The organism is Reichenbachiella faecimaris (assembly GCF_900176375.1).
In the GTDB taxonomy this organism is placed as follows: domain Bacteria; phylum Bacteroidota; class Bacteroidia; order Cytophagales; family Cyclobacteriaceae; genus Reichenbachiella; species Reichenbachiella faecimaris.
This window is the reverse complement of sequence record NZ_FWYF01000001.1, coordinates 922,747-1,038,089: the sequence shown is the minus strand read 5'-3', so window position 1 is coordinate 1,038,089 and position 115,343 is coordinate 922,747. Positions and strand designations below refer to the sequence as shown.

At 40.2% G+C, this 115,343-nt stretch carries 80 protein-coding genes, 1 tRNA gene and 1 pseudogene (2 of these 82 only partly in view); 44 read left to right on the top strand and 38 right to left on the bottom strand.

What is annotated here, in order from left to right:
* From trxB to bshB1, 3 genes are all read left to right on the top strand, one after another.
* Nucleotides 1–299 carry the 3' portion of a thioredoxin-disulfide reductase gene (trxB, locus tag B9A58_RS04320; protein ID WP_084371185.1) on the top strand. The gene continues 652 nt to the left of window position 1, outside the view, so 299 of the gene's 951 nt are visible here — the last part of the coding sequence; its start codon lies off the left edge, out of view; the stop codon is at nt 297–299.
* A 45-nt stretch (nt 300–344) separates the two neighbouring features.
* Nucleotides 345–1,331, top strand: a complete 987-nt coding sequence (locus B9A58_RS04315; protein WP_084371184.1) for a peptidoglycan DD-metalloendopeptidase family protein — start codon at nt 345–347, stop codon at nt 1,329–1,331.
* 117 nt (nt 1,332–1,448) lie between these two features.
* Nucleotides 1,449–2,165 (top strand): bacillithiol biosynthesis deacetylase BshB1, encoded by a 717-nt coding sequence (gene bshB1, locus B9A58_RS04310; RefSeq protein WP_084371183.1) that lies wholly within the window; start codon nt 1,449–1,451, stop codon nt 2,163–2,165.
* Between the two features lie 377 nt (nt 2,166–2,542).
* On the opposite strand, the pseudogene B9A58_RS20600 reads toward bshB1, so the two are convergent.
* Nucleotides 2,543–3,337: pseudogene (locus B9A58_RS20600) on the bottom strand (site-2 protease family protein); the annotation flags it as partial.
* A gap of 85 nt (nt 3,338–3,422) precedes the next feature.
* Nucleotides 3,423–4,040, bottom strand: a complete 618-nt coding sequence (locus tag B9A58_RS04300) for an HAD family hydrolase (RefSeq protein ID WP_084371182.1) — start codon at nt 4,038–4,040, stop codon at nt 3,423–3,425.
* A 78-nt stretch (nt 4,041–4,118) separates the two neighbouring features.
* On the opposite strand from B9A58_RS04300, the gene B9A58_RS04295 reads away from it, so the two are divergent.
* A tRNA-Ile gene (locus B9A58_RS04295) sits at nt 4,119–4,192 on the top strand.
* A 129-nt stretch (nt 4,193–4,321) separates the two neighbouring features.
* On the opposite strand, the gene B9A58_RS04290 is transcribed toward B9A58_RS04295, so the two are convergent.
* The 9 genes from B9A58_RS04290 to B9A58_RS04250 form a co-directional block, all read right to left on the bottom strand.
* Entirely contained in the window at nt 4,322–5,224 is a 903-nt protein-coding gene (locus tag B9A58_RS04290; RefSeq protein ID WP_139793734.1) for a hypothetical protein, read from the bottom strand.
* Between the two features lie 248 nt (nt 5,225–5,472).
* Nucleotides 5,473–6,258: a hypothetical protein gene (locus B9A58_RS04285; RefSeq protein ID WP_084371180.1), complete on the bottom strand. Its 786-nt coding sequence runs from the start codon at nt 6,256–6,258 to the stop codon at nt 5,473–5,475.
* Between the two features lie 51 nt (nt 6,259–6,309).
* Nucleotides 6,310–7,236, bottom strand: a complete 927-nt coding sequence (locus B9A58_RS04280) for a hypothetical protein (RefSeq protein WP_139793733.1) — start codon at nt 7,234–7,236, stop codon at nt 6,310–6,312.
* A 10-nt stretch (nt 7,237–7,246) separates the two neighbouring features.
* Nucleotides 7,247–8,812 (bottom strand): hypothetical protein, encoded by a 1,566-nt coding sequence (locus B9A58_RS04275; RefSeq protein ID WP_084371178.1) that lies wholly within the window; start codon nt 8,810–8,812, stop codon nt 7,247–7,249.
* Nucleotides 8,809–9,552: a hypothetical protein gene (locus tag B9A58_RS04270; protein WP_084371177.1), complete on the bottom strand. Its 744-nt coding sequence runs from the start codon at nt 9,550–9,552 to the stop codon at nt 8,809–8,811. Before B9A58_RS04270 ends, B9A58_RS04275 begins: the two co-directional genes overlap by 4 nt.
* On the bottom strand, nt 9,546–12,512 hold the full coding sequence (locus tag B9A58_RS04265) for a WD40 domain-containing protein (protein ID WP_084371176.1): 2,967 nt from the start codon (nt 12,510–12,512) through the stop codon (nt 9,546–9,548). The genes B9A58_RS04270 and B9A58_RS04265 overlap by 7 nt, the downstream gene beginning before the upstream one ends.
* 355 nt (nt 12,513–12,867) lie before the next feature.
* Entirely contained in the window at nt 12,868–13,644 is a 777-nt protein-coding gene (locus B9A58_RS04260; protein ID WP_084371175.1) for a hypothetical protein, read from the bottom strand.
* A 17-nt stretch (nt 13,645–13,661) separates the two neighbouring features.
* The gene (locus tag B9A58_RS04255; protein WP_084371174.1) at nt 13,662–14,426 is read right to left on the bottom strand and encodes a hypothetical protein; all 765 of its coding nucleotides are present in this window, start codon (nt 14,424–14,426) and stop codon (nt 13,662–13,664) included.
* A gap of 143 nt (nt 14,427–14,569) precedes the next feature.
* Nucleotides 14,570–15,328, bottom strand: a complete 759-nt coding sequence (locus B9A58_RS04250; RefSeq protein WP_139793732.1) for a hypothetical protein — start codon at nt 15,326–15,328, stop codon at nt 14,570–14,572.
* A 335-nt stretch (nt 15,329–15,663) separates the two neighbouring features.
* Between B9A58_RS04250 and B9A58_RS04245 the strand changes: the two genes are divergently transcribed.
* A complete protein-coding gene (locus tag B9A58_RS04245; protein ID WP_084371172.1) occupies nt 15,664–16,233 on the top strand; it encodes a uracil-DNA glycosylase family protein in 570 nt (189 codons plus the stop codon).
* A gap of 42 nt (nt 16,234–16,275) precedes the next feature.
* On the opposite strand, the gene B9A58_RS04240 is transcribed toward B9A58_RS04245, so the two are convergent.
* Nucleotides 16,276–25,182 carry a T9SS type A sorting domain-containing protein gene (locus B9A58_RS04240; protein WP_084371171.1) on the bottom strand — a complete coding sequence of 2,969 codons (8,907 nt, stop codon included), beginning with the start codon at nt 25,180–25,182 and terminating at the stop codon, nt 16,276–16,278.
* Between the two features lie 199 nt (nt 25,183–25,381).
* Nucleotides 25,382–26,149, bottom strand: a complete 768-nt coding sequence (gene modA, locus B9A58_RS04235) for a molybdate ABC transporter substrate-binding protein (RefSeq protein ID WP_084371170.1) — start codon at nt 26,147–26,149, stop codon at nt 25,382–25,384.
* Between the two features lie 659 nt (nt 26,150–26,808).
* Here modA and B9A58_RS04230 point away from each other — a divergent pair.
* The 3 genes from B9A58_RS04230 (at nt 26,809) to B9A58_RS04220 (ending at nt 29,260) form a co-directional block, all read left to right on the top strand.
* A complete protein-coding gene (locus B9A58_RS04230; protein WP_317042052.1) occupies nt 26,809–28,068 on the top strand; it encodes a pyridoxal phosphate-dependent decarboxylase family protein in 1,260 nt (419 codons plus the stop codon).
* Entirely contained in the window at nt 28,065–28,439 is a 375-nt protein-coding gene (locus B9A58_RS04225; protein ID WP_084371168.1) for a DUF423 domain-containing protein, read from the top strand. Before B9A58_RS04230 ends, B9A58_RS04225 begins: the two co-directional genes overlap by 4 nt.
* A 92-nt stretch (nt 28,440–28,531) precedes the next feature.
* A complete protein-coding gene (locus B9A58_RS04220) occupies nt 28,532–29,260 on the top strand; it encodes a hypothetical protein (RefSeq protein ID WP_084371167.1) in 729 nt (242 codons plus the stop codon).
* A 72-nt stretch (nt 29,261–29,332) separates the two neighbouring features.
* On the opposite strand, the gene gyrB is transcribed toward B9A58_RS04220, so the two are convergent.
* Nucleotides 29,333–31,303 carry a DNA topoisomerase (ATP-hydrolyzing) subunit B gene (gene gyrB, locus B9A58_RS04215; RefSeq protein ID WP_084371166.1) on the bottom strand — a complete coding sequence of 657 codons (1,971 nt, stop codon included), beginning with the start codon at nt 31,301–31,303 and terminating at the stop codon, nt 29,333–29,335.
* Nucleotides 31,304–31,543: 240 nt separating this feature from the next.
* Here gyrB and murB point away from each other — a divergent pair, with 240 nt between their 5' ends.
* From murB to B9A58_RS04195, 4 genes are all read left to right on the top strand, one after another.
* On the top strand, nt 31,544–32,563 hold the full coding sequence (gene murB, locus B9A58_RS04210; RefSeq protein ID WP_084371165.1) for a UDP-N-acetylmuramate dehydrogenase: 1,020 nt from the start codon (nt 31,544–31,546) through the stop codon (nt 32,561–32,563).
* A 64-nt stretch (nt 32,564–32,627) separates the two neighbouring features.
* Nucleotides 32,628–33,185 (top strand): TetR/AcrR family transcriptional regulator, encoded by a 558-nt coding sequence (locus tag B9A58_RS04205; RefSeq protein WP_084371164.1) that lies wholly within the window; start codon nt 32,628–32,630, stop codon nt 33,183–33,185.
* A 5-nt stretch (nt 33,186–33,190) separates the two neighbouring features.
* Complete coding sequence (locus B9A58_RS04200; protein WP_084371163.1) at nt 33,191–34,327, top strand: MBL fold metallo-hydrolase; 1,137 nt, start codon at nt 33,191–33,193, stop codon at nt 34,325–34,327.
* 215 nt (nt 34,328–34,542) lie between these two features.
* Nucleotides 34,543–36,411: an ATP-binding protein gene (locus B9A58_RS04195; protein WP_176214670.1), complete on the top strand. Its 1,869-nt coding sequence runs from the start codon at nt 34,543–34,545 to the stop codon at nt 36,409–36,411.
* 22 nt (nt 36,412–36,433) lie between these two features.
* Here B9A58_RS04195 and B9A58_RS04190 read toward each other — a convergent pair whose 3' ends face one another.
* Genes B9A58_RS04190 through B9A58_RS04180 form a run of 3 tightly spaced genes read right to left on the bottom strand, consistent with a single transcriptional unit; the run spans nt 36,434 to nt 39,243 of the window.
* A complete protein-coding gene (locus B9A58_RS04190; RefSeq protein ID WP_084371161.1) occupies nt 36,434–37,486 on the bottom strand; it encodes a vWA domain-containing protein in 1,053 nt (350 codons plus the stop codon).
* Nucleotides 37,479–38,372 carry a hypothetical protein gene (locus B9A58_RS04185; protein ID WP_084371160.1) on the bottom strand — a complete coding sequence of 298 codons (894 nt, stop codon included), beginning with the start codon at nt 38,370–38,372 and terminating at the stop codon, nt 37,479–37,481. The genes B9A58_RS04190 and B9A58_RS04185 overlap by 8 nt, the downstream gene beginning before the upstream one ends.
* On the bottom strand, nt 38,365–39,243 hold the full coding sequence (locus B9A58_RS04180) for a DUF58 domain-containing protein (RefSeq protein WP_084371159.1): 879 nt from the start codon (nt 39,241–39,243) through the stop codon (nt 38,365–38,367). Before B9A58_RS04180 ends, B9A58_RS04185 begins: the two co-directional genes overlap by 8 nt.
* A 53-nt stretch (nt 39,244–39,296) precedes the next feature.
* Between B9A58_RS04180 and B9A58_RS04175 the strand changes: the two genes are divergently transcribed.
* The 6 genes from B9A58_RS04175 (at nt 39,297) to B9A58_RS04150 (ending at nt 44,986) form a co-directional block, all read left to right on the top strand.
* Nucleotides 39,297–39,914, top strand: a complete 618-nt coding sequence (locus B9A58_RS04175) for a DUF4296 domain-containing protein (protein ID WP_084371158.1) — start codon at nt 39,297–39,299, stop codon at nt 39,912–39,914.
* Nucleotide 39,915: 1 nt separating this feature from the next.
* Nucleotides 39,916–42,303: an endonuclease MutS2 gene (locus B9A58_RS04170; RefSeq protein WP_084371157.1), complete on the top strand. Its 2,388-nt coding sequence runs from the start codon at nt 39,916–39,918 to the stop codon at nt 42,301–42,303.
* Nucleotides 42,303–42,536 carry a cytochrome b5 domain-containing protein gene (locus B9A58_RS04165; RefSeq protein ID WP_084371156.1) on the top strand — a complete coding sequence of 78 codons (234 nt, stop codon included), beginning with the start codon at nt 42,303–42,305 and terminating at the stop codon, nt 42,534–42,536. The genes B9A58_RS04170 and B9A58_RS04165 overlap by 1 nt, the downstream gene beginning before the upstream one ends.
* A gap of 100 nt (nt 42,537–42,636) precedes the next feature.
* Nucleotides 42,637–43,476, top strand: a complete 840-nt coding sequence (locus tag B9A58_RS04160) for an N-acetylglucosamine kinase (protein WP_084371155.1) — start codon at nt 42,637–42,639, stop codon at nt 43,474–43,476.
* Nucleotides 43,477–43,608: 132 nt separating this feature from the next.
* A complete protein-coding gene (gene murQ / locus B9A58_RS04155) occupies nt 43,609–44,424 on the top strand; it encodes an N-acetylmuramic acid 6-phosphate etherase (protein WP_084371154.1) in 816 nt (271 codons plus the stop codon).
* Nucleotides 44,417–44,986 carry a hypothetical protein gene (locus B9A58_RS04150; RefSeq protein WP_084371153.1) on the top strand — a complete coding sequence of 190 codons (570 nt, stop codon included), beginning with the start codon at nt 44,417–44,419 and terminating at the stop codon, nt 44,984–44,986. The genes murQ and B9A58_RS04150 overlap by 8 nt, the downstream gene beginning before the upstream one ends.
* Before the next feature lie 265 nt (nt 44,987–45,251).
* Here the strand turns inward: B9A58_RS04150 and B9A58_RS04145 are convergent, their stop codons facing one another.
* Both B9A58_RS04145 and B9A58_RS04140 read right to left on the bottom strand, forming a co-directional pair.
* Nucleotides 45,252–46,331 carry a restriction endonuclease gene (locus B9A58_RS04145; protein WP_084371997.1) on the bottom strand — a complete coding sequence of 360 codons (1,080 nt, stop codon included), beginning with the start codon at nt 46,329–46,331 and terminating at the stop codon, nt 45,252–45,254.
* Complete coding sequence (locus B9A58_RS04140) at nt 46,312–47,496, bottom strand: DNA cytosine methyltransferase (RefSeq protein ID WP_084371152.1); 1,185 nt, start codon at nt 47,494–47,496, stop codon at nt 46,312–46,314. The genes B9A58_RS04145 and B9A58_RS04140 overlap by 20 nt, the downstream gene beginning before the upstream one ends.
* 365 nt (nt 47,497–47,861) lie before the next feature.
* Here B9A58_RS04140 and B9A58_RS04135 point away from each other — a divergent pair, with 365 nt between their 5' ends.
* Both B9A58_RS04135 and B9A58_RS04130 read left to right on the top strand, forming a co-directional pair.
* Entirely contained in the window at nt 47,862–49,868 is a 2,007-nt protein-coding gene (locus tag B9A58_RS04135; RefSeq protein WP_084371151.1) for a tetratricopeptide repeat-containing sensor histidine kinase, read from the top strand.
* 92 nt (nt 49,869–49,960) lie between these two features.
* Entirely contained in the window at nt 49,961–51,658 is a 1,698-nt protein-coding gene (locus tag B9A58_RS04130; protein ID WP_084371150.1) for an RluA family pseudouridine synthase, read from the top strand.
* Nucleotides 51,659–51,667: 9 nt separating this feature from the next.
* Here B9A58_RS04130 and B9A58_RS04125 read toward each other — a convergent pair whose 3' ends face one another.
* The 3 genes from B9A58_RS04125 to B9A58_RS04115 all read right to left on the bottom strand — a co-directional run bounded on the left by B9A58_RS04125 (nt 51,668) and on the right by B9A58_RS04115 (nt 54,405).
* On the bottom strand, nt 51,668–52,192 hold the full coding sequence (locus B9A58_RS04125; protein ID WP_084371149.1) for a hypothetical protein: 525 nt from the start codon (nt 52,190–52,192) through the stop codon (nt 51,668–51,670).
* Nucleotides 52,193–52,347: 155 nt separating this feature from the next.
* On the bottom strand, nt 52,348–53,535 hold the full coding sequence (locus tag B9A58_RS04120) for a phosphoglycerate kinase (protein ID WP_084371148.1): 1,188 nt from the start codon (nt 53,533–53,535) through the stop codon (nt 52,348–52,350).
* A 249-nt stretch (nt 53,536–53,784) separates the two neighbouring features.
* Nucleotides 53,785–54,405 carry an L-threonylcarbamoyladenylate synthase gene (locus B9A58_RS04115; protein WP_084371147.1) on the bottom strand — a complete coding sequence of 207 codons (621 nt, stop codon included), beginning with the start codon at nt 54,403–54,405 and terminating at the stop codon, nt 53,785–53,787.
* A 78-nt stretch (nt 54,406–54,483) separates the two neighbouring features.
* On the opposite strand from B9A58_RS04115, the gene B9A58_RS04110 reads away from it, so the two are divergent.
* The 4 genes from B9A58_RS04110 to B9A58_RS04095 all read left to right on the top strand — a co-directional run bounded on the left by B9A58_RS04110 (nt 54,484) and on the right by B9A58_RS04095 (nt 61,592).
* Nucleotides 54,484–55,083 carry a ribonuclease HII gene (locus tag B9A58_RS04110; protein WP_084371146.1) on the top strand — a complete coding sequence of 200 codons (600 nt, stop codon included), beginning with the start codon at nt 54,484–54,486 and terminating at the stop codon, nt 55,081–55,083.
* Nucleotides 55,084–55,307: 224 nt separating this feature from the next.
* Nucleotides 55,308–58,373 carry an ATP-binding protein gene (locus tag B9A58_RS04105; protein WP_084371145.1) on the top strand — a complete coding sequence of 1,022 codons (3,066 nt, stop codon included), beginning with the start codon at nt 55,308–55,310 and terminating at the stop codon, nt 58,371–58,373.
* Between the two features lie 232 nt (nt 58,374–58,605).
* Nucleotides 58,606–58,956, top strand: coding sequence for a PadR family transcriptional regulator (locus tag B9A58_RS04100; RefSeq protein ID WP_084371144.1), 351 nt, complete (start codon nt 58,606–58,608; stop codon nt 58,954–58,956).
* Nucleotides 58,944–61,592: an ABC transporter permease gene (locus B9A58_RS04095; RefSeq protein WP_084371143.1), complete on the top strand. Its 2,649-nt coding sequence runs from the start codon at nt 58,944–58,946 to the stop codon at nt 61,590–61,592. The genes B9A58_RS04100 and B9A58_RS04095 overlap by 13 nt, the downstream gene beginning before the upstream one ends.
* Here the strand turns inward: B9A58_RS04095 and B9A58_RS04090 are convergent.
* From B9A58_RS04090 to B9A58_RS04065, 6 genes are all read right to left on the bottom strand, one after another.
* On the bottom strand, nt 61,561–62,433 hold the full coding sequence (locus B9A58_RS04090; protein ID WP_084371142.1) for an acyl-CoA thioester hydrolase/BAAT C-terminal domain-containing protein: 873 nt from the start codon (nt 62,431–62,433) through the stop codon (nt 61,561–61,563). The two genes, B9A58_RS04095 and B9A58_RS04090, sit on opposite strands and share 32 nt — an antisense overlap.
* Before the next feature lies 1 nt (nt 62,434).
* On the bottom strand, nt 62,435–63,241 hold the full coding sequence (locus tag B9A58_RS04085) for a helix-turn-helix domain-containing protein (RefSeq protein WP_084371141.1): 807 nt from the start codon (nt 63,239–63,241) through the stop codon (nt 62,435–62,437).
* A 101-nt stretch (nt 63,242–63,342) separates the two neighbouring features.
* Entirely contained in the window at nt 63,343–63,780 is a 438-nt protein-coding gene (locus B9A58_RS04080) for a hypothetical protein (protein WP_084371140.1), read from the bottom strand.
* A gap of 229 nt (nt 63,781–64,009) precedes the next feature.
* Nucleotides 64,010–64,681: a bifunctional 4-hydroxy-2-oxoglutarate aldolase/2-dehydro-3-deoxy-phosphogluconate aldolase gene (locus tag B9A58_RS04075; protein ID WP_084371139.1), complete on the bottom strand. Its 672-nt coding sequence runs from the start codon at nt 64,679–64,681 to the stop codon at nt 64,010–64,012.
* Between the two features lie 4 nt (nt 64,682–64,685).
* A complete protein-coding gene (locus tag B9A58_RS04070) occupies nt 64,686–65,906 on the bottom strand; it encodes a 6-phosphofructokinase (RefSeq protein ID WP_084371138.1) in 1,221 nt (406 codons plus the stop codon).
* Between the two features lie 97 nt (nt 65,907–66,003).
* On the bottom strand, nt 66,004–67,050 hold the full coding sequence (locus B9A58_RS04065) for a sugar kinase (RefSeq protein ID WP_084371137.1): 1,047 nt from the start codon (nt 67,048–67,050) through the stop codon (nt 66,004–66,006).
* 166 nt (nt 67,051–67,216) lie between these two features.
* On the opposite strand from B9A58_RS04065, the gene B9A58_RS04060 reads away from it, so the two are divergent.
* On the top strand, nt 67,217–68,251 hold the full coding sequence (locus B9A58_RS04060; RefSeq protein ID WP_084371136.1) for a LacI family DNA-binding transcriptional regulator: 1,035 nt from the start codon (nt 67,217–67,219) through the stop codon (nt 68,249–68,251).
* A gap of 97 nt (nt 68,252–68,348) precedes the next feature.
* On the opposite strand, the gene B9A58_RS04055 is transcribed toward B9A58_RS04060, so the two are convergent.
* The gene (locus B9A58_RS04055) at nt 68,349–70,313 is read right to left on the bottom strand and encodes a polysaccharide lyase family 7 protein (RefSeq protein ID WP_084371135.1); all 1,965 of its coding nucleotides are present in this window, start codon (nt 70,311–70,313) and stop codon (nt 68,349–68,351) included.
* A 359-nt stretch (nt 70,314–70,672) separates the two neighbouring features.
* Here B9A58_RS04055 and B9A58_RS04050 point away from each other — a divergent pair, with 359 nt between their 5' ends.
* From B9A58_RS04050 to B9A58_RS03985, 14 genes are all read left to right on the top strand, one after another.
* Complete coding sequence (locus tag B9A58_RS04050; RefSeq protein WP_084371134.1) at nt 70,673–71,437, top strand: FadR/GntR family transcriptional regulator; 765 nt, start codon at nt 70,673–70,675, stop codon at nt 71,435–71,437.
* A gap of 211 nt (nt 71,438–71,648) precedes the next feature.
* Entirely contained in the window at nt 71,649–74,735 is a 3,087-nt protein-coding gene (locus B9A58_RS04045; protein ID WP_221407808.1) for a SusC/RagA family TonB-linked outer membrane protein, read from the top strand.
* 32 nt (nt 74,736–74,767) lie between these two features.
* A complete protein-coding gene (locus B9A58_RS04040; RefSeq protein ID WP_084371993.1) occupies nt 74,768–76,198 on the top strand; it encodes a RagB/SusD family nutrient uptake outer membrane protein in 1,431 nt (476 codons plus the stop codon).
* Nucleotides 76,199–76,209: 11 nt separating this feature from the next.
* Nucleotides 76,210–78,168: a PKD domain-containing protein gene (locus tag B9A58_RS20730; protein ID WP_084371133.1), complete on the top strand. Its 1,959-nt coding sequence runs from the start codon at nt 76,210–76,212 to the stop codon at nt 78,166–78,168.
* A gap of 141 nt (nt 78,169–78,309) precedes the next feature.
* Nucleotides 78,310–80,613, top strand: a complete 2,304-nt coding sequence (locus B9A58_RS04030; protein WP_084371132.1) for a polysaccharide lyase 6 family protein — start codon at nt 78,310–78,312, stop codon at nt 80,611–80,613.
* Complete coding sequence (locus tag B9A58_RS04025) at nt 80,610–82,889, top strand: heparinase II/III domain-containing protein (protein WP_084371131.1); 2,280 nt, start codon at nt 80,610–80,612, stop codon at nt 82,887–82,889. The genes B9A58_RS04030 and B9A58_RS04025 overlap by 4 nt, the downstream gene beginning before the upstream one ends.
* Before the next feature lie 3 nt (nt 82,890–82,892).
* Nucleotides 82,893–83,267: a cupin domain-containing protein gene (locus B9A58_RS04020; protein WP_084371130.1), complete on the top strand. Its 375-nt coding sequence runs from the start codon at nt 82,893–82,895 to the stop codon at nt 83,265–83,267.
* 11 nt (nt 83,268–83,278) lie between these two features.
* Nucleotides 83,279–84,580, top strand: a complete 1,302-nt coding sequence (locus B9A58_RS04015; RefSeq protein ID WP_084371129.1) for an MFS transporter — start codon at nt 83,279–83,281, stop codon at nt 84,578–84,580.
* Between the two features lie 378 nt (nt 84,581–84,958).
* On the top strand, nt 84,959–85,717 hold the full coding sequence (locus tag B9A58_RS04010; RefSeq protein WP_084371128.1) for an SDR family NAD(P)-dependent oxidoreductase: 759 nt from the start codon (nt 84,959–84,961) through the stop codon (nt 85,715–85,717).
* A 32-nt stretch (nt 85,718–85,749) separates the two neighbouring features.
* A complete protein-coding gene (locus B9A58_RS04005) occupies nt 85,750–86,667 on the top strand; it encodes a polysaccharide lyase family 7 protein (RefSeq protein ID WP_084371127.1) in 918 nt (305 codons plus the stop codon).
* A gap of 10 nt (nt 86,668–86,677) precedes the next feature.
* The gene (locus B9A58_RS04000; RefSeq protein ID WP_221407807.1) at nt 86,678–87,625 is read left to right on the top strand and encodes a polysaccharide lyase family 7 protein; all 948 of its coding nucleotides are present in this window, start codon (nt 86,678–86,680) and stop codon (nt 87,623–87,625) included.
* Nucleotides 87,626–87,634: 9 nt separating this feature from the next.
* On the top strand, nt 87,635–88,522 hold the full coding sequence (locus B9A58_RS03995) for an alpha/beta hydrolase (protein ID WP_084371125.1): 888 nt from the start codon (nt 87,635–87,637) through the stop codon (nt 88,520–88,522).
* Nucleotides 88,523–88,605: 83 nt separating this feature from the next.
* Entirely contained in the window at nt 88,606–90,834 is a 2,229-nt protein-coding gene (locus B9A58_RS03990; protein WP_084371124.1) for a methyl-accepting chemotaxis protein, read from the top strand.
* 314 nt (nt 90,835–91,148) lie between these two features.
* Entirely contained in the window at nt 91,149–102,251 is an 11,103-nt protein-coding gene (locus B9A58_RS03985; protein ID WP_084371123.1) for a T9SS type A sorting domain-containing protein, read from the top strand.
* Between the two features lie 56 nt (nt 102,252–102,307).
* Here the strand turns inward: B9A58_RS03985 and B9A58_RS03980 are convergent, their stop codons facing one another.
* The 5 genes from B9A58_RS03980 to B9A58_RS03960 form a co-directional block, all read right to left on the bottom strand.
* Nucleotides 102,308–103,207 (bottom strand): flavin reductase family protein, encoded by a 900-nt coding sequence (locus B9A58_RS03980; protein WP_084371122.1) that lies wholly within the window; start codon nt 103,205–103,207, stop codon nt 102,308–102,310.
* Nucleotides 103,208–103,470: 263 nt separating this feature from the next.
* A complete protein-coding gene (gene fahA, locus B9A58_RS03975) occupies nt 103,471–104,721 on the bottom strand; it encodes a fumarylacetoacetase (RefSeq protein WP_084371121.1) in 1,251 nt (416 codons plus the stop codon).
* Nucleotides 104,722–104,894: 173 nt separating this feature from the next.
* Nucleotides 104,895–106,040 (bottom strand): 4-hydroxyphenylpyruvate dioxygenase, encoded by a 1,146-nt coding sequence (hppD, locus tag B9A58_RS03970; RefSeq protein ID WP_084371120.1) that lies wholly within the window; start codon nt 106,038–106,040, stop codon nt 104,895–104,897.
* A 65-nt stretch (nt 106,041–106,105) separates the two neighbouring features.
* On the bottom strand, nt 106,106–107,263 hold the full coding sequence (locus tag B9A58_RS03965) for a homogentisate 1,2-dioxygenase (protein ID WP_084371119.1): 1,158 nt from the start codon (nt 107,261–107,263) through the stop codon (nt 106,106–106,108).
* A 59-nt stretch (nt 107,264–107,322) separates the two neighbouring features.
* Nucleotides 107,323–108,552: a Glu/Leu/Phe/Val dehydrogenase dimerization domain-containing protein gene (locus B9A58_RS03960; RefSeq protein WP_084371118.1), complete on the bottom strand. Its 1,230-nt coding sequence runs from the start codon at nt 108,550–108,552 to the stop codon at nt 107,323–107,325.
* Between the two features lie 279 nt (nt 108,553–108,831).
* Here B9A58_RS03960 and B9A58_RS03955 point away from each other — a divergent pair, with 279 nt between their 5' ends.
* Together B9A58_RS03955 and B9A58_RS03950 are read left to right on the top strand one after the other, a co-directional pair.
* Complete coding sequence (locus B9A58_RS03955; protein WP_084371117.1) at nt 108,832–109,299, top strand: Lrp/AsnC family transcriptional regulator; 468 nt, start codon at nt 108,832–108,834, stop codon at nt 109,297–109,299.
* Complete coding sequence (locus tag B9A58_RS03950; RefSeq protein ID WP_084371116.1) at nt 109,299–109,979, top strand: nitroreductase family protein; 681 nt, start codon at nt 109,299–109,301, stop codon at nt 109,977–109,979. The genes B9A58_RS03955 and B9A58_RS03950 overlap by 1 nt, the downstream gene beginning before the upstream one ends.
* A gap of 61 nt (nt 109,980–110,040) precedes the next feature.
* Here B9A58_RS03950 and B9A58_RS03945 read toward each other — a convergent pair whose 3' ends face one another.
* Nucleotides 110,041–110,943, bottom strand: a complete 903-nt coding sequence (locus tag B9A58_RS03945; protein ID WP_084371115.1) for a patatin-like phospholipase family protein — start codon at nt 110,941–110,943, stop codon at nt 110,041–110,043.
* A gap of 86 nt (nt 110,944–111,029) precedes the next feature.
* Nucleotides 111,030–111,386: a VOC family protein gene (locus B9A58_RS03940; RefSeq protein ID WP_084371114.1), complete on the bottom strand. Its 357-nt coding sequence runs from the start codon at nt 111,384–111,386 to the stop codon at nt 111,030–111,032.
* 294 nt (nt 111,387–111,680) lie between these two features.
* Between B9A58_RS03940 and B9A58_RS03935 the strand changes: the two genes are divergently transcribed.
* Entirely contained in the window at nt 111,681–112,682 is a 1,002-nt protein-coding gene (locus tag B9A58_RS03935) for a DHH family phosphoesterase (RefSeq protein ID WP_084371113.1), read from the top strand.
* Nucleotides 112,683–112,710: 28 nt separating this feature from the next.
* Here B9A58_RS03935 and B9A58_RS03930 read toward each other — a convergent pair whose 3' ends face one another.
* Complete coding sequence (locus tag B9A58_RS03930) at nt 112,711–113,169, bottom strand: RNA methyltransferase (protein ID WP_084371112.1); 459 nt, start codon at nt 113,167–113,169, stop codon at nt 112,711–112,713.
* 40 nt (nt 113,170–113,209) lie between these two features.
* Nucleotides 113,210–113,797 (bottom strand): tetratricopeptide repeat protein, encoded by a 588-nt coding sequence (locus tag B9A58_RS03925; RefSeq protein ID WP_084371111.1) that lies wholly within the window; start codon nt 113,795–113,797, stop codon nt 113,210–113,212.
* Between the two features lie 591 nt (nt 113,798–114,388).
* Between B9A58_RS03925 and B9A58_RS03920 the strand changes: the two genes are divergently transcribed.
* Nucleotides 114,389–115,219, top strand: coding sequence for a prephenate dehydratase (locus tag B9A58_RS03920; RefSeq protein WP_084371110.1), 831 nt, complete (start codon nt 114,389–114,391; stop codon nt 115,217–115,219).
* Nucleotides 115,216–115,343 carry the start of a pyridoxal phosphate-dependent aminotransferase gene (locus B9A58_RS03915; protein WP_084371109.1) on the top strand. The gene runs 1,030 nt beyond the window's last position, so only the first 128 of its 1,158 coding nucleotides appear in the window; it begins with the start codon at nt 115,216–115,218; its stop codon lies off the right edge, out of view. Before B9A58_RS03920 ends, B9A58_RS03915 begins: the two co-directional genes overlap by 4 nt.

Below are 115,343 nucleotides of genomic sequence, written 5' to 3'. Positions count from 1 at the left end.
GAGTAGTAGATACCGTGACTGGTGAAAAAAGAGATATTCCAATTAGTGGATTCTTTGTTGCTATTGGGCATCAGCCAAATACAGGCATCTTCAAAGACTATTTAGAAATGGATGAAGCTGGCTATCTCATCGTAGAGCCAGGCACCTCTAAAACTAAAGTAGAGGGTGTATTCGTCACTGGTGACGCAGCGGATCGAGTCTATCGTCAGGCAGTAACTGCTGCTGGTACTGGTTGTATGGGTGCCTTGGATGCTGAGCGTTTCTTGGCTGCCAAGGAATTTGAAAGTGTAGAACAATAACAAGGTTTGATACTAAGAGTAATCGTAACAATATGCGCTGTGTCGTTGTGCACAGTATCAGAATCCTTCAGTCAGAAAAAACTGAAGGATTTTTTTAAGTTTAAAAATAAAGAGATAGTTCCCATTACCCCTGAAGATACTATTATCGATATTGACGAGGGTATTTTCGTGATTGAAGACGCTTACTGGGATAGTTTGGCAATGGAAGAGGAGATATCCCTACAGCGTGAGTTGAGTATGTTGCATGAGGATACGGCAGAAGTGGTTCTTGCCTACAATGTACCCATCCAGGTCACAGAACAACTGATGATCGACTCGGTCTGGGTGACACTTCGAGAGTATTACAGTACATGGAGTACGACTAAGGTCAATCCTTATGAGATTGATGGTGAGCAATTTTCGGACACGCTGGCGCTTTCGTTGACTTTCGACAATCCTTCCTTAGACTGGTGTTTGCCCATTCCAAAGACAGAAGTGACTTCACCCTTTGGTCTGAGAAGATGGCGTTGGCACTATGGTGATGATATACGCCTAAAAACAGGTGATTCAGTGCGAGTGGCATTTGATGGCATTGTAAGAGTGGCTCAGTATGATAGGTACGGCTATGGTCATTATATTTTGGTGAGACACTATAATGGACTGGAAACGCTCTATGGTCATTTAAGTAAGAGATTTTTAAAGCCTGGTGATGTCGTAAAGGCAGGAGATGTAATTGGTTTGGGGGGAAGTACAGGAAGAAGTAGTGGTCCGCATTTGCATTTCGAAACCAGATATCAAGGAAATGCTTTTGACCCGAAAGAGATTTTTAATTTCGACATGGATACCATTCGCACGACGACCATGATTGTGACGCCTTATACCTTCTCTTATCTCAAAGAGGCTCGTAAGATTCGCTATCACCGTGTACGTAGTGGGGATACGCTAAGCCATATAAGTTACCGATATGGTGTATCCATAAATAAAATTTGCCGTTTGAATGGAATCAGAAGAAGTACTATCTTGAGAGTTGGCCAGCGACTGCGGATTACTTGATTTTTCTCTTGTCATTTAGACCAAAGGCGATCCGCCGAAGCGGAGAAGTCTTAATAATTTTCTATTGGCGATTAGATTTCTCTCTGTCGTTCGAAATGACAAAAAGATTTTAAAACTATGAAATTAGACGTACTTGTATTTGCCGCCCATCCTGACGATGCCGAATTATCTTGTGGAGGCACTATCTTATCCTTGATAGCCAGTGGTAAAAAAGTAGGCTTGGTTGATTTTACTCGAGGCGAAATGGGGACAAGAGGTACTCCTGAAATTCGAGATAAGGAGTCTGCTGCTGCTGCTGAAATTCTAGGGCTAACAGTTCGTGAGAATCTCAAATTTCAGGATGTGTTCTTCAAAAATGATGACGAACATGTACTGGAAGTGGTCAGGAAAATAAGACAGTACCAGCCTGATGTCATTTTAGCCAATGCCATAGCCGATAGGCATCCAGATCATGGAAAAGCTGCTCAGGTCGTGAAAAGAGCAACATTCTTAGCTGGGTTGAAGAATGTCAATACAAAGCTTGAAGATATGCTTCAGGAGAATTGGTATATCAAAAACTTATACCATTATATCCAAACAGATTTTCACAAACCTGATTTTGTGATAGACGTTTCGGGTTTCTGGGCTACCCGAATGGAAGCGGTTAGAGCCTATAAATCTCAGTTTTTTGATCCTTCAGGAGAATCTTCCAATACGCTGATTTCTTCTCCCGAATTTATGGAACTGATTGAAGCCAGAGGGCGTGAATTTGGTATGTCTATTCGTGTGAAATATGGAGAAGGATTCATAGCCGACAGAATGCTTGGTGTTTCTGATTTGACTTCTTTGCTCTGAGGTTTGATCTCCACTACGTTGAAAGGTTTGGGACTAAATGAAATGATAAACACCCCAAGCGAAATCCAACCCAATACTTTTCTTTTCATATCTAAAGGCTGATTGATCATCACTGGAGGGTGATAGATGCCTAAAACTCTTCCTAGCAAAAAGGCGAATAGCAACCAGCCAGAATACCCCTCTAGCGCAGGGTAAAAAAGATTGAGAGCCATTTGAGCTGAGAATATACCCAGCGCATACATCAGTTTGTCTCTATTTTTTGAGGTGAACTTAGTAAAGCACAGAAAGAGAAATCCCAAATAGATGAGCTCATTAAACATGCTTTCTGATAAGTGGTGAGGATTAGCCATGCCGAGTCCAGCATAAAATAGAAAGCCAATATATAATACTTGAGATACCAAACGGTGTTGTTTGTAGCCTATGAGGCCATACAGAATATGACCACCATCCAATTGCCCTATGGGAAGCAAATTCAATGAAGTAAAAAATAAGGCCAGAAATCCAGCAAAAAGCCAAGGATAATGTGCCAGCTCATATTTATTTGGGACTTGTTTTGGATCTGATACAAATAGGTACTCAAAGAACGAAAACAACAGATTACCTCCAAGTGAGGTGGATGTGTAAGAAGGCCAGGGTTCAAAAGCTGGGTAGCCCCAGTTTTCAAAGTTGCCGTGCTCTTCCAGATATGCCAAAGAATCTTGTACACGATCTTCCAGATAAAAGTCGTGGTGCTGGTTCATATAATGCTCATAGGTATATACATGCTCGGCATAGTCCAAGCCATACGCTTCGTAATCAGGGTGAATTTTATAGATAGACTCACGCTCAGGCAGATGGGTAAAGGCATAGACCAGAACCAAAAGTGCTACTACAAATCCAGCCAGTGGCCCAGCGATGCCAATATCAAAATACTTTTTCCTACTGTCGATGATGTCTTGAATCTTGATGAAAGCACCCATGGATCCGAGTGAAGGAAAACCCGGCAAGAATCCAAGCCATAGTGGGATGTAAAAAGGGAGTGTTACTTTTACCTTATGGTATTGTGCCATGAAATAATGGCCAAATTCATGTACAGTGAGAATGAGTAGGAAAGGGACAGAGAATTTCAATCCGTTCAGCAGTTCGGATTGACTGATGGTGTTTTCTCCATAAAACAGTGACTTGCCCGTCATCCACTCTGCACCAGCAAAGGTAGTGACGATCAGCGTCACAATAAACAAACCAATTTGTATGATTTTGGTTTTCTCTTCTTTGTCCTTAAACATCTGTTGCTAAGTTAAATATTTGATCTGGGTGAGTGATATGCATAGTATGAATGCCAAGTTGTGCTGCGCCGTCTAGGTTGTGCTGTGTATCGTCCAGAAACATACACTCCTCAGCCTTGATGTTTGATTGCTTGAGCAGTTCCTCGTAAATTTCCAGGTCAGGTTTTCTCATTCCCATTTCATGGGAGAAGTACACTTTATCTACAAATGCTTCCAACGAATTCTCTGCAGATACTTCTTTGATGGTTTGGTTAAACGCAGCTACATGAATAGCGTTGGTGTTGCTCAGGACTAACACCTGATAATTTTTACGCAATTCGTTCATGAAGTCCAATCGTGCTTTTGGCACAAAGCCAAGCATGGCACACCAGGCCTCGTCTATTTGTGTGTCAGAAAGCTGGGCACCAAACAGATCATTGATACCACTTCTTAACTCTTGATCTTTTATCAGGCCTTTCTCGTAATTCTGAAACAAACCAGGCTCGAAGTACAACTTGAAGATGTCGTCGAATGGCCATCCAGTCAGTTGACTAAAAGCTTTTGGGGTGCGTTTGAAATCCAGATCGATAATGACGCCACCAAGATCAAAAATTATTGTTTTGATATTCACGGGTTTGTTTGTGTAATTTTGGGCAAATATGTAACATTGCACCTCCAAATTCAAGGCAGTTGAATAGACTATTTTGAAGGGCCTATAACTCAGTTGGTTAGAGTATCTGACTCATAATCAGAAAGTCCCTGGTTCGAGCCCAGGTGGGCCCACAATTTAAAAGTCTCAGCATTCGCTGAGGCTTTTGTTGTTTAGAGCTATATGGGGCGAGAAGCCTACCCTGGTTGAGTAGTCATGTATTCCAGATTTGTTATCATTGCCTTAAAATGTACAAGTAATCTTCATTCAGGCTTTAATTTTTCTGAATTAATCACTTTCTCTAATACCCAGTTCAATCCAAACAAGTAAAAACTCAGAATGAAAACGTTCAATGCTTTATGAAAGACCATATAGGAGATGATAGAGAGTATAGAAAGGTAGATAATAAAACTGCTCCCGAATATTATTCGCTTCCAGCCTGTGTTCACCTTCATCTGTTTGTCGGGCAAAAGCACGACCATACTTATGACAGCAAAGGAGAAGAATAAAAAGAGGAGAAATCCCCAAGTCAGGTGATGATCACCCTCGTTAAGTGAAAGGTAAATATTTGCCAACAACAGCGGGCCTGCAATTTGGCCAGTCAATGTTTCGAAGTTGTCATGACCTAAAAAATCCCCAATCACAACTACCTTACCAGTCATCAATTTGGCAATATCAGCATCTTCTAAGTACAAGAGATCTGGCAGATTTACCAAGGGATACAAACGCTCAACAGTCACATCGAATTGACTAATCCGAATATCGGGTATGTAGGAGTCCATGCTCCATTCGCTTTGAGATAGCAGAAAGGGGCCAACTTTTCGATGGTTCTCTCCAATTTCTGTTTCGTGCAATCGCAGAGGAAGGACTTTTAAGGAGTCGTTCCAGATCAATTGATATTTCAAAAATATATCGTCCAAGGTTTCTACAGTTACCAATCCAAATTCGTTCATGAAGATTGGTGTTTTGACCTGATTGTTGTCATCGAGAATCGCAGCCAGTATGGTTCTTTCCAAGCTTTCAATCTCAATACTTAGAAGTGAGTCAGCCAGACTGTTGTGTTCAAAAAAGATATCAATTATAAGGTGTTTATGGACGTTGGTGCGATTCATGATACCAAATAGCTGAGTAAGTTCAAATCGATCTGTAATTACTTGATTTCCCATTGGGAGGCCATATTGATCGAAATTATCAATAACCTGATTGGAAAATGAAGTATTTATGAATACGAACTCCTCCTTTGGGGGATTGTGTTCAAGCACCACGCGCTTCAAGATAATAGCCCATTGAATTAGGGAGTCTTCACCTTTAAATACCCAGGGTAGTTTCTGGAGATAGATACTACCAATAACCAAGCAGATGCTATGTAGGCAGGCGATCAGGATAATTTTTTTCCAATATGAAAAAAGTTTCCTCACCGTTCGTTGAAGATCGTTTCGAGTCTCGAAGGATCAACGTTTCCGTAGATGATTTGCATGTACTGCAAGCACTCCATAAATGGATTGTCAATACCAGAGGTTTTGATTACATCAATTACTTCATTGATTTCTTTCATAGGAATTATATACAATTCCATATTTGCTAGCTTGTTGGTCATGTTATCGGCAAAGTAGAACAATTCGAAATTGGACAAAGTGGAGGCATCTATTTCGTTGCCATCAATGCGCAAAAAGTCGTCTCGATTGAGCAGTACTCTGCCTTCGTTAATAGGTAATTTTTTGTTAATAGGTTCATCAAATTTTTCTGCTGAGTATCGAACAAAAAAGAAAGAACTGTCTGAAAGTGGAAAGTCGCGTTCATTGAATTCAAATTCATTTTCATCCAACACTAAGAAACCAGCCTTGAAGAAGTTGACAATGCCTATCGTGGTAAGTAAGGAAGATCCGCGAGTGGTAGCATTTCCTAGCATAGGGCTGTAAATATCCTTGATTACAAAGGCCAGTTCGCTATTTTTCGAGTGTGCATCAGCCGTAGGTTGAAGGATTACTTTTCCCTTTTGAGGATTGATGGCTGCCACCAAGTCATTGACGCTGCCATAGACGAGTGTTTCTTTTTCTGAAATTTTCATTCCACGCATGAGAGCTATTCCAGTGCTTTTTATTTTGACTTCTCCCTTGACATGGATGACCGAAAAAACCGTTTGGGATTGAACTGAAAAACTTACCAAAAGAAGAATAAACAAGAAGTGTAAATATTTCATGATCTTAAATATTTAGGGTAAAAAGGGCTGTCTTATGAATTTATCAAGCCGTTAATTTATTGAGTTATTAAAATCCATTGTGATTGTTTCTGTTTTGTTTTGTCCGTATGTAATTTCTAAATCTAGTTCATAGGGGCTGTTTCTAACCTTAGGAAAAACTATCAGGGGAATTTTATGATAATCTGATCCCAGATAATCATCTTCCTCAAAGAAGTCTGAGTGCTCCAGCACTTTTCCGGTAGGAAGGAGGAGTCTTGATACGAAATTAATTTTCCCTGTGGGGCCAGACCTATTCAAATACTTTACATCACATCCGTATCCCGTTTCATTCTTCCAGCTATTGGCACCTCCTGAAAGGAGGAATTTCTGATAATTTTCTCCAACAGTTTGAGCCTCTCCCAAATCCAGAAAAACCAGCCAGTGATTTCTTCTTACAGACATTTGGATATCTGCATTATCTTCAATTCCTGATTCATTTTTCCATTCTAGTTCAAATTGGAAATCATTATCAAATAAGTAAATTGTTTCGCTGATAGTTTTAATTACATCATTAACAGAGTAGGAAAGCTCAATCTCTATAGACTCTGTGCCTTCATATTCTTGATCGTCTATGATGGCAAATGCAAATAGTTCAGTAATATTACCTGACCCGTATTGGTACTCATAATACAAACTACTACTTACTTCTGTGAAGTCTTGTCCCTCTGTAGCAGTACCTGATATTTTGATTGAAATTTCTGTATCTGGAATTTCAGATCCCTGGCCTTCAAAATTTATTGGTTTCAAACCTAAGATAACTTTGTTTCGAGGAATACTAATACTACTCGGATCAATGGCTGCTACACCAAATCCCCCGCCTTCTACGACCTTAGTATAATCTATCTCACCATCCTCAAGTACTATTTCTAAGTCGAACTCTACATTGGGGCTAACATTATTATCCAGACAGGAGAAAATAACCAACAGCAAACTTATCATCAAGAAAACTTTACAAGCTTGAAGCATATATTTTGGTTGTGAATTGAATATTAGCAGATAAAGGAACTCCATCGTGGTCAATGGCATCTATGATTATATCACCTATAAGCGTACCACCAATATCAAGATGATCAAAACTAAATTCATTGATAATTATACTTGAATTAATTAGGGTGATATTTTCAGAATTTGGAAGTAATAATTCAGAAACAAATTCTTCTGATAACGTAAGGTCACCGTCATCAGATGATTGCTTGATCTCAAACCTTAGCTGCTCAGTGGATTCGGGGCCTAGTCCATCCAGACGATTCAATTTTATACGATAATAGCAAGCGTCTTCTTCGCACCGAACATAGCAACCAAATTCATCTTCATTAGAAAACAAATGAACGTCAGATGACGTGCCGTCATCAATAGATACCGTCGCGCTGCCACCCAGCCATTTCTGAAATTTTTCTTTTTCTAATCCGATCACATACGTTCCACTCTCATTGATTTGAGTTTCAAAAATAAAGACAGGGTCACTTCTGTTTATACCCGTACTTAGTTTTTCAATAACTTTGTCTTCTTCAATATCCACTTTGTAAATGGCGATTTCGTTAGCATAATCGCCCATTTTAAAGGGATACCTGTAGTTGACTGTCATAAAGAGATCGGCAGCTTTTTCGGAATCATAACTATGTAGTTCAACATGGTATAGATGGTAATCTGCCTCATTTGGCAAAGCGATTATACCGTCAATCTCGAATTCTTCATAGGCATGAAAGTAATCTAGCTCTCTAATTTCAAAGGGAATAAGAGGAAAGTCTCTGACCGTATTGATTTCCCAATAGGCAGGAGGAATAAATGAATTAGGAGGGATAATTAGAAAGTTGCCATCAGCGAACGTAGAAAAAAATTTTAAATCAATAATGACAGGTTCAATATTGGTGGATTCACAGAAAAAATTACCTTGAGAATAGTCATCTGGATTGGAAATGGTGTCATTCAATGTCAGGACATTATGAAATGCATAAACTGTCTCATCAGTAGCATCAATTTCTATGGTGATCAAGTTTTCATCTGTATTATATTCATATTCTATCAATTCAACTGGGCGATCATATACCCAATCTCCTAATTGATCTTGATAAAGCTTCGTACGTGAGATGGGTGAATAGAAGCAAACTGGCTCAGCTAGATCAAGATCAAATGACCGCACGCGATAACTAAATTTCACTGGCAGATTGAATTCGACTTCTGGTTCCAATTCCCAGCCAGAGCCGAAATAAACGACCACTTCAGAAGTATCCCCAAAAACATCAATATCAGTATATAAATGCTGAACCTCAACATACTGGAGGTCAAAAACAAACTCCTCGTCAAGTGCTCCAGAAGGAATGTCCAATATCCCATCAATGATTGTTTCATGTAGAGAAATTTCTGGAATACTTCCATCGTAAAAAATAATTTTTCCTCCTTCAGGACCTATACTCCGTGATAGGGTTTCTGGATCTATTTGGTCATATAAATCAGCTTCCAAACAAGCTGTCAGCACAAAAGTGATAGTCCATATGATATTAATCCAACGGCTCATTGACGTTTGGTCAGGTAAATGCTTAGCAGGTCGATTCCCAGGGAAATGGTCAATTGATTTGCAGATTTATAAAAACCTCGATTATCAATAGAACTTATATTTTGGTCATAGTTTATACCCAAATAGTAGTTGTACCACTTGAACAGGACACCTGCTGATCCATAAATAATTAGAGGTTTAAAATCCATTGACTGATTAACTAAGTAGCCCTCTGTAATTGGATAATTAATCCAATTTTCATTTACAAATGATTCGTTACTTACACCTTTACCACCGCTATACCTTCTGTCTTCAATAGAAAGCATGCATTTTGCAAGAACACCCATGTATGGAATTATTTGAATAACCGAGTGAGCGACTAGTGTATAACCGACCTGTAATCTCTCGTCCAATGTGATGATTTTAACAGCAAATTTCTCTTCAAAATATTCATCTTGGTGCAATGAGTAACCAGATTCTTTTTTAATCACGTTTATTGTTCTTACGAGACCAATTTCGTTCTTAAGGAAGAACCTGTTTTTTGCTTGATATGATACGTATAAGACTGGATAAACCCTGTCTACAGTTTCATCCAAATCCAAAATAAAACTGTAATTCCAAAAGGACAAATAATGTGTTTCGGGTGTTACACTATACCTTTGTAAGGGTTGATTTACGCCTAGGCCAATATTCAAAGATTGTCCATTAGTGACAAACACAACAGTGATGAGCATGATAGCCGAAAGTAGAAGCCTTACCATATTCTGAAATCACTTTTTAGATTTTCAACTCTGGAAGTGGGTTTTTGTCTTCCACCAGTCATTTTGGTAACCTGTTCAAAGATGTATTCTTGTAATTCGGAAAGCATGATCTTGTTATTTCCGTCCAGATCGGCTGAACCGTCTTTTAATCCTTTCAATAAACAAAATGTAAAAACTCCATTATTCCATTCTGATCCTTCCATGGCATATTCAGCCCCTCCCGCAGAAGAAATCACAGTAGAACCATTTGAATCTCGCATGTCCGCAAAAAGGGATTTTGACAAGTCAAAAGAACTTTGCAATGACATGCTAGTTTTTTGAGTGACGGTGGCTCCAACATTTCTGAAAATAACATCACCAAATTCAGTAGATTCATTATATGCCAACGTCACTTCATCTTTATCTAATTCTCCAGAATGACAAGCGTCTATAAAAAGGGATTTCTTTCTGGATTTTGTTTGAGAAAGCAAAGACTCCAATTGATCATAAGAGAGTCCTCTTTCAGAAGGATTTGAAAAATCAACATCATAGGTGGCTAGGTAGTAATCAAGATTTGAATCCAAGACACCATGTCCAGCTATTGAAAGTAATACCACGTCATCTACAGAGGCGGCTGATATGAAAGATTTAATTTTGCCTAAGCTTTCTAGTTTAAATTCTGCATCCGTGATGGTGAGTGTTTTAATCTCATTGAACAATTTTGATTCACCGAATTGATTAGCAATATCGATCGCATCCTTGGCAGCATACTTCAAGTTATAGGCCGATTGTTGATATTCTGAGGCACCAATGGTCACTAGGTACAAATCTGGTTGAATCCCAGATCCTGAATAGGTGATGTTGAATGTTTCTTTTAGAGATGAAATGCCTGATTTATTCCTTACATAAAGTTGTATTTCATTCAATCCTGAACTTAATTCTATTTCAATTTGACCATGCCATCTCTTGCCGGAAGTAATATCAAATCCTTCTTCACCCTGACTTGGGACACCGTTCACAGAGAGATAAAATTTGTCTAGATCGCTTTCCTCATCCTGAGCGGAGACGTTAATTTTCAAAGTATTAATTTTTGTTGAAATTTGATGGTTGGTATTATAAGTCATTTCTGGTATATCATCAGAAACACGCAATTCCTCAGGACGAATGCCTAATTTTTGAAGTCGTTTATTGTAGGCTCTGGAGTAGTTTAAAACGAATTCGTCATCGATGTGAGTGAGCCTTCCAAATACAATATCCGGTCGATTGTAAATCAAATCAAATTGGTCAAAGGAGAGTATACGGTTATTGAATAAAAATCCAACATTTTCGAGTGCCCCTTTAGTAGCAAAGTAATGGTTGTCTGGATCGACAAAAATGAAGTCTTTGTCTCCTGAGGTAGAATAACTAACCAATTGGTCACCTTTGAAATCCCAAAATTTGACCGTGCCATCCCAGCTTGAAGTTGCGATCATTTCATGCTTAGGATTAAAAGCAATAGAGGATACTGCATCTGTGTGGTTTGTATTTGCGCTGAACAGCTCCTTTTTTGAATTCAAGTCTTGTAAAATGAGTTCGTTTTCTTTTATGTAGGCAAATAATTTCCTATCAATATCTGTGCTTTGTGCATCAAATTTGGGTTTGAAGGGATATATGTTTTTGAAATATTTTATTTTATTTTTCCGCCCTTTGGTTTTTATTAATTTGTCTTTTCGGGTTTTTGAACTAATGCATTCATTAGAGGCTAAGTCCCATGAAATTACCATAGGCTGCCTTTTCTTATAAAATCCTTGGGTTTTTGAAGCCCACTTCTTAGAAGCCCAGAATTCAACATTGTTAGTATTGAATGACATGATGCTATCAATAGAAATACTTGCGTTTGGGGCAATAAGTTCAGTGAACTTGCCAAGTTCTATCTGATTAGACAACGTGAACCCATTAGGAGAGAGATGACTTTTTTTAAAACTCCCGTTCTCGTAAGCTAGATATAGGTGTTCTCCGTCATCACTAAAAACGATGTCATTAATTCTATTTCCAGTGCCAGATAACGTCCTGCTGAGCTTTCCTGATGATAAATCCCAAATTCGAATAATTTTATCTGTTCCTGCACTTGCAAGAAATCCCGAGGAGTTTGAAAGAACAAGTGCTCTTACTTGACCATCATGACTATTCAAATTATACTTGATTCTATTTTTTAAGATGTCATACACAGAGATTTGACCATCTCTGTTTGCAGCGACCAAAAAATTATTGGAAATATCTACGTCATAAAAATTCTTCCATATTCGGTTAGATTTAACTTCGAAATTATCTTTTTTGTAAATAGACTTTCTAAAATATTTCCCATTTGGAGCGCCACCATATAGATAATTGTTTGTTGAGTCAAAAACTAAGTGGTGAGCGGATATGTGGTATTCGGCAAGAATATTGGAAGTCTCAAGATCAATCACTTTTGATTTTCTGTTTTTCCCTCCAGTTGCGAGGAGCTTGTTATTAGGAGAGACGGCAACTACATCGATTCTACTACCACGATCAGAGGTTATTTCACTGACTTGGAAATTTACCATATCTACTGAACTGACCACTTGAGTACCTACAAATAGATCTTTTCCGCTATTGTAAAAGGATATGGAGCCAACTTCATCCTCGAAGTCGACTGTTTTAATCTCCATGCCGTTAGGGTACTCGAATATTTTAACAGATCCATCAAGTGATGCTGTAGCTAGCCAATTTTTTTCAGGATGAAAATGAATGGCCACCACTTCATCCTTATGACCACTAAGGATATTCATTTGTTTGCCGGAGTTCACATCCCAAAGAATGACATTGTTGTCAGCTCCTCCTGAAGCGATTATTTGATCGTCAGGGCTGTAGGCAAGGCAATTAATTGGGCCAGAATGACCAGTCTGAACAGAAAGAGTTGTTTGCTGTGCTAACGCAGCAAAAACAAAAAAAATGCTATTTAGAAAAAAAATGCATTTCATACTTTAAGAAGGTAATAAAAAAACAATTGTCTGGCAAGAGTGGGGCTTTCAAAAAGAATTTGGTAGAGACTAAATGACTTACTAAAATCAAATTTTATTGAATATTATTGAGTTTTTCATTCGCCTAAAAGCAACGTTGTTTCCAAAGTTCAATTGTCTAGAGGAAGGTTAATTGAGATCTAATTTGAAGTAGCATCGCCTTCGTGACTGACGGAAGATGATGATTAGATACATTCATAATAAAATTGACAGCTTTGAGTCAAAAGAATTATTTTAGATACTGATCAGACCACTGTTTTAGAAAAAAGCATACATTATTCCACTAATTAATTCTTTAAAAAGGAAGGGCTTGTGGCTATTTTAAAAGAATGGTGATGGAATATTCTCCATCACCATAGTTGATATCACTATAGCCGATCTTCGTATATTTTTCAGATGTCCATTCAGGCTGCATTGTCGATTCACTCAAATACAATCCAATAAATTCTTCAGGTGTTGTTTTATTGCCTTCTCCACCACCACCACTAATAGTGTAGTATTTATACGCTTCTAGATTTACTTCGGCTTCTATAAACATGCTCATGTCAAAATCTTTTGCAACCTGAGTCAATTTGTCATCTATGATCAATGCTTTAGAAGAAACCATAGTTCGCCAATCATTCATCCTACGAATGACTTCCATTCCGAAATGGCTAATTTCTCTACCTTGAAATGATTTCACTTCGAAATCCAGCGTGCCCATTAATTTTTCGCCTGCAAGAGGAATGATGCCACTGGCTCCTTGCATGGATACATAATCTGGACAGATTGATTTAATAGTCATATTAATTTCCGAATCTATTACAGGATCAAAACTGACTTTAATTCCTTTTTCTTTTCGGAAAATAGATGAGGTAGGAATGATTTCATTTTTTTCATTTTCGGCCATTATTTTCAACTCACAATGGTTTTGATAAAAGGGGACAGAAATATAAATGGTTTTGGGAATATTTGTATAGAAGGCTGGCGCGTTCTGATGTCCATAAACTAACTCATAACAGACTATGGTTGGGGGGATGTCAATAGTTATTTTTTCTTGAGCTAAGGCATGAAAACTAAGAATTAAGGATACGCTTGAGATGATATATTTCATATTATTAATGATTAAAATTAGATCAACAGAATTCGATGTAAACACTTGATTCCGTTAGCTTCAAATTCGATGTGAATGAACTGACCCTTATGTAAGGTTGTGTTTTCACGTTTCAATCTGGTCAAAACATTTTTTGGTATTTTGTCTATAGTTGGGAATGTCAAAATATTTCGCATGACGTAATCTGACAGTGAAATGGTTATGTTTTCTATTTTAATTTCAGAATTGGGATATAATCCCAAAGTTGAACTGGGAATGTTGCTAATCTTGAGTTGACTACTTCCACTTGAAAGTGAATCTTCATTGATTAGAATCACCGCAGGATAAGGAAGCACTTTTACTTCGAAAAATGCAAAATTTTGTTGATCCTCAGCCTTCTTCAACTCACTTGAGTTTAAAGCGTTGGATTTGGATTTGAAATAGGAATTCGTAGGGCAATTTGTGCTTAAGAAGCCAGTGTAAACACCAGACCTCTTTGGATAAAAGGTTAAACTAAGATTGCCATCAGATTCTATCTTTTGTTCGACTTCTAGGGGCTGAGAATTTGGGTCATTCAAATTTACATGGCACGAACAAGTACTAGTTAGAGCTGAAGTGTTTATATAAAAAACACTTTTGGTGAATTGATAATATTCTGGTTTTTTTTGTGTCTTGTTTTCTGATTTATACACCTCAATTTTGCGACCCACTTCAATGATTGCGCTATCAAGGCTCTGGGCATTAAGAGGGATAGCCGCTAATAAACTAAGTGAGGTTAAACATGAAATAATGCAAGTTTTCATTTTCATAGGTATCTTATTGGTTCAATTATCACCTTCTTTAAATATGTATTTCTTTGAGTGCTGACTTCAACAGGGTGGAATAAGAGCTAAACGAAACTCAACAACTACTTACTTCATCTTGTTAGATCTACAACCTCATGATTTTATGGTTTTTTTATATGCTTAATCCCTAGATTCCCAGCAGAGTCAATTGCATGAAAATACAAATAGGTAGTGTAATAATCTTGGGAGGATACTTCGAATCCAATAAGCCTTGAATTTTTTTTAAACCCAGCAACTTCAATTTTTTTTGGCCATGACCAAGTAGATTTTCCACGTTTAGAAAAGTATATCTGACCCCACTTGTCGAAACACAAATACCCGCTTCCAAGATATATATTATCAATGGACGATAAGTAAGGTTTTAAGTCAAAGGTGTTGCCACTTGGATCATCGAACCGCATAAGCTCGAATTTATATTTGTTGTAGTCATCTTCCCAATTCAATTTAACATTATAAAGCAGCGTGTCATCTTTATTGCCTAATAGAAGGAATTGTGCAAAATCATCTTTTGGCCCTGCAAAATCTACAATCCAGTGGCCTTTCGGAATGTCAAATGATAATTTTTCAGGCTCTCCCCAGACAGGAAGTGTAATGTTCGCAAACTCATTGAACGTTGAATCGAAAACATGATAGAGGTTATCTCTCTTTGAGATGCGAAATAAGTGATTGACACTATCTGTTTTACCAAGAAAATATACTTCCCTACCTAAGGAACTAATAATTGGATTAAAACAATTTTCCAGATTTGAACGAATTGGAATTGATTTTAATTCTGACCAACCGTCTGGATTAACTTGTATCTGTTCTCCACTTTTTAGTACATAATTTGAATTAGGACTTTGAAGATTAAATGAAAACATAAGCTTATTTCTTCCTTCTATAAGTTGATGCGTCACTAATAAGTTGGATTCTAAGTGAATTCTTTCGGGATGATTTCTAAAATTGGAAGGAATAATCGATAATGAATCTGGAAGTGTCTGTGACAAATTCTCGTCCGAATTATTTAACGAACTACAACTAGTTAGTAGAGTAGCACATCCAAAAAGAAAAATAAATATTTGAAAGAATTTCCTCATTTATTTCTGTGAAAAATAGTGGGCTGTTATTTTTTGCTCATACCAATTTAATCTATTTTTCTTTTTTGTCAATTTGGTATGTTTGTGATACTACCAATAGATAGTTTTATTTCGATTGCATGAAAACTCAACTAAATGAAATAAGGAGCTGCACCATCTGCTCGGCTCACCTGCCACAGGGTACCAGACCTGTTCTAGCTGCTGACCCTTCGAGTAAAATTGTGATCATTGGGCAAGCGCCAGGCGCCAGAGTACACGAGACTGGCGTACCGTGGGATGATAAGAGTGGAGAGAATTTGAGAGGCTGGCTTGGAGTTGACGAGCATACCTTTTATGACCCTAGTCAAATAGCTTTATTGCCCATGGGGTTTTGCTATCCGGGCAAGGGTAAATCAGGGGATTTGCCACCCAGACCAGAATGTGCTCCCCAGTGGCATGATAAAGTTCTGAGCTTATTGAAAGAAGTACGATTGACACTGCTGATTGGTCAGTATGCCCAGCAATATTATTTAGGCAACGAGACAAAAAAAACCTTGACAGAAACAGTTCGCAGTTTTAAGGATTATTTACCAGACTATTTTGTGTTGCCTCACCCTTCTCCGCGCAACAATATCTGGAGAGCTAAAAATCGTTGGTTTGATGAGACAGTGCTTCCTGAGCTTCAAAAAAAGGTAGAGTCAGTCTTGTAAAAGAAAGCAGCATATACCGTCTGTACATGCTTGCTTTACGATTTACTTGATAATTAATCTTTCGATTTTTTGGTTATGGGCTTGCTGGATGGTCATTAAATAAATACCAGCATCTAGACCAGAAGGTATGCGTAATTGATACTCGGCTGTACCTAGTTTTGGGTTGATCTCTTCCATATAAACGAAGTTGCCAGATAGGTCTGAGAGCAGCACTTTAACCAATGAATTTTCATCACCACTTGAGATTCTAAGATTGACATTATATGAGAATGCCGGGTTTGGAAATACAGTGGTCTCAATACCCTGTTTGAATGAATCGTTGTTGACAGTTACAGCCGGAAATGTTGTTTTCTTACCGTCAAAATCGGTTTGAGCCAGTCTATAATAAGAGATTCCAAAATAGGGACGATCATCTACGAAGCTATAATGAATGATCTCATTAGCAGTTCCTTGTCCTGTCACTTCTCCAATGACTTCATACATTTCGCCATTTGCTGATCTTTCGATTTCAAAGTAGTCATTGTTGAGCTCTGATGAAGTGATCCAATTTATGTCTACCTGACCATCATTCAGTGTTGCGGTAAATTCTACCAATTCTACCGGAAGTGCTACTGGAGTAATGCCCCCGAATGAAAAAGTGCTGGACGAAAAGTCTGAAGCCACTTGAGAAGTGATTGAACCACTGGTTTCGTCGCCAGCAGGAGACCCTCCAAGATTCACCCATTCGCCAGAAGAAGGGCCATCATATATAGTCACTCTTACGTCTTCTATCACATCTACTCCCATTCCAGCTATTACACCTAATTCTACCACGGCACTATTGGTTCCACTTGGGGTTATGATCCAAGTGTTTATCGCACTAATCTCAACCATGGCACCATACCCAGGATTGGTAGTTATATCAATGGGTTGTTCGTCATTGGCATTGGATCCGAAATATTCAACTGTCCAATTTTGTCCTCCCGTACCTACATTTTCTATACGAGCATAACCATACCTGCCGCTCGTGCCAACAGGAAATGTAAAATTTCCACTTGCAGCTACGCCATTCTTGGTCAGTGGGCCAGCGACATAACTGCTGGAGCTTCCACCAGATATACTCCCTGTTGAGGTGATGGTCATTGTATTTGATGCATTTGTAACTATGTTTCGTGCAGTCAATGTCAAAATACCATCCACTTCCACATCATTGTTGCCACCATCTATGATGCTTAAGTTACCAGATGCTTTATTTACAGTCAGACGATTGAAGGCTGAGCTGCCAGTGAAGTCACCTGTTATAAACTGATTGGCAGTGCCATCTGCAGTAAATGTGTTGGTCGTTGCATCAACAGTAAAACTACCAGACGACTTTGTGATATCTCCAGCGAAATTGACATTACAGGAATTAGCCCCTGAAATGGTGCCGCCAGCTATGGTCAAGTCTCCTTCTAAGTCTATTGATCCATTGCTTCCTAAAGCCAACGTGCCCCCATCAAGATTCAAATCCCCTAAAATGATCAAATCATTATTGCCTAATTCAATCGTGCCAGCAGTCAAGGTGACATCACCATTGACGGTGAAAGTGGTGTTGCTTCCCAAATCTAAAATACCATTGGTGAGGGTCACGCTTCCTAATACTTCTACTGCTACACTGAAGTCATTGTTTAGTGTAGTTCCTCCTCTCAGTTCTAAATCATTACAAATTGTGATATCCGTATTAGGGAAGGATTTAGTGCCTATCCCATCAATCAGTAGATTTCGAAGATTTGCAATCTGATCTGGTAGCGTATAGTCATCGTCATCATTAAAAGCTAATGTTCCTCCTGTAGAACAATTAAAGAAATCATCATAAATACCAGCAGGTAAGTTCCCACTTCCAGAAACTACCAAAGTACCTGTGCCAGAAACTCTTCCTAATCGAGCGTTAGTGGCTAATGCCGAAACAGTCAGTGTACCATCAATAACAGTCTTGTATGCTAAAAGGTCTGAATCATCCATGATGATTTCATCTCCAGCTTGTATTTCCACTATGGCACCCCTTGGGGCAGAATTGGTATCCCATGAGCCATTTGTAGTCCAATTGCCAGTGCCTCCCATCACATTCGAAATTACAGTTTGAACCTGATCGGGCACAGCACCATCTACACCAGCAGTATAGTCACCCCCAAGCTCTCCATCACCTGATGAACTGCTAATGTCAAATGATAAAGTGTTTGAGCCATCTCTAGATTGGTAATTAAAACCAGTTTCTAACTTATTCCATGTATCTGAGTCATCTGGCAAAAGTCTGGCTGTATTATAATCATCTAGTGTAAATGGAGAAGTAACATAAGCGTCTGAGCCGTGATAGGTAAATGTGAAGTTGCCAGTAAAGTCGGTCATGCCGTTGGAGGTCACTTCCCAGTAGTATTGAAGCACGTTGTCGGCATCTACAAACTCAGGACTGTCTACATCTTCTTGCACGTTGGGGTGTGGCTCATCAGCAGCTCTTACGGCAATGGTCGCATTGGTTTCACTGTTTTGTGTGAGTGTAATGACTACTGGTGTGTATTTATTGCCAGACCCAATAGGGTAGGTGAATGGACTTGCACTGGTTCCATTATAAACTTTGATTACCCCTGCATCAGTAAAGCTTCTTCTAGTCTGAACCATTTTTGAAGAAGAAAATCCGCCCCCACTGGCGTCTACAAAGGTAGCGTCTTCGTTCATGGTCAATTGGAAACCTTGAATATCTAAAGAGCCCGTATTCAACCGCACTTGTTCTGTAATTATTACATCGTCATTGATCGTTACATCTGAAGCATTGTTTACCTCAATTCTACTAAATGTGCCTGTTCCAGTTATTTTTTGAGGGGCTGTTCCAGCCAGAATAATACCACTGTTGGTTTTGGATATGTTCGTATTGGTATGAATGGCAGTATTGTTCACTGTACTGGAAACAGTAATGTTATTGTCATTGTCATCTAAAGTACCAGATGTAATATCCAATTTATTTTGAACAACCAAGTCATTGGCCAACTGGACAGTGTTTGCGCCAGTTTTACTCAAATTATAGAATGTAGTAGCTCCAGTAATGATTTGAGTGCTTGAGCCATTGAATGTAGTGGTATTGGTGTTAGAGGTAAATGTGCCATTGTTAGTAAAGTTGCCAGCAATGTTCAAGGCCAGCCCTGACGCATCCATGGTTGTATTTGCTTCAATGGTCAAATCGTTGTTCAGTGTCAACGATGTGTTCAATAAACTCAGTGTAGGGTAGTCTGACGTTCCTGAAGAATTATCAACCACGAGGTCATATAGGCTAATTGTACTTTTGATTGTTAAGTCCTCAGAGCCTGATGATGTAGAAGTGTGGCCAAACTGAATGGTGGTGCCTGTGCCAATACTTGAGGAAGCAGGATCAAGAAATAAAGACGGAACTGAAGTATTTGCCAAATGGTTGGCAATGATGAGCGTACCACCTGTGAAATTAAATGAACTGCCTGTCTCTGAGACTTTAAACATTGGTTTAGTTGTCGTAGGAGTACCTCCAGTATTTGTGCCAATCAGTGCTGTACCACCAGATTGTGTGTAGTCCAATATTCCACCAGAGGTAATAGCAGATTCTCGAATTTGTGATCCTACCAGAAGCTGGGCAGTTCCGCTCAGGTCTATACTTGCAGAGCCAGAACTTGAATATTGAATGAAATTATTGTTACCTCCATCCATATCCAATATGCCTGTGCCATCCAGCGTGATGGCGCCATCTAATGTAATACCTAAATCATCCCCTAAGATTGTGATGGTGCCTGCACTTATCTGCAATCCAGCAGTAGATGGTATATCAAAATTAGTATCATTTGTTTCGTTGGTCAGCACAATGTCATTGGCATCTCCAATATTTGTGTCATTGATTACCAATACACCATTCTGCAACTCGATTGGCTGAACAGAGGCTGTTGGCGTACTGATCGTAAAGTCATCATTGAACGTAAAAGAATTGGTTTGACTATTCCCTTTGTTTATCACGATCCTATAGAGGTCTGGGACGGAGGTTGAGGTTCTTGCATAATTATTATCACTTTCTCCTTGTAGTTCCAATATTACTCTTGGCCTCGTGTTGTTAGCATTGTATAGATCCAGACTATGCCCATTTTCTGCTCCATGTATGATATCACCATGCAAGATCAAAGTATGCTCCAAGTCAGTGGCTGCGTCCGCCACAATCAAATCTCTATCTTGAGGATTGGTAAAAGGATCTTCCGTAAAGTCAATGTTGCCATTGACTGTAACTGTAACGGCCGGAGCCGAATTAGGGAATTGGAAGGTGCCTCCTATCCATGTGCCTATTATCAGATCTCCACCAATATTCATGTCTTGAACAGGGATAATGGTTCCATCTCCCTGGACTACGACATTGGCATTTGTGGTAATATTTTGATCGATAGTATAAGTGGCTGATTCCACCATCAAGTTAGGGATGGGTGTTGGGATGTTATTCAGTGTGGCCGTACCTCCAAAGTACAAATAATAGGAATCAGTATTTTCACCAAAGTCACCAAAGTCACCATTAACAGTAATGGCCTGTGTCGCATCAAAGGAAACCATACCAGTACCTGAAACCAGTCCTACGTTAAAAGTTCCAGCGGTCAAAAATTGAAGGCGTGGAATATCTTCTGATAGTGCATCTGGATAGGTGGTATAATCATGATCGAAAACAACTGCACCCAGGTCGTTGATAGCTGCAACAACATTGACTCTATGTGAGTCTCCTGCACCGTTGGACTGAATGATCACTACACTCCCTTCTGTAGGAACTTCTTGTGTCCCAGACCCATCTTGCTCATTTCTAGACCAGGTAGATGCTGTATTAAAATCTCCATCTTGCCTGGAGTAATAAATGGTAGGGCTATTATTGAACCTATTGTTATGACCAGCCCCGTAATAGGCACGGTCTAAATCCACGGTTGAGTTGTCAAATTTTATAGCATTTGTACTTGCAGTGTAGTCGTTTTGTGTTGATCTTGTAAATGGTGACTCGGCAAGTCCTTTTCCACATCTCCAGCTGCCAGTTCCCGAACCATCCAAATCGACTTCATCATGTGTAAAAACATAAGAGCTTATGGTTGGTACTGTACCAAAATCAGAATGATTGACTCTCCAGTAATAGCTCAATATTCCGCCTCCAGGGGGGTCGGCAGATGGAATTTCATCATCCGCCACACTGACTTGGATGTATCCGTCATCAGTAAAAGTGGCAATGGTAATGACGGCTGGTGTATACCTTGAGCCGTCAGTGACATCTTGATTGTTGGCGTCGGTCCCAATAGGGAAAGTAATTGAGCCTGTTCCGCTGATATACCATTCAATACCTCCGTCAGAAGCATTACCATCTGTTTGGACAAATCTGGCTGCTCCGTAATTAGTAATGGACGCAGATGCTCCTTCCATACGAAGTTTACTGGAGTTAATATCCAGCAACTGATCTTGTGCAAAGTCTAATGTGCCAGTGACTGCCTGATCTGCCAAGAAGCTAACATCATTGGTTGCGTCATTTAATGTAACATTGCCTAATACACCATTGTCATCTCCACTTATTGTATAGGTGCCAGAACCACCACTGAACTCTAACGCACCTGTGCCAGTACTTTGGTGGGTTCCAGAGTTTGACAGCGCGCCTTGAAGAATGATATCCTGATTCGCATTGTCAATAGATGCTCCAGATTCAATGGTGAGTGCGTTGGTGATCGTCATGTCACCACTGCTGATGGTCTTAAGGCCGGCACCAGAAGCTGTTACGTTATAGAAATCACCATAAGTACCAGCAAGTGTAATGGTCTGTGCCGCACCGCCGTTGAAAGAGGTTGTGTTGTTTCCGCCTTGTGTATAAGTAGATCCAGTTGCTATATTGAAATTACGACCTATCGTTAGGTTATTGCCATTGAGTCGGCTTTCTGTTCCACTTGAAAGAATGAAATCATTGGCTATGCGAATGTCTGATTGAAAATCTACAAACTGAGCCTCGTCATTAAGGATATTTAGGTTGTAAAAGTTTGGGGCAAATGCAATTTCAAATCCTTCTGCGGGGAGAGTAGTTGTTATATCAATTGCGATAGTTCCTCCAGTGACACTGTAGTTGCCTTCTGGAATGTTAATGTTGATGCCATTGATTTCTCCCGGGTCGGCCATGTCATTGTAGTCTTTGATAATGATACTGCCGCCAGACATATTGAATACACCATCATCCGCAATGAAATCAAAAATCCCTGAAGTAGTACTCCAATTATTTCCACCTTCTGTGTCGCCCAAAACGGTCAACACACCACCAGATTGTTGATAGACCACAGTGGCTGCACCTCCCTGATTTCTTAACTGGGTGATATCCATGGCCCCTCCCTCGATTTGTAAATGGGCAGCTCCTTGACTTGAATAAAATAAACCAGGAGCAGCATTCCCCTTATACACTCCATCTGTAAGTCTGAATTTTCCCATCATGAGAGGTGTTTGTTGTTGACCAGGGCCAGTTCTCACACCATTTATATCACCTGCTGTTAGCCCGGCATCTATAGCAACGATATCATTTTCGTCAGAGGTTGTGCCCCATACGATTACGTTAGGGCCATCCATCCACAATGCCCCAGTTTCTGGGATAATCCAGGAACCATTTCCTCCTTCTCCTAGATTTGTATCTCCCTCTGATAGGGATGGAATAAATGTATTTCCCGTAAGGTGTAATGTGCCGTTTTTAATAAATATGGGTTTACCTAAATTTGGGTTAGGGCTATTCGGGCTAGTTCCTATTTCGTTTCTGCCAAAGACTCTGAAATTTCCTACTGCTGAAGGGTTTACTGTAAGGATATAGGTTTGATCATTTCCTTTGTCCAACATGAAATCATAGAAGTTGGTCGTGTTATTACATGTTAGTGTGTTGTCTGTTTGACCTGTAAACCTGACGGTAACGGCTCCATCAGTAGGAAAGGTAGCAAAATCATAGCCTGGTAGGTTGGAGAAGTTGACGGTTCCATTGTTGATGAAATCCCCTGATATATTCAATCTATGGTATGTATCGTGGTAATCGCTAGGCGCGGTTGGTACAGCAATAGCACCAGTTCCTACTGAAATTTCGCCATTAGTATTTACACTTAAATCACCACTCAGATCAATTGTGATTTTGGTGGTAGCTGTATTGTCATTGATTTGAAAATCTCCTTGTGTAATTGTTAGGTCATTGTTGATGGTCAGGTCACTGGTTACAATGAGGTGTTGAGCAGAAGAACTAAAATTAAGCACCAAATTGTAGAAGGCTGTCAGACCAGAAGCTGGGGTTAAGTCCACATCACTCAAGCCATAGTACTCTACTGTACCTGCGCCTGCGCCTTCGCTAGTAAAGACACTTGCATCAGTGAACGTTGGTAAAATATCATCACTCAATCTGATGGTGCCTGATCCTTCTAGAGCTGTGACTGTGCCATGCCCTGTGCTGCTGCCAAAATCAAGCGTGCCATTGACGATCAGCTTGGTCAAGGTGCCAGACATATCACCATTGCCCACTTGGACTGTTTTGCCAGATAAAATGGTCACAATATCAGAAGCTGCAGTAGGTGAGGTGTCTGGGGTCAAACCATCAGGATTGTTGTAAATCGCACCTGCAGGATCTAATGTCCAAGTATTTGTGGATGACCAGTCCCCTGAATTTATGACATACCATTTTTTCGAGGTCGCAGGAACTCCCAAAGTGATGTATCCACTGGCGAATTCGGCATCTGTGAGTGTGAATTGGATTCTATCTCCATTAAAAACAGGATTGGTCACCATGGAGACTTGAGAAAAATCTCCAGAGGTTCCGGCTCGGGTCATTAGACTGAAATCTGTTGCTGTAAGGCCACTAACGTCCGTATAATGTCCTGATTCGATCAAATCGAATTCAATAATAACTCCTACGTTTCCAGATTTCTCTAGATGCCAAATTCTGTTGTATCTTTCTGTATTTGCAATGCCGGTCATATCAACAGAGGTTGAACTCAAATTGCTGTTGTTGTGACCAACGTAAATGTGATCATTATCTGACAGGGCATCAGCGCCATTTTCAGATAAATAAATTGAACCTCCCTGTCCAGTAGAGGCATTGTGTTCATCAGTATTCACTCGACTTATTCCTACTAAATTAAATCTGTAATTAGCGCCTGCTGCACTGAAATGATCATTTGTAATTGTAATCCCGAATTTTTCACTCAGGTAATTGTCAAGGACACGAGTTTCTCCTTCATTTAGAACCACATCATAGTAGATGATTTCAGCTATGTGCCCGTTCATGAAATTTGAATTGCCAACGTCACTTCCTATACGAATGCCTGTATGTGCAGCTATGGATGCGGAGACAGAAGTAACTTGCGTTGAAGAAGTACCATTTAATGATAGATCTAAGGTGCCAGATGCACCATCATAAGAAAAGCCCACGATATAATCCGAATCAGTACTTAATGCAGCGGAAGAAATAGTATGATTTGATGAGCTACTATATATGCCTACTGTAAACACTCCCCCTGAAATGGTAGCATACATACCATCAGTTGAGTTTCCTTGTTGATAAAGGTATTGCGTGGTAGTTACATCTGATCCGGTTTTGAATACAAAGTAAATGGTACGAGCAGTGGCACCTGAGGTATTGATACTGGCGTCATCTGCTAGGTCGAAATATTCCGTACTGGCAGAAGTAAACAAAATAGCAGGCTCACTATTGGATCCAATATTGACTGATACATCAAAAAAAGGATTGGTAGATGTGTTATTGTTAGTAGCGTCGTGGCTGTTGGCCTGATCAGACCAAGTGGTTACGTTATTGGTGCCATCATACGTCAACCCTTTGTCAGATCGCAGCCAAAATATATTATTGGTAGGAGTGCTGACGCCACCTGGGCCACTTTGACTATATGCACTGCATGTATAACAAATCGTAAAACAAAACGCAGTTATAATCTTCCACCTTTTCATCTAAGTAAATTCTTTTCAAGTAAACCTTGTTACAAAATAAATTCAGAATTTGTTCCTGAACATCCGTATTGTGCTCTAAATACAAAATACAAGTATTCCCCTAAATACCTAAGAGTATTTCCTACGAATCACCTAAAAAACTCGATGAATGATTGTTGAATTGTATTTTTTGTAGATTAAATATATTAAATCTATTTTTTTATTGGACTATTAGAGTATATCCATATTGCTTGAAAATTGAGTTTGTACCTGGATCCAGAAGAAAACTCTGAAAGTTTACGGATTGTTCATTCTTAGTTTTTATCCTGCAAATGGTATGAACCAAATTTGAATCACTTTCAAGTGAATACCAATATTCAGGAACTTTAGATTCGAGTTTTATTTTGGAGGCTAGAGACGTGATTACAATATTTGCACCATGCGTGTAAATATATTGGTTTGTAATGGATACGTTATTTCCATAGATCAGCTTGGGTTTTATTTGATCTAGGATTCCAGTTTCAATGAGAAATGCCTCAGCTGCATCTCCATAAGGCGCCAGATGTGGTTGGGCTATTGCTATGGTTTGTACATCTGAGCTTTTTGCATGCAGAATAAAAGTGTCTGTATTGTCAGTAGACCAATTGCTTATGGGTTGATCTGACCAAAGGATCAATGAGCCTTTGACCAATGCTCTTGGTGGTTCTTCCAAAAAGCCTTTCTGAAATAAAAGTTGGCCATATTGCTCGTTGGCACAAATAAACAAGTCATAGGGTGCGCCGTGCATGATTTGATTGGTAAGGGTGCCTGAGGCACCAGGAATCAGTTCTAGAGTAATATCATACCTTGACTCGAAAACGCCCTTGATTTCTTCCATGGCAGGCATAAGACTGGAGGCCACTGCTACTCGAAGTATGACATCCTGACCATAGACGGTAGCGGGTAATAATAGCGTAGCACAAAGTAGGACTCGAATAAGAACTGACATGGGATAAACATAAAAAAAAACGAGGAAAACCAAAACCTCGTTTTTTTTATTATGAGAAAAATTACTGATTGAATTTCGTTTAACCCAATCATGTAATTGGTGCCAGTTTTCCTCAAATGTTAGCAATAGAAAAACCAGCAAAATGGATGTTAAATGTTTGACTTCTTAATCTGTAAGACTGCGACACTCATAAGCTCGCTTTTCTATTGTCAGATCCACCTTCCGTGCATCAACAAATTGAGAATTTAACCTTTAACACCACCTAAACAGCCAATGAAAATGATCCCCCTACTATTTTTTAAGTACTAATTTGGGCTACTAAAGGCTGTTTTTGACTTGTTTCTAATTTTTACCAATTAAATATTATGAGTTTTGAGAACGGCAAAATTTTATTATTGAATTGAAGCATATTACAGTTCTATTCGGCATTAAATACCGTAAAAAAATAGTGTCTTTTTCCCGACATTTTCGAGTTAATTTTTAAAACAAAATATTATTTTGATAAAACGACAAAAGACTACTTCAAATTCAATGAAAGCAAATAGGTATAATCAGATGAAGAAGGTAATTCTTGAAAATCTGAAAGTAGGAGGCATATTTTCTGGATTGATAGTTTTTATGATAAGGATCATTCTTGCCAAATGACTTGATGTGTAGTTTTGCAAAAAAAAAAGGAAAACGATTTTATGCATTGGGAAAAATATAGCAGACAAAGGATTAGAGATATAGCCTTTAGCGCCATTGGCAAAAATTTGAACTATAGGGACTCTCCACCTATTGGCTTGCCAGCTTCATATCTGGATCCCAAGGTTTTTTATTCTGACGCCCCCTTTCTAAGTGAAGCTCCATTTATGAGTACCATGGTTGCTAATCCCAATCATATTGGCTGCCATACGATGGGAGACTCTGAGCCAGTGTTTAGTGGTACACAGGCATTAGAGCGTGAGCTTATTGAAATCTGTGCAACTCAAATTTTTGATGCTTTACCTGATGCTGTGGATGGATATGTAGCATCTGGTGGTACTGAAGCGAATATTCAGGCATTTTGGGTGTTAAGAAATTACTTCATTGAGGAATGCCATGCAGCACATCAACAGATCGCTATGGTCTATTCCGAAGATGCGCATTACTCCATGCCCAAGGGTGCCAATCTGCTGAATGTAAAGTCCATTGTTGCTAAAGTAAACAGTGAGAGTAGATTGATAGATTTGGCTGGCTTAGAGCAGCAGCTGGTAGAAGCCAAAATGGAGGGTGTTAAACACTTTATCCTGGTGATGAACATGTCTACCACTATGTTTGGATCTGTAGATGATATAGCGGCTGCCGTCAGTTTATTTGAGTCCATGGCATTGAGTTTTAAAATTCATGTAGATGGCGCTTATGGTGGATTTATTTACCCATTTTCTGCTCGTGACCCTTTGTATTCATTTCAAAACAAACATGTATTTTCATTTTCCCTTGATGCTCACAAGATGCTGTTGTCTCCATACGGCACTGGGATCGCTTTGATTAGAAAAGGCCACATCAAATATGCCATGACGAAAGAGGCCAATTACGTAAAGGGCAAGGACTATACGCTTGTAGGAAGTAGATCAGGAGCTAATGCCGTGGCGATTTGGATGATATTGCGTGCTTATGGATCTGACGGATGGACTTCCAAGATTCAGGAGTTGCTTGAAAGGACAGATTGGCTGTGCGAGCAACTGGCTAAGCGTGGCATTGTGTTTTACAGACATCCTAAAATGAATATTGTCACATTGAAGCCAGATCTGATTGATCATGCTTTAGCAGAAAAGTATTTCCTGGTACCTGATGATCACGATGCGCCATCCTGGTGGAAAATTGTAGTGATGGATCATGTGACAGAAGGAGTACTCGATCATTTCTTGCTAGACTTGGATAAAACTTTAGAAAAATGAATAAAAACGCATTAGTAAGTGGTGCCGTATTGGGTCTGCTATCTGTGATGATAGGTGCTTTTGGCGCTCATGCATTAAAAGATATTTTGCTCACCAATGGCCGAATGGATGTTTATGAAACAGCTGTGAAGTATCAGTTTTATCATGCGATAGTATTGCTGATAGTTGGTATGCTAGCTGAAAAGCTTCAAGGGCCTTGGGTTAAAAGAGCGACTTTTTGCTTTGCTGGTGGAGTAGTTGTATTTAGTGGCTCGCTGTATGTGCTGAGTGTGACCAATATGGGTTGGTTAGGAGCGATCACACCAGTAGGCGGTCTGCTGTTGATTTGTGGGTGGGCTTGCTTGTTGATCGGAATTATGAAGATAGATTGAGATTGACTAAATTTAGTCCGAGACTAACGCTTCTGAGACTTTAGCATTAGTAGTGTGAAGTTTTAGAAATTGTTTAACCAAAACTTATCCGTATGAAAAATCAATTTTCAATTCTATTAATTTTAAGTATCATATTTTTTTCCTCATGCAGTGAAGATGATGAAAATGGTTCGGAGTTTGGCGATCTTCCAGAAGAGTTGTTAGGTACCTGGGGCTCTGTGGATTTGACTTCTACGGGTTGCACGACTGCGAGTGATAATGGTTCTTGCTCTGTGGGTTGCCTGACTGTTACATTTAGCTCAGGCGGTATTTTTACTGGACAGTTTTACAATGAAGTAATAGGCGGAACCGTAACTGCCAATGACAATACACTGAAACTGTGTGATTCCTCTGGCTTTTGTAATGAAATCACGTATTCCATTAGTGGGGATCTTGTCGAAATTACATGGACTGATAGTATAGATGGGTGTACCTATAAAGGTGTCATTGCTTTAGTAGGTTTCCCCAGTGAATTAGTAGGTACCTGGATATCAAACAGTGCGTCTGCCACTGGCTGTGATGATTCTTCGGATAATGGGACGTGCGAGCAAGATTGTCTGTCGTACACCTTTCAAACCACGGGTGCTTTCAATGGGACATTTGCTAATGAACCTGAAAGAACGGGATTTGGATACACAATTGGTTCTGATCTTTTTTTATGTTGGTCAGGTGAGTTTTCTTGTCAAGAAATTAGCTACAGTGTATCTGGTGATTCTGGTAGTGTATCCTGGGAAGACAATGAAGATGGTTGTTCTTATGAAGCTGATATTTCAAAACAGTAGTACATAGAGACTAATCCATAAAAAAGGCTTTCAGAATTTCTGAAAGCCTTTTTTATGGATGCCCAAACTGGATCAAACGTCCACTTTAGCATATTTAGCATTCTTTTCAATGAACTCTCTACGTGGAGCCACTTCGTCTCCCATAAGCACTGAGAATAAGTGATCTGCCTCAGCAGCAGACTCTATGGTCACCTGCTTCAAACTTCTGTGCTCAGGGTTCATAGTAGTTGTCCAAAGTTGCTCTGGGTTCATTTCACCAAGACCTTTGTAACGCTGCAAGCCTACAGCGTCTTCTTTGCCGTCGCCAGCCAATTCCTTGGTGACTCTTTCTCTGTCGTCTTCAGACCAGGCATAACGTTCCTGCTTTCCTTTTTTCAACAAGTAAAGAGGAGGAAGGGCAATGTACAAATAGCCATTGTCGATCAAGTCTCTCATATATCTGAAGAAAAAGGTCAAAATCAACGTACGAATGTGACTGCCGTCAATATCGGCATCCGTCATGATGATCACTTTATGATATCTCAATTTTTCCATGTTGAGTGCCTTTGGATCTTCTTCAGTTCCAAATTTCACACCCAGGGCAGTGATCATATTCTTAATCTCTTCGTTTTCGTAGATTCTGTGCTCTTGTGCTTTTTCTACATTAAGAATTTTACCTCTAAGTGGAAGGATAGCTTGAAATTTTCTATCTCGACCTTGTTTTGCTGATCCACCAGCTGAATCTCCCTCTACTAGATAAAGCTCACATTCTGCCGCATCCCTAGACGAGCAGTCAGCCAATTTACCGGGTAGGCCTGTGCCAGACATGACATTTTTTCGCTGAACCATTTCACGCGCTTTTCGAGCAGCTTGCCTGGCTTGTGCAGCCAAAATGACCTTTTGTACAATCAGACGAGCTTCTTTTGGATGCTCTTCGAGATAATTGTTCAGAATTTCACTGACACTGGTATCCACAGCACCCATGGCATCTGAGTTGCCCAATTTCGTCTTAGTCTGACCTTCAAATTGTGGCTCTTGTACTTTTACAGAAATAATCGCGGTAAGGCCTTCTCTAAAGTCATCACCTACGATCTCTACCTTGGCCTTTTCGAGTAGACCTGATTTGTCCGCATACGATTTCAACGTTCTGGTCAAAGCTCTTCTAAAACCAGCTACATGAGTACCACCTTCGATCGTGTTGATGTTGTTCACATAAGAAACCACATTTTCTGTATATGAGGTATTATAGGTAAGAGCCACCTGAACAGGAATATCTCCTTTTTCGCCCTCCATATAGACAGGATCTGGAATCAGCTTCTCTCTTGATCCATCTAGATAATTTACAAATTCAACAAGCCCTCCTTCAGAAAAGAAATCCTCTCCAATGAAATTTCCTTCTTCGTCTTTTTCTCTTTTGTCGGTTAGATTAATTTTAATTCCGGCATTAAGGAATGAAAGCTCTCTAAGTCTGGTAGCTACAGTTTCATATTTATACTCACTTACCGTGAAAATTTCAGTATCTGGCAGAAAATGAACAAATGTGCCAGTGATATCCGTTTTGCCAGTTTCCTTTACAGAATACTTCGGAACACCTTTTGAATATTCTTGCTTAAATATTTTACCACCTCTGTGGACGGTCACTTCTAGCATGGAAGACAGTGCGTTCACACATGATACACCCACACCATGGAGTCCACCAGAAACTTTATAGGTATCTTTATCGAACTTACCGCCAGCGTGAAGTACGGTCATTACTACTTCCAAAGCAGATCGGCCTTCCTTTTCGTGCATGTCAGTAGGAATACCACGACCATTATCTGAGACAGAAATCGAATTGTCTTCATTAATAGTTACAGTAATGGTGTCACAATGTCCAGCTAGGGCTTCATCAATTGAGTTGTCTACTACTTCCCATACCATGTGATGGAGTCCTTTGAATCCAACATCGCCAATGTACATGGCTGGTCGTTTTCTTACGGCCTCTAATCCTTCAAGTACTGTGATATTACTGGCTGAGTAGTCGCCTTTTTGTGCTCCGCTCGGTTTCTTCTTTTCTTCGCTCATTTCACGTGTTTATTAATCTTTTTTCGGGTTCCGAAATTGCCTGAGAAAACTGCTCATCTGGCACCTGTCCAAAATTCATTTGTAGGACACGATTTACCCGAATAAAATCTGCCAAAAATACGAAAATATGACTCCCCAAACGGTCGTTTTTTTAACATTTTTAATGGAATCACTGAGATAATTTTTTTGGTTGGGTAAATTGCACGAGAGAATTATACTTTTTCGAATTATCGATCTTTCATGCCGAATATTTTAAAGCAAGCCCCACTCAAAAAATACAATACTTTCGGAATAGAATCAGTTGCTCAGCAATTGATTGAAGTGACTAATAATCAGGAAATTAAGGAGGCCATTGAATGGGCCATAGACAAAGATTTGGAGCCAATTTTTTTGGGCGGAGGGTCGAATGTATTATTTACTCAGCATGTATATCCATTGGTCATCATTAATAGGGTGACGGGAATTAAAAAATTGGATGAAGATGAGGATTTTGTATGGGTAGAGGCAGGTGCAGGAGAGGTATGGCACAACTTGGTGCTGTATTGTATCAAAATGGGATGGGGAGGAGTTGAAAACTTGTCTTTGATTCCTGGGACAGTAGGCGCAGCACCTATGCAAAATATTGGAGCTTATGGTGTAGAGATAAAGGAGGTATTCGAGTCTCTTGAAGCCATCAATCTAGCTTCATTAGAAGAAGAGAAGTTCACGAACTCAGATTGTGAATTCGCATATCGCGAGAGCATCTTTAAAAAGGACTTGAAGGGCAAGTATTTCATTACTTCCATTGTCTTGAAGTTGATGAAGAAGCATAAAGTCAATATCAGCTATGGTGCCATTGCAGATGTACTCGCTCAAGAGGGCATATCTAATCCTACGATTAAGCAGGTCAGTGATGCTGTAATTCAGATCAGAGCGTCAAAATTGCCAAACCCAGCTGAGATTGGGAATGCTGGCAGCTTCTTTAAAAACCCAGTGATTGGCGTTGATCATTTTGTTGATTTAAAAAAGAAATATCCCAATATGCCCAGCTATGCACAACCAGATGGTCAGGTGAAAGTGCCTGCCGGATGGCTGATAGAGCAATGCGGCTGGAAAGGAAGCAAAGAAGGAGAAATAGGTGTGCATAAGAACCAAGCCCTGGTATTAGTCAATTATGGTCAGGGTACAGGCCATGAGATAAAAGACCTTGCCATGAGGATCAAAACTTCAGTCAACAAGAAGTTTAATATTGAAATAATTCCTGAAGTGAACATTATTTGATTTTTTGAAATTGATTTGAACCTTATTTTAATCTTTTCGTTTATTGACTGAGTAATCACTCAGTATGACAAAAAGAGAAAAAATCATTCACTCTGCCATCCAATTATTTTGTTCGCTAGGTTTTCAAAATACTTCTACCACAAAAATCACAAAGGATGCTGGGGTAGGTACGGGTACTTTGTTTTTGTACTTCAAGTCCAAAGATGAATTAGTGAATTCCATTTATATGGAAATCAAAAGAGAGATGATGGCATTTCATCTGGTTTTTGCGGATCAGGCACTTTCGTTTAAGGATCAATTAAATGGTTTTTGGGTAGATGTGGTGAGTTGGGGAATCAGCAATCCAGACAAGTTCAAGTTCATGATGCAATTCAAAAACTCGCCCTATATCTCACAACTCACAGTGCAAGAGCTTCAGGAGGAGCATCAATTTGTTGAAGGCGTAATGAAACAGGCTGCAAAAGACGGAGTGATCATAGATCAGCCATTTGAATTTTTGATTACTGTATTCACCAGTCAGTTTAATGCCATCATCCAATACTTGAGTACACAAGATGGACGAATACATCAGGAAATGATTCAAACTTCTTTTGATGTTTTGTGGAACGGAATTAAAAAATAATTGAAATGTTTAAAATATTAAAAATGACTTTATTAACCATTTTTTTGGCTGTATTGGCCGTTGGGATACTGGTAGTAGTTTTCTTTAAAACCGCTCCTCAAATTGGCGAACCCGCATCTGGCAAACGCCTGGAAGAAGTAAAGGCCTCGCCTCAATACAGGGATGGGAAATTTTATAATTCTGTTCAAACAGATACTGAGTTCCCAATCTCTAAATATATCAAGGTGATGTATCAATTTGCGACTCAGACGAAAGGGAGAGAACCAGAGGAGAAGATAGAAACCTTTGCCTTTGATGCGCAGAAATGGATTGATCGAGATGAGAATGAAATCATGTTGAGCTGGTTTGGTCACTCTTCTGCGCTGATTAAAATTGATGGAAAGACTATTCTTGCTGATCCTGTCTTTGGTGAGCGGGCTTCCATGTTTTCGTTCATGGGACCAAAGAAATTTGCCTTCAGTCATCAGATGGATGTGAATCAATTGCCTGATGTTGATTTGGTTATCATTTCCCACGATCATTACGACCATTTGGATTACCCTACAATTTCCCAGCTAAAGGATAAAGTCAAATTGTTTTACGTACCACTTGGGGTAGCCTCACATTTAGAAAGTTGGGGGATATCTGCCGAAAACATAAAGACTTTTGATTGGTGGGATGAAGCCAGTTTGGATGAAAATGTCAAGCTGACATTTGCGCCCACCCGACATTTTTCTGGAAGGGGATTGACTGATAAGTTTACAACCCTATGGGGCTCATGGGTGATTGAGGGAAGTGGTCAGAAGCTGTATTTCAGCGGAGATTCAGGGTATTTTCCTGGCTTCAAGGAGATTGGGAAGAAATTTGGAGGGTTTGACTTGGCACTGATGGAGTGTGGCGCTTACAACAGAGAAAATTGGCCTGACATTCACATGCTTCCCGAGCAGTCTGTTCAGGCTGCCTTGGATGTTCAGGCAAGGATTGCCATGCCCATTCATTGGGGTAAATTTAATTTGGCCCTGCACTTATGGAAAGACCCCATTCAACGATTCATAAAAGCGGCACAGTTGAATAATCTGCAGACCCATACGCCCATAATGGGAGATGTATTGATTATTCCATCTGAAACAAAAAAATCAGAATGGTGGGAAAATTATAAATAGAATGAAAACTTCCTCAGAGCCTTTAACCCAAAATAAATAATCAGGTAAGTCGATTATGTAGTCTATTTTTATTCTTTTTTAAGTAATTTTTAGACTAATAATTATTTGACTGTGCTATGAGGTTGAGCTTTTTGCTTTTGAGTGTGACATGTTTTTTTTCTCTTAAGACCAGTTATGTAAGCGCGGTAAGTCACACCCATTTAGACTACTTCGTTTTGGCAGACTCGTGTGCGAAAAAATTGAATTATGATTGTGCAATTGAGCTTTACAACAAAGCATTATTATTTGAAGAGGGTGATAGTAGTCTAAATAGTTATTTGTCCATTCATAACCGTATAGGTGATATATTCTACAAGCAGGGCTATTTTTCAAAGGCCAATAGTAGCTATCAACTAGTGCTAAGGAATGCAAAAGCACATGATGCCAAGGGCGCAAAAGCACGGGCTCTGATGGGTCAATCTCATATTCTGTGGAGATATGGTGACAATGTAAAATCGATTCAAAATATCCTTCAGAGTATTGACTTATTCAGATCCTTGAAGGACACATCCAATCTGGTAAGTGCATCCAATATTTTGGCCGGAATTTATGTAAGTACAGGTGAGCTCAAGAAGGCGAGTAATATTTATGAAGAAACATTGGCCATTGCCATTGCTGGGAAAGATTCAATAGGCATGGCAAGCTCTTATGAGTACAAGGGAGTTGTAAGGTCATTTAAAGAGCAGTATTCAGAAGCTATTAAATTCTATCTGAAATCTTTGTCTATCAATTTGAAAATTGGAAATGAAGTGGACGCAGGTATCACGTATGCGAATATTGGTGAGGCCTATTTGCGCCTCTCAGACTATAAAAATGCGTTGGAATACCTCAAGACCTCGGAAGAAATTCTTACTAAGCACAACTTTAACTCGGGACTGATATTTGTCCATTATTGTGCAGGAGAGAGCCATATGAGATTAGGTGAATTCTCCAATGCACACAAAAGATTTGATCAGAGTCTTGAACTGATTGAATTGACTGGTGAGTCTAGAGAGTTGTCCACAGTGCTAAACCTTAAAGCAGAATGCTTTGCACTAGAGGGCAAATTCGAGAGTGCTTATAACCTGCACAAAGTATACACTGTAGCCAAGGATTCACTAAATGCCTCCAACCAGAATGACCAACTCATGCAAATCATGAGTCAATATGAATTTGAAAAGCAAGAACAAGAGAACCTCCATCTTCAGCAAGAAAATGAAATCAAAGCGCAGGAATTAGACGCTCAACAATCTATTATTAAGTTGCAATATGTCATTGGAGGAATCATGTTTCTTTTCCTGACAGTTGTGATCTACCTGTTTGTAAAAATTTATAAGAACAAGGTACTTCTGGATCATGCCAATGAGACTAAAAACAAGCTCTTTGGGTTTATTGCTCACGATATCAAATCACCTTTGGGCAATCTCCAGATGCTGGTGCACATGCTGAATGAGAATTTTTTCAAAGACAAAAAGGAGCAAGCCAGATTGCTGTCTGAACTGAGCAATTGTGCCTACTCTGTGGAGCAGTTGACAGATGATTTGATCACCTGGTCAGTAGCACAGCAAAGTGGATTGCAATTTCACCCCGAGCAGGTAGTATTAGGCGAGGTGGTAAAGGATTGTTTAGACCTTTTTCACCATCAGATAGATTTTAAAAAGGTGGTGATAGAAAATAAGGTGCCACCCTACTTAGATGTATATGTTGATCGTAAAGCACTGATGTCTATTGTAAGAAATATTGTTTCGAATGCCATAAAATTCTCTGAAACAGGTGGCCTCATTGTGCTGAACGCTGATGAATCAAAAAACAAGAAATCTGGTGAAGCCATGATAGAGCTGAGGTGCAAGGACGAAGGAGTAGGGATGCTCAAAGAAAAAGTGGATTCACTGGTATCGTCTAGTGAGATAGAAACCACCAGAGGTACGGCTAATGAAAAGGGAAGTGGGTTAGGACTGAATTTGGTGAAGGAATTTGTAAGAAAGTCTCATGGCTATATCAAAATCAAAAGCAAGCCAAATGCGGGAACAAAATTCTCAGTATTTCTTCCAGCAGTTAAGAACTGAAAATTAAACTTCATTCAACGGGTCAATCCTGCAACACATTGCTGACAAATGTTGACTTCAGCATCATCCAAAATAGGAAGAAGACAATGGCCCATTTGAGGTAAATGGGATAAAAATCTGTTGTGTCTCTGAAGCGATTTTCTTTAATTTCTGCCTTTTCGTACTTGTCAATCAACTGAAATACACTTTCTAGTGCTTTGTTGTCAGATACACGGTAGAATTGCCCATGACCTATATCTGCAATCTTGCGAAGGGTAGTTTCGTCAAGTGTATTTTCAACATATCTGGTACGTCCAAAAAAATCTTTGCCGAACGGTACCTTACCTTCTTTGCCAATCGCGATGGTATATATTTTGATATCGTAAGCGCTTGCCAGTTCTGCAGCTGTAATAGGGTCTATATTCCCCGCTGTATTGTCTCCGTCACTGAGCAAAATCATCACTTTAGATTTAGAGTCTGATTCTCTCATTCTGTTGGTGGCCACTGCCAGAGAACTCCCGATAGCAGTTCCTCCTTTTTCAATCAAATCAAACGAAATTCCGTCAATGTATTCACCCAATAAATCATAATCGGAAGTCAGTGGAGATCTGGAATAAGCCTCTCCAGAAAAAACTACCAATCCTATCCTGTCTTGAAATCTGCCTGCAATAAACTTTCGAGCCACATCCTTGGCTGCTTCCAGTCGATTTGGCTTAAAATCTTCTATCTGCATAGATTCAGAGATGTCTATGACAAGCATGATGTCAATACCTTCTGTCCATTGCTCCACTTTTTCGTTAGTTTTTTGTGGACGAGCCAATGCGACTATGATTAGCGAAACAAAAACTAAAAAGATAAGGCTAGGGATATGTCTAAGTAGAGATGAGGCGCTCCATTTTATATCCTTTCTAACAAGAGCAATGGCCAGATTTTTCTTTTTACTCAAACTCCAAACCCACCAGATAAGGATAAATAGAGGGATCAATAAAAAGGCATAAAAAAGAATTGGGTTCTCCCACTGAAAATTCGAGAAGGTTACTGGTCTGAACCAGTCCAAAGAGAACCAGTTGGCTGTATTGCCTTGTTGCTCACCCATGTTTCACCTCCTTGGTTTTAGTTTGATATCTTTCCAATGTGAAGTCTTCTAACGCTTCAAAATTTTTGTGCATTTCTTCGTCCCCAATGGTACCATAGATAGACCTGTCAATCGTTTGCAAAACAGTTTTTAGTTCTTTTTCAAAGCCAACTTTCAATATTTCTTTGGAAGTGTACTTGGTAAATGGCCGATCTTCGAGCTTCTCCATGTATTTTTTCCAAGTCACCAATATTTTTTCTATCAACTGTGCATTGGTTTCACTTTGCTTGATTTTGATAATGCCTCTTTCAAATTCCAAAGAGAATTTTTCGTAAGCCCTTCTCATTCGATGCAATTTGATTTTTTTTCTAATGGCATTGCCAAAAAGGAAAAAAGCACCAATAAACAGTGTAAGCAGTATCCCCAGACCTATCATGAGATAAGGGTAATTGAAGGCATAATTCACTGCCTGATAGGTTAAATTTTCTTTGAATTTTAGCGAATCTGGCATTACGGTTACCAATTCCCTCAAAAACACCGAGTCAGGATTTGCTAAAATGATTGTACTGTCATTTCCATTCAGAAGATAGATGGGAGCTTGCAGCTTTTGTACCAGATCAACTTCAAAAGAGGACAACGTATATACCGCACTATCAAAGGCATGTGTACTATCTGTTCTGGTAGGGAAAAAGGTTTTGCCATAATACTCAAAAGGCTCAAAGTTGTAGGTAGAATCAGGAAATACAACTTGCCAATCCAAAGGGTACTTCACGGACAGTGAATACTGTACCTCTTCTCCGACCATCACGCTGTCCTTAAGAAATTTGCCATAAGGTGAAATTTCTTGGGCAGATGCAATCGAAAATATAAAGTATAATAATATGCTTGCAGAAATACGCTTACCCACTTTTTCTCATTTTATTTCTGACTTTGAATAATCTGATGAGCTTAGGTACATAGTCTTCATCTGTACGGATGTTGGCATAGTTGGCTTGGTTTCTCAAGCAAAATTTCTGAAGTTCTTCCTGACGTTCGCCATAAGTTTGATTGAGCAATCTTCTGAAAGAACCTGAAGAAGTGTTCTTCCATACGGTCTTTCCACTCTCTTGATCTTGAAGCGGAATGATCCCGAGATTAGGAAAAGAAGTTTCTCGCTTATCTGAGACCTGTATGACTACCAAGTCGTGCGCCCGAGCCAGTGCTTTGAGGTTATGCTCGTAATTTTCATCTACGAAATCTGAAATAAGAACGACTACACTTTTGCGTTTGAGCAAATTCAAGGTGAAATGTATGCCTTTGGCCAAGTCTGTTTGCTTGGATTGGGGTTCTAAATTGAAGACATTAGATACAATATTGAAAGAGTGCTTCAAGCCTTTTCCAGGCTTAACGTACTTTTCTTTTTGATCAGAAAAACAAATGAGACCCACCTGGCTATTTTCTTTTATAGCAGAGATAGAAAGCAAAGCGCAAATTTCTTTCCCAATATCCAGTTTTTGTTGTCCTTGTTTTCCAATGTTTTGAGAGGCACTGACATCCAATATGAAAAATACATTTTGTTCTTTTTCCTCTTTGAAGGTCTTTACGAAGGTTCCATGACCCTTAGCAGAAACATTCCAGTCAATGCTTCGTACATCATCTCCATATTGATAAGAGCGGACGTCGTCAAATTCCAATCCCGAACCTTTGAAAATCGAATGAAAATCCCCTTGCATCTGGGAGTTGATAGCCTTCCTGATCCTGATCTCGTATTTCCTAAGCTTCTTGAGGATGTCCTTCATTCATTGTACTTTTGAGGCGCTAAAATTAAGCCATTACTTAATATTTTGGGTTTGTGAAAAAATATTTTTTGTTAATAAATGTTATTGTAGGATTTAGCTGTAGTTCTACAGTAGATCAGCAGCCAGCAATTCCTTCTTCACAGATGGTTGAGCTGTTGATAGATATTCATATACTAGAAGCCAGAGTGGATAAGCTCAGAGTGACTAATGATTCTGCTTATGCCATATACAACACATTGGAAAGCGAAATATTTAAACAATATGATGTATCAAAAGAATACTATGAATATAGTTATCAGTATTATTTAACCAATCCAAAGCTGCTGGATCAAATTTATGGTGTGGTCGTGGATAGTTTAAATCTGATTCAGAAACGAGGCTATCAAAAACAATCAGAGCTGGCAGTACTGGACAGTGCACTGGTAGAGAAGGCCGTACTTCAAGATTTTCCCGACAAAAAAATAAAAGAGGCCAAGAAAGAATCCCTTAAATCCCTCCCTAAAGAAAAGGTGCTAAAGGCCAAAGAGAACATTCCTCTTATAGAGACACAACCTACGATAAAAAATACCACACTCCCAAGTAAAAGAGCCAAGCTCATTTCCAGAGACTCCTTGCGCGTTAGAAATAAAAACATTGCACCTGCAGAAATAACCCAAGACTCCCTCAAATAAATTGAACTACTACCCTAAAGATATAGAGGTCAAACTTGGCTTTGACAAAGTAAGGCAGTTGGTCAAGGATCGCTGTTTGAGTACGTTGGGTGAAGACTTTGTTGATCGCCTGACGCTAACTACTAATACTTCCAAGATCAATGACTGGATGGATCAGACTCGTGAATTTACCAAGATTTTAACCAGTGGTTCACCCTTTCCTCAGTCCAACTATACGGATGTTTCACCAGCACTTAAAAGATCAGAAGTGCCTGGGAGCTTTTTGGATGAAGAGGATTTTTTTGATGTGAAGTTGGTGCTCGATACACTTTTGAAGATGCTTGATTTTTTTGATCAGCATGAGGAGGAATACCCAGTGTTGGCCAGTAGAGTATCACATATCGCATTGGATAATACGCTCTACCTGTCTTTGGATAGCAAAATCGATGAGAAAGGACAGTTGAGAGACCATGCAAGTCAGGAGTTGATGTCCATCCGAAGTAGCATTTCTAAAAGTCAGGTGCGAGCCAGAACTGCTGTAAATAAAATACTGAAGGAGGCCAGTAAGCATGGCTATTGTCCTGAAGCACCTGCTCTGACCATTCGGGATGGCCGAATGGTAATTCCGGTATTAGCCGAGCACAAGCGCCATATCAAAGGGTTTGTTCATGACGAATCAGCCACAGGTCAGACCGTGTACTTGGAGCCTGCAGAAGCGTTAGAAATTAACAATGAAATTCGAGAGCTAAAATATGCTGAGCGAAGAGAGATCGTAAGAATATTAACCGTACTTACCGACCAACTAAGGGCAAACTTGCCAGAAGTTAGAAAAGCAATCAAAGTACTAGGTGTCATGGATTTTATACGTGCCAAAGCACGATTTGCCATTGATTTCAATTGTACCTGTCCAGAGCTAACCAAAAATCAAAAAATCAATTGGCAACAAGCCCGCCACCCCATATTGGAAGCAGCTCTCAAAGAACAAAATAAAAAGATTGTGCCTTTGAACCTTTCTCTGTCGAGAGAAAAGAGAATCATGCTGATTTCTGGCCCTAATGCTGGTGGAAAGTCAGTATGCATTAAAACCATTGGCTTATTGCAATATATGGCACAGTGTGGTTTGCCTGTATCAGTTTCTGAAAGTTCAGAGTTTGGAACCTTTTCCTCAGTATTTATTGATATTGGAGATGAGCAGTCTATTGAAAATGACCTGAGTACTTATAGTTCGCATTTGACGAACATGAAGCACTTTTTGGAGCAATCCTCAAGAAATACACTCTTTTTGATTGATGAATTTGGTACGGGTACAGAACCTCAGTTTGGCGGAGCCATTGCTGAAGTGGTGCTGTTGGAATTAAATAAAGCTCAAGCGTTTGGTGCCATTACCACTCATTATGGCAATTTGAAAAAAGTGGCAGACAAAGAGAAGGGTATTGTAAATGCTGCTATGAAATTCGATGTCAAAAGACTCGAACCCATGTATGAATTGGAAATCGGTAAGCCAGGAAGTTCTTTTGCTTTGGAAATCGCAGGGAAGATTGGATTGAATCCTGAAATGCTCAACAGAGCAAAGAAAAAAGCAGGAATTTCACACGTACAGTTCGATCGATTGCTTAGCGAATTGGAATCTGAAAAGAACCAAATAGAAAAGGAGAAGAAGTCTCTGGATGCTAAGAATAAGAGACTGACTGAGGCCATCAAGGACTATGAGGATCTCAAAAAATATCTGGATAAGGAAAAAACCAAAGTCTTAAAAGAAGCCAAAGAAGAGGCCGCACGCGTCATTCAGTCGTCTAATAAAAAAATTGAGGCCACCATCAAAGCCATCAAAGAATCTAAGGCCGACCAACAACGGACTGCACAGGCCAGAGAGGCACTGAAGGATCATGCGGAAAAAGTGGTAAAATCAAAAGCTGAAAAAGCACCAGAAAAAAAGATTGACACGAGCCCGATAGAAGTGGGAGACAAGGTACAGCTCAAATCAGGAGCAGTGGGCGAAGTGGAAAGGATAAAAGGAAAGCAAGTGGAGCTGCTATTGGGAGGTTTGAAGTCGAGAGTAAAGCTGAATGACCTCACCAAAATTTCTTCAAAAGAATTCAAAAAGTCAACCGAACAGCGCGTACAGCAAATGACTGGGATCAACCTCAATGATAAAATGGCCAGCTTCAGTCCCACCCTTGATATCAGAGGTGTAAGAGCTGAAGAAGCAATAGGAAAGGTAGAATATTATATAGATGATGCCTTGATGCTGGGACACAATGAGGTGAAAATTTTACATGGGAAGGGGCATGGAATACTGAGAGAATTGGTGCGAAACGTTCTCCGTGAAAACCATAAGGTGATAAGCGCCAAGGATGAACATGTGGAACATGGTGGCGCAGGTATTACAGTAGTCACACTAGATAACTAATGAGTTTGCCCAACTATACTCGCCAGCAACTCGCTCTACGAAACGGCCAGGATCGAGACGAAATCTGGGTGGCTTTCAACGGAAAAATCTATGATGTAACCAAATCCAGACTCTGGAGAGAAGGGCAGCACTATGAACACTGGGCAGGACAGGACCTGACACCAGAACTGGCTGATGCACCTCATACTGAAAAAGTGTTTGATAAGTTTGAGGTGATCGGGCGGTTAAACTAATAATCGCTCAATTATTGGTAACAAGCCCAGTGAATCTTCAATTATTTGTTATTTTCGAATCTGGCACAAGAGAAAAAGGTGCCCTAACATCAGGAAAAGTATGATTCTAATTGCAGAAAGTGGCTCTACCAAGACAGAATGGAGAATCATTGATTCTAAGCAGAATGTATTCCATGCCCGTTCAGGTGGAATCAATCCTTACTATTTGGATGCATCTGGAATTTTGGAAGTGATGCGTATGGGGCTGATCGAATATATCGAGACGCCTTTCAAGGAAGTATACTTTTATGGGGCGGGTTGCTCATCTGCCAGAAATAAACAGACCATTCGAGATTGCTTTATGCAATTGTTTCCCAATGCTAAGATTGAGATCAATCATGACATGTTGGCTGCTGCTCGCTCACTTTGTGGTATAGAACATGGCATAGCTTGTATCCTGGGTACAGGTTCCAACTCTTGCTTGTATGATGGCATTGGTATTATCGAAAATGTAAGGTCGCTGGGATACATTCTGGGTGATGAGGGCAGTGGCAATTATTTAGGTAAACAATTTCTCAAACACTATTTTAAAAAAGAGCTACCTCAAGAGATCAGGGATCAATTTGATGAAGAGTTTGGTTTAGAACCAACAGATATTTTAAACAACATCTACCACCACCACATGCCGATCTTGTATCTATCCAGTTTTTCCAAGTTCATCCATAAGTTTCTGAAAGATCCAATGATTTATCAGATGGTTTATGACGCATTCAAAAAGTTCTTGGAAGTCAATGTGATGAAGTACACAAATTATATAAACATACCTGTGCATTTTACGGGTTCTGTGGCATTCTATTATGAAGAGATACTCAGAAAAGTAGGGACTGATTTGGGTATCAATATCAAAGACATTGTAGTTGGTCCTATTGATGGGTTGACCCAGTATCATCAGCCAAAATAGTGGCTCCATCTACTCAATGGCCTTATGTAGGAGGGAGTGTTCATTCTTCTTAGTAGAGGAGACCATAGAAATTTGATAGATTTATAGTTTAAAATACTTCTCATTCACATACTAATGCTTCAAATTTGGAGCATGAGTAGCACCACAGAATCTCCATCCAATTACAATGACCTACAGCACATGTCGGTCTCTGATTTGTTGACCAACATCAATAAAGAAGACCAAACTGTACCTTTGGCTGTTGAAAAAGTTATTCCTAAAATAGAAGCACTTGTCCATCAGATAGTTAAGAAGATGTCAACTGGAGGAAGACTTTTTTACATAGGAGCAGGCACTAGCGGCAGGCTAGGTGTTGTAGATGCATCAGAAATCCCACCAACCTATGGATTGCCTCATGGACATGTGGTAGGCGTGATCGCTGGTGGGGATGGTGCCATCCGCAAATCAGTGGAGCATGCTGAAGACGATCCCAATCAGGCCTGGAAAGACCTTGTGGAATTCAATATTTCTAACCAAGATGTACTAATTGGTATTGCGGCCTCAGGTCGAACACCATACGTGATTGGTGGTTTGGCAAGAGCCAATGAAGAAGGTTTGGTCACAGGATGTATCACTTGTAACACGGGGAGCAAATTGGCAGAAACAGCTCAATTCCCTATCGAAGTAGTAGTTGGGCCAGAGTTTGTGACAGGCAGCACGCGTATGAAGGCGGGTACGGCTCAGAAGCTGGTACTCAATATGATCTCGACTGCTGTTATGATTCAATTGGGACATGTGCAGGGCAATAAGATGGTGGATATGCAGCTCAGCAATGAAAAACTAATAGATCGGGCAGTGAGAATGGTCATGGAAGAAACGGGGGTGAGCAGAGAAAAAGCAGAGGCGTTGGTGGCCTCTCAAGGCTCTGTCCGCAAGGCTATTGATCACCACAATAGCAAAGATGCATAACATAGAACCTTATAGTGGTTGGTTGAAATATTATGATTCGGCCAGTGATATCTTGTCGCCTTTTTACGGCAAAGAATACAATTACGACCTCTATTCGGATACCATTTATGGCTATTACATTGATCCAGGGTGGGATTATATAGGCTCAGAGACCCTGTATGTCAAAATGCTCTTTGTGGACTATGATCATGGTTATGCCGTGCTGGAATTCATTGGCGAGTGGAATGATGCCGTTCACAATGATGTTATGTTTCTGAAAAGAAATCTGGTGGATGAAATCCAACTGGAGGGTGTGAATAAATACATCTTGATAGGAGAAAATGTACTCAACTTTCATGGCTCAGACGATAGCTACTATGAAGAGTGGCTGGAAGATGTAGAAGACGGCTGGATAGTAGGAATAGGCTTCCGTGACTTTGTGATAGACGAAATGAATAACTATAACGTAGATGGTTATATCAATTTTGGTGGCCCATTAGAAATCACCAACTGGCGTACGCTCAAACCAATGACCCTCTGTCAACGCGTGGATGAGTTGGTGATGAGACGGTTGGGGATGTGAATTCAAAATGTGATGAGTGTACCACCATTTCTGATGGTACTAATTTTGAATTAGTGGGACAGTTAAAAATAGCTTGTTTGCTATTAACCAGAGCTCAATTCATGAATGCTTAAATAAAGTATTTAAAAGGTGTTTTTGTATTTCTCGTTCTAGTCGCCTTTTTTCATGTTCCAGGGTGAGATGGATCGACATACCCATTGATAAGTTTTGAGTAGTAAAACTTGCCTTGAGCGACTTGGTAATGTGTATGGATTTATTGGGTTGGTTAGTTTAAAACTCGTTCCATGTAACAATCAAGGAATTCTTCTGTCACACCCTTGATTTTTCTTCGTTGGCAAAGTGCGTAAAGCTCTTCGACCGCAGAATATGTGAAATACCTAGTATCCAAGTCAGCAAACTGTGGTTTGTTAGCTTCTTTTATAACTTTGTCACGATCTTCATCGGGTGCAACAATTACATATCTGGTTGGAAAAGGAGGGAATTTATCTTTGAAATTCTTCATTCGACTTAATCCACTTGTAACTCCCGTTGAATGTTCAACCTCCATCACTGCAGGCATAAGTTTCCCGTTCTTGAACCAAATGCAATCAATTAGTAAAGCAGCCTGTACAGCATCGTCATAAGCAATCATGAGTTGCTCATCTTTGAGAGAAGCAATGACACCTTCATATTCTCCAATCCTCTTGTTCTGATAAAGAATGCCCTTATCATTTTGAGCAATCCAAGTTCTAAAGTTTAGTTGTTTGCCGATGAAGTACAGTGCTATCTGGATTTGGGCATGTCTTCTCAGCACTTCAATATCAAGTTCCTGTTCCTCAATCTGATCTGAAGGCAAGACTAGCGAATCATAAAAAGCATCTAAAGCAGGCATTTCAGAAATTACAATCTCTGTTTCAGCTTTTTCTAGAATCCCTAATCTGTGGGGAGAATCAGGTCTCCAAAGTAGATGCTTATGTCCATGCTTAATTGAAGTTTGACCTCCTTTATTCTCGATTCTTCCTGGATAACAGAAGTAGAACTCAGGGGTATATGCCAAAAGTGCCTCCAAGACACTTCGTGTGTTGTAACTACCACCCAATACTCTATCAAGGTTAATAGGCGCACTTGGATTAAATGCGTTTGCTACCCTCCAGATCATTTCCGTTGAAATATGTTCAACCGATTTGTCATTTTCGGATTGGCCTTTAGCAGGTTCCCATCTCTTTATCCGGATTGGCCCTTCGGGTAGATCTATTCCCTCAACTTTGATTACACCTTTAGTTCTAGGATTGATATAATTGTAAACCGTATTTTTTTCTAGTTGATTAATAAAAGCAACAAGGTTGCTAGCCGATAACTTCCGCATATTCAGGATTCTTGATTTTGACATTTTTGATGTAGTCCAAAATGGTTTCTGCCAATCCCTTGGCTGCCAGAAACGGAACACCATTTCCAACTGTCTTAAACATGTTAGTAAGAGAAATGTTATCTGGAATAACGAATTCCTTAGGTAAAGACTGAATGGCCAGTGCATCAGCCACTGAAATTCTCCTTGCTTTATATGGATGCAAATGAACTTCATTATTTCCATAGGCTGCTGTTGGGGAATATCTCCAGCGATGAAGCCTTTTATATGATTTTTTCAAGTCGTCTCCCTCATAAATTGTCAGGAATTTTGGTAAGCCTGCTCGTGGTTGGAAATAATGATTTGAATTTGGGTGATTTTCAACATCATTTTTCTTAAACCAATGTTCAACCGTCAATTCTTCCAAGACATCGTTGGGGCATCTCTTAGTTGAGTTTTCTACAAAGGTTTCTTGGGTTGGCCAGTTTAAGGACAAGACAATCTTAGATATGTGAGAAATTTTAGAGTCCCAAGGGAATGCTTTTAGTATGGGAGATCCGTTTAGCTCTAAGCCAAAATCAGTCAAAATATTTCTTTTGAATCCAATCAAGATTATTCTTTCTCGATCCTGTGGTGCTCCGAATTCAATTGCGTTGATGAGTTTTTCTGTTAGGTAATATCCGTTAGCAATCAACTTAGTTTTAATAGAGTTGAAAAACTCACGATGCTTCTTGGTTCGATAAAGCCCTTTGACGTTCTCAAATAGAAAAAAGTCAGGATTATTTCGAGTAATTAATTCAACGTATGTGCCTGATAGTTTGCCATTTTCGCCTTCAACACCTTTGTTCTTCCCGCCAACCGAAAAATCCGGACATGGTGGTCCACCAATGAATCCAATTAGATCATGTGTTGCCCTTGCTTCTTCAATACTTTGTCCAAGAAATTGTGAGCCTCGTTTATTAAGAAATGTTTCAATACTTTCGGCATTATATCCAAAATGCGGCTCTGCAATTTTTAAGTTCGTTCGTGAGGACTTGTAGATGTCCAAAAAAGGTTTGTGATATTCGTTAACAAAAAGCGTTTCGAAATCTTTTGTCATCTCGAATCCCAAATCCAAGAACCCTGCCCCTGCAAAAAATGAGAAAATGCCGATTTTAGGTGTTTGTTTTTCAAGAGAGTTCAACATTTTCCAAATTTAATTTTTTCAGAGCGCAATTGCTATAATTCAGACTCTTTTGGTTTTTCAGGGGTTGGTGTTGTGGTGGTAAAAACCAAATGTGCCTGAATGTTCGGCTGGTTTTACGTATCGGCATGAAACTTACATCCAAATAAGCATCATGGTGTTTATTCTACTAATATGGCTGAATAAAGTGCACTATGCAATTTTATATCGTGTGGATTTTTGAAGATTAGGTTCATCTGTTTCATCAATGAAAGGACGAATTTGCAATCACGTGAATTGGGCTGTTTAAGTTTAGGTATTGATCAAAGCGACCATTCTAATATTAGCAAAAATGGCTATATTGATTAGTTACTATTTGGCAGCTAGCTATGAGAATATTGAAAAATCTGATTATCACCTATGTCTTATTATCTTCTTTTTTTCACATTTGTGCTCAAACTCCAGAATTAGATAGCCTTCAGAACAGTCTGTCTCAGCGCACAGTAGATAACATTGAAAAAGTAGATCTCCTCCTACAGATTTCTTTAAAGTCTAATCGCTACGATCTAAATAAAACCTATGAGTATAGCCAAGCTGCATTTGATATTGCTGACTCCATAGGCTATATCAATGGACAAGCGCAGGCGCTCAGAATGATAGCCGAATACTATATGAGAAGGCCTGGCAATGACAAAGACACTGCATTAGTTATTTTGAATGATGCTTTGGATATACAACATGGCGCTGATGATGGGGTTGGTATTGGAAGAATTTATAGGAGTATGGGTACTTGCTATTTCTTTTTAAATAAGTTCCCTGAAGCACTGGATTATTCTTATCGCTCACTAGAGCTGTTAGAGAAGTCAGGTCTGAATGAGGAGGTGGCCAATGTGTCCACAAACATTGGTTCTATGCACCTCATGCAACGCAATTTTGATCAAGCCTTAGACTACTATCTACGAGCGCTTGGTGTTTTCGAAGAACTGGCTCAGCCATACAAAATTGGGGTTTGTACATTTAATATTGCTGATGTTTACCTCACCCTTGGCAATAGTGAAAAGGCGGAGGAATACCTGGCTATTGCCATGCCTATTCTGAAAGAATTAAATTTAGTAACAATGTTGCCAAGTGGGCTGAATAGCTATGGTCGCATATCTCTGATGCAAGGTGAATACACGCAGGCTTTAGAGTATTTTAAAAAGGCTTTGGAACAAAATGAGTCCATGGAAATATTGCCTTCCAAATGTGATAACCTGATCGGACTTACAGAAACCCATCTGACTATGGGGCAGTACAGTCGAGCAAAAAAGTATGGCGAAGAAGCGCTTGAGTTAGCCAAGAGTGTCAACATAGTAGAAAGGAGACGGCAAATATTGGAGTTGATGTCTCAGGTATATGCTGGACTTGGAAAATTCAAGGAGGCCTATGAAATACACACTACATTCAAATCATTAAGTGATAGTCTGTTTAACGAGTTAAATATTAAAAAAATTACAGGACTGGAATATCAATATGAATTTGAAAAAGAAAAGGAAATGTTAATTCTCAAACAGAAAGAGAAAGACGTATTGCAGCAGTCCAAAATTGAAAGAGAGCTGATACTTAGAAATAGCTTTATTGCCGGATTCATATTGCTGCTTTTGTTTGGTGTGGTGCTATTCAAAAACCTTGTCGAAAAAAGAAAAGCCAATAAAAAATTAGAGGCAATTAATAAATCCAAGGACGATATTTTCGCTGTCATTTCTCATGATCTCAGATCTCCAGTTGGCAATATCAAGGCATTTATTGATTTGATCATTTCAAGTCCTAACCAATATGATCAGAAAGAGACCATGATGGTTTTGGCCAAGCTAGGCGCACAAAGTACAACAGTTTATAATATTTTAGAAAACTTGCTGGTCTGGGCCAAAAGCCAACGCAAGGGGACAGCTCTTAACTTAGAAGAACAGCCCGTGCAGAATGTGATTTTCGAAAACGTCAATTTGCTTCAGGAAAAATTGAAAGAGAAACAAATTCAGATTGAAAATGAAGTTGATGAAAGCCTTACCATGTCTTTTGATCATACGTTGATTTCTACTGTTGTTAGAAATGTTTTAGCTAATGCCATAAAGTTTTCTAAGGATGGAGGTAAAATATTGATCCATGCCGTTTCAATAGATCAGGGGGTTAAGGTATCTATTTCAGATCATGGGGTTGGTATGGATGCGCAAACATTGGAAGGCCTTTTTGATCAATCTTCCTACAATTCTAGCTCAGGCACACATGAAGAACGCGGGTCTGGACTTGGCCTTAAATTATGCAAAGACTTTGTTGAAATGCATGGTGGTTCGATATGGATGGAAAGTAAAGAAGGACAAGGAAGTACGTGTCATTTTACACTAAATCGTTTGGAATAAATTTCGTAGATGAACCTTCCTGAAGTGTTAAAATGAAGAATGGCCAATTTCATTCAAAATTTATCTGCCATTAACCCCTACCTTTGCCATCTATGAATGAGGCAACAAAAAAAGAGGCTCAATTATTCACAAATTTTCATCAGGATATTGATGACTTTTCTTTGCCTAAAAAGTTTACTTACCCCTTTTTCTACGAACCGCATCCTTTGTGCCAATTGGCAGCAAAGCAACTTCAAAAACATTTGTCTGAACAAACCAATTGGCAACATGATTTTGGAATAGACCACTGGGTAGATGGTGTGAATGTAGGGAAGATGTTTGGGGTGCTATTGGTACAAAATCAAGAAGAAGAGATAGGTTTTTTATCCGCATTCTCAGGCAAATTGGCTGATGCCCATCATTTGCCTGGCTTTGTACCACCTGTAGTGGATTATTTGGCGGTAGATAGTTTTTTCCGAAAAGGAGAAAAGGAGATAGAGCAAGTCAATAGTGAACTAGATGCTTTGCAAAAAGCAGAGGCATATCTCCGAGCAAAGTCAGATTGGGAGCAAGCGAAATCACAAGCAGAACTGGAATTATCACATGCCAAAAAAGTCCAAAAAGAAGCCAAAAAAGAAAGAAAAACAAGAAGGGAAGAGGCAAAGATATCTATGCCAGATTCTGCCTATGAACAACTAGATGCCAAGCTCAAACAAGAGAGTATGCAGATGCATTATCAGAGCAAGGACTTAGTTCGGAAATGGAACACTGAGCTTGCAGAGAAGGAGGCTGCTTTTGAGATATGGAATGAGCGGGCAAAAGCTTTAAAAAGCAAAAGACGCCAGATGTCGAATGACTTGCAGCAGCAGATATTTGACGAGTATCAATTTCTAAATATCAAAGGCGAAACGCGAGGACTTTGCGATATTTTTGCTGAAACGGCTTTTAAAGTCCCTCCATCAGGTGCTGGAGATTGTGCCTTGCCCAAGTTGCTCCAATATGCTTTTCGTAATCAACTAAAACCTCTGGCCATGGCTGAGTTTTGGTGGGGACAGTCGCCTAAGTCTGAGGTAAGGAAACACGGCTACTTCTACCCATCTTGTAAAGGCAAATGCGAGCCTATTCTCGGCCACATGTTAGAGGGTATGGAGGTAGAGCAGAGCCCTATGTTGAGTGTTTGCACAAATGATAAGGAGCTAAAAACAGTTTACGAAGACGAATACCTATTGGTGATCAACAAACCTCATGAATTCCTGTCAGTGCCTGGAAAGACCAATGCCGATTCTGTATTGAACAGAATGGAGGACGCATATCCCAATGCCACTGGACCACTTTTGGTGCACAGACTGGATCGGGCCACCTCAGGCTTGTTGCTGGTGGCTAAGACTAAGGAGGTGCATAAGGATTTGCAAGACCAATTTTTGGATCGTACGATCAAGAAAAGGTATGTGGCTTTGTTGGAAGGTTTAATTAAAGAAGAGGAGGGTACAATCGAGTTACCCCTTCGACCAGATATAGAAGATCGGCCAAGACAGCTGGTGTGTTTTGAGCATGGCAAGCCAGCAGCTACGAAATGGAAAGTTGTTAAGAGATATGCCAACCACACACTGGTGCATCTTTGGCCTTTGACTGGCAGGACACATCAGTTGCGTGTGCATGCGGCTCATCAAGACGGGCTGAATACGCCCATGGTGGGGGATGACTTGTATGGTAAGCCTGATATTAGATTACATTTACAAGCGGCTGAGTTGTCATTCATTCATCCAGTGGCTAAAAGGGAAATGACCTTTGTATTGGAGTCCGAGTTTTAATGGATTTTGTCAATCATTGGTTCTTGTCGCCTCATACTCTAGTAATGTGAGTTGATATCCACTGGCGTATGTTCGAATCAACTGGGCTTTGTGTGAGTCGTCTGTAATATCATAAATTCTTAATACATTGGTCCAGTTGCCATAATTATCCTTTCCATTCTCCGTTTCTACAAATTGGTCGTTTTTCCATTCACCACTGATTTTGGTTGTCTGGTTGGAATTGGCCTGTGCCCAAACCACCATAAATTTATTGTTAGACTGGTCGAATGTACGGTAAGTGATCGCCTTGTAGTCAGTGCCATCCTCCCAGAGAATATGATGATCATCTAGTATGGCTGAGGAATCGTTGATATAAAAAACGTTTGATTCTCCTTCTCCAACATACATTTTTGGGTCACCTGGTCTGAGAAGACCCTTGGTTTGCCATTTCCATTTCCCCAGTTTAAATTCCAAAGAAGTAATATTGGCAGGTTGGGCTAAACTAACTTGAAAAGACAAGCCAAGAATGAATAATACAGAATAGGTGAGTTTCATTGAATTTTTTATTTCTAACCTAAGTACAGCAAGGGCTATTTCCTAGTATTAGTTGAGTTGGTCTGATTAAACGTCTTTCTGCCGACATCCGGCATGGAATAAAAAAGCCTTTCTGATAATTCAGAAAGGCTTTTAGCAATATCTTATATTTGAAATTAATCTTCCAGAGCAGCAACGCCAGGCAATACCTTGCCTTCCATGTATTCAAGCAATGCACCACCACCTGTAGATACGTAGGAAACTTTGTCACCAAAGCCCAGGTTGTTGATCGCTGAGGCTGAATCGCCACCCCCAATTAAGGAGAAGCCATTGTTCTCAGTTGCGGTTACTACTGCCTTGGCAATTGATTCAGTTCCATTGGCAAAATTCGGGAATTCAAAAACGCCCATGGGTCCATTCCAAAGTACAGTTTTTGAATTGGCTACTACCTCACTGAATATTTTCACTGTTTCTGATCCGATGTCCAATCCCATCCAACCATCAGGAATTTTATCTCCATCCACTACTTGCGAATTTGCTTCATTGTTAAAGTCGTCAGCTATTTTGTTGTCGACGGGCAGGTACAAATTCACGCCTTTTTCTTTGGCCTTAGCTTCCAGTTCTTTGGTCAACTCCATTTTATCATCTTCACACAAAGAGTTGCCAATCTGACCACCTTTGGCTTTAGTGAACGTGTAAGACATGCCACCACCTATAATAAGATTATCCACTTTGTCCAACAACTTCCCAATGATCAAAATCTTATCAGATACTTTGGCTCCACCCATAATAGCAGTGAACGGTCTTTTTGGGTTATTCAATACTTTTTCAGCATTGTCAAGTTCCGCCTGCATGACATAGCCACATACTTTGTCTGCGAAAAACTTTGCCACAATAGTAGTAGAGGCGTGTGCACGGTGAGCGGTGCCAAAGGCATCATTTACATAAACATCACCTAGCTTGGAAAGTTTTTCAGCAAATGCTTCATCTCCTTTAGTTTCTTCTTTGTAGAATCTTAGGTTGTTGAGCAGCAACACTTCACCTGCTCCTAAACCTGCCGCCAAGTCAATGGCATCCTGACCTATACAGTCTTCAGCGAACTTCACTTCAGTGCCAAATCTTTCAGAAAGTGTAGCTACCAAATGCTTCAGTGAGAATTTTTCATCAGGCCCATCTTTCGGACGTCCCAGGTGACTCATCAAAATGGCAGATCCGCCATCCGCTAAGATTTTTTTAATGGTAGGGGTTGCTGCCTTTATTCTGGTGTCATCCGTAATTTCAAATTCGGCATTCAAAGGCACGTTGAAATCTACCCGTACTAAGGCTTTTTTGCCTTCAAAATTGAATTGATCAAGTGTGTTCATTGTAATTCGTGTTTATTATCTAATAAATTTTATAGCAATCATGGATGCTGAAATTGATAGGAGATCAAAACTATTTGTCATTTCGACGAAGGAGAAATCTAAGTATCTTTAGAGATAGGGTTAAGATTTCTCACTGTCGTTCGAAATGACAACAGGAGCTGAATTGCACTATGCTGTGTTTTTTTCTTTATCATTTCATCAACCTTTTGGGTCATGCGCTTATTTATTATCAATGTTCATTTTAATTTCCTAATGGCTCAACTTCAAATTGAGTGTAGCCAATATTTCTTCTTCTGAGATAGCTCCTTTTCTGAGAATCACAGGCATTTTATGTTCAAATCCTACAATAGTAGATTCCAGTCCATGTAGACTTGCACCCCCATCTAGAATGTATTCGATACTATCACCAATTTGTTCATTTACTTCTTCTGCTGTGGTAGGACTAGGATGTCCGCTCAAATTGGCACTGGTGACTGCCAGAGGGAAATCCAGCTGTTTGAGAAGCTCCAACGTCATGTCGTGATCGGGTACCCTTAATCCTATGGTTTTGCCATTAGACATCATAATGGGTGATACTTCCTGAGTGGCCTCAAATATTAAGGTCAGCGCTCCTGGCCAATACTTTTCTGCCAAGGTGCGGGCGTGGTTGGGTATGTTTTTCACGAAGCCTGTCGCCTTTTCGAGGTGATCCACTTGAGCGATCAGTGGTTTGTCTTGTGGACGTTTTTTGACAAGAAAAATCTCCTGGAGAGTTTCCGTTTTTTGTGCATGACCAGCCAAACCATATACCGTGTCAGTGGGAATTCCTACTAACTTTCCAGCTCTGAGCAAGGCGGCAGCGTGCAATATGTCTGTTCCTATTTTTGCCATTTCGATTAAACGAAATGCGAAGGTACAGAATACATTGAAAACATGAATTTTTCTTCACAAGATTCCTATTTTTGAAGTATGTCTTTATTGCCATTTTTTAGAGAACATACGATTGAAGCAGGATGTGACGAAGCAGGCCGTGGTTGTCTGGCGGGTCCAGTAGTTGCAGCAGCAGTTATTTTGCCTACTGACTATTCACATGAAGTCCTTGATGACTCTAAGAAACTGAGCCTCAAACAGCGCAATGCCATCAAGGACGAAATCAAATCAGATGCTATTGCTTGGGCTATTGGTGTGGTCTCACATACCGAAATTGACGAAATCAATATCCTGAATGCTTCATTTTTGGCTATGCATAGAGCAGTGGATCAGTTGAAAACTGAGCCAGAGTTGCTATTGATTGATGGCAACAGATTCAAGCCCTACCCTGACATTCCACACGAAACAATCATCAAAGGGGATGGCAAATACTACGCGATAGCTGCTGCATCTGTGCTTGCAAAAACTTATCGCGATGAGTTGATGACAGACTTGCATCAGGAATTCCCTAAGTACGCCTGGCAGTCCAATGCTGGCTATCCTACTAAGGCTCACAGACAGGCTATTCGTGAGTTTGGCATTACCCCGCACCATAGAAAAAGCTTCAGACTACTTCCCGAACAACTTGAATTATTCTAATGACCAAGAATTAACTATTTGATGGTAAATTGAAATGAATCATTGTCTAAGGACAGCTATACTTAAAAATCAGCACTTCGATTTTATGATAAACCTCAAATGTCGCTATATACCCATTTTATAGTAATTGTGTATTTTATTAATTCTCCAACTAGGTTTAGTTGATAATATTCAGTTTATTTAAGAATCCTTTTCGCCTGTCTTTAATTTAACTAAACCTCTTGATGAGTTTGATAAAGTCAGCATTACTGTGTTTAGCCTTCCTACCTACTGTCATTTTCAATATTTGGGCACAGTCCAGTGAAAAAGGTCTGCCATTTATAGACTATTATGCCCCTTCAGATTACCGGGCTGGCAGTTTCAATTTTAATGTAATAAGAGATTCACTAGGCATCTATTACTTCTCTAATGACGATGGAGTACTGGTTTACAATGGCGTGGATTGGAACCTTATTAAAGTCACCAAGGAAAAGTCAGTTTATTGGGTACAACAAGACAATCAAGGTACTATATATGTAGGGTCTGATGGGGAGTTTGGTTATTTAAAATCTTCTGATAGCGGAAAGCTGGCCTATGTTTCCTTGATGGATCATATAGACCCACAGTTCCATGACTTTGGTGCTGTATGGGAAATCGCCTGTTCGAGCAAGGAGGTAGTATTCAGATCAAGAAAATACATTTTCAAATGGAAAGACAATAAAATCAAGGTTTTTCACCCATCGGATCAAGGCTTTGATATCGCCTTTACCGTAAGGGATACCGTTTTTACCAGAAATCGAGGCGTAGGCTTGATGTATATGGATGGAGATCATCTGAAGATGAAAAAGGGAGGGGAGTACTTTGCTGATATTAAAGTCAACATTTTTCTGCCCTATGAAGACGCGCTGTTGATAGGAAGTAGATATGACGGGCTTTTCTTGATGAAAGATGGCGAAGTACAGGTGTTAGAAACAGAAGCCGACGATTTTTTTAAGAAATACAAAATATATCATGGGTGTGTAACCCATGATGGGAATTATGCCTTTGCGGCCTATACGAAAGGTGTGGCTATCATTGACAAAAATGGAAAGCTATTGGAGATGCTTGACGAAAAATCGGGACTGATTGATTTCCAGTATTTATTCGTAGGCATGTTTGATGCGAACAATCTTTGGATTGCGAATGGCGTTGGAACCAGTAAGGTAAAGATACTTTCACCCTTGTCGTACTTTGATCAAAGAAGGGGATTGATAGATGTAGGAACTGATATTATTAGGTATCAAGGTAATGTCTATGCTACGACGTTGAGAGGACTTTTCAAGCTAGAGCGGGGAGATTTTGGTGGGCAATTTGTTCCTTTCAATTCTGAGGACTTCTATGAGATTTATTCTTTGGGCATCATGGATGACCAAATGATAGTGGGTTGTCAGCGAGGTTTGATTGCCTATAGCAATGACAAATTCAGTTTTTTGGATGATCAGCGCCTACACTATGCTAGGGTGTCTCAAGATGAAACCAAAGTTTATGTTGGCATAGGGGAAGTGGGCATGGGCATGTATCATGAAGAGGCTAACTCATTGAAATTAATCAAGCTTGAAGGATTTACAGAGCCTATAAAAAAGATTGAGGAATTGGGTGATTTGATTGTGTTTGTATCCAAATATGGTACGCTAGGAATCGTTTCTCATAGAATGACGCAAGGCATGCAATATTTAAAACTGGAAGAAGAGTATCAGGTAGGAAATGCGGCTATTGTGCCCTGTGGGGATAAAGTTCTGGTGGTTGCAAGAGATGCTTGGTATTATATAGATAAAACAGGAAAACTTTCTGAACCACGTCCCTTGGCGTTGTCCAACGTGCCGGCTAAGATTCTACAAGTGGTTTCTGCCAAAGAAGAAACACTGTGGGTCAGCTATCAAGACGAGCAACGGGTCAATTATAACGAATTGGTAGTGATGGAGGAAGGTCAGATGACTGCCACAGGCATTGCTTTTGGTTCACATTTTCATGTCACTTCATCCTTTTCGGATTTGGATAGCGTACTATGGTTTATAGGAGATGGGGGTGCTGTGAGATATGATCAGAAGATTCCAACGATTGCTGAGACAGGTGATTTTCGCTGTCATGTGGGCAAAATGGTATGGGGGAAGGATTCTGTGATCTTCGAAAACGGTTCGGATGTGGATCCTGTTGTGCTGCCTTATGATCAGACAGACATAAGATTTACTTTTTTTACTAATGAAGTAAATGCCAGTGAAGAGAAAGTTTTTCAATATAGACTAGTAGGTAGAGATAATGAGTGGTCTGACTGGTCTAGGGAGTCGAAAAAAGATTATACTGGACTAGCTGCTGGTGAATATATTTTTCATGTCAGGGCCAAGAATACAATCAACCAGTTGAGTAAAGTGGATGCCTATCACTTTTATGTGAGTAGACCATGGTACCGTTCGAGGTATGCCATTATAGCCTATGTTGCTAGTATTCTGGTTTTGATTTATATCCTTTTTAGAATCAGAACGGCGAGTTTGGAACAAGCTAAATTGAATTTGGAAAGGATAGTATCCAAACGAACTGCTGAAGTGGAAGCTCAGAAAAAGGACTTAGAAACTCAACGGCTCGTACTACAAAATGCCAATGACACCAAAAATCAACTATTTTCTATAATAGGACACGACCTGCGAAGTCCCTTGAATTCGCTACAGGGATTGACGGATCTGATTCATCATTATCAGGCTGAGCAGCAAACTGAAATGGTAGATGAAATGGTCGAGCACATGGCTGACTCAGTAAAAAGGTTGAGACACCTTTTGGACAATTTGTTGACTTGGGCACTGAACCAATCTGGCAATTTCAAAGTTGACCCAGAGTTGATCAAAGTCGATTTTTTCTTAAAGGAAATTATTTCAATTCTAAGGGAATCTGCAAAATCTAAAAAAATTACCTTGGAGCTATCAGGTTCGTCTGGTTGCTTGATTCATGCGGATAGAAATTCGCTTTCCACTGTGCTTCGAAATTTGATCAATAATGCTATTAAATTTTCTAATGAAGGCTCTAAAATTGAGGTTGGATATGGCTGTGATCACCAGAAGACGACTATCACTATCTCTGATAATGGTGTGGGAATCTCTGATGATAAACTAGAAGAAATATTCGAACTCACGCACTCTACCTATGGTACCAACAATGAAAAAGGTACTGGTCTGGGTCTTGTCCTTGTGAGCGAATTTGTGGCGCTTAATGACGGGACTATAGAGGTGTCGAGTAAACTTGGCGAAGGCACCACATTTACGCTAACATTCCCCAATAAGTAATTGTAGTATAGTAGGCGCAATTCGCTGTTTGTCTTACGCGAGATTATTTCATTTGCAAATAGGAAACTAATCATAGTTCTTAGCGTATTAGAATCCTAATTGTAGATTAAATCATATTGTAAATGGAACCAGTTTCCATCAGAGTCAAGTCTAGACATAACCTTGATGATTTTTGAACTTATTTCTCTGTCTCTTTTAAGTGACTCAGAGAGAGCTAAAAATATACAGTATTATGAAAGGAACCTATCTTGGAGAATTTGAAGAACTCGTACTTTTAGTCATAGGTGTATTAAATGAAAATGCATACAGCATATCAATCAAAGAGGAATTGAAAGAAAGAACAGGAAGGAACCCGAGCATTGGGGCTTTGCATTCGGCACTCAATCGACTGTCTGAAAAAGGATTTATCAATTCTAAGGAGGGGGGTGCCACCAAAGCAAGAGGAGGCAGAAGGAAGCGTTTTTATACAATCACCTCAGCTGGTCGTGCTGCAGCTAGGGAGGCGCACGACTTGAGAACAGGTTTGTATCAGGCCATGCCTGGCTTTTCTTTCAGGGGATTGTCTTTGGTATGGATGAGCTAGTTCCTCCCAAATGGGTCGTCAGACTACTCGACTTTTTTTGTCGGGAGGAGCATGTAGAAATGCTCAAAGGAGACCTATACGAACTCTATGCAGATAGATATAACAAGAAAGGGAAGCTGCATGCCAAACTCTTTGTATGGTTTGATGCCATGGATTTGCTTAGGCCCTTTTTGCTCAAAAGAAACTTAATAACACATAACAACACCATAGCCATGTTTAAAAATTTTCTCAAAATAGCCTATCGAAATTTCATGCGTCAGCGTGTGTATAGCCTGATCAATACGGCTGGCTTGGCGATTGGAGTCGCTTGCTTTCTATTGATATTTCTCTACATACATGACGAGCTGGGCTATGATCGTTTTCACTCCAAAGCTGATCGAACCTATCGAATATTGGAGCACTTCGAGAGTGATGGTGTAGGAGAGCATTCAGCCAGTCAGCCCTTTCCTGTAGGGCCAGCACTGATCAATGATTACCCTGGTCAAATAGATCATATGACCAGATTATTCGATTTTCAATCTCCTTTTTTGGCTTTGGCCAATCGTAAATTGGATAGAAATTTCAATGAACCTAATGTCTTTTTTGTGGATTCCACATTTTTTGATGTCTTTGATTTTGAAATGATGGTGGGGGATAAGAATACTGCTCTGGATGAGCCAAATGCTATTCTGATCACAGCATCCATGGCTAAGAAGTATTTTAGTGATGAGAACCCATTGGGTCAAAATATTGAATTTCAGGGAGAGCGAAACTTGGTGGTCAAAGGCATTTTGGCGGATGCCCCTCACAACGCCCATTTTCAATTTGATTTTCTAGTCTCTTTCTCAACTTTGCGAGCGTATTATCAAGAAAGGAATCAAAATTTCACATTGAACGGTTGGTATTGGAATCCCTGCTGGACATATTTAGTTCTGAACGAAAACACAGATCCTATGACTTTGACAGACATGTTGCCTGATTTCGTACAGAAGTACTTTCAAGAGGGTATCAGGGACGATATCACCATGGAGTTGCAGCCACTTACTGATATTCACCTAAAGTCTAAGCTCGATTATGAGATACAGGCCAACAGCAATGAAAGTAATATCTATGTCTTTTCGGCTGTGGCAGTTTTTGTGCTACTTATTGCAGTTATCAACTTCATCAATCTGTCTACAGCACGTGCCACAAAACGGGCCAAAGAAGTGGGAATAAGAAAAGCTTTGGGAAGTCTGAAAAAGCAGCTGATTTATCAGTTTATATTCGAATCCATTCTACAGACTATTCTGGCATTGATCATAGCCGTGATGGGTATTGTTTTCATATTGTCTAGTTTCAATACGCTGACAGAAAAATCAATCACTTTGATGACTTTTTGGTCACCAGTCTACCTCTCGGCTGTAGCAGGGCTTACCTTGTTTGTTGGGCTAGTTGCAGGGTTTTATCCTGCCTTTGTGCTTTCTTCTTTCAAAACTACTGAAGTGATCAAAGGCGGCAAACTCAATAACCATGGGATGAATTTCAGAAAGGTGTTGGTCATTCTTCAGTTTTCTATATCCATGATCCTTATTGTAGGAACGATTATAGCCATCAAGCAATTACAATTTTTGCAAGATGATGATTTGGGTTTCAACAAACAGGCTGTGATCATGGTGCCCGTCATTGGCACACCCATAGCCAGTCATTATGAAAGTATGAAAAGTGAAATGCTCTCCAATGCCTCGATCAAATCAGTTACAGCTCTGGAGGAAGTACTTGGAGCTAAGCATCAGGTGATGAATTACACTTTTGAAGGTGTGGAAAAATCGAAGCCTTATCCACGCCTTTTTATGAGACACGATTTTTTGAAAACATTTGATATCCCTTTGCTCGCGGGGCGAACATACGACCAATCACATGTCACAGATGATAGTCTAGCGCTAGTGGTCAATCATACCATGATAAAGCAACTGGGCTATGGAACACCAGAATCGGCAATAGGAAAAGGGGTTGAATTGATGGGTGGAAGAAAAGGAAAAATTATTGGAGTCGTGAATGACTTCAACTTCACTTCCAAACATCATCCCATGTCTCCCATAGCTTTAGATCTCTGGGCTCAGCCATTCACCTTCAACCTCTTTATGAAATATATGGCTATAAAAGTAGATGCGGACAATTTGCAGGAGTCAATAGCCATTGTAGCATCTAACTGGCAGAAATTTATTCCAAGTAGGCCTTTTGAGTATTTCTTTTTGGAAGACCGTCTGAATGAGTCCTATAAAGCTGAAACCAAGTTGAGTATGATTACTACTGTGTTTTCTGGTTTAGCCATTTTAGTTGCCTGTTTGGGGCTGTTTGGATTGGCTACCTTTACTATGGAGCAGCGCACCAAAGAGATTGGTATTCGTAAGGTATTAGGCATTCAAACCAAGGAAATTGTACTGCTGCTCTCAAAGGATTTTATGCTACTGGTCGGCCTGTCATTTGTGATCGCGACTCCTATGGCCTATCTGATGATTGATTGGTGGCTGGCAAGTTTTGCTTATCGTATTGACCTGATGCTGTGGCCTTTTGCGGTAGCGGGATTGGCTACTTTTTTGGTAGCTATGATTACCGTAGGTGCACATTCGCTCAAAGCCGCCACGATTAATCCAGTGAAGACACTGAAGTATGAGTAGGGCCAGATTTGAATTGCTGATTTAGAAATTTGAAAATGACATCAAATCTTTGAAGTGGTGCACTGTGATCGCCCGGCACAATAATATGTTCATATTCGAATTGAAATGCATTGTCATTTAATCTGTTCATGATTTGAGCGCACATATAGGTTGAAGGCCATTGTTCGTCATTTTCAGCGGATAAAAGCAAGATACTGCCTTCGATTTTTTCGACAGGAATAAGAGCAGATTTAACGGTTTTTTTGTCTTTCAGCATCACTTTAAAAGCTTCGCCAAGTAGCCCTTTGAGCAATGGAACAAGAGAAGTAAATGAGGCTGGTACAAAAGTCAATTCCTTATCATTCAATGACCAAGATGAAGTGTTCATCCAAGGCGTATGAGCTGGAAACGAAACATGTGATGGAACCAATGCAATAGCTGAGGAAAATTCGGCATGTTGACTGGTTAGATTCAAGACTAGTTCCCCACCTTTAGATCCTCCTATCAGGGCTACGTTTTTAATGTTGTTTCTGCTAACCACAGATTGTACAGAATCATGAATAGCGTTGAGCGAAATTCTATCTAATTCTGCTGAGGTTGTTTCAGTCCCAAAATACCCTATGGATAAAAAGGCATAACCTTCATCTAAAAATCGTTGGCGTGTCGCTGCCCATTGATCTGAGGTCCATGAACCACCTCCTTCTGCTCCACCAAAACCTACGATCAAGGCTTGAGCTTGAATATTAGGTAAATATAAATCTAAGTCTAGCTTTCCATAGTTTTTTGGAATAGGTGGCTCATAAGAAAAGAGGAAAATAAGTACCAAAATTAATGGACACAAAATGTAGCATGTGGTCTTCATCTTAAATTGCTTTTGGAGTACTAGAGATCAATTTATTTGACTCACTTTCATGCATTTTGTAAAGAAGAACCAGTTCGAGAAGTGTAGCAGGGATCAATAGAAATAGACCCATAAATGCCAAAAGGAAGGACATGAAAAGCATGCCTACGAGTATTTCAAGAATGCCAGCGACTTTAGCCACAGTCCCCATGGAATGCCCTAATTTGAAAAGTGCTATACCGAAAATAATATCAGCTCCACCAAAGGTTACTGCTTCTATACCTTTGACGAGCATAAACTCTTCAGCATTCATAGTTGAGAAAATAGAAATGACATCGTAGATCTCAACAATGGCAAAAGCCACAAACATTAAATAAGCAGAAATCTTGAGTAAGGATACTTGGTAAATGGAATGCATTGTGGCAAAACCGTACATCATAAAGAAATAACCTGTCAGGGCCATAAGTTTAATTATAGTATAAACCAGTGGGAAGTATTTTGGCAAATCTGATTCGAACCTTGCAGCATCTGCTAATGTTTCCAAAAAGCCTAATCCAAAGTAGACACATCCTCCAATCAAGGCATAAAGCAGAATTTCTTTATTCTTTTTGATAGTGATAGATTGCTCTACTTCAATATGCTTATAGCCCAATGCCTCAAGGAGGATTTTCAATGTACTTTCTCTTGGAGTTACTTCCCCCGCTTCGATTCTCTGCAATGTTCTCACACTGACATTGCATCTATCGACCAATTCTTCTTGCGTGATTTTCTTCTCTTGTCTGAGGTTCAGAATGGTTTGACCTAACTGAGGTTGTTTCAATGTAGCCATATAAGCGATGTTTAGACTACAAGACTATGCGGATGGCATTAGATATTCAAATTATTGAATAGAATTAGACCCGTCATTTACCTGACATTTGCTTTAGAGAGCTATTTTGAGCCTTTTTTTATGTTTTGAATCAGTTGGATTTCGATCATCAACAGCCAGAATAACACGACAAATTCCATACCTACCATCACGTACCATTCGAATGGGTATGTCAGTGAGGAAGCGTCATATCCGAAACTCAGGTAGATCAGTATCATGCAGACAATAGAAACTAGCGCAAAAATAAATATGAATGGTAAGGTGAGCTGAGATGCTTTTTTCGCCACGAACCTCATGAGCATGTAGCTATGCCTAAAGGCAATCAAAGAAGCACCTAGATAGAAAATGGCGGATAGGGGATTGGTGATGATAGAGAAAAATTCTAAAGGAGGGGCAATCTTAGACAGATAATCGAAATCGAATAAGAAACCGACAAACAAGATGGAAAATAATGCAAAACCTATGTTCCAGTACCGTTCTCCCTTTTCTATTCTGATCACTCTGTTTCTAGTTTCAAATGCTTGCTCAAAAATGCTAATAACGACTGACTTATAAAAAGGATATACTAATTACTAAACCCGATAGGTTTTTAAAACCTATCGGGTTTATATGAAAAAGAAAAGGCCCTCTCTCAAAGGCCTTTTCATTGATGCATAATCCATCGGGCAATGGACTATATCGTAATAAACACACTAATCGTTTTTCCTTCGTCCGCCAATTAGGCGGATATTATTTCCTTAGTTTCTGAATCAAAGCCAAAGTCGCTTTTACTTTAGCAGTCAATCCAGCGTAGTCATATTCTCCTTCAGAGTTTTTCACGAATAGTTTTGATCCCATGCCTACACAGTGCACGCCAGCATTGATCCATCCTTTCAGGTTGTCTTCAGTAGGCTCTACACCACCAGTAGGCATGATACTGCTCCATGGGAATGGACCTTTTACAGCAGCTACGAATGATGGACCACCCACCTGAGAACCAGGAAAGATTTTCACCACTTCAGCGCCTAATTCTTCTGCGTAAGAAATCTCCGTCAATGAACCACATCCTGGAGACCAGGCAATTTTTCTGCGGTTACATACCTTCGCCATATCAGCGTTCAAAATAGGAGAGACCACGAAGTTGGCTCCGTTCTGGATATATAGGGAAGTAGTACCAGCATCTACCACAGATCCAATACCCAAGATCATCTCAGGTGTTTCTTTTGCTGCCCATTTGTTGAGTTCGTTGAAAACTTCATGAGCGAAATCGCCTCTGTTTACAAATTCGAAAACTCTCACGCCGCCTTCGTAGCAGGCTTTCACTATTTTCTTGCAGATTTCAATGTCTTTGTGATAAAACACAGGCACCATACCTGTGGCCCCCATCTGCTGCGCTACTTCTATTCTTGTAAATCGTGCCATAATTTTAATTCCAGTTTAATATCGTATTGAATTCGTATGTTTCAGGGTTGGCTACCAGCTTCCCAGCTTTCGCCAAGTCAGTTTTTTCTATAAAATGCAAATTGTGCAAACTCAGTTTGTATATCTCTGCATCAGTATCTACAAGACGCGGGGGAATGACACCATCACTATTTTCAAACTCTGACAAGAACATAGGTTTGATATCTCCTCTCGAATTGGTGGTGACGATACAACCACTGGTTCCTTCATCAAATAGCTTTTTCACACCTGTGCCCAAAAGGGTACAAAGGGTCAAATCATAGCCAATCGGTCTACAGCATCTCAATTCATAACCCAACTCGACTGGTCGACTTTTGATTTGAATGTCTAACTTCTTTAGTTTTTCTTGTACCAATACATTAAAAATATTGGATTTACTCACATTACCCAACTCTGGATGACCGTGCGCGTCATAGGTGAATAGAATACCTGAGTCCTTCAGCTCTTGCTCATCTATCACATGAAAAACCCCCTCACTCACTAGGGCTACTCCATAGTTAATACCTTCAAGCTTTCGCTTGAGCATAGAAGAAATGATCAAATTGACCACTTTGTCTAGCGTGACTTTGGTCTTGTTGAACATCTCTGGAATAATCAACATGGGAAAGTGACAGGCCGAGGCGATCCCGAAAGCCAGATGTCCTGCCGACCTTCCCATGGCTGACATGATAAACCAGTTTTGACTTGTGATGGCGTCTTCGTAGATCGTATTGCCGATCTTTACGCCTTCGTCCTTGGCCGAATGAAATCCGAAAGTTGGATTTCGGTCGGGTAGAGGTAAGTCATTATCTATTGTTTTGGGCACGTGAATATTTTTCACGTCCAATTCACTTTTCTTTAAAAATTTGGCTAATCGGTTGGCAGTGCTGGCAGTATCATCTCCGCCAATGGTCACCAAAAGTTTTACATTGTAATCTGTAAAAAACTTGGTGTTGAAATCAGAATCTTTGGGTTTGAACCTGCTCATGACCAAAGAAGACCCACCTCTACTGAAGATTCGATCTGCATACGCAAAATCGAAATCTGTGATTTGAGGGCTGTCAGATAAAATGCCCTGATAGCCCCCATGTACACCTATTACACGATAGCCGTCCTTCAAAAAAGTTTTGGCTACGGTGCTCACCACAGTATTGATACCCGGTGCTGGGCCTCCTCCGCAAATAATTGCTATGGATGGTTTGGACATTGTGTTATTTTAGTTTTGGATGTGGGGTAAAAAGAAGGGCGATCCCGGTTTAAATATTCTAGAAAAAAATACAGACCGCCCGTTCTTCTGAATCGTACTATCTGGCTACTCTACCTGATGCGTCTCCGCCCATCAGTTTTTCTACCTCTGCTACCGTTACCAGATTAGCATCCCCTTTAATAGTATGCTTTAGACAAGAAGCCGCTACTGCGAAATCAAGTGCATGCTGATCGTCTTCTGGAAATTTTAACAATCCATAGATCAATCCTCCCATGAACGAATCTCCTCCGCCTACACGATCCACGATGTCAGTGATTTGATATTGGCGTGTTTCGAAGAGCTTGTTACCATCGTACAATACACCAGCCCAAGTGTTGTGAGAAGCAGAAATACTTCCTCTCAACGTGGTGATTACTTTCTTAGCTTTTGGGAATTTCTTCATCATCTGCTTGCACACAGACAAGAAAGCTTCTCCTTTTACATTATGACCTTCAGTTTGTACACTGATACCTTCAGGCTTAATGCCAAAATGCATTTCAGCGTCTTCCTCATTACCCAAGACAATGTCGCAGTAAGAAGTCAGCTCAGTCATGATTTCTTCTCTTTTCTTGGCATCACAGTATGTCCAAAGTTTGGCCCTGTAGTTTAGGTCAGTAGAAACAGTCACGCCCATTTCAGAAGCGATTTTCACTGCTTCCAGGCAAGCGTCAGCTGCACTTTGAGAGATGGCAGGAGTGATACCTGTCCAGTGGAAGAATCCAGCATCTTTGAATACCTCTTTCCAATCCACCATGCCTGGCTCGATTTCACACATGGCAGAGTGTGCTCTGTCATACACTACTTTAGATCCTCTGCTCACAGCACCAGTCTCCAAAAAGTAGATGCCTAATCTATCGCCACCAAAAATGATGTTGTTGGTATTTACACCTCTTTTTCTCATTTCCATCAAGGCACATTCGCCAATGTCATTCTTTGGTAGTCGGGTTACGAAATCTACGTCTACGCCATAGTTGGCTAGTGATACGGCCACGTTGGACTCACCCCCTCCATATACTACATCGAAGTTGTTGGCTTGAGAAAATCTTAAAAATCCCTGTGGAGCCAATCTCAGCATGATCTCTCCGAATGTTACTACCTTTTTCATAATATTTTAATGTTTTGCTTTTACCGTGTTCGTTAACGGAATCTTTGAAAAATAAATCCCTCAATTGAAGGATTTTTGTTCCGTGTTCGTTAACGATGAATACAAATGTAGTATATTGCTGCTAATTACAAAATCAATCAACGATTTTTTTTAATATTGGCTTCGGATGAAAAGAATTACGATTAAGGAAATAGCTAAAAAGGCAGGAGTATCTGTAGGTACGGTGGACAGAGTCTTACATAACAGGGGAGAGGTAGCAGAGAAAACCAAAAAACTGGTCAAACAAATTGCAAAGGAGGGAAATTATTCCACTAACGTATTTGCGAGAAATTTGAAGTTGAACAAAACGCATCGTTTTGCTATCATCCTTCCTCAGGATAATGAGTATTGGAAGACTCAGCGCACAGGCATAGAGGCTGCAGCTGCAGAATATGTCTCACTTGGCGTGCAACTAGATTTCTATACGTTTGACAGACAGAATCAGGATTCATTTGTTACTCAGTCTGAACTCGCGCTGCAATCAGCTCCTGATGCAGTGGTGATGGCACCACTTTTGGAAAAAGAAGCTACAGCCATCTGTGCGCAACTTGATAGTGCAAAAATTCCTTATGTATTTGTAGATTCAAATCTGGAAAGTGCTAAACCTTTAGCATTTATTGGGCAGGACTCAGTACAAAGTGGATATCTCGCAGCCAAATTGCTCAATATTGGTCATCCGCAAGATTGCCAATCCCTGATCATCAAGTTCCGCGATTATGACAGTATCAATAAGACAATTGATGAGCGTATTGAAGGGTTTAGAAAGTATTATAAAGAAACCGGCTTAGATGACTCTCAAATCAAAGAGGTCGAAATTGGTCTGGACGAAGCAGCACTCAAGGAATGGTTGGAATCAGTCAATGAAAAGCAAGCATTGATTTTTGTTCCAAATTCAAGATCCCATCAGGTAGCCAAACAAGCGGCTGCCGTATGGTCAGCCAGATCATATCGACTAATCGGTTATGATTTGGTATCAAAAAACTTAGAAGGGTTGAAAAATGGCCGTATTGAATTTATTATTCATCAAAATCCAAAAACACAAGGTGCTCTAAGTATTCAGGCATTGTACAGGCATCTGATATTAAATGCCGAAGTAAGTGAGGTACAGTATATGCCACTGGATATTTTGACCAAGGAAAATGTGGCTTTCGCAGATAATTGATCAGATTGTAAATAGATTCAATAGGGGAAAGAAATGAAAGCTGCCATCTTAGATGGCAGCTTTTTGTAATTTATCAACTGAATTTCAAAAAAAAACCTTAGTTGTGTGATACCCAAAAGTCATAAACATAGACCTCACCATAGTTGTCGGGATCGTCCGTATCACTTCCTTCTCTATCAGGATTACTTTGCGTGTAGTTGCCTATTTTGAAATAGGTTTCGTCATAGTCAATGTCCATCACGTAGTCATTGCCTCCATCTTTTACTAGATAACTCGAAGCGTTGCCACTGTTGTAGGCATTGGCCAAATTGCCATCTTCGCTATAGTAGCAGTAGTGCTTTCCATTAATAATTTCAAAAATTACTTCATGCTGTGTTCCCAGTGTATAATTGGTTTTAATGGTAAGGTCGCTTCTCAATTGACCACCATTGAAACTTAAGAAAAGATGTGAGCCTTCTAGTCTCAAGACCATGGCATCATCAATCCCATCAGATTTGTTGCCGTGAATTTGAGTCGCTACCAGATGATCCTTGTTGATCGGAAGGTGCGTGATGGCCTGCTTTGAGTAAACCACATGCTGGCCAGTAGTAGTCCAGTAGATATCAGCGCTACCATCTTCTTTTCTTTCTCTAAGTTCAGACCTGATATAGTCGGAATTAGGGGTTGAACCATTATTGCTTCTGATTGGCACTCTAAATACGATAGCATCTTGATTGGCACTGACAAAATAGAATTCATTGTTGTCTTCGCCACAAAGCGTTTTGTCTTCACTGCCGTCAGGATAAGTGATCTTCCATTGATTGCAATTGGCCATCAGGTCTGAAGGAACGTCAGCAGACCCGCCGCCTGAACCCTGTGGTGTAGCACTCACAGACTTACTTGAAGACGCATTGCCAGAATTATCATAGGCCACCACTGTGAAGGTGTATGAAGTCCCATTGGTCAATCCTGTAATGGTCTTACTACCTGATGTACTCGTAGTACTACCGCCATTATAAGAAATGGAAACATGATCAAAATCTGAATCAGAAGGATTCGTCCAAGACAAACTTACTTGACCATTGCCTGTTGTTGCGCTAAGACCAGAGACAGACCCAGGAGGTGTGATGTCTCCACCACTGCCACCAGTGGTTCCCCAAATTTCAGCTTCTGTCACACTATTCCAGCTATTGCTGGAGTTTCCGAAACCTGTAATTCGAACGTACCTAGCATTTATGGCATCAAAATCATAAGTCTCCAGGCTCGTCGTGTTTCCACTGCTACCTGAACTTTGTGCGTTGTACACATCTGATAAGGTAGAAGTAGATGCTCCAGCTCTGATTTTAAAATAGGAGTTGCGTTGGTCACCTTTGTACCAGGTAATTTTCATGCTGCTTATACTTTTACTGCTTCCGAGATCATAAGTGATGTACTGTCCAGAACCATTGGCAGACCATCGTGTGCCTAAATTACCATCTAGGGTATTGGCAGGTACATTGCCATCATTTGTACTGGCCGATACAGACGAAATACTAAGTTTTCCATTAGTACCTCCAGATCCGCCTGATCCACTGCCTTCAGTAAGTACGAAGTCATCAAATCTACCAGTTCCTCCATTGTACTTGCCATAGATGGTGACACTTGTACTACTTCCTGAATTGAACGATAGGGTTACTTGTGTCCAATCGTTGTAGTCACCACCATCATTAAAATCACTGCTTCCCACTTGTACACCAATGGTACCATGTTCCAGAATATAAGCTGAAAGTGTATAGTTGGTATGAGCCGAAACAGATACAGATTGTTCAAACTTGCCAGATGAGCCAGTAATTTTTGCTGATTTGGAACCTGAATGGGAATCACTTGATAGTGCAGATGGGTCAGTGTCATCCCAGCCGGACCAGCTACTTTCAAATCCTGGATTTGATAAATTGACATTGTCACCAGCAGCCATTTTTACGTTTTGAATTTCATTCGAATCAATTTTCAGCTCTTCCTCTTGACAGCTGCTGACCCAAATACCAGACAAAGCCAGAAAAGAAGCCAGCACCCCTTTTCTTAGCGTTTTAATTGTGTTTTTCATTTTGTTTTAGTTAGTGAATAAATGTATCAATTGGTTGTCAGTAGTTGATTACTAACTGGTAAACCAATTACGAATAAGGCGATTTAATACTATTCAACCAACTGGAAATGGAAAATGGAACTGGTTGATCAATGATTTTGTCATCTACTTTTGCAGGGTTTTAATTTCTAATTTTTGTTCATTGCTATGTTGAATTAGGAGATAAAAACTGCTTATTTAGCAAATAGAGTATGTTTAAGTGGCTTTTTTGGGATGATCATTTCACTGCGGAATGGCAGGATTTTTTATGTATTATTTTGTATTTAAAAATATTTAATATAAATTGGTCGACCAATCAACAATGATTTGAATATAGAACAATGGAATTGCTTAAGAACTTTAGTCAGATAGTTATTGAAACACCAGTTGATAAAATCATCAACCAAATCAAGCAACTCATCACTTCAGGACAATTGAAACCGGGGGACAAACTTCCTTCAGAAAGAAAACTTTGTGACGTTCTGGGTGTTGGTAGAACACACTTACGTGATGCGATCAAAAAACTAGAATTCTATGGGATTCTAAAAACACTTCCTCAGAGCGGTACCGTTGTGGCAGGTATGGGCATTACGGCCTTAGAAGGTCTGATTTCTGATGTTTTGAAATTAGAAGGAAATGATTTTAACTCTTTGGTGGAAACCAGAGTAATTCTTGAGGTGAACAGTGCAGTGCTAGCGGCTGAGCGCAGGACAGGTAATGACATCAAGGAAATAGAAAAGGCACTATTTGCTCACAGAGCTAAAATAGAACAGGCAGATCATGCAGTAGAAGAAGATTTGATGTTCCATCTAAAAATCGCTGAAGCAAGCAAGAACTCAGTACTTAAATCATTGATGCTGATTATCACGCCAGATATTCTATCCTATTTTAAGCAACATGATGTGTGTGGAGACGGAAGGTCTAATAAGGCGGTAGAACAGCACGAACGAATACTAGAAGCTATAAAGAATCAAGATAGAGAGGCTGTTGGGAGCGAGATGCGTGGGCATTTGGTGGATATTCTTGATTATTCTAAAACGATACAAGTAGAACAATTATATAACAATAAAATAGAAAGCAATAATGGAGGAATGACAGGTACATAAAAAAAGAATGGATTAACCAAGGGTCAACCCATTCATCGCGGGATCGATCAATCAATGTAGAAATATCAATTTGGCCATCGGTATTTCATTGAAATGATCAATTGCTGATTCAAAGATAACCAATTACTGTAATTCTACAGGTATGGCGCGTCTTTTTTACCTACCCGCATCAGCAAATACTATTTACTAAGTGTGAACAAAATCATATAAAATGAAAAACATTTTACTATTATCTAAACGCTACCAGAAGCACAATTTAGTGTTGATGTTATTGGCGTTGAATGCAATGATAATAACGCCGGTATTCGCTCAAGATATCAAGGTGTCAGGAGTGGTAAACTCTGAAGACAACGAGCCATTACCTGGGGTAACGATCATAGTGCAAGGAACTACTAAAGGAACGGTTACTGATATTAACGGACGATATGCATTGGAAGCTGCTTCGAATGCGATTTTAGACTTTTCTTTTATTGGGTATTTGAAGAAGAGCGTGGAAGTTGGTGGAAGATCTACAATTGATATTTCTATGGATCCAGATGTTGAGCAGCTTGATGAAGTTGTGGTCATCGGATATGGAACTCAAAAGAAATCTCACCTAACAGGTGCTATTTCTAAGGTTGAAAACACAAATATTGATCAGATACCTACCTCTAGGGCAGACCAAGCCATGGTAGGTCGAGTAGCTGGTATGAATGTTCAGAATTCCAATCCTGAAGGAGTGGGTGGTGCACCTACTATCCAAATTCGTGGTGTAGGATCTATCACAGGTGGATCAGGTCCATTGTTAGTAATTGATGGTGTCGCAGTCGATTCTGAATTTTGGTCGAACATAGATATGAACGATGTAGCTTCTATTGAGGTCTTGAAAGATGCGGCTTCTGCTGCCATTTTTGGGTCTAGGGGAGCCAATGGTGTAGTGATGATCACTACCAAAACTGGTGAATCTGGCAAAACTAAATTTGCGTACAACGGATTTTATGGATGGCAAGACGTTCAAGAAAATCCAGATTACAATACTTCTGTGGCAGATGGAATGGCTGCTGAAAGAGCTGCGAATGGAGAACTCTCGCCAAGGTCGAGATACAAGGAGTTGATAGGTGTGGATAACAACTGGCAAGACATCATTTTTGATGGTGGTAATACGCAAAGCCATACCATAAGTGCTAGAGGCGGAAATGAGTCAACTACTTTCAGTACGGCTATGACTTATGCACATGACGAAGGCGTGCTGTTGACTGATGATTTCAAAAAATACAATTTGAAAGCAAAAGTTGATACTAAAGTCAATGATGATTTGTCATTTGGAGTGAGCTTAAATCCTTCATATACAGAAAGAAGAAGATTTGATGGATCTACACATGATATTTTGAGACAAACGCCTTGGTTACCTGTATATCATGATGAAAATACGATTCAGTATGTAGATAGAACTGTATATCCAGATGTACAAGTAGGCGATTATGCATTGCAACGTCATTTTGATAACTACGATTTAGATGGAGATGGTACATTGATAGATATTAGTAATACGTCTAATACCAACCCTGCTGCTAAAGTGCTGGAAAGAGACAGAAGAGATTTTCAGTTCAAGATGTTTGGTAAGTTTTATACTAAGTACAAATTGAGTGATAATTTTTCTGTTCAAGCAGCTTTGTCTGGAGATATCCAAAATACAGAAAGACAGCGATGGCAGGGGGTAGAGTCTAGCAGAAATGGAGCCTCGGGAGCATCATTGGATGTTAATAACGAAAACAAAGTTCATGTGGTAACTCAGGGTTTTTTGAATTACAACCAAACTTTTGGCAACCATGATGTATCCGCAACTGCTGGTGTAGTTGCAGAAAGATACAAGGAGAAGTATTCGAATGTGTCTGGAACAGGGTATGAATTTGATTTCGTACCTACACTAGATGCAGCTGCTGAAGCCTCTGGATGGGGATCATTCGAGAGAGAGAAACGATTATTATCTTTCATTGCTCGTGTGAATTATTCGTTTTCTGATAAGTATTTGGCATCAGTTAGTTTTAGAAGAGATGGGAGTTCGGTTTTTGGTCCAGATAATAAGTATGGTAATTTCCCTGCTGTATCTGTGGGATGGAGAATCTCTGAAGAATCATTTTTGGCAGGATCCAGTATAATCAACAACTTGAAGTTAAGAGCAAGCTTTGGTATCACTGGTAACGACCAAATCTCAACAGGTAACAGGTTGAATGATTGGTATTCGCCTACTGCTCTTTTAAGCTCCAGAACAGCTGTCATTGGTGGTGGTACTGCCACGGCGTTCAATCCACAGAATATTGCCAATCCAGAATTAGGATGGGAGCGTTCTATCGAATTCAATCCAGCCATTGATTTTGGATTTTTAGATAATATTATTTCAGGTTCTGTTGATTACTACAAACGGACTAGTGATGATTTATTGCTGAATGTTGATGTTTCTGGTGTGACTGGGTTTAACAATGCGCTGGTAAATATCGGAGAAGTAACTAATGAAGGTATAGAGGTAGAGTTGAGGACTAATAATATTAGAACAGATAAGTTCAGATGGACAACTACATTTCTAGCTTCAAGAAACAAAAACACATTGACCGATTTCGCTAATTCAGATGGCTTAATTCAGAGTGTAGATGAGAAAAGAGCATCAGAGTGGATTAGCTCAGTAGGTGACCCAATTTCTTCTTTTTATGGCTATGTAGTAGACAGAGAGATTCCTTTGGAGTATTTGGTGGATGCTTATCACCCAATTGGAGGACAAGCACAGGATGTATATGTAAGAGATTTGAATGGAGATGGTCAAATCGACGAAGATGATAAAACCATCCTTGGAAGTCCATACCCAGATTTTATTTGGAGTATTACGAACACATTTTCTTTAGGAGACTTTGATTTGTCTTTCATGTTTCAGGGAAGCCATGGTGCAGAAGTGAGAAATATGGGTGATCAATATCTGTACAATCATTTTAATAGTCAGCAAGGTTTTGATCCTGTGACTACTCCAGATCAGGAATTTATCCAACAGAAAATTTTCACCAATTCAATTGTGCAAGATGCTTCTTATGTAGCACTTCGAAACGTGAATTTGGGTTATAACCTGCCAGTCAGAATCACTTCTAAGATAGGAATGACGAGCGCAAGGTTATATGTAAGTGCATCAAATTTGATGTATCTAAAGGCAAATGATTACACGGGATTCAACCCTGAATCATTGACTACTACATCACCAACGACATACGGCTATCAACGAGCAGGAGCTCCTATAGCTAGATCTGTGGTGACAGGTGTAATCATTGAATTTTAATCGAGGTGATCATTAACAAAAAAGAAATTATCATGAAAAATATAAGAATAATAGCGCTGTTCGTACTTGCGACGCATTTATATGGATGTCAAGACGATTTTTTATCGCCAGCGCCTAATTCAGCAATAAGTGCAGATGTATTCTACACAAATGATACAGAGTTGGAAGCTGGTGTCGTGAACCTATATGACGGTATTCAAGGCATCAACTCTACAACTACAAGTGACTTGCATGGTATTCAAATTGAATATCAGGTTACAGAAATGAGAAGTGATAATACCAGAACCAAAAGTGGGGAAGGAGAGGCTTCGCAATTTGAAAGTTATACAGTTGAGGCTACGAATGGTGTTGTTGCAGATTACTATGCAAGTTTTTACAATGTCATTTTTAGGGCTAATACAGTGTTAGCTAATTTAGGAAACGCCTCAGAAGAGAAGGCTCCACAGTTTGAAGGTGAGGCTAAATTTGTGAGAGCCTATGCTTATTTTAATCTGGTTCGATTGTTTGGTGACATTCCATTGGCTACAGAGGTGATAGCACCAACAGATGAGGCCACTGCTTTTACAAGAGTAGCTACTAGTGAGGTTTATGAGCTGATTGTCAGTGATTTAACGACAGCAGCTGCCAATTTGGACAACACCTATAAAAATAGAGCATCTAAAGCAGCTGCACAGGGTTTATTGGCTAAAGCTCATCTAACGTTAGGCAATTATTCTGAAGCACAAATTTTGCTCGAAGATATTATTGCTTCTAACGAATTTAGTTTAGAAGACAATTTTCAGGACATCTTCTATTCTGAGGGTAATGATGAAACCATCTTTGCCATAGGATATGTAGCTGATAACTCTAACGATAGTCAAAATTTTTCGGCTGAATGGTTGAATTCTGTAGGAAGGTCGAGTGGATTGAATTATGTAACCAGCGATGTGAGAACGGCTTTCGCAACGTATGGAGGCACCATGAGATCTAATTATTCGTACCGATTAGATGCTGCACAAACGACGCAATATCAAGTGGTTAAATATCTACCAAATGGTGATGAAACATTGGGGATAGCACCTACATCTGGGGATCCTACTTTGGCTGGTAATGACTGGATAGTGTTGAGATATGCAGATGTATTGTTGATGCATGTTGAAGCTATTTTGGCTGGACGTGATGGTCCAATTAGCACTGCTGATGCCATTGCCTCTTTCCAAGAAGTAAGAGATCGTGCTGGATTGACCACACCTGTATCGAGCATTTCAAAAGTGGATTTGGCAAACGAAAGAAGAGTTGAATTGGCCTTCGAAAATCACAGATTGTTTGATTTGATCCGTTTGGACTTGGCTGAAAGTGTACTTGGTGCATTTGCGACTGCCAATGGACACTCATTTACAGCAAATGATTTATTGCTTCCTATACCTCAACGAGAAATCAACTTGAGTAAAGGAGCGTTGAGTCAAAATGCTGGATACAACTAAAATTGAAATCAATGAAACAACAAAATATAAAAATAAGTAAGTTCATCAAAGTGATGAACTTACTAGCAGGATTTGCATTAATCACAGGTGCATTGTTCATCACTTCATGTGTGGACGAAACCTTACCTGGTGCTGGTTCAATAGCGGATATTACTCCTCCGAGTGCAGGATTTTCATACAGTCCAGATCCAACAGATCAGTTGATGTTGGTTTTTACAAACCAGTCGGAAAGTGCAACTGATTTCACTTGGGATTTTGGAGACGGAAATACTTCTGATGAGGAGAATCCATCAAACACTTATCCTGACTTTGGCACTTATACTGTGACCTTAGTATCTACAGACAAACTGGGTGTCTCTGCCACTACTGAGATAGAAGTAGAAGTAGTAGAAGGACCTTATCAGCCATTTATTTTAGAGTTTGGCTTTGAAGATCTTTCCTTACCAGATGGTACAGGAGATGGTCGTGATTCCTGGAGGAATTCGGATTTAGGAGGCGTGATTCAGATCACTTCTAGTCCTGTGAGAAGTGGTGAACAAGCCGCTAAATTAACAGGTTCTTCTTCTGATCAAAGAATCGGTTATCAACTCATCACTGTGGAAGCTGAAGCCAATTACGATTTGAATTTTTATTACACCATGTTGGATAATCAAACAGGTTGGTTGACAGTTTCCGTGCTATCTGGCCCGGTCTCCACGCATGCAGAAGCTATTGCAGCAACTATTGGATCGATTACAGTTAATAATCAGGACGATCCTGAAACGTATGAAGCTGGTACTGTTTCTTTCAATTCAGGATCAAGTACCGAAGTAGCCGTGTACTTTTTCAATGGAGGGTCTGTAGAGTCAAGATTGGATGATATTTCAATCGATATAGCGGCAGAAGGTGCAGTACCTCCATCTGCTTCATTTTCGAGTGAGCAGAGCGATGCGCATTATCTGTCATACACCTTTACGAATGCCTCAGTTAATGCATCTTCTTATGCCTGGGATTTTGGTGATGGCAATACTTCTACTGAAGAATCCCCATCTCATGCATACGCAGAAGCGGATGTATATACTGTAACTTTAATTGCAACCAGTGAAGACGGTCTTACAGCGGAATATTCGTCTGAAATTGAGATTCATGCACCTGTAACAGCAGCTTTCACTTATGAGGTAGATGATGCTGATTATAAGACCTATGCTTTTATTGATGCTTCTGAAGATGCCGTCTCATTACTATGGGAATTTGGAGATGGATTTCAGTACACGGGAATGGATCCTAGCCATACTTATGCTGAGGATGGTGTTTATACGGTTACGCTCACAGCTACAAGTGTTACAGGTTTTGAAGACGTAGAAACGGTGGAGTTGACAGTTGCATTAGGGTTTGTTGTAGAGGTTCTTAATGGAACTTTTGATGAATATACATCAAACACGGGAGACAATGCGGATGCTTGGGATATGACACCTAACAGTACGGTAGTAAATAATGACGGAGAGACTGTTGATAGCCCTTATGATCCTCTTTGGGATAATGGAGCATTGGATAGTTGGCTTGAAACCTTTTATGGTGATGACAGTGAGCAAGCTGGATCTTCTAGTGATGGAAATAATGGTACCAGAGGAGCAAAACTGGACGAGACAGGTCGTCGATTGTATCAAGTAGTTACAGTTCAGGCAGGAGAAACATATACCTTCTCCATTGACGCAATGACTACTGCTGCAGGAATAACTTCTGAGGTATTCATATTAAATACGGAAATCGAAGATGAAACAGGTATTAATGCTTCTACGTCTGATGCGGCTATTGATGAGTACTTTGCTATTCCTAATATTTTCGCTACTGATGGTGATGCTTACGCTACCAGTACATTTGATTTCACCCCTTCTACAAATGAGATCGTCATTTATGTTAGAAATGTTGATGTGGTAGACGGTGTTGCCGAGGCTTTCTTTGATAACATAACAATTACAGATGCTGATTGAGTAGGCACTCGATCTATATAAAGAAAAACTACCCGGGATCTATTCTGGGTAGTTTTTAAAAACCTTTATCAAATTCTAAAAAAATTGAGCTTTGAGTTCAGGCGACAATCATAGCTAAGAGTAAATTTTAAATTGAAAAGAATGTATAATACAAAAAGAGGGTTGAAAATTAGTTCAGTGGCGCAAAGCCACTTCTTATTCATCATTATGATACTCTTCGTTATGTTTATCGTTGGTTGCCAAACCAACCAAAGCAGTTATCAAAAAGTGGAATCTGCCGACCAACTCAAAACAGCACTTGCTGTTGCCAACCCAGGTGATACCATTGTATTAGCGAACGGCGAATGGAAAGATGCCGAATTGGTCATCCAGGCCAACGGAACTAAAGAAGCACCCATTGTAGTGATGGCAGAAAAGCTGGGTGAAGTGAAGTTGACAGGAAGCTCTAACCTAAAGCTGGCAGGAGAATTTGTAGTGGTGAATGGTCTCCACTTTACCAAAGGATACACTCCCACAGCTGAAGTCATTTCCTTTAGAATTAAAAAGGACCAATTGGCCAACAACTGTAGAATTACAGAAACACTGATCGACAATTATTCCAATCCAGAAAGACATGAAAGTGATTATTGGGTCGGTATGTATGGCAAAAACAACCGATTTGATCACAATGCCCTCGTAGGCAAAGGAAACAAAGGCGTAACCATGGCCGTGAGACTCAATTCAGAAGAGAGTCTAGAAAATGGTCATCTTATCGATCACAACTATTTCGGCCCAAGAGAAAACTTGGGGGCCAATGGAGGAGAGACACTAAGAATAGGCACCAGTCATTATTCACTCTCTTTCTCAAATACCCAAGTCATCAACAACTATTTCGACAGATGCGATGGTGAGCATGAAATCATCTCAAACAAATCATGCGGAAATTTATTTAAAGGCAATGTGTTTGAAGAATGTGTGGGCACATTGACCTTCAGACATGGTAACGAAAACACAGCTGAAAGCAACGCTTTCTTTGGCAATGGAAAACCTCACACAGGAGGAATCAGAGTCATCAACGAAAAGCAAAAAGTAATCAACAACTATGGCTACGGCCTGACTGGTCACAGATTTAGAGGAGCATTAGTGGTCATGAACGGAGTGCCGAATTCTCCGATCAATAGATATAATCAAGTTATAGATTCTGAAATCAATAACAATACCTTCATCAATTGTGACTATGTACAGCTATGCGCCGGCAGTGATGAAGAGAGAAGTGCCATTCCACAGACTACTTCTATTTCCAACAATATTTTCTGGAATGAAGCTAAAGATGATGTATTCACCGTTTACGACGATATTTCTGGAATCTCATTTGATGCGAATATATTGAGTAAAAATATTGAGTCAATTGGAAGTGGATTTAGTGCAGTCAATACAGAGTTGGTACAAAATGAAAAAGGAATTTATTCTCTCAAAGATGAATCCATTACAGCTGGTACTACATCAGAATTTGCTGTAGTATCAAAAGAGGCAACAGGCCCGTCGTGGTACACCAAACCAAAACAAGCCAAGACATTTGGTTACGGAAGAACTATTGCTGTAGCAGCAGGTGAAGACCTTTTTGATGTGATGAAGGATGCAAAGGCTGGTGACGTGTACACCTTATCAGGTGATGAATACTTACTGGAAAAGAAAATACCCGTAGCAGTGCCAATCACTGTCCAGTCTAAAGAAGGAGCAGTCATAAAATTCGAGAAGTCAAATTTATTCGTCATTGAGAATGGTGGTGCCCTGCAATTGGATGGTTTGATCATAGATGGGGCAGAGTGTCCTGATTATGCTGGTAACGCAGTAGTATCAACCAGCAGATATTCAATGAATAGAAATTACAAACTGTTCATCAACAACTGTGAGTTTAGAGATTTAGACGTCAATCATTCATTCAATATTCTAAAAGTATATAAAAACACCTTTGCGGATAGCATCCTAATCGAAAACTCACGATTCACTGATGTGAGTGGAACTATTTTAGAGTTAAATCAGGAGTCGGACGACATTGGTATCTACAATGCTGAATTCGTTATTTTAACTAATAACACCTTCAAAAATATTGGTAAAGAAATCGTGAACCTACATAGAGGTGGAAGCGACGAAAGCACATTTGGACCTCTGCTTTTTATCGATCACTGCTCTTTTGAAAAGGTAGGCTATGGGCCAAAGAATAAAGGAGAAAAGTCGTTTACGCTGCATGGCGTGCAAAAAACCAAGATCACCAATTCTGTATTTGACGACATCAAAACATTCGATATCTATCATACAGTAGGCGAGCCAATTACTAAAATATCTGATTGTAGTATGAAGCAATCCACATTGAAGATTAGTGATCAGGCAGCTTTATTGTCAAATCTGAAATTGGCCAAAGATGCAAACGGAAGTGATGGAGAAAAAGTAGGTTATAAACTATGAAGATCAAGTTTTGTTATATTGGTATAGGTTTTAGTGTGGCTGTTGTTTTGTCGCTTTTCTCTTGTGTTGGGGGAGAAAAGACCACAGAACAACAGCTCCTATCTGACAAGCATCCGAGTTTAGTGCTCACCCCTTCAGGGGTTTCTGAAATCAAAGCAAATTTGGGCAAAGCGCCACTCTTTGATCAGACGTTTGCTGCTGTGGTCAATGAGGTAGATGCAGCATTGGCTAATGGAATAAAGGTGCCCATACCCAAGGATCTGGCAGGTGGGTATACCCATGAAAGACACAAGACCAACTTCTTCACCATTCAAAAAGCAGGTGCGCTATTTCAAATCACAGGGGATGAAAAGTATGCCATTTACATCCGTGATATGTTATTGGCGTACGCCGAAATATGGCCCACTCTTGGCAAACATCCAGCCGAGCGATCTTATGCCCGTGGAAAGATTTTTTGGCAATGTTTGAATGATGCCAATTGGTTGGTATATACCAGTCAGGGATATGATTGTATTTATGAATGGTTGGATGAGTCTACGAGAGAGAAGTTAAATAAAGAGTTATTCAGACCTTATGCAGAGTACGTTTCTATTGAGAACCCACAGTTTTTTAATAGAATCCATAACCACAGCACCTGGGGAAATGCAGCCGTGGGTATGATCGGACTGGTCATGGGAGATGAAGAGCTCATCAACTGGGCACTAAATGGTCTGGACATTAAAGTCCCAGGTGATATAGTCAAAGACAATGACGGCGGAGATATTCGGCTTGATGGCCAGAAAGAGGCTGGTTTTTTGGCGCAGATTGATCATTCTTTCTCACCTGACGGATATTATACAGAAGGACCTTATTATCAGAGATATGCGATGTATCCGTTCCTGATTTTTGCTCAAGCGCTAGCCAATAAAAAACCTGAGCTAGGGATACTTGACTACAGGAATGGATTGTTGATCAAGGCCATCTATGCTTTGATCAATCAGACCAATTCGGCCGGAGAATTTTTTCCTATCAATGATTCTCAAAAAGGCATGTCACTGGCTTCCAGAGAATTGGTGCATGCGGTGAGTATGGCATACTATTTTGGTGGAATGGATCCAGAGTTGCTGTCTATAGTGGAGGAGCAAGGTCGAGTACCATTGAACAATACTGGTATGGCTGCAGCTAAGGGAGTGGCAGAAGGAAAAGCGAAAAAATTTCAATACAAAAGTTTAGAACTGAGTGATGGTGCGGCAGGAGATGAAGGAGCAATTGGCATCATACGTGCAGAAGATTTGACCTTGGTTATGAAATACGCCAAGCACGGCATGGGACATGGCCATTTCGATCGTTTGGGTTTCTTGCTGTATGATGAAACTGGGGAAGTTATTCAGGATTATGGCGCTGCTCGCTGGGTAAATATTGACCATAAAGATGGTGGAGGGTATCTAAAAGAAAATCATAGTTGGGCCAAGGAGACTGTAGCTCACAATACGCTCGTGGTGGATAAGGATTCTCATTTTGATGGTAAAGTGAAACCTGCCGATAAGACTGCAGGTACGCCATACTATTTCTTAGGAGGTGATGCCGTGCAGATAGTAAGTGCCAAGGAGACAAATGCTTACAGAGATATTGAGATGCAAAGAACAATGGCAGTGGCCCAAGTGAAGGAATTAGAAAATCCACTGGTGATAGATTTGTTTGCTGTACAGGCTCCAGAAGGCACAAGATATGATTTGCCGCTCTATTATATGGGTGAGTACATGTCGTCCAATCAAAAGTTTCAAACCAACAATAATCTTTCGCCCATGGGCCAGCATGACGGATACGAACACTTGTGGGCAGAGGCACAGACGAAACTTGAGAGTGACATATTTAGCATGACCTGGTTCAATAAAAGGAAATTTTATACGGTCACCTCTGCTGTTGAGTCAGGAGACGAAATGATCATGACAAGAATTGGAGCCAATGATCCCAATTTCAATTTACGCAGAGACCCTGGACTCATCCATCGCCGAACAGGTGGCCACACTGTTTTTGCCAGTCTTTATGAAATGCATGGCAGCTATGATTATGCCTCCGAAAGGCCAATTAACTCATTTACTTCAATAGAAAACTTAAAAATATTGCATCAATCAGAAGCGTATGTGCTGGTGCAATTTGAGCTAAAAACGGGGGAGAACTACCGATTTGCTTTCTCACTTTTGGATGATAATGAAAGCTCTAAACATGTGGTAGAAACACCTGATGGAGAGTTGCAATGGAAAGGAATTTATGACTTTAATGAATACAATAAATAGATAATGGAAAGAAATAGCGACAAATACATTATTGCTAGCGAAATAGAATGGGAAGAGTTAGGAGGGGGAGTTTCTCGAAAGATTTTAGGTTACGACAACCAAATCATGATGGTGCAAGTGAAATTTGAGAAAGGGGCACTTGGGTCGCCACATCATCACTTTCATACACAAGCTACTTATTGTGCATCAGGAAAATTTGAGTTCACTGTAGGAGGTGAAAAGAGAGAAGTCACTGGAGGCGATGGCATTTATATAGAGCCCAATGTTTTGCACAGTGCAGTGTGTTTGGAAGCAGGCATCTTGATAGACGTATTCAGCCCTATTCGAGAAGATTTTATGGATGGATCAGGTGTATCCTATTTTGGAGATAAAGAATAAATAATAAGGATATGAAGATAAAAGGACTGAGATGGTGGGTGATAGGCCTGATTGCTTTGGCTACAATTATAAACTATATAGATAGACAATCTTTGACAGTTTTATGGCCTCAAATGTCTGCGGAATTGTACCCTGATAAATCGAATGAAGAAAGAAAGGAAATCTACGCGATGATCTCAATCATCTTTGTTTTTTCCTATGCATTTGGTCAGGCGATTTTCGGTAAAATATTTGACTGGATAGGTACTCGTCTTGGATTTGCGTTATCTATTGGTGTTTGGTCTATATCTACAGCTTTACATGCCTTGGCTACGTCATTTGCAAGTTTTGCCATTTTTCGGTCTATGCTGGGAATAGCCGAAGCTGGCAACTGGCCAGGAGCTGCCAAGGGAAATGCCGAATGGTTTCCTACCAATGAAAGGGCTTTTGCTCAAGGTTTGTTTAATTCAGGTGCTGCTATTGGTGGAATCATTTCAATCCCTATGATTGCATTTTTGACAGTTTATTTCAGTTGGCAAATGATCTTTATCATTGTCGGAATAGTGGGTTTATTATGGCTTCTGCCTTGGTTGTTTTTGGTGAAGTCACCACCAAAAAACCACCCTTGGATTACAGACGAAGAAAGAGCATATATCTTATCTGGACAAAAAAATACAGAGGCTGGAGATGAAGAAGTTTCAGAGGAAGATTATAACCCTGATACATTAGAGCTACTGTCTCACAAGCAAAGTTGGGGTGTGATTTTATCATCTGCTGCAATAGATCCCATTTGGTGGTTATTCATTTTTTGGATTCCTATCTATTTGTCTGAGGTCTATGGTATGAATGTTCAAGGCATTGGTATTTATGGATGGGTACCTTATGTAGGTGCTATGCTTGGTGCCTGGTTTGGTGGGCTATTCGCTCAAAACAGAATGAAAGCAGGATGGTCAGTAAACAGAACAAGAAAAACAGTGATCACACTGGGTTGCCTGATCATGTTACCAGCCCTGTTGGCTATGGCCAATCCAGGAGCACCAGTGATTGCCGTATTAATTATGGCAGTTATACTTTTTGGTTTTCAGACGGCAATCGGCAATGTTCAAACTTTACCCAGTGATTTTTTCAGTGGGAAAACGGTAGGTACATTATCTGGATTTGCCGGAATGGCTGCCAAGCTTGGAGCAGTAGGCCTGACAGCCTTGGTGCCTTATTTGACAAGAGGAGGAAATTATACCCCTGCGTTTATTATTGGGGCGGGATTAGCAATCACAGCCCTGGCCAGTGTTTGGTTTTTATGTGGAAAAGTAGAGCCTATAAGGGCTCAAAAATAAACCTGTAAACAGGTTGAAATAATATTAAAAGATGAAGCAGTCTGAGACGCAGTCTGCAATTGTACTGGAGAATTAATTATGGGTTCATCATCATGAAGCTCTGGCCAAAAGGCTTCAAGATGATGAGCAAGTGAGTATTAATTCTTGGAGAATCTCTTACCAATTTTTTTAGAGGGATTCGAGTCACATAGATTGGTTTATTTGGATTGATTTTTTCAATTCAGTCAGAATGAAGATTAATGTTTTGCTGGTCTTCTATTTCTGAACCAGTTTATTCAAAGCATTCTACTTGTACCCTGGGCATGGTGTCTGCCCTCTTTTGGGAGAAGGTTAAGCCCGCAATTAAATTAGAATAACGGAATTTTAAATAAAAATATCATGGTGAAAGATAAAGTAGCGGTCATTACAGGAGCTACAGGAGGAATTGGATTTGCAGTAGCAAAACGATTAGGTAAAGATGGATACATTGTCGTATTAAACGGTATCGAGGATGACAAAGGAGCAGAAAGCGTAAAGAAGCTCGGGGCCGAAGGAATTACTGCAGAATATTTTGGGTTTGATGTAACATGCGACCAATGCGTCACAGACAACATTACCAAAATAGGTGAGAAATATGGTAAAATCGATTTGCTTGTAAATAATGCAGGTGGTCTGGGTGGCAGATCTAGATTTGAAGAGATGACAACTGAGTTTTACAGATTTGTTATGGCTTTAAACCTTGATTCAGTATTTTTTGCTTCTAGAGCTGCTATTCCTTTTCTTAAGAAGGGTGAAAATGCATCTATTATCAATTATACCTCTAATGCTGGCTGGAATGCAGGTGGCCCAGGTGCTGGAATTTATGGTACATCTAAAGCGGGTGTTCATGCGATTACAAGAGCATTAGCAAAGGACTTAGCTGAATACGGAATTAGAGTAAATGCAGTGTCTCCGGGTACTATAGATACACCATTCCATGCTCAGATCAAGGAAACAAAGCCTGAAGTATTTGCTTCTTGGAAAAACAATATTTTGTTAGGCAGAATAGGAGAGCCTGAAGAAGTTGCATCTGTGGTATCCTTCTTGGGAAGCAAGGATGCTTCTTTCATTACAGCTGAAACCATCCAAATAGGAGGTGGTCAGGCTCTAGGTATTTAAGCGTTGAAATTAGGTGACTTAAAAGCTGTTAAATGCAGAATCATATAAAATTTAAACACTCAGGGCTTTTGGCCCTGGGTGTGGTTTTTACTCTGGTATTTTTAGTACTTACCAGGTCAAGTGTTTGTGGTCAGACCAGGGATGATTACAACCTTCCTAATATTGACCTTTCGCACTGGAAAGTCACTTTGCCTATTGGTAAGCCAGTAGAAGTTAGCCCTCCAGAAATTCTGGATTATGCAAATAATGAGGTGGTAAAGCCTTACATGTATAATGACTCTACAGACGGCAGTTTGGTATTTTATGCTATACCAGGTGCCACCACAAGCAATACAAAATATTCAAGATCAGAACTTCGTGAGCAAATGACCCCTGGCAGTAACAGCGTCAACTGGACTTTTGAGCAAGGGGGTAGAATGAAAGGTACTTTGGCCGTTTCCGAAATTTCTAAACAAGCAAACGGAAAATTTGACCGCACCATTATCATGCAGATTCACGGACGATTGTCTAATCAACAAAAGGAGTTGATCGGCCAGAAAGACAACAATGCGCCACCCATTTTGAAAATCTATTGGCACAATGGATATGTAAGAGTAAAAACTAAAGTGCTTAAAGATATCAATGGTGCTGGCAAGCAAATCTTAGGCAAAGAAGCATGGGGTGATGATAAGGGGTACAATTTCCCAGAATACGTTGGGAATAAGCCGTTTACGCTGGAAGTAATTGTAACCAAAGGAAGAATGGAAGTGATCCTTAATGAAAAAACTTCTAAAGTGTATCAAAGCATTCACATGCGCAAATGGGGAATATTTGAAAACTATTTTAAAGCAGGCAATTACTTGCAGTCCAAAGACCCAAGTGCTTTCGCAAAAGTCAAATATTATGCTTTAGAAGTTGATCACAGCGAAGTTAATGTCGCTGAAAAGACGAAAAAGAGAAAGAAAGATTAAAATGTCAATAATGGTAAGAAGAACGTGTGTAGCAGGGATAAGAGCATTGATTTTAATGTTATCAATGGTGATCATTTTCAGTTGTGGATCAGATGATACCACAGATTTTATGAAAGACGAGATGGAAGAAGAAATGGAAGAGGAGCAAGAAGAAGAAGAAGAGGAAGAAGAGGAAGGTGGAAAAGTTGAAGGTGTTGATTTCTTTTTACCAAACATTGATCTTAATAACTGGAAGGTCACACTCCCCATTGGAAATCCTACGGAAGTAGAGCCACCAGAAATTTTGGACTATGCCACCAATGAAACATTGCTGCCTTTCATGTACAATGATTCGACTGACGGAAGCCTGGTTTTTTATACCTACCCAGGAGCTACTACAAATAATACCAAGTATTCAAGAACTGAGTTGCGAGAGCAAATGGTCTCAGGTAGTAATAGTACCAATTGGACTTTTGCGGAAGGAGCCTATATGAAAGGTACACTGGCTATGGGTGATATATCTAAAGACACAGATGGCGATTATCACGGGACTATCATCATGCAGATTCATGGACGTCTGACCAATGAACAGCGTGACTTAATAGGTGAAGATGACAACAACGCACCTCCAGTTCTCAAAATCTATTGGAGGGATGGGTATGTGCGCGTGCATACCAAATATCTCAAAGACTTGGACGCCACAGATACTGAAGCACTGCACACAGATGCCTGGGGTGATTATACAGGTATCAACTTCGACCAAAAAGTAGATTTTGACCCATTCACCCTTGAGGTGAAAGTTTCAGAAGGAAGAATGGAGATTACGCTCAATGAAGATCAAACCATGATTTATGACGATATCCACATGGAACGCTGGGGCATATTTGAAAATTATTTTAAAGCAGGAAATTATCTGAACACATTAGATGACGGGGCTTTCGCCAAAGTCAAATATTATGAACTGGAGGTCAGTCATTAATTTCCAAAAATGAAAAGCATTAAAAATCTCCTACTGACGGTTGGCCTCATCAAGATTTGGTGTGGGCTGGCCGTTTCTTTATATGCCCAGGAGATAAACTATGCACCAGTAAATATTCCAGACCATTACACAAAAAGTATAGATATCATCTATAAGCAGGTAGATAGCTGGCAGGGTAGACTGGATCTTTACTATCCAATGGATACCACAGTTTTGCATCCATTGGTGATCAATATACATGGTGGTGGCTGGAGCCATGGCGTGAAAGAGTCTCAGCGAGGATTTGTATCATTTTTCAAAAATAATTTTGTAGTAGCCAACGTAGAGTATAGACTCGAAAACCAAACGAAGGCACCAGCAGCCATTGAGGACGTCAGGTGTGCACTTATTTATCTACTCAACCAGGTTCAGTATTATGGAATTGATTCTGATAAAATAGTATTGATGGGAGGTTCGGCAGGAGGCCATTTGGCATTGATGGCTGGTTTGTTAAACAACAACAGGTTGTTTGATGTGGACTGTTCTTATGATAAAGAAATTCAAATTTTGGCCATCATTGATAAATATGGGGTGACGGATTTAGAACCTGTCCGGCAATGGGGCTCCGCGAAGAAATGGCTAGGTACTCAAGTAAATGATCTGCCATTTGTTAAATCCGTGTCACCCATAAATTATGTAAATAGTGGCAGCCCAGCAATATTCATTGCGCATGGTGATGCAGATCCTATTGTACCCTATGACCAATCTGTTCAGTTGCGCCAAAGACTTCAATCAGTAGGTGTCAAAAGTGAATTCATTACCGTGAAGGGAGGATTGCATGGGAAATTTCCAAAGGAAGAAAAGTCTAAAATTAATAAAAAACTATGGGTCTTTTTAGAGACTCTTGGTGCAATCTGATTCTAGCTGGTTTAGCCAGCCTATTACCAGCCTGAGTATAATCTAACCTATTGATTAATTGTACATTTAAACAATAGCAGAAGATGGAAAGTTTCGAGATGATTTTAATGGCCTGCCAAATTGGGCTATTTGCTGGTATTTATATGCTGGCTCAAGTGAATTTTATTTCAGTACTGAATAAAATAATGATGGGGTGCACAGCTTTCGCACTCTCTATTGGATTAAGTGCTTATCTGTTTGGTGTCAGCACGCAGCCTTTTTATTGGATGATATTTATGGCTGCTGGACTAGGTCTACAGATTGTCATGCTGTATTCATTTTTTACCGAACCCATCATTCGACTGAAAAGGATCATTGTCAACTGGGCGGATAATAGCGATCACTTGGTCGAAAAGAAAAGCTACAATGAAAAGGACGAATTCGACTTTATAGAAAAGGAACTCAATGGGTTGTTCAATAATCGGCGAATGACACTTCAACTGGCCAAGGATATGGCTGCAGGTAATTTGAATACTACATTTGATGAGTCAGCTGAAACAGATGCTTTGAGCCTATCCATTTTGCAACTCAGAAGCACACTGCAAGACTTCATCGCCGAAACGCAAACTGTAGTGAGTCAGGCTGCCAGGGAGGGAGACCTCAATGCTCAGATGGTTACTGAAAATAAAAATGGAGCCTGGGAAGAACTTAGCACTGGCATCAATGAAATGGTAAATTCTTTCTCCAGCCCACTGGGAAGAATCAATGTAATTATTCGCGCTTTGGCTAATGGAGATTTGTCTCCCAGGTATTCCGCACAGGAAAAAGGTGATATTTATAGAATGGCCGAAAATTTAAACTTGGCTCTGGAAAATTTGGATGGGCTTATGGCGCAAATTCAATTGAATACAAATATCATAGACGAGTCTGCCGAGGAGATGAAGGTGTCCAGCCAAGAGATGAATACCAATACAGTAGAGATCGCCTCAGCCATTGGACAGATGAGTAATGGAGCCCAGGCTCAACTCCAAAAAATTGAAGAAGCCTCAAATTTGATAGAAGGTATTCTGGCTTCAGCAGATGAAATGGGAAAGAAATCAGGAGAGATCAATTCAGCCGCCAAAGAAGGAGTGGCAAGCAGTGAAAAGGGATTGGAAAGAATCAATCAAGTGGTAAGTGGAATGAAAGAAATTGGTGGTTTCAGTGAAGCTACTAGCGATACCATGCGGGTTTTGACAGACCAGTCAGGAGAGATTTCCATTGCCTTAAAAGTAATTACAGAGATTGCGGCACAGACCAACCTGTTGGCACTCAATGCTGCCATTGAAGCAGCTCAGGCTGGTGATGCAGGAAGAGGGTTTGCCGTGGTAGCCGATGAAATTAGAAAGTTAGCAGAGGACGCCAAGTCTTCTGCCAAGACCATTGAGGTACTGGTCACAGATGTGCAGTCCGATACAGCCAAAGCAGCCAAAACCATAGGAGCTATGGTCGAAAGTGTGAAAAATGGCGAGAAAAGATCCGTGGAAGCCGCAGAAGCCTTTAATCAAATTAATGATTCTTCAAATAAGACCTTAATGCATTCAGAAGAAATTCTATCTGCTAGCCAAAAGCAGATCAGTGCGATTAACGAGGTTGTGGGGATCACAGAATCTATAGTGGTGATCGCCGAGCAGACAGCAGCAGGAACAGATGAGGTAGCGGCATCAGCTTCAGAATTGTCTTCAGGTATGGAAACCTATCACGAAAAAGTTGAAGGCTTGGCGCATGTGGCCGACTCGCTGAAAGAAGGACTGAGTATGGTGAAAGTATCTGACAGCAGTGTTGAAAATACAGCCATTTTCAAAATGAAGGAAGCCTATGAAAAGGAAAAATATCTGCTTGATGCCTTACTGAATCACATGCCAGATTTGATTTATTTCAAGGATAGAGAATGTAATTTCATCAGAAACAGTATGTCACATGCCAAGCGTTTTGGACTAGATAGTCCGTTGGAATTAGTGGGCAAAAATGACTTTGATTTCTTTGGTGAAAATGCCAGAGAACAGTTCGAAATCGAAAAAAGAATCATGAAGACTTGTGAACCCATACTGAATGAGGTGGAGAAAAAAGTACTCAAGAATGGTGATGTGAGTTACAAGTCAAGTACCAAATTGCCACTTTATGATTTGGACAATCAAGTGGTTGGTATTTTTGGTATCTCACGCGACGTGACTGAAGAGACTTTATCCAAGTTAGAGATGGAAAAAGAAATAGAACTGCTACGCACCTCAGAAAGAAAACTGCTCGAACAACTCGAAGCAGACCATAAAAAAGGACTGAGACAAACGGCGTAGTTCAAAGCTTATCCAGTAGTGATTTCATAAAAAAAAACGCCTAATAGACTATAAAGCTATATACTCAGCAATTGCTTGAGATTAAGTAGGGTAGCTGTATACTTTTTCGTTCTACTAAGTGAAGCGCGTTTTGTACTGTTCTAATATAATATTTGATAATAGTTAGGGTTATATAGTCGAAGAATATAATTTTGTAGCGTTGCAATATTATTTTTTTTAGAACGACTTGCAGCAGTTAGACTTGAGAAGGTGTTGAAAAAAAACTGCTTACACGCAATTTAAGAACTAGTTTTTGGAATTTCAATACGCTACTTATGCTAAGAAAATTACTACCGTCTATTGAGGGATTGACTATGGGTCAATCGCCAATCACCCCTGCGATTAAAAGAAAAAATAGCCCAAAACGATATTATTTATATATTGTTTTATTGCTTTTAATTTGTTTCACTAACGTATTTGGTCAAGCCCCTTCGGGCTCAGCTACATCACTTGTATATGGTGGAGGTACTTCAACATCAATTACTCTGGATAGTTGGACGGCTCCAGCAGGAGGTGCCACAGGATACTTGGTTTTAATTAATGATGCCAACAGTTTCACAGCCCCAAGTGATGGAGATGAACCCACAGCCAATACAGTTTGGGCTGCTGGCGGAGAGCAAGCGGTTTATTTTGGCACTGCGGATAATCCTTCAATCACAGTAACATCCTTAAGCGCATCTACTACCTATTATATCCAGATATATGCTTATAATGATGTATCTACAATAGAGACTTATGAAACCACAGGGTTGAATGACAACACGACAACCTGCCCAGGTGCCCCAGGCGCACAGGCCACCTCATTTGTATTTGGAGGAGGCAGTGCTACCACATTAGACCTGTCCAGTTGGACAGCTCCAGCAGGAGGTGCCACAGGTTATGTGGTTAAAATGAATACAGTAAACAGCTTCACAGCCCCAAGTGATGGAGATGAGCCCACAGCTGCCTTGGCCTATGGAGGAGGAGAACAAGTGGTCTACTTTGGAACTTCAGCCAGTCCAGCAATTACGGTCACAGGCCTGACAGCCTCTACGACCTATTACGTACAGGTATATTCTTATAATGACTGCACAGGCACAGAGACCTATGAAACCACAGGGTTGAACGACAACACGACAACCTGCCCAGGTGCCCCAGGCGCGCAGGCCACCTCATTTGTATTTGGAGGAGGCAGTGCCACCACATTAGACCTGTCCAGTTGGACAGCTCCAGCAGGAGGTGCCACAGGTTATGTGGTTAAAATGAATACAGTAAACAGTTTCACAGCCCCAAGTGATGGAGATGAGCCCACAGCCACCTTGGCCTATGGAGGAGGAGAGCAAGTGGTCTACTTTGGGACTTCAGCCAGTCCAGCAATTACGGTCACAGGCCTGACAGCCTCTACGACCTATTACGTACAGGTATATTCTTATAATGACTGCACAGGCACAGAGACCTATGAAACCACAGGGTTGAATGACAACACGACAACCTGCCCAGGTGCCCCAGGCGCGCAGGCCACCTCATTTGTATTTGGAGGAGGCAGTGCCACCACATTAGACCTGTCCAGTTGGACAGCTCCAGCAGGAGGTGCCACAGGTTATGTGGTTAAAATGAATACAGTAAATAGTTTCACAGCTCCAAGTGATGGAGATGAGCCCACAGCCACCTTGGCCTATGGAGGCGGAGAACAAGTGGTCTACTTTGGAACCTCAGCCAGCCCAGCAATTACGGTCACAGGCCTGACAGCCTCTACGACCTATTACGTACAGGTTTATTCTTATAATGACTGCACAGGCACAGAGACTTATGAAACCACAGGGTTGAATGACAACACAACAACTAATACACTTCCAGTAATCAGTTTGGGAAGTACTTCAGAATCTACTGAGTACAATACAATGCTAACCTTCAATGCGGCCAACGGTAACTTAATCAGTATTGCAGATGGAGATGGTGATAATCAAGACGTGACGATTGTTGTCACGGACGGAGGAGATGTGACTTTGGCTTCTACTATAGGTTTGAATTTTACCACAGGAAATGGAACAAATGATGCAACCGTGCAATTTGATGGTACTTTAGCCAATGTCAATACTGCTTTAGATGGATTAATATTTGCCCCAAATACAGCCACAGCAACGCCCACCATTTCGATATCCACAAATGATGGAGAAGACACAGATGGTCCAGACGTAATAAGTATTGAGATCTCACCAGCAATAGTTTCCACTTCTCTGAGTTCTGGAAACGCATATATAGACATTACTTTTTCAGAAGGTATTTATGATCATACTGGGGCTTCGGCTTCAGACGTATCTGATTGGGATATTAACTTTACTCAAAATGGTGGTACAGCGACCAATGTTACATTAAGTGATATTACCAACAATTCAGACGCTTCACTATCAGGAGGAGAGTCAATTATTCGGTTTGTTTTGAATGTCACAGGTTTACCAGATGGTAATGAGTTTATTTCCATTACACCTAATAGTGGATCAGATGTAGCAGATGATGAGCCTAATTTGATGAGTGCGTCCCAAACGACTGGCAACATTACTTTGAATGCTGTGACACCAGTTACATTTTCTAGTGTAGACGTAGATCAAGGCAACACTTATATAGACATTACTTTTTCAGAAGCGGTAGATCGAGATGCCGGAAGCGGTACGAACCCATTGAGATTGTCTAGTAGTCATGAATTATGGTATAGCTATAATGATGTCAACGGGACTGGAGCCACCATTGGGTCTGTAAGCCTTACAGAAACAGGAGGTGGTGCACTTGGAACTGGAGGATATTCGACTGTGAGATTTAATTTTACTGTCAGTGGTACACCAGATGGAGCCGAGACTATCACATTTGCTCCAAATGATGGAGCAGAAATTTACTCAACCGCCTCAGAAGTTGCGATGGCCTCTACTGAGAACATTGTCGCTAATTTGACAGAAAAAATTCCGCCAACATTTGTAGAGTCATACTTCTTTGATACAAACAATGATGGCGTCATTGATGAAGTAGTGATTGAAATGAATGAAGCCATGGATGAGTCGGTGGCTACCAATGCAGATTTTACTTTATCGACTGGTACGTTGAGTACAAATGCTGTAGATGCAGCTACTGCAAACAATGATTTGGACGCGGCCGATGGTGATGTTTATATCACCTTTATCATTTCAGGATACACACAAGGTACTGCATTAGGAACAACAGATTTACAATATTCAGAATCAGCAGGCACCTTCGTAGACTTAGCGGGAAATGCGCTGTCCGGGAATGTAGATATGTCCGAGGTAGATTTTGCAGCTCCATATCCAAGTTTGAGCCCTAGTGATGAAGGTACAAATCATGGATTGAATGATCCATTAGTATTGACATTTAGCGAAACGGTAAATACCGCAGACCTGGGAGGAAATGAAATATATATAGTTAGAACTGATGTCTTTCCGAACGTAGCAACAGCAATTGATATTTCAGATGCCACCGTCGTTACTTTCTCTTCACCGACATTAACTATTATCCCTGAAGAGCCTTTGATCGGATCTGCCACTTATTCGATTGTAATAGAAGAAGGTTCAATTGTAGATTTGGCGGCAAGCCCCAATGACTTTATTGGATTCAGTACGAATGATGACTGGAATTTTAGTACAGAGGTAGATGCTACTGCTCCAAATTTGACCATTACCAGACAGGATACGGCACTAGGGGACAAAGATGCTGGAACTTCAGATACATCTGTAAGTTTCGATCTCTACTTCAATGAGCCAATAGATGACGGCACTTTTGATGAAATAAATATTACGATTGATATCTCTGATTTAGAAATTGGTGGGGATGCTACCCCATCACAAACATCTGATAATGTAACAGGATCAGTTTCACTTGTGAATATGGGAGACGATCAGAATTATAGTTTTATAATCAACAACATTGCTCATGTAAACAGTGCTGCAGATGGTACGCTGTCAATATCCATTGATGGTGTAGATGATCTAGCTGGAAATACCATTGCAGCTGCTGAAGTTTCTAATGATTTCGTATTTGACCATTTTGCACCAACAGTTACCTCTCTAAGCATGAATGCTGTGGGTACTACAAATACGGCTTATGCCAAAGATGGTGATGAAGTGACTATTGCTGTAGTATTTGATGATGACGTGAATGATACGCCATCCATGTCTGTGAAAACAGGAAATGCTGCAATTAATGATGTCATCGTTTGGGATGATCAGTCTGATGCAGATGCCACGACCTGGACAGCCACTTATGATGTAAGCAGTACAGATACAGATGGTACTTTACAATACACACTGGATTTTGCTGACGACGCTGGCAATACAGCTGCTACTTTAGTACGTGCTGTTGGTCAATCAGCAGGGGCTGATGATGCTACCACTTTAACTGTAGATAAAACTGATCCGGAAATCACCAGCATCATTCGATTGACTCCAACAGATGAAAGAACAAATGATGATCCTGTCATCTTCAGAGTCACATTTAATGAAGAGGTTGAAAATGTAAGTGCAGATGGGACTGATTTTGATGTGTCTGGTGCAGCAACTACAGGAACAATTACTGTCGTTACACAAACTGCCAATACAGTCTTTGATGTAAGCGTTGCTGGAGTAGCTGGCGATGGATTATTGGACTTGGACATTGATGGAAGTGCTGATATACTAGATTTGGCTGATAACAATTTGGGAACGATCAATATCGAAGAAACTTATACCATTGATAATACTGAACCTTCTTTCAATGCTTCAACTGCAACAGCTGTAGATAATGTAATTGACCTGAATGTGAATTTGGACGAGGCAGGAAAAGTTCACTATTTAATTGTAAAAAGAGATGCAGATGGAATACAAAGTAATACACCTACTGTTGCAGACGTGACCAATCAAGATGGTGCATACTCTACTGGGGCAGGAGGAACCTATAGTGCTGACGGAGAAATCACAGTGCCCTCAGCATCCATAGACTACAATGTGGAAGAGACGTTAGACCCCAATGCTGTCTATGACATTTATTTGGTTCAAGAAGATGAATCGCTTGGTAATCAATCACTGACAGTGACTGAAGTCACAGCCATCCAAACTGGGGGAGTATTAATTACGGCTCCAACAGAAGCTGGTATTTGTTTGGAAGGAGACGCTATTGTTTTAGGTGATATCATTCTAGATGAGGTGCTCTCGACTGACTTCTCAGGTTCTACTTCAAATATCACTTTGAGACTAAGTTTGCCGACAGGTTTTGAGTTTAACACGGCAGTAGGCGCTGTGAACCATGCCATTGGAGATATCAATGCATCCAGTTTAGACTATATATCTAATGAAGTGGTGCGGGTTACTTTCAGTATGGAAGATTTGGCAGATGATGAGATTGATCAATTAACGATCAGTGGCCTGGAAATATATGGTGTGGGATCAACCGCATACTCAACAGTAACTATGGAGAGAATAGGAGGTACATCATCACTGTACCAAGCTCAAGAATCAGATGATCCAGTCTTTGCTACACTTTCGAGTATTGCACCTTATGATCAGATGACCATTACATCCACAGACCCTGGGATTCCATATCTTGAGGAAATTACAACCCATGTAGCCAATGGCAATGTTGTCAATGATGAAGTATCCTTATTTATTAACGAAGACATTACAGGAAATTATGGGACTGTTACACCCTTGACAATTTATGCTGAACTCACTTCAGATATAGTGAGAATCTACAGTGATGAAGGTTTAACTACGCAAGTAGGCGGACACTACACGGGGTCAACCACTTACACACCATCATTAACAGATTTCGGAATTAGTGCTGCTAATCTTGGAATCAACAAATTTTGGATTGCCATTGCTAATGCTAGTGGATGTGAGAGCTTAGGGACTTTATATGCTATAGCCATCATCTCAGATTCAAGATCCAATGACGCAACTACCTTGTCAGAATCTGATACTGATGGAGTAGATTTTCAATTGTCCTTACCAGATAGTCACAATGGTGTCTTTGGTGGTGTAGGTCTGTCAGATATAAGTTATGACGATTCTGATAACAATTTGGCAGAAGTCACCTTTATTCCAAGTAACGTGGGTGTGGGGGATTACGAAATTGATTATACGCTAAGTGAAAATGTGGATAATATTTCTGTAACCTACTCAATGGCCATTTCAGTAATTTCTGCCGAATTAGTATTCAACGATTCTGAAGTTTCTTTTTGTGAGGACGAAACAAATATTGAAGTGAACGATGATGATGCAGGTGATTATGATATTGAACCTCCAATCATTGCTAATCATGTGTTTTATGACGTGAAGATATATGAGTTCAAAGATGGGGTCAAAGGTATCAGTGATGTGAGTGCTGGACTTCTCAGCAAATCCGCTATTGTCAACACGGGAGTAGCTGCAACTGATTTGAGTACGGGTTGGATATTTGATCCTAGTGCCACACATGTGGACGATCAGGATACTTTGATTTTTTCATTAGAAATGAGAGATACTTCCAATGACGCATTAACTGAGGTGGCTACGCAGGAAGTGATTATTTACGCTGTTCCAACGGTTACCCTTGACAATGACGAAGACGATACAGATACATTTGACGAATATAATTGTGCTACAGATGATCCTTTTGATATTTATGTGACTATAAATTCAGATCTGGGTGAAAGCACGGAAGTGATATCTCAAGGGTACACTTTGATTCAAGATGTAGATGAAGATGGATTTGGGGATGCAGATGATATTACTACTGTTTTTGTAAATACCGTGACTTCTTTTGATCCCTCTGATCCTCATGGAGATGCCTCTAATGCGACTGGACTTTTCAGAATTTCCTACACTACAGAGGGTATTTCAGATGCGGGTTGCGCCAACACAGCAACAGTAGACTTCCAAGTTTTTCCTCAACCAGCCAGGCCAACATTATCTGGACTTACAGGTATAGGTGGATTAGATGGTGGTGGTGATTATTATCTATTAGAATATGGTGCTGGTACTACAGTCGCAGACTTGATCTCTTCTGTAAATGATTCTGTGAGTTGGTATTCAAATTCAGAAAAATCTGTTAAAATAGAAGTGGCTGACCTATCAGGAGGTGAAACAATAACAGCTGAAGAGTTGTATGGCACTTCAACGCCAAGTGGAGGAACATCTAAGACATTTTATTTTACAGACTGGACGAATTTAGGACTTGATCCTGATGAAGAATTTATTGGTTGTGAATCTGATGTAAGAGAAGTGAATGCAGTTGTTTATTCAAAGCCCAATGCAGCAGATATTGATCTTACAGGCCCCTTTAATGGTTCCGTGACGGAGATAGGAACCAACAGGTATATTTTTGAATACTGTAATGGTCAGACGTTAGATGATATTGATTTGACCAATGATATCAGCGATGTTAGATCCTACTTTTTCTTGCTGAATGAAGATCAAGATGATAGCACCAGATTTTCGACAAATACAGTAAGTGCATCCGATTTTGGATATGCAGGAACAGCTGATACAGATACAACAATTTTTATAGTTCATGTCCAAAATGATAGCACATATACAGCAAGTGGAACGGCCGAATTTGCTGGCGTCTATAGTGATACGACAGAGGTAACTTTCATTTTGCACAGTATTCCTGCACAGCCTGTAATTGCCAATTTCTCTGATATTGGAGACGACAATACTTATAAATTCTGTAGTGGAGCTACATTAGATGAGATAGAAACACCCAACCTAACTGGCTATGTCTATGAATGGGCCAATGATGATGGAGGTGGAAACGCAGACGATGGTAGTATTATTTCTACAAGTACCTCTGACAACAGTAGAGCAACAAGGGCAGAGTTGGGATACTCTTCTACTTTCTCTATAACAGGAAACAAAGAGGTAAACACCTACCATGTCAGGAACTATATAGGAACAAATGACGAATCTGGATTCGTAGGTTGTCCTTCAGCTAATTGGACAGCTGTAGAGGTCACTGTTTATCCCCAACCTGATGCCCCCTTTAACTCAGGCGCATTTAGTAGCAATGGTACTACTGGACCTGATACTTATGAGTATTGCCAAGAGCAAGATATAAGTGCGGAAAACTTTGATTTAGATAATGTGGCGACCAGTGCAGACGGTGACACAGAATATAAATGGTATTCGTCCAACCCAGACGGTTTATCATTGACACCCTTCTTTGAGTCTACTACATCTACAGTTTCATTCACCACTATACAAAACCGAACGGATGTAGACATAGATGTGGATGCAACAACCAGAATATATGTAACTCAGCTTACTGATGCACTTTGTGAAAGTAATTCGTTGCCAGTGGATGTGATCATCAATAGAATTCCAGATGTAGATATTGTAGACTTTGGAACCAGCTCTTTTACAGATGCCTATTGTAATGATAACGGTGATGTGATCCTTCAAGGGCAAGTAGATGGTGCAGACTATACAGGTTCGGATGACTCTTGGTCAATAGATACAGGAGGGTTAACGGAAGTGTCAAACCTAGGTGAGTTTCATTCCAATGCTGCTGCTACTGCTGCTGGAGAAGTAACTACTCAAGGATCAGCTACTGACCATAACGTTACTTACTCCTTTACCATTAGTGCTACTTCATGTTCAAACGCTGTGACAAAGACGATTACGGTAAATCCATTGCCTGTTGTAGAATTTAATAGTTCCAACTCGGATTTGGATGATACGGCCTATGATGGTACGTTACGAATATGTGAGGATGAAGAGGCCATCGAGTTGACAGCTGATGTTGATGGAAATGGCAGTGGTAGTTTCTTTGTAAACGGATCAACGCTGACCACAAACACAAATTTAGAAGCTACATTCTCTGTAGCGGATTTTGGTGAAGACATAGTAGCAGGTCAGGTGAGTGGAGATTTTGTTGTGTCATTCGAATATTCTGACGAAAATGGTTGTGAATACCAGGTGGAAAAAACAATAAAAATAGATGATGTGCCAGAAATCAGTTTTGATATTATTGGAGGTTGTGAATCACCTGCAGTCGTGTTCGAATCAGAACTGGTAGATCCAGCTAATTCGCCGTATAATTTAAGTGATTTAAGCTTTTCCTGGGCTTTCTTTGATTCCAGTGGAGGAGACGAAGGTACGGATTCAGGACAAGATGTAGCGAAAACATTCGTGGTACCTGAAGGGCAGGACGAAGAGGTGTTTGAGGCTTATGTAATTGCTACAACCACATCCGCGGTCACTACCATTGTTGGTGGATGTAGTACGGCAGATGATGCACTGACAAGACAAGAAGTCCCTGTACTTATAAGCCCAACTGTTGCTTTTGTATGGGATACCGTAACGGTAAATGAGCAAACTTCCTTTTATGTAAATGAAGTGCTTTTGGGCAGTGACAAAATTGACAGTATTGCATTGGTTTTTTATCATGGGGCAGACACTCTTTGGTATGACGTGCCACAAGCCAGTGAGATAGCAGCAGGTGAAACTTCTGAGGCTGAAATACTAGAGGATGATGAGTTTGCTCCGTTTTATTATACTTATTCCTCGGCTGGAAAGTATGAGGTTTCTGTTCAAATGATTACTGAAAATGAGTGCAATACCACCTTGATTCGTGAAGTTAATATTGTGCCTTCTATAGTGGTAACCTCAGACAATTCATATTATCAAGGGTTTTCTAATGGGACCTTTGACATGGATGCTGATGGTTGGTATAGCGAGACCTTACTTGAAGATGATGTGGTGCTTGTGAGCGAAGATACAGATGCCGCACTGAGGGCTTCTAGCTGGAACTGGGTTGAGTTGAACCCAGGTGATGACACAGAAAAACCTTCCGAATCCGACGATTGGGTGTGGTCCACTACAGCTGTAGATGGTACACACTATTACCAAGATGAAGACTCTTGGTTGTATTCACCTTCCTTTGATCTGAGTGCACTGACTAAACCTATGATGAAATTTAGCGCGATATATGATTTTGAGGATGCCAAAGATGGTGTAGTTGTACAATACTCCATTGACAGGGGTCAAAGATGGCAGGTACTTGGTGGATATTCAGATGGAGAAAGCACAGGGATTGAATGGTACAATTCTGAAAATGTGGGTTCCGATCCAGGGCAGCAACAGTCTGCAGCTAATGATGATGCGGATCAATCTGTGGGTTGGTCAGGCAGTGAAAACAGCGTAGCATGGATAAGCGCCCGACATAGTTTGGATGAAATTGGCTATGACGATGAGGGCAATTCAGATGCGGATAGGTTATCTCATGTCAGGTTCAGATTCGCAATGGCTAGTACCTCTGATACGGACAAATCGGCTAATTATGGTTTTGCTTTTGATGATTTTGAAATATTGGAACGATCGAAAGGGGTAGTTATTGAACAGTTTGTTTCTGTTTCAGAAGATGATATAGATGGAGAAATCAATGTGCCAACAGCTACATTACAAACTTCAATAGACGATATATTGACCACTTCTAATACTAGTGATGATGCTATTATTGTTGCCTATCATACGGATTTGGGATTTGAAGATCCATTTAATGTGACCAATCCAGCAGGGCCTAGTGCTCGATCTATTTATTACCATGTAGACGATGTCACGTCCATATTAAATGGTGATACGGGAGGAACTAGTTCTTCTGCTAAGTCTGGTGATTTGACTTGGGATCAAAGAGATTTAGAGCTTAATGCACTCAAGGATCCAGGTTTTGAAATCATTGTAACTGCCGACCCCACAGCAACGCAATTCGACATCAAGGCTAGCGTAGAGTTCGTGGCAACTGAAAATTTTGAAGCAGGAGAGCAATTTAGAACCTATTTTGTTGTGCTCGAAAACTCAGTCGCAGAATCAATTATAGTGGAAGGCGAAGAGCTGTTTAATCAATTCGATCACGTAGTGAGGAAAGTATTACCTGATGGGTCAGGAGAATACGTAGCGCTTGAAAGTGTGTTGATCGCTGGAGAGTCTCTGCCAGTTGGCTCAGATAATTTGATGCACATAGATTGGGAATTGAGCAATATTGACGAGGATGCTAACCTGTCGGCAGTTATTATTATTCAAAACAATACGACAAAAGAAATTTATCAAGCATTGAGTTTAGATCAGACCAGCGCGGTCATAAGTGGCAAGAACTCTTCATCTATCACAGATGTGGCTGAAGGTCTTCAAGAGCCTTTGAATTTCAAAATGTATCCTAACCCTACTGATCATGAGGTGTTTATCACCTTTGGAAGTAGCCTATCAGAAGATGTGAGTTGGATGCTTTATGACCAGTCGGGAAGAAGTTTTGAATCAGGTAAAGTAATGGCGGGTCAGAAACAACTCCACCTTTCCACCAATCAATTTCCTGCTGGAATCTACTTCTTATCCATGGGTAGTGATAGACAGAAGTTTCAGAACAAAAAGCTTTTGATCAAACACTAAAAATTTACTTAGATAGGATAAGGGCTGACTTGGTTTTTCTAGGTCAGTCCTTTTCATCATAATACCTCTCCTTGCAAAATCACTTGCCAGGCCTGCTGTGTCAGACCTGAGTCCAGATACTTTTGAGCAAGTAGGTGCAATTCTCTTTCCATAGACTCTTCATCATCAGCAAAGTTTTCTAGGATGGCACTGACTTCTGGTTCCTTGGCAAGCAAAAGAATTTCATCTTTGGCTGGAAGGTGCTCTACATTGGCTAGTCGACCAAGATTGTTGCCAGTCAGTACTGGGCTGTTTCTCACATGGTCGGGCAATTGATCAAAGCCAATCCCCATGGTAGTGAGCGGTTTAGGTATTTCGAACATAGTGTCCTGGTTCGCTTTAGTGTACCAGTTGCCACCCATACGAGCCACCAGTTCTAGTCTGGTTGGATCAATTTTATTCTCGTCTGTAAGTAAATGATCTTGCACATGAGCCATTACTATCTCGCAAATGATGAGATTGCCTGCACCACCATGATCGCCCATTGATTTTACTTCCAACACCTTGCATTCAAAGGCCACTGGAGATTCTTTGACTCTTGGTGGTTTGATTTTTTCTGAAGCTACTTCCGTAAATCCAGCTTTCACAAATTCATTGACGCCTGCTGGATATTCTGTACTCGCTAAGGACATCTGCTCGACGATAGGGTAGTCTACAATGTTGATCACTACTTCAGGTACCTTCAATACATTTTCCAAGGTGTGTTTGGTCGTGTTGTCCCTTACTCTTCTGGCTGGGGAAAAAACCAAAATTGGGGGATTGGCACTGAATGCATTGAAAAAACTAAAAGGGCTCAGGTTTACTTGCCCGTTTTCATCAATAGTACTAGCAAAGGCAATCGGCCTTGGAGCCACAACTGTGAGGAGTACGGAATGAAAATGAGCGGTAGATACTGATTTTGGGTCAATGGAAGTCATCGCAGAATCAAAATTTAATATTCAAAATTAAAAGTAATGCATTTTATGTGGGTGAGCCATTTAAAGTGAGCGTTCTATATGGGATCTAAAAAAATCCCGTGCCGAAAGCATCCCTTAGGGGACAAGTTAGACCGGGATTTACAATATTTAAAGTGAATGGTCAAAGATCATTTTTAGGGAATATAGTTTTTGATAGATTCATTGGTTAAAGAAATTTTAGTTCAGCATAGTCAAATTTTGAACTTCAAATCTTAAACTTTGAATCATGTAGATGGTAGCACCTTTGCCCTCACTTCACCAAAACCAATACGTACGCCGTCTTTAGTTCCAAATCCTTTCATCACAACTGTGTCGCCGTCTTGTATGAATTTTCTTTCTGTGCCATCTGGCATTTGTACAGGTTTGGTTCCTTGCCAGGCTATTTCCAACATAGAGCCATACTGATGCGATTCAGGGCCACTGATAGTACCAGAAGCCATCATGTCACCTGGTCGGACATTGCAGCCATTTACCGTATGGTGCGCCAGTTGCTGCACCATATTCCAATACATGTATTTGAAATTAGATTGGCTTACTGTTTTACTTTCGCCTTTTTCTGTTTCAATCGCTACTTCTAGTTCTATATCGTAGTGATGATCTCCTTTGTATTCTAAATATGGTAATACTTTAGGGTCTTGAGAAGGTCCGCTGGTTTTGAATGGCTCCAATGCTTCCAACGTCACAATCCAAGGTGAGAGGTGAGAGGCAAAGTTCTTTGCCAGGAATGGGCCTAGAGGTACGTATTCCCATTTCTGCAAATCACGCGCTGACCAGTCATTAAACACACAAAGTCCAAAGATGTGATCAGAAGCGTTGGTTGTGGTAATGGCATCTCCTAGCTCCGTGCCTTTACCTATGATAAAGCCCATTTCCAATTCAAAGTCCAACAATTTGCATGGCCCAAAAACTGGAGGCTCATTTGCATTGGGTTTTTGCTGACCTTTGGGTCTATGAAAATCAGTGCCTGAAATCACGATAGAAGAGGAACGACCGTGATAGCCCACAGGCAAATGCTTCCAATTGGGCATCAAGGCATTGTCAGGATCTCTAAACATGCAGCCCACATTAAAGGCATGTTGTTCACTCGAATAGAAGTCTGTATAGTCACCTATCTGAACTGGAAGGCTCATGGTAACATTTTTCACATCTTTCATAATCTTGTTGCGATGCACTGTGTTTCCTCTCAATCCATCCTTGGATTCTTCCTCAAAAATGCGCTGAATTCTTTCCCGTACTTTATTCGTAACAGGTTTGCCTAAAGCAATAAAATCGTTCAAATATTGTCTTTCAAAAATTCCATCAGGTAAAGACAGACCTTTCAAATATCCTTTTTCTTGGAGTATGGCTAGGTTGATTGCGTACTCGCCAATTCGAGAGGCCGCATACCAGCCATTACCATTTTTCACTATTCCGAAGGGAATGTTTTGAATAGGGAAGTCAGACTCTGCAGCTACCGCAATCCAGGATTTGTTCATTTTCGTGTGTTTTAGTTTTTGGGTTACTTAATTTAAAATCCAAATATAGTCGTCATGCTCTGGCTTGTCCAAAGAATTTGCTTGAAGAAGAAAATACCCTGGATCAATCAGGTTTTGCCATTTCTCCAGTCGTACCTCCTCGCGAAATGACAAATAATTATTATTCGCTGAACCTATAACGTCCCCCTTACTTCTTGCTCTCTTTCAATGGCCTCAAACAATGCCTTGAAATTTCCTTTGCCAAAAGATTGCGCTCCTTTTCTTTGTATGATCTCAAAGAACATGGTGGGTCGAGGTTCAACAGGTTTGGTGAATATTTGAAGCAAGTAGCCTTCGTCATCTCTATCGATCAGGATACCCAATTCTTTTAAGGGTTCTAGATCCTCATCAATTTCCCCCACACGATCCAATACGGTTTCATAATAAGTAGCTGGTACCCTGAGGAATTCAACACCTCTGGCATGCATGGCTGTTACAGTTTCGATAATATTGTCTGTAGCCACTGCAATATGCTGAATGCCTGATGTACCATAGAAGTCCAAATATTCTTCTACCTGAGATTTTTTCTTACCTTCTGCTGGCTCGTTGATTGGGAATTTGATCCTACCATTCCCGTTACTCATTACTTTACTCATGAGTGCAGTATAGTCTGTGGATATGTCTTTGTCATCAAACGAAATCAATTGTGTAAAGCCCATGACTTTGGCGTAAAACTCAACCCATTTGTTCATTTCACCCCAGCCTACATTGCCAACCATGTGGTCAACAAATTTCAATCCGATAGGTTCTGGGTTGTACGTGGTTTCCCACTTTTTATATCCAGGAAAGAAGACACCCTTATAGTTTTTTCTTTCTACAAATATGTGAACAGTCTCTCCGTAAGTATGAATACCAGAAATTTTGACTTCTCCATCCTGGTCTTTTTTGGTTTCTGGTTTCAAATAAGGTTTTGCTCCTCTCTTTACTGTTTCGTTGAACGAGTACTCCGCATCATCCACCCAAAGCGCTACTACCTTTACGCCATCACCACGTTCGTCGATATGTTTACCAACTGGTGTACCAGGCTTCAAAGGAGAAGTAAGCACCAATCTGATTTTGTCCTGAACGACAACATAAGATTCATAGTCTTTGTTTCCAGTTTCCAGGCCAGAATAAGCCAGGGATTGAAACCCAAAAGCTGTTTTATAAAAGTGAGCAGCTTGTTTCGCATTGCTCACATATAGTTCTAAATGGTCTGTGCCATTCAGTGGAAGAAAGTCTTCGGCATCTTTGAAGATTTTTTCTAATCCGAAGTTTGTGTTTTCAAGTCCTGTTGCCATTGTTTAATGATTTTTATCTACTCTAGCCCTAACTGGGTTTAGAACTCTGTTAGGGTTGATTTGGTTTAATCCAACCAGCTTTTGTGGTAGTCTTTAATTAATATTTTCATTGCTTCTTCTGTCACCATCAGTGGTTTGAAGGTGTCCACCATCACGGCCAACTCCTCTGTCACGGTCTGACCTATACTCCTCTCAGTTGCACCAGGGTGCGGTCCATGCGGAATGCCAGCAGGGTGGAGGGTGATGTTCCCTTTTTCAATATTGTTTCTGCTCATAAAATCTCCATCTACATAGTACAGTACCTCGTCAGAATCAATGTTGCTGTGATTGTAAGGTGCCGGGATAGATTCTGGATGGTAGTCATAAAGTCTTGGGACAAATGAACACACCACAAAGGCATCTGTCTCGAATGTCTGGTGTACAGGAGGGGGCTGATGCACGCGTCCCGTTATTGGTTCGAAGTCATGGATAGAGAAGGCATAAGGGTAATTGTATCCATCCCAGCCGACCACGTCAAACGGGTGACTGGCGTAGATGTACTCATGCATCATGTCTTGCTTTTTCACTTTGATGGTGAAATCACCTTTTTCATCAAAAGTCTCCAATTCATTGGGCCTTCTGAAATCACGCTCGCAAAAAGGTGAATGCTCCAGCAGTTGACCGAACCAATTTCTATATCTTTTTGGGGTGTAGACAGGTCTCTTGGATTCTACTATGAAAAGACGATTGTCTTCTGTGTCAAAATGCATTTGATAAATCATACCTCGCGGTACCAGGAGATAATCTCCATAACCAAAAGGGATATTTCCCAACTGAGTTTTGAGTGTGCCAGTGCCTTTGTGAACAAAAATCAGTTCATCACAATCTGCATTTTTATAGAAATATTTGGTTTGGCTATGTTTAGGGGACGCGAGCACAATATGACAATCCGAATTGACCAATACTGTCTTTCTGCTTTCCAAATAGTCGTTTTCAGCAGGGACTTTGAATCCTTCCATGGCCAACGAGAGCATGTTTTTTTCTTCAGCAATTTTTGGAGCTACGCTGTACGATTTAGCCACCTCTTTGACCATGGTTGGTCTATGAAGGTGATACATCAGTGACGACATGCCATCGAATCCAATGGTACCAAATAGCTGCTCATAATGAATGCTTCCATCTTCTTTTTTGAAGGTGGTATGCCGCTTGTGCGGAATTTTACCTAATTGATGATACTGAGGCATAGGGGTTTAATGTTTTAGATTCAAAAATGAAGTCCTATATAAATTTACGAAGTCTAGCATTAGTTCACTAATTGACCAAGTGAATTCTCAAAAGCCGTGTTAGTCAACAAAGTCTTGTTTGTGTTTCGTTTGTTGATACCAACTAGCGCTTGACCAATAATAGATGAGGTGTCGCTAAAAATAGCTTCATCTGTCATATCCACTTCGCCAGACATCAGGTAGGCAAATACTCTGGCCATGCCACAATTTGCAATGAAGTCAGGAATAACAGAAACGTGCTTGTCAGCATGCTCACTAATCGGCCCATAGAATATGGCTTCGTCAGCAAAGGGTACATTAGCACCACATGAGATCACTTCTAGACCGAAATGTACCATTCGATCCAACTGATCTTGTGTGATTAGTCTTGAGGCTGCAGCCGGAATGAAAATTTCTGCATTCAAATCCCAAACTTTAGCATTTATTTCGTCAAACGGAATCACATCAGGGCTATTGAGCTGATTGCCTTTTCGGTTTACAAACAATGAAGTAATTTCTTCGAACGTAAACCCGTTTTCATTGATCAATCCACCAGCCCTGTCAATGATGCCTACTACTCTCACACCCATTTGTGCCAAATAGAAAGCCGCGGCTGCCCCTACATTGCCCCAGCCTTGAACTATTGCCTTTTTACTGGTGATATCCCCATCCCAGAGGTTGTAATAATGTCTCACAGCTTCTGATACACCATATCCAGTAATCATATCTGCTACTGTGTATTTTTTGAAAAGGTCTGGTGTGTATTTTTCATCTTCAATGATTTTTATTACACCCTGCCTGAGCTGACCTATGCGATTTACTTTCTGAGCTTCTGTGGGATGAAAGTGTCCTGTAAATACACCCTCCTGAGGATGCCAGATGCCGTGGTCTTCAGTAATTGGAATCACCTCATGGATTTCGTCTACGTTTAAATCACCACCTGTACCATAGTAGTACTTGAGCAAAGGCATGACAGCTGCGTACCATCTTTGTAAGACACCTTCTTTGCGGGGATCTGCTGGATCGAAATTGATGCCAGACTTTGCACCACCAATAGGTGGGCCTGAAATACTAAACTTGATTTCCATGGTTTTGGCTAGGGATTCTACCTCTCTCTTGTTCAATCCCTTTCTCATTCGAGTGCCTCCACCTGCTGCTCCGCCACGAAGTGAGTTGATCACTACCCATCCTTCTGCTTCTGTCTCTGCGTCCTTCCACTCGAATACGATCTCTGGTCTCTTAGCCTCAAATTTGTTTAGTAGTTCTTTCATTCGTAGTTGATGTTGATATATTCTGTTGTATTAAAATTTGAAAGAATTTTATTCTAGTATTATTCTTTATGTGCTGATAAAATATTTATTCTGTACACTATGATGTTAAAAAATTCTTTAAATAATTCTTGCACGAAATTAGATTTTACCTATCTTGGATGTCTGATTATTCTAAAGATTTATCATTATTAAGAAGATAAGAATAGATGGGTGTAATTGTTTGGAATTATATCCTTTTCAGGCGATAATAATGACCTAACAAAATAATTAAATTCTAAAATGACACAGTTAGACGCTACTGACATCAAGATTTTGAACGTCCTTCAAGAGGAAGGAAGAATCACTAATAAGGCACTTTCAGAGAAATTGGGCTTATCCACCACACCTATTTTCGAGCGAATGAAAAGGCTTGAAAAGGATGGAGTAATTGCTAAATATGTGGCTCTGCTCAATCATAAAAAGATTGATCGAAAGCTTACGGTATTTGTATCCATCTCATTGAAGAATCATACGCGTTCGTACCTGGAAAAATTCATTGAGGAAATGAACCAATTTAAAGAGGTCCAAGAAGTCTATCATATTGCTGGAGATTTTGATTATATGCTCAAAATTGTTACCAGAGATATTGAAACCTATCAAAAGTTCATATTGGCCAACCTTTCTGTCAATTCCAATATTGCTCACGTCAAGAGCCAGTTTGTGCTTTCAAGAGATAAATATACAACCGCCTATAAATTAGATTCCTGATGAAAACCAAAGAAATCAATGGGCATCTTCACGAAGCCTATACACCAGATAGCTATCCAGAAGTAGAAATGATCCAAAGAAGTCATGACTACTTCGAATGGATCGATCGTAGGAGAACTGTGCGTGAAATTTCTGATAAGCCTGTTCCTCAAGAGATTATTAATAATATTATCAAAACAGCATCTACGGCTCCATCTGGTGCGCATAAGCAACCCTGGACATTTTGCGTAGTGTCTAATCCAGAGATCAAAAGCAAAATTAGAAAGGCAGCAGAGGAAGAGGAGCGAGAGAGTTATGCGCATCGCATGAGTGAACGTTGGCTAGATGATTTGAAACCCATTGGAACGGATGATGTGAAACCTTTTCTGGAAAAGGCGCCTTATTTAATTATTGTTTTTAAAAGAGTATTTGAAAGAGATGAAGAGGGCAAGAAGCACAACAATTACTATGTGAATGAATCAGTGGGTATTGCCTGTGGATTCTTGATATCGGCTATTCATCATGCAGGTTTGGTGACACTGACGCATACGCCAAGTCCAATGAATTTTCTTCAAGAAATATTAGAACGTCCAGAGAACGAAAGGGCTTTTTTGCTACTTCCAGTAGGCTATGCAGAGGATGAGGTTTTCGTGCCGCAGCTGACCAGGAAACCATTGGACGAAGTAGCTGTTTATTTTTGACGAAGGCATGGATTCTTAAATTCGCATGAGAGGAGGGCTTGCCATTAATAGGGAGTAAAATTCATACCACTTTATTTTTTGCGTCAAAAGCTTCCTTTGCTCTTTCGAACCCAATATGAATCATTTGCTCCGCTCGATCAAAATCTAAGGTACCACAGGTATTTCGAGCGATTTTTATTTCTACATCTGGTGGGTAGGTGGTGATTTTCATCCTGGCAATGGAACTTTGCATAGTGTCAAATGCTCGATCGGCCACTTCATATATACTCCAGTCCTTTTTTTTGGTGTCGTCACTGTTGCTATACTTAGCTATGAAGTCTTTGATGTTCTGTTGAAACTTTCCCCAGCCTTCTTTTTGTTCTTCGACCTCAGGTTCTTTTTCATTCTTTTTTAATAATGGGCCACCTAGATTTACGGCAATGGTAAAATCAGTCTGATCATTGAAAGTTGGAGCAATGGGTACGGGATTGAGCACACCACCGTCTATAAGTAGTTTGTCTTTTCGTTTCACTGGTGTGAAAAATAAAGGTAATGATATGGACGCCCGAATCGCATCGAAAAGAGAGCCTTTGTTGATCCAGACTTCTTTTTGCGTAATCATGTCTGCAGCTACGGCTGTAAAGGGAATGGATAGGTTTTCAATCTGTACATCACCCAACAGATCTTTCAAAGTGTCAATAACCTTATCACCTTTGAAAATCCCACCATTGCCCCATGATATATCGAGTAGATTGGCCATATCCATTTTGGTAATGGAACACATCCATTCTTCCAGTTCATCCAACTTACCAGCAGCATGCACGCCTCCAATCATGGCACCTATCGAGCAGCCAGCAATGCTTTTAATGTCGTAGTTGTTTTCTGTTAGCCACTTAATTACCCCAATATGAGCCAGGCCTCTGGCACCACCACTGCCTAACACTAGAGATACTGTTTGCCTCTCAGGGTTTGCTTTTTTTATCATGATTTTGATTCTCTGAATGACAAGATAATAAAGCTGTGGGAGATTGAATCAATGAACCTAACCTAAGGAACTAAGCTAGAGTTTCATTAGAAATACTCCACGAGTTCATGAACAATACCCGAGGGGTCTCTAAATGCGGAATATCTTCCCCATCTATTTTGGTTTGGCATCTGATGGACGAAGACCACATTTTTAGATTTTAGTTGGTTTACTTTTTTATCCAAATCATTCACTGCAAACAATAACGTGGAATTGGCCTGTTGACCGTGCTTGTACTCAACTGCTTCAGCACTGCCTTCAAACATTACGATTTTGTGCCGACCAGCCATGAGCATAGCACTGTCCCCATGGTGTTCTATTAAGGAGATACCCAAAGTATTTACATAAAAATCTAACGATTCTTCTAGGTTTTTGACTACTAGTAAAGTTGAATGACATTCCATGTTTGAATGCTTTACATTAGGCGCAATGATTTGATAACCAGATATTGGTCTGACGTTAAATATATAGTCTAATTTTTATAGAACTTGCTTTGTTTAAGCGCTGTATTGAATTTATAACTGTTCAAGTTGCTTTGTCAGCGCAAGACGAGGTGCTTGAAAAATTGAAATGTTTGATAGGCTACAATTACGGAGAATGGACAACTACAATCAGATTCATTTTAAAAACCCGATTGATTTTAAAGATTGATATACACTTTTGTACCTTCGCACTCTTCTATACAGAGATAGCATTCCATGAATATATACGAACAGATTGCAGCTGAAATTCGCTCAGCAAGCCAAATCGTGATTACTTCTCATAAATCGCCAGATGGTGATTCTATTGGTAGTTCGCTGGGGTTGTTGCGTTTTATCGAAAAATTGGGGTCTTCAGCTGTGGTTTGTCACCCAGATGCAGCACCTGATTCCTTAGAGTGGGTGGGACTTGATCCAATATTGCTAATGTCAGATCAACCAGGACAAGTAACCAAAGCATTTGAGCAGGCAGATCTGATATTCTGTTTGGACTATAATGGTACGGATCGAATCGGGCCAGATATGCAAACTTTGTTGGAAGCGGCTACTTGCAAGAAAGTAATGATAGATCATCATCTCCATCCACAGGACTTTGCTACACTTATGATGTCAGACACGTCGTCGTCCTCTACAGCACAGCTCATCACAGAGCTTGTGATCGAGTCTGGTCATGAAGCACTATTAGATGCGCATATTGGCGCGCCATTGTATCTGGGTATTTTGACTGATACGGGCAGTTTCCGATTTCCGGCTGTACAACCTAGGACACATGAATTGGTAGCTATATTGTTGGCAGCAGGCGTGCAGCATCATTTGATTCACGAAGCACTCAATGACAACAATACGGAGAGTCGTTTACGTTTGCAAGGCTATGCTATGAGTGAGAAACTGGAAATTTTAGAGGATTACCATGTAGCTATTATTTCCTTGACCAAAGAAGAACTAGCCAAGTACAATTATCAAAAAGGAGATACGGATAGTTTAGCCAATCTGGCTCTGTCTATCAAAGGCATGAAAGTAGCGATCATGCTTGCAGAACGAGAGGGTATGGTGAAGATGTCCTTCCGATCCAAAGGCGAGGAAAATCCTGTCAACACCTTGGCTGCTGATCACTTCAATGGTGGCGGACATGCCAATGCCGCAGGTGGAATGAGTAAAGAATCTGTAAAAGAAACTGTAGATAAGATCAAGGAGGTGATACCAGACTATTTTTCAAAATAGAAAATAGCGTAAGCTTTTTGACTGGCTATTATAGACTGCTTTTTAGATTGCGATCATACATGACGATGCTGCCGGCAACAGCTACATTGATACTAAGGGTAGTGTTAAACTTCACCAAATGATGGGCTTTTTCTAGCGCCTTTTTGGGCAGGCCATGGTCTTCAGCTCCTAGGAGATAAACGCATTTTTTGGGATGTTCAAAAGTTTCTAGAGGAACAGCACGGTCGTCTAGTTCTACACCTACTAGCATAGCACCTTTCGGTAGTTGTTTATAGAATTCATCAAAGTCTTTGTAATGGAAGTAAGGCATGGCACCAGTCGCTTTATGGGTGTCACTGGCTTGTTTCGCATATCGTTTGCCTATGGTGAAGATATAACTTGCTCCCATATTTTGTGCTGATCGCCATAGCACACCCAGGTTCTCAGGCGTTTTTCCATTCTGTATTCCAATCCCAAAAAAGCCTTGCTTTAAATTGTCGACTTTCATTTTTCCGTTAAGTCAATCTTCAAATTATCAAATTGAAAAATCACTCAGACTTCTTCTCTAATTCTCCTCTCAGATATTGATTGTACTCGTCACAAGTGAGCTTTCCAGAGAGCCCAGAATAGGGACAAGTTTGATACACAGCGCCAAATTTGCCAGGCGTAATAAGTACCCCCGTACCATTGCATAAGGGGCAATGCATATAGTCAGAAGGGCAATCAAAATATCCTTGGGTGGTCAATTGTTTTTGCGTACGACCTATTTCATCTTCCCGTAGCTTTTTAAAAGCATCGTTGGCAAGTTCTAAGTACTCTCTTACTTCATCATTGTATTGACCTGTGTTGCCTTTGAGTTCCACATATTTATTCAACCAATTGATGGCTTGCTTGTACTTGCCCAGATGGTAGGAGTTTCTTCCAAAGTAATAAGCCAGATTACTAGGCAACTTGGTCATTTTACTCAACGCATCTCTAAAAAACTGATCAGCAGCTTCATAATAGCCAGCTTCCATGGCTTCCACACCACGATCCATACTGGTCAGTGCTTCACGTTTGACGATACCTTGGGCGCTTGATGATTGCCAGGTAAAGGCTAAAAATAAGATAATGACAAGTGTCTTTAATGGAGACATAAATCCTTTAATTAAGTTTTGTAAAACGCTGAGGCACTAATTCTTTTTTCTTTGACATTCTGAGTGATAGTGAGCAATCTAATCATCACAGATTGGATTGCTTTAGATATCCCCTGATAGTCGAAATGACAGCTAAGTTTGTTTGGGTCATTGTCACATTATTTCTCAGGTACTCGTTTCGGATACAGTTGCTCTCATCTTAATGGATCACCCGAACAATTCGAGAGATGAGGACAATAGAGAGCCACTTGTGCATAATGCGCCATGATTCAATAAAGTTGCAAATTAGAGCAACTCTGCAGAATTTGATAGAATAATTGCAAAATATGATAGTGTTTTCTTGAATAATTGAAAATGTGCTATTTTTTTCTTTGATAAGTTTTGATATTAAAAATTTGATGAGCACATTTGAAACGTTAAATAACAAGATGAACAACACAAGAACATTTTTTTGGAACTATTATTTTTTTTATTTCTATGCGATAGCAAAGGGGTTGAGAGAATAGTTCTTTAGTGTTTTTGAAGAAATATAGCAAAGCCCCGAAATTATTCGGGGCTTTTTTTTTACCAAAAATTGAATCAGACAAACAAATGGAAATAGGCATACAAGGGGTAGAGGGATCATTTCACAACGAAGCAGCGAGTTCGTACTTCGTAGATAAGGAAATTGCGATCCAGCCATTTCATGACTTTAGGTCATTGGCTAAGTCTATCCAAGCCAAAACGATGGACTATGGTGTGATGGCCATTGAAAATACCATAGCAGGAACCATTTTACCCAACTATGCCTTGATCAATGAATACGACCTGAAAATCACTGGAGAAATCTATACACGCATAGAAATGAACTTGATTGCGCACAAAGGCAAAAAAGCTGAGGATTTAGATCAGGTATTTTCTCACCCCATGGCTTTGCTTCAGTGTGCTGACTTTCTGGCAAACTATCCACAGATCAAGTTGTCTGAATACGATGACACAGCAGATAGCGTAAAGATGATTCGTGATAAAGGTCTGGAGAATGCAGGGGCAATTGCCAGTAAAAAAGCGGCAGAGATTTTCGGAATGGACATCCTGGATAGTAATATCGAAACGAACAAAAAGAACTATACAAGGTTCTTGATTATCAAAAGTCGAATGAATGGCCATGATCAAGTGCCACAAAAGGCGTCCTTGAGAGTGATTACAAAGCACGATCCAGGAGCATTGGCTGACGTGTTGTTGATATTTAAGCTCAATGGCATCAACCTAACCAAGATACAATCCATGCCTATTTTGGGCAAACCGTACCAATATGCGTTTAATATAGATGTGGTATGGGAGGATTATGACAATTATAAAGACGCACTACATGCGTTGAGCGCAAAAGCTGAACTCGTGAAGGTGCATGGAGAATATAAAAAAGGAAATATACCAACGGTATGATAGAGGTAGCTAATAGAATCGCGGAAGTAAAAGAATATTACTTCTCAAAAAAGCTCGACGAGATCAGGGAGATGAACAGTCGGGGATGTGATGTGCTCAATTTGGGTATTGGAAGTCCTGATTT

Excerpts from the sequence above, each read along its gene's own strand:
- fahA (WP_084371121.1), bottom strand. The coding sequence starts at position 104,721 with ATGAACAAATCCTGGATTGCGGTAGCTGCAGAGTCTGACTTCCCTATT.
- B9A58_RS03955 (WP_084371117.1), top strand. The coding sequence starts at position 108,832 with ATGACACAGTTAGACGCTACTGACATCAAGATTTTGAACGTCCTTCAA.
- B9A58_RS04030 (WP_084371132.1), top strand. The coding sequence starts at position 78,310 with ATGTATAATACAAAAAGAGGGTTGAAAATTAGTTCAGTGGCGCAAAGC.
- B9A58_RS04280 (WP_139793733.1), bottom strand. The coding sequence starts at position 7,236 with ATGATAAGTTTGCTGTTGGTTATTTTCTCCTGTCTGGATAATAATGTT.
- B9A58_RS04100 (WP_084371144.1), top strand. The coding sequence starts at position 58,606 with ATGAAAGGAACCTATCTTGGAGAATTTGAAGAACTCGTACTTTTAGTC.
- B9A58_RS04200 (WP_084371163.1), top strand. The coding sequence starts at position 33,191 with ATGTTTAAAATATTAAAAATGACTTTATTAACCATTTTTTTGGCTGTA.
- B9A58_RS04225 (WP_084371168.1), top strand. The coding sequence starts at position 28,065 with ATGAATAAAAACGCATTAGTAAGTGGTGCCGTATTGGGTCTGCTATCT.
- B9A58_RS04150 (WP_084371153.1), top strand. The coding sequence starts at position 44,417 with ATGCATAACATAGAACCTTATAGTGGTTGGTTGAAATATTATGATTCG.
- B9A58_RS04190 (WP_084371161.1), bottom strand. The coding sequence starts at position 37,486 with ATGGGTGAGCAACAAGGCAATACAGCCAACTGGTTCTCTTTGGACTGG.
- modA (WP_084371170.1), bottom strand. The coding sequence starts at position 26,149 with ATGTCAGTTCTTATTCGAGTCCTACTTTGTGCTACGCTATTATTACCC.
- B9A58_RS03945 (WP_084371115.1), bottom strand. The coding sequence starts at position 110,943 with ATGATAAAAAAAGCAAACCCTGAGAGGCAAACAGTATCTCTAGTGTTA.
- B9A58_RS04120 (WP_084371148.1), bottom strand. The coding sequence starts at position 53,535 with ATGAACACACTTGATCAATTCAATTTTGAAGGCAAAAAAGCCTTAGTA.
- gyrB (WP_084371166.1), bottom strand. The coding sequence starts at position 31,303 with ATGAGCGAAGAAAAGAAGAAACCGAGCGGAGCACAAAAAGGCGACTAC.
- B9A58_RS04000 (WP_221407807.1), top strand. The coding sequence starts at position 86,678 with ATGGTAAGAAGAACGTGTGTAGCAGGGATAAGAGCATTGATTTTAATG.
- B9A58_RS04255 (WP_084371174.1), bottom strand. The coding sequence starts at position 14,426 with ATGAAAACTTGCATTATTTCATGTTTAACCTCACTTAGTTTATTAGCG.
- B9A58_RS03995 (WP_084371125.1), top strand. The coding sequence starts at position 87,635 with ATGAAAAGCATTAAAAATCTCCTACTGACGGTTGGCCTCATCAAGATT.
- B9A58_RS03960 (WP_084371118.1), bottom strand. The coding sequence starts at position 108,552 with ATGAAAGAACTACTAAACAAATTTGAGGCTAAGAGACCAGAGATCGTA.
- B9A58_RS04275 (WP_084371178.1), bottom strand. The coding sequence starts at position 8,812 with ATGAGCCGTTGGATTAATATCATATGGACTATCACTTTTGTGCTGACA.
- B9A58_RS04265 (WP_084371176.1), bottom strand. The coding sequence starts at position 12,512 with ATGAAATGCATTTTTTTTCTAAATAGCATTTTTTTTGTTTTTGCTGCG.
- B9A58_RS04180 (WP_084371159.1), bottom strand. The coding sequence starts at position 39,243 with ATGAAGGACATCCTCAAGAAGCTTAGGAAATACGAGATCAGGATCAGG.
- B9A58_RS04075 (WP_084371139.1), bottom strand. The coding sequence starts at position 64,681 with ATGGCACGATTTACAAGAATAGAAGTAGCGCAGCAGATGGGGGCCACA.
- B9A58_RS04055 (WP_084371135.1), bottom strand. The coding sequence starts at position 70,313 with ATGAAAAACACAATTAAAACGCTAAGAAAAGGGGTGCTGGCTTCTTTT.
- B9A58_RS03940 (WP_084371114.1), bottom strand. The coding sequence starts at position 111,386 with ATGGAATGTCATTCAACTTTACTAGTAGTCAAAAACCTAGAAGAATCG.
- B9A58_RS04260 (WP_084371175.1), bottom strand. The coding sequence starts at position 13,644 with ATGAAATATATCATCTCAAGCGTATCCTTAATTCTTAGTTTTCATGCC.
- hppD (WP_084371120.1), bottom strand. The coding sequence starts at position 106,040 with ATGGCAACAGGACTTGAAAACACAAACTTCGGATTAGAAAAAATCTTC.
- B9A58_RS04005 (WP_084371127.1), top strand. The coding sequence starts at position 85,750 with ATGCAGAATCATATAAAATTTAAACACTCAGGGCTTTTGGCCCTGGGT.
- B9A58_RS03985 (WP_084371123.1), top strand. The coding sequence starts at position 91,149 with ATGCTAAGAAAATTACTACCGTCTATTGAGGGATTGACTATGGGTCAA.
- B9A58_RS03950 (WP_084371116.1), top strand. The coding sequence starts at position 109,299 with ATGAAAACCAAAGAAATCAATGGGCATCTTCACGAAGCCTATACACCA.
- B9A58_RS03920 (WP_084371110.1), top strand. The coding sequence starts at position 114,389 with ATGGAAATAGGCATACAAGGGGTAGAGGGATCATTTCACAACGAAGCA.
- B9A58_RS04040 (WP_084371993.1), top strand. The coding sequence starts at position 74,768 with ATGAAAAATATAAGAATAATAGCGCTGTTCGTACTTGCGACGCATTTA.
- B9A58_RS04110 (WP_084371146.1), top strand. The coding sequence starts at position 54,484 with ATGTCTTTATTGCCATTTTTTAGAGAACATACGATTGAAGCAGGATGT.
- B9A58_RS04240 (WP_084371171.1), bottom strand. The coding sequence starts at position 25,182 with ATGAAAAGGTGGAAGATTATAACTGCGTTTTGTTTTACGATTTGTTAT.
- B9A58_RS04020 (WP_084371130.1), top strand. The coding sequence starts at position 82,893 with ATGGAAAGAAATAGCGACAAATACATTATTGCTAGCGAAATAGAATGG.
- B9A58_RS03925 (WP_084371111.1), bottom strand. The coding sequence starts at position 113,797 with ATGTCTCCATTAAAGACACTTGTCATTATCTTATTTTTAGCCTTTACC.
- B9A58_RS04220 (WP_084371167.1), top strand. The coding sequence starts at position 28,532 with ATGAAAAATCAATTTTCAATTCTATTAATTTTAAGTATCATATTTTTT.
- B9A58_RS03990 (WP_084371124.1), top strand. The coding sequence starts at position 88,606 with ATGGAAAGTTTCGAGATGATTTTAATGGCCTGCCAAATTGGGCTATTT.
- B9A58_RS04060 (WP_084371136.1), top strand. The coding sequence starts at position 67,217 with ATGAAAAGAATTACGATTAAGGAAATAGCTAAAAAGGCAGGAGTATCT.
- B9A58_RS04065 (WP_084371137.1), bottom strand. The coding sequence starts at position 67,050 with ATGAAAAAGGTAGTAACATTCGGAGAGATCATGCTGAGATTGGCTCCA.
- bshB1 (WP_084371183.1), top strand. The coding sequence starts at position 1,449 with ATGAAATTAGACGTACTTGTATTTGCCGCCCATCCTGACGATGCCGAA.
- B9A58_RS04270 (WP_084371177.1), bottom strand. The coding sequence starts at position 9,552 with ATGGTAAGGCTTCTACTTTCGGCTATCATGCTCATCACTGTTGTGTTT.
- B9A58_RS20730 (WP_084371133.1), top strand. The coding sequence starts at position 76,210 with ATGAAACAACAAAATATAAAAATAAGTAAGTTCATCAAAGTGATGAAC.
- B9A58_RS04045 (WP_221407808.1), top strand. The coding sequence starts at position 71,649 with ATGAAAAACATTTTACTATTATCTAAACGCTACCAGAAGCACAATTTA.
- B9A58_RS04205 (WP_084371164.1), top strand. The coding sequence starts at position 32,628 with ATGACAAAAAGAGAAAAAATCATTCACTCTGCCATCCAATTATTTTGT.
- B9A58_RS04290 (WP_139793734.1), bottom strand. The coding sequence starts at position 5,224 with ATGGGAAATCAAGTAATTACAGATCGATTTGAACTTACTCAGCTATTT.
- B9A58_RS04160 (WP_084371155.1), top strand. The coding sequence starts at position 42,637 with ATGATTCTAATTGCAGAAAGTGGCTCTACCAAGACAGAATGGAGAATC.
- B9A58_RS04245 (WP_084371172.1), top strand. The coding sequence starts at position 15,664 with ATGAAAACTCAACTAAATGAAATAAGGAGCTGCACCATCTGCTCGGCT.
- B9A58_RS04070 (WP_084371138.1), bottom strand. The coding sequence starts at position 65,906 with ATGTCCAAACCATCCATAGCAATTATTTGCGGAGGAGGCCCAGCACCG.
- B9A58_RS04105 (WP_084371145.1), top strand. The coding sequence starts at position 55,308 with ATGAGTTTGATAAAGTCAGCATTACTGTGTTTAGCCTTCCTACCTACT.
- B9A58_RS04140 (WP_084371152.1), bottom strand. The coding sequence starts at position 47,496 with ATGTTGAACTCTCTTGAAAAACAAACACCTAAAATCGGCATTTTCTCA.
- B9A58_RS04165 (WP_084371156.1), top strand. The coding sequence starts at position 42,303 with ATGAGTTTGCCCAACTATACTCGCCAGCAACTCGCTCTACGAAACGGC.
- B9A58_RS04085 (WP_084371141.1), bottom strand. The coding sequence starts at position 63,241 with ATGGCTACATTGAAACAACCTCAGTTAGGTCAAACCATTCTGAACCTC.
- B9A58_RS04050 (WP_084371134.1), top strand. The coding sequence starts at position 70,673 with ATGGAATTGCTTAAGAACTTTAGTCAGATAGTTATTGAAACACCAGTT.
- B9A58_RS04010 (WP_084371128.1), top strand. The coding sequence starts at position 84,959 with ATGGTGAAAGATAAAGTAGCGGTCATTACAGGAGCTACAGGAGGAATT.
- B9A58_RS03930 (WP_084371112.1), bottom strand. The coding sequence starts at position 113,169 with ATGAAAGTCGACAATTTAAAGCAAGGCTTTTTTGGGATTGGAATACAG.
- murB (WP_084371165.1), top strand. The coding sequence starts at position 31,544 with ATGCCGAATATTTTAAAGCAAGCCCCACTCAAAAAATACAATACTTTC.
- B9A58_RS04130 (WP_084371150.1), top strand. The coding sequence starts at position 49,961 with ATGAATGAGGCAACAAAAAAAGAGGCTCAATTATTCACAAATTTTCAT.
- B9A58_RS04250 (WP_139793732.1), bottom strand. The coding sequence starts at position 15,328 with ATGTTTTCATTTAATCTTCAAAGTCCTAATTCAAATTATGTACTAAAA.
- B9A58_RS04025 (WP_084371131.1), top strand. The coding sequence starts at position 80,610 with ATGAAGATCAAGTTTTGTTATATTGGTATAGGTTTTAGTGTGGCTGTT.
- B9A58_RS04015 (WP_084371129.1), top strand. The coding sequence starts at position 83,279 with ATGAAGATAAAAGGACTGAGATGGTGGGTGATAGGCCTGATTGCTTTG.
- B9A58_RS04090 (WP_084371142.1), bottom strand. The coding sequence starts at position 62,433 with ATGAAGACCACATGCTACATTTTGTGTCCATTAATTTTGGTACTTATT.
- B9A58_RS04285 (WP_084371180.1), bottom strand. The coding sequence starts at position 6,258 with ATGAAATATTTACACTTCTTGTTTATTCTTCTTTTGGTAAGTTTTTCA.
- B9A58_RS04135 (WP_084371151.1), top strand. The coding sequence starts at position 47,862 with ATGAGAATATTGAAAAATCTGATTATCACCTATGTCTTATTATCTTCT.
- B9A58_RS03980 (WP_084371122.1), bottom strand. The coding sequence starts at position 103,207 with ATGACTTCCATTGACCCAAAATCAGTATCTACCGCTCATTTTCATTCC.
- B9A58_RS04115 (WP_084371147.1), bottom strand. The coding sequence starts at position 54,405 with ATGGCAAAAATAGGAACAGACATATTGCACGCTGCCGCCTTGCTCAGA.
- B9A58_RS03965 (WP_084371119.1), bottom strand. The coding sequence starts at position 107,263 with ATGCCTCAGTATCATCAATTAGGTAAAATTCCGCACAAGCGGCATACC.
- B9A58_RS03935 (WP_084371113.1), top strand. The coding sequence starts at position 111,681 with ATGAATATATACGAACAGATTGCAGCTGAAATTCGCTCAGCAAGCCAA.
- B9A58_RS04125 (WP_084371149.1), bottom strand. The coding sequence starts at position 52,192 with ATGAAACTCACCTATTCTGTATTATTCATTCTTGGCTTGTCTTTTCAA.
- B9A58_RS04145 (WP_084371997.1), bottom strand. The coding sequence starts at position 46,331 with ATGCGGAAGTTATCGGCTAGCAACCTTGTTGCTTTTATTAATCAACTA.
- B9A58_RS04095 (WP_084371143.1), top strand. The coding sequence starts at position 58,944 with ATGGATGAGCTAGTTCCTCCCAAATGGGTCGTCAGACTACTCGACTTT.
- murQ (WP_084371154.1), top strand. The coding sequence starts at position 43,609 with ATGAGTAGCACCACAGAATCTCCATCCAATTACAATGACCTACAGCAC.